This is a genomic window from Nocardioides sp. CFH 31398 (assembly GCF_022436705.1).
GTDB lineage: Bacteria > Actinomycetota > Actinomycetes > Propionibacteriales > Nocardioidaceae > Nocardioides.
The window spans coordinates 1-114091 of sequence record NZ_JAKUHT010000011.1 but is presented as its reverse complement, the minus strand read 5'-3'; the positions used below and the strand labels follow the sequence as shown (position 1 = coordinate 114091).

Here is a 114091-nt window from a genome sequence, read left to right as displayed (position 1 = left end):
TGTGGTCGGGGCCGCGCAACCTCTCGACGGCGATGATGCGGAGCTTCGAGAACCGGGCCGACTGCTCCGTGGTCGACGAGCCGCTGTACGCCGCGTACCTCGCCGCCACCGGGCTCGACCACCCCGGGCGAGACGACGTCCTCGCCAGCCAGTCGACCGACCCCGCCGTCGTGCTGACCGAGCTCGCGCGCGGACCGGTCGCCACCCCGCTGCAGTACCAGAAGCACATGACCCACCACTTGCTGGACGGCGTCGACCGCGCCGCTCTCGGCGGCCTCGTGCACGCGTTCCTGGTGCGCGACCCCGAGCGCGTGCTCACGTCGTACGCCAAGGTGCGGGAGGAGCCGACCCTCTCGGACCTCGGGTTGCCCCAGCAGGTCGAGCTGTTCGAGACCTTCGGCGGGCCGGTCCTCGACGCCGCCGACGTGCTCGCGGACCCCGAGGCCGCGCTGCGCGCGCTCTGCGCCGCGCTGGGGATCGGGTTCGACCCCGCCATGCTCGCCTGGCCGGCCGGGCCCCGCGACTCCGACGGCGTCTGGGCCCCGCACTGGTACGCCGGCGTCGAGGCCTCCACCGGCTTCGGCCGCTCCTCGCCCGGCTCCGCCGACCCGCTGCCCACGCGCCTCGAGCCGCTCCTCGAGCGGTGCCGGCCCTACTACGACGCGCTCGCGCCGTACCGCCTCCGCCCTTCCGACCCCTCGCAGGAGCCCGCCTGATGCTGCAGACCTACGACCCCCGCAACGACGACCTGCTCGTCGGCATCGACGACACCGTCGTCCACCGCGACGCCGCAGGGATCAGCCCCTTCGACTCGGTCGTGCAGGGTGGGGACGCCGTGTGGGAGGGCTTGCGGGTCCACGGGGGCCGAATCTTCAAGCTCGACGAGCACCTGGACCGCCTGAAGCGGTCCGCGCAGGCGCTGGCCTTCACCGAGATCCCCTCGCCGGAGCACGTGACGGAGCGGATCCGCGCCGTGCTGGCCGCGAACGGCATGACCGACGGCGTCCACATCCGGCTGACCCTGACCCGGGGCGTGAAGATCACCTCCGGGATGGACCCCCGGTTGAACCAGCGGGGCCCGACCCTGATCGTCCTGGCCGAGCACAAGGCGCCGGTCTACGACGACTCCGGCATCACGCTCGTGACGTCGTCGGTGCGCCGCCACCGCCCGGACTCGCTCGACCCGAAGATCCACCACAACAACCTGCTGACGTCGATCCTGGCGAAGGTCGAGGCCAACGTCGCCGGCGCGGACGACGCGCTGATGCTCGACGACGCCGGCTTCGTCGCCGAGACGAACGCGACCCACGTCTTCCACGTCCGTGACGGCGTCGTCCGCACCTCGACGACGCGCGCGTGCCCCGAGGGCATCACCCGCGAGACCGTCCTGGAGATCTGCGCCGCCCAGGGCGTCCCCGTCGAGGTCGGCGACTTCTCGCTCACCCAGGTGTACGCCGCCGACGAGGTCCTCGTGACCGGCACCATGGGCGGCCTCACACCCGTCGTCGCCGTCGACGGCCGCACCATCGGCGACGGCCGCCCGGGCGCGACGACCCGCCGCCTCGACGCGGCGTACGCCGAGCGGACCGCCGTCGAGGGCACCGTCGTCGCCTGACGCTCGTTTCGGCGTGGCCCGGGGCGGGCACCCTCCGCCGCATGGCCACGACCCGCGCCCGCCCGTCGTGGCTGGTCCACGTCGGTGTCGTGCTGCTCGCGGTGGCCGCCTCCGTCCTCGCGACGCTGGTGGCCGCCGCGGTCCTGGGCTCCGCCGTGCTCTCGGGCGCCTTCATGTGCGGCCCCGACGTCAGCGAGGGCACGATGATCGCGCCGGCGTCCTGGCGCGGCAGGGTGCTCTGCACCGACGGGCCCGACGGCCCCGCTCCTCGCGACTGGCTCGTCGTCGGCATCCTGTTCACCGCGCCCGCCGCCGCCCTCGGCGTGCTCGCGTCCTGGTTCCGTCGCCGTGGTCGTCGGGGCGTGGAGCTGGGCATGCTCCTCGTGCTCGTGCTGCCCGCGCTGCTGCTCCTCGCCGTCCGGGCCCTGCCCGCCGGCTGCACGGACGGCCAGTGGGAGCGGTACGGCGCCGCGGGGTGCGAGCGCGACATCGAGTCGCGGAACGGCTGACCCCCGCGCCGGACGTCGACGGCACCGCCGCCGGTCGAGCCTCGCCGGGCCGCTGCCCCGGGGACCGCACCGGGCAGACCTCCGTGCGTTGCGACCCGCCCGACCGCGACCGGAGCGGTGCGAGGACTACCCCGTCGCCCCGACGTACGCCGCGAGGTGCTGCCCGGTGAGCGTCGAGCGGTCGGCGACCAGGGCGGACGGCGTCCCCTCGAAGACCACACGGCCGCCGTCGGACCCGGCGCCGGGGCCGAGGTCGATGATCCAGTCGGCGTGCGCCATCACCGCCTGGTGGTGCTCGATCACGACCACCGAGGTCCCGCCGTCCACGAGGCGGTCGAGCAGGCCGAGCAGCTGCTCGACGTCCGCGAGGTGGAGACCCGTGGTCGGCTCGTCCAGCACGTAGACGCCACCGGTCGCGGCCATGTGGGTGGCGAGCTTCAGCCGCTGGCGCTCGCCGCCGGACAACGTGGTCAGCGGCTGCCCCACCGTCAGGTAGCCGAGCCCGACGTCGGCGAGCCGCTGCAGGATCTTGTGGGCCACCGGGAGGCGTGCGTCCCCCTCGGAGAAGTGCACCGCGGCGGCGTCCACGGACATCTCGAGCACCTCGGAGATGTTCGCCCCGCCGAACGTGTAGGTCAGCACCTCGGCGGTGAAGCGACGGCCCTCGCACTCCTCGCACGGCGTCGCCACCCCCGCCATGACGCCCAGGTCGGTGTAGACGACCCCCGCGCCGTTGCAGGCCGGGCACGCCCCGTCGGAGTTGGCGCTGAACAGCCCGGGCTTCACGCCGTTCGCCTTGGCGAAGGCCTTGCGGACCGGCTCCAGCAGGCCGGTGTACGTCGCGGGGTTGCTGCGCCGCGACCCGCGGATCGCGCCCTGGTCGACGATGACCACGCCGTCCCGCTCGGCCAGCGACCCGTGGACGAGGGAGCTCTTGCCCGACCCGGCCACCCCGGTCACGACCGTCAGCACGCCCAGCGGGACGTCGACGTCCACGCCGACGAGGTTGTGGGTGTCGGCACCCCGGATCTCCAGGGCTCCCGTGGCCTCGCGGACCGACGCCTTCAACGAGGCCCGGTCGTCGAGGTGGCGTCCGGTGAGGGTGTCGGCGCGACGCAGGCCGTCGACGTCGCCGGTGTAGACGATCTGCCCACCCGCGGAGCCGGCGCTCGGCCCCAGGTCGACGACGTGGTCGGCGATGGCGATGGCCTCCGGCTTGTGCTCGACGACGAGCACGGTGTTGCCCTTGTCCCGCAGCTCCAGCAGGAGGCGGTTCATCCGGGCGATGTCGTGGGGGTGGAGACCGATCGTCGGCTCGTCGAAGACGTAGGTGACGTCGGTCAGGGACGAGCCGAGGTGGCGGATCATCTTGGTCCGCTGCGCCTCTCCCCCGGACAGCGACCCGGACGAGCGGTCCAGGCTCAGGTAGCCGAGGCCGATCGCGACGAACGAGTCCAGGGTGTGCTGCAGGCCCGCCAGCAGCGGGGCCACCCCGGGCGCCTCGACGGAGCGCAGCCACGCGGCGAGGTCGGAGATCTGCATGGCCGAGACGTCCGCGATGCTCCGGCCGTCGACCAGGGAGGAGCGGGCCCCCTCGGAGAGGCGCGTGCCGTCGCAGTCCGGGCAGGTCTGGAAGGTGACGGCCCGGTCGACGAACGCCCGGATGTGGGGCTGCATCGCCTCGCGGTCCTTCGACAGGAACGACTTCTGGATCTGCGGCACGAGCCCCGAGTAGGTCAGGTTGATGCCCTCCACCTTGATCTTGGTGGGCTCGCGGTAGAGCAGGTCGTGCCGTTCCTTCTTCGTGAAGCGGCCCGTCGGCTTGTCGGGGTCGAAGTAGCCGCAGCCGCGGAAGATCCGGCCGTACCAGCCCTCCATCGAGTAACCCGGCACGGTGATCGCGCCCTCGTTCAGCGACTTGGACTGGTCGTACAGGGCGCTCAGGTCGAAGTCGGTCACCGCCCCGCGGCCCTCGCAGCGCGGGCACATGCCACCGGTGCGGGTGTACGAGACCTTCTCGGTGCGGGACTTGTCGCCCCGGTCCACCGTGATGCCGCCCTGGGCGCTCACCGAGGCCACGTTGAACGAGAAGGCGCTCGGCGGGCCCAGGTGGGGCTCCCCGAGGCGGCTGAAGAGGATGCGCAGCATCGCGTTCGCGTCCGTCACGGTGCCCACGGTCGAGCGCGGGTTCGCCCCCAGACGCTCCTGGTCGACGATGATCGCGGTCGTCAGCCCGTCGAGGACGTCCACGTCCGGGCGGGCCAGGGTCGGCATGAACCCCTGCAGGAACGCCGAGTACGTCTCGTTGATGAGACGCTGCGACTCCGCGGCGATGGTGCCGAACACCAGCGAGCTCTTGCCGGAGCCCGAGACGCCGGTGAAGACCGTCAGGCGGCGCTTCGGCAGCTCGACGCTGACGTCCTTGAGGTTGTTCTCCCGGGCGCCGTGCACCCGGATCCGGTCGTGGGAGTCCGCGGTGTGGCTCGCGCTCATAGCGACAACCTAGACCCGTCGACCCCCGTCAGTGTGCGGTGTCGTCGGTGCTTCGGCCTGCCACCACGAGGGGCAGGCCCCGGCACTCGCGACGGAGGTCGAAGCGGTCGTCGGTCAGCCGGTCGCCGGCGAAGGCCCGTCCGGCGCCGGCGACCACGACCTGGTCGTGACGGTTCAGCAGCAGCGCGCCCGCGGCGACGAAGGCCGGGGCCAGGACGCGCTCGACCGTCTCCGCGAGCACGTCGGCGCCGGCCAGGCCCCACACGGTGCCCTCCGTGCCGACGACGGGGGTGGTGAGGGTCAGCACGAACTCGTCGCTGCAGACGTAGTCGAGGTAGGGGCCCGTGACGTGCAGCCCGCCCTCCGTCATCGTCGCGCGGAACCACTCCTTGCTGCGGTAGTCGGCGTCGCGGCCGAGCGTGACCGGCTGGGTCACGGGCGTGCGGTGCTCGCCCTGCCACCAGGCGAGGAGCGGGACTCCTCCGAGGGCGTCGGGGTCGCCGACGAACCCGGCCCCGAGCACGCGGGGGTCGCCGAGCACCGATTCGGCCAGGGGGCGCACGAGCGCGGACGTCCCGGCCGGGGTCACCACGCGGGTGGTCCCCGTGGGGCCGTCCTCCCCCATGCGCCTCGCGACCTCGGCGGCCATGCCCCCGACCGCCGCGCCCACCCCGAGGAGGAACTCCTCCGCGGCTGTCACGCAGGTGTCGAGCGGGTCCGTGGTGCGGCGGGTCGCCTGGTCGCTGGTCACGGCCGGGACACCTCGGTCCGCAGCTCGGCCACGTCGCCCAGGGCACGGCGCACCCGCAGGCGCATGACGTCACGAGCGGTGTCGGGATCGCGCTGCTCGACCGCGTCCACCACGGCGACGGCGTCGTCCACCAGGCGTCGACGGCTGTCCGGTGTGACGAGCGGCAGCCGCAGGAGCAGCCCGAAGTCGATCTCGAGCGACATGACCTCCCTCGACAGACGCGCGGAACGGGTGAGCGCGGCGAGCGCCAGGTGCAGCTCGGTGTCGGCCTGCCGGACGACGGACACGGCATCCGAGCCGAGCCCGGCCAGCAGACCGCGAAGGTCGGCGACGTCGTCCGGCGTGGCCCTCTCGGCGGCGAGCTCCGCGCACCCGGTCATCACGACGGAGTAGTGGACACCCCGGTCGGCCAGGTCGACCCGCGACATGGACGCCAGCCAGGCTCGCAGCTCGGTCTCGTCGGGGCCGACCGGGCCGCGCACGAACGATCCTCCGCCTCGACCACGGACGGTGGTGATGAGTCCGTTGGAGCGCAGTCCCACCAGCGCCTCGCGCGCCGTGACGACGGCGACCCCGAACAGGTTGGCGAGCTCGGCCTCGCTCGGCAGCCGCTCGCCGTCGTGCAGGACGCCCGAGCGGATGGCCTCGTCGAGGCGTCGCTCGACGCCCGCCGCCCGTCCCAGGTCCCCGATCGGGGCGAAGACGGCCGAGCGTGCCCGGCTCCCCAGCCACCGGTGCATCGGCACACCCTCCTCCCCCGAGGACTGACAGTGTAAGCCCTCCAGGCTCCGGGCACTTTGTCACAACACTTGCGCGAGGAGGTATGTGGGCTGTTAACGTCTGGGTCCAGAGGTCAATCGGGTCCTCCACGGTCCCGGCGTCCGGCCGGTTCTCCCCCCTCCGGCCGGGCGCCGCTCCCTCTCGGCCGCGCGTCGGCGGCGGCGGCTAGGTCTGGCTGCTGAGGATGTCGTGCAGCGACGGGACCAGCGTCGCCGCGAGCCTGCCGCCCTTCTCCAGGTAGGCGTGGGCGCCGGCCTCCAGCGCCCCGGCCTCGGCGGTGCGGGCGGGGAACCCCGACAGCATCACCACCGTCGAGTCCGGCGACACCCGGCGCACGAGCGGCACCGCCTCGAGCCCGTCCATGACGGGCATCGCGATGTCCATCAGCACCAGGTCGGGCTGGGTCTCCTCGACCACGGAGACCGCCTGCTGTCCGTCCCCGGCCTCGCCGACGACCTCGAAGTCGCCGCCACCCCGCAGGTCCAGCACCATGGTCAGCATCTCGCGCAGGTCGGCGGCGTCGTCGACGACCACCACTCGGCAGCTCACGGGGTGTCCTCCTCGATCCGGGCCGGCGCGCCGCGCCGCAATGAGCCGGCGGTGACGTCGCCGGTCAGCTCGCCGATGAGCTCGCGGGCCCGGACCGAGGTCGCCGCCAGGATCTGGCGGGCCCGGGCCTGCTGCCCGAGGTCCAGGGTCATCTCGGCGGTGACGAGGCCCTGGACGATGGTGTCGTTGACCTCCAGCGCGGTCCGCATGCGGTCGTCGCGCTGCTGGGCACGCGCGCGCTCCTGCTCCAGCTGGGCGACCAGTCGCCGGTGCTCGGTCACGTCCGCGACCGCGCAGCACACGATCGTCTCCTGGGCGGCCCGGACCGCGGTCGTGGAGAGCAGCACCTGGTTGGTGTGCTGCCCGATCCGCAGGGTCACCTCGGCGCGCCTGGTGTCCCCCACCGCGACGTCGAGCAGGTCCAGGACGGACGGCATGTGGTCGGCCACCACGAACGCGGTCAGCGGCCACCCCCGCAAGGAGGTGGCGTCGACCCCGAGGAGGCGGGCGAACGGCTGGTTGGCCACCAGGACGGTGCCGTCACGGGAGAGCGTGGCAGCGCCGTCACCGAGTCGCTCCACCATGACCCGGTAGGGCAGGTCGGTGCCGGACACGGAGACGACCCGCTCGGCGCCGGGCGCCCCGACCACGAGGCTGTCGGCCTCCCCGTCGGCGAGGGCTCGCAGCGCCTCCTCCAGCTCCGCGAGCCGGCGCCGCAGCTCGTCCACCTCCGCCTCGCCGGCGAGGCCGTCGGGGCCGTCGGGGCCGTCGGGGCCGCTCACGAGGCCGCTCCCTCGGTGGCGAGCGGCCCGAGCTCGAGCCCGGCGAGCAGGCGAGCGGTGTCCGAGAGGTCCCCGACCACCCGACGTACTGGGGTGGGGCTGACGCGGATCAGGGTCGGGACGGCGATCACGCCGTCCGTGCGCGCCCGCGCCGGCTCGTCCATCAGGTCGACGATCTCGATGTGGTGGCGGCCCGGCAACCGGGCCTCGCACAGCGCGTACAGGTTCGCCTGCGCCAGTGCGGAGCGTGGCGTCTGGCCGGCCACGTAGAGACGGAGGTGGAAGGACGCGTCCGCCAGGTCGGCGGCGACGGGGCTGGTCGTCACGGCCCGCCACCACCCACGCGACGGGCAGCGGAGTCCGCGCGCTCCGCCGCACGGTCGGCGGCCTCGTCGGCCGCGGAGTCGTCCACGTCCGCGAAGTCGGCCAGCTCGTCCTCGAGCTGACGCCGCAGGGTCGCGATCTGTGCCTCGACCTCCTCGCGGCGTCGCTCGATCGAGGCCCTCCGCCGTTCCTGGTCCCTGCGCCGCGCGTCCTCGGTGCTCGCGTCGCGCGCCTCCTGCTGCTCCCGGGCGGACCCGGTGAGCACGCCGTCCGGTCCGACGAAGACGTCGACCAGCCGCGGGCCGTCGTCGGTCAGCAGGAACTCGCGCACCTGGTTGGAGTGGAACGAGCCTCGGTTCTTGATGGTCATCAGGAGGCGGTTGCGCTCGCCGTCGTTCTCGACGTTGCGGACCAGCAGCCATGCGTCGACCAGCGACGACGCCGAGACGTCGGTGTGGGGGTCGTCGTGGGTGCCGGCGAGCGCGGTGAGGACCGTGGTCGCGCCCCGCAGGCGCAGCATCGCGATGTCCCGCGCGACGGCGGAGGCGCTGGCGTACGACGCCACGCCCCGGCTCAGGCTGGCCACCGCGTCGAGGACGACCACCTCGGCCGGGTGCTCGTCGAGGATCATGTGCAGGGACGCCAGGTGCGCCTCCAGCCCGGTGATGGCCGGGCGCATGTGCTGCACCACGAGCAGGCCCTTGTCGATCCAGTGCTGGAGGTCGAGCCCGATGGAGCGCATGTTCCGCACCACCTGGCCCGACGGCTCCTCGAAGGAGAGGAAGAGAGCCTTCTCGCCCCGGCGGCAGGCCGCGTCGGCCGCGCACGCCGCGATGCTGGTCTTCCCGGTGCCCGCGGACCCGCTGATCATGATGGTCGAGCCACGGAAGACCCCGCCGCCCACCATGGTGTCGAGCTCCGGGATGCCGAGGCTGACCCGCTCCTCGCTGACCTCCGTCAGCTCGTCGTGGTGCAGCGGCATCACGACGAGACCACGACCGCTGATGAGGAAGGGGAACTCGTTGGTGCCGTGGGGCGAGCCCCGGTACTTGGCCACCCGCATGCGGCGGGTCGCGACCTCGTCCTCCACGCGGTGGTCGAGGACGACCACGCAGTCGGAGACGTACTCCTCGATCCCGTGGCGGGTCAGGCGGCCCTGCTGCCCGCGCTCTGCCGTGACCACCACCGTGAGGTCGCGCTCCTTCAACCACCGCAGCAGCCGGGCGAACTCTCGCCGGACCGTGGTCTCGTCGGGGAGGGTCGAGAACAGGGTCTCGACGGTGTCCAGCACGACACGACGCGCCCCGACCGCGTCGATCGCGGCCGCGAGGCGGAGCAGCAGCCCCTCGAGGTCGAAGGCCCCGCTCTGCACGAGGTCGTCCAGGTCGCCGGCGGCGGAGTCGACCACGAGAGTGCCCTCGTCGGCCATGGCGCGGAGGTCCACGCCGATCGACGCGGCGTTCGCGACCAGCTCGTCGGCGGTCTCCTCGAAGCTCAGCAGCACGCCCGGCTCCCCGTAGGCACGCGCTCCCTGGGCGAGGAACTCGACGCCGAACATGGACTTGCCGGACCCGGCGGCCCCGGTGACGATCGTCGCGCGAGCGCGCGGCAGACCGCCGAACGTGATGTCGTCGAAGCCCTCGATGCCGGTGGCTGCCTTCTCCAGCACGCCGGTCCCGCTCTCCGACAACGGCCAGGGGCCCACGGTCACTCCGTCCTCCGAGAGCTCTCCTGGCTCGGACCGGGTGGCCGGGGAGGGAGAGGCGAGCCTCACTCTAGTGGCAAACCCCCCGCGAGACCCTCACAATCGCCGCGCCCCGGACGGGCACGGGCCCCCGTGCCGTCAGCAGTCGCGGCGGACGACCACGCGCGGCCGGCCGCTCCCGGTGGCCTCCGTGGTGCCCACCACCCGGAAGCCCGCACGCTCGAACATCGTCACGGTGCCGACGAACGCCATCGTGAGGTCGATCCTGTCGGAAACCGCGTCGACGGGGTGGGCCTCCACCGCGGGGGCGCCCTCGGACGCCGCCCACGCGACCGCGCCCTCGATCGACCGCGTGGTCACGCCGCGCCGTCGGTGACCGCTGCGGACCACCACGCAGATGATCGTCCAGACCGCGACGTCGTCGACGGGACGGATCACCCGGGAGGCCACCAGGCGGGGGTTGTCGGCGCGGGGGCCGAGGCTGCACCAGCCGACGGGCACGCCGTCGGCGTAGGTCACCACGCCCGGTGGATGGTCGCCGTGGACGCCGGGCCGCCCGAGCGCCCGCGCCGCCCGCTCGCGGCTGCCACCCCCGAGCTCCTCGATCTGCGGGGCCCGCAGACGGTGCGACAGGCACCAGCAGTGGGTGGCCCGACGGTTCGGGTTGACGACGTCGGCGAAGTCCTCGAAGCGGTCCGGGGTCACCGGGTGGGTCTCCCACCTCACCGCCTCACTGGTCGTGCTCATCGCGCGAGTCGACCACGGCGGTCCGGGTCGGCGGAACCCCCTGCCCCCCGGTCGACTCCCCGGTCGACTCCCCGGTCGACTCCCTGGTCGACTCGGCGAGGCCCGCGAGCGTGAGCAGCTGCTTGCGCGCCATCACCAGGTCGCCGACGGAGACGAGCGGGGCGATCGCCCGGCCGTGCTCCATGACGATCTTGAGCAGCAGCCGCGAGCGCCCCGGGCCGTCGGGCACCACGACGTACGACATCAGCGCACCGAGGATCCGGCCCGTGAGGGCGACCCCGCGCTCGACCGCGAGCACCTCGCCCTGGCCCCGGCCGAAGGCCGAGGTGAAGGGCTCCCCCGGCCGGGGCTCCGGCAGGCTGAGCAGGCGGCGCGGCGAACGCCGGCCCAGGTTGTCGACGAGGTCGTAGGAGTACGGCGCCGCGCGCACCTGCGTCACCCAGGGCCACACCACGTCCGGCGGCGCGGCGACGTCGACGCCCCGCCAGACCTCGAGCGCGGGGCGGCCGCTGCCGCGGCGCAGGTCGTCGCAGGGGTAGCGGCGGGCGACCTCCGCCTCGGTGACGCCCCAGCGGTCACCGATCACGACGCCCCGCCCCCGCCCGCCGCCGGCCCGGAGGGCACCACGCGCCGGGCGCCCGGCCCGGGCGCGGGGACGACGTCGCGCGGGTCGTCGACCCGGTGGCCGCGCGCGCACTCGACGACCGGGTGCACCGGTGCCCCGCAGTCCCGGTGCTGCAGCGTGGTCGCGGGCCCCTCGGCGTCGGCGTACCAGCGGGCGCCGAAGTCGGCGAGCGCGACGAGGGTCGGGTACAGCTCGAATCCCTTCTCGGTGAGCCGGTACTCGTGCCGCTCTCTGCTCCCCTCGTCGCGGTACGGCACCCGGCGCAGCAGCCCGTGGTCGACGAGCAGGGCCAGGCGGTCGGTGAGCACCTGGCGCGACAGCCCGGCGTGGCGACGCATGTCGTCGAAGCGACGTACGCCGTTGATCACCTCCCGCACGACGACCACGACGCCGCTGTGCCCGAGCAGCGCCATCACGCGCTCGACCTGGCAGTTCGCGGTCGACCACTCCAGGGCGGGAGGTGCGTCCATGGACGGAGCCTACCTGAGTCCATTTGACAGACTCAGGCGTGACCACCGAGGCTGACGCCATGAGCGCGCCCTCCGTCGACCCGTCCACGATGACCGGCATGCAGCAGCTGCGGGCGGTGGTGGACGGCCACGTCCCCGCGCCCGGCATCTCCACCCTGATGGGCATGGTGGACATGGAGATCCTCGAGGAGGGCTCGGTCGCGGTGTCGCTCGTCCCCGGCCCGCAGCACTACAACCCGATCGGGAGCGTCCACGGCGGGGTGCACGCCACCCTGCTGGACACCGCCTGCGCCTGCTCCGTCCACTCGACCCTGGCGCCGGGCGAGACGTACACCTCGCTGGACCTGACCCTGAAGTTCCTGCGCGGCATCACCGTCGACACCGGGCGGGTCCGCGCGGTCGGCTCCCTCCTCCAGCGCGGCCGGCGCACGGCCCTGGCCCAGGCGCGCCTCGAGGACGCCTCGGGCCGCCTGCTCGCGCACGCGACGTCCAGCTGCCTGATCCTGCCCCCGCCCGCCTGAGCCACCGCGGAGGGCCTGCGAGACTCCGGCCATGACCGAGCACGCGTCCGTCGTCGTCCTCGGCGGCGGGGTCGTCGGGCTCAGCACCGCCCACCACCTCGCCCGCGCCGGGCTGAGCGACGTGGTCGTCGTCGAGCGCGGCAGCCTCGGCGAGGGCTCGACCTGCCGAGCCGCGGGCGGCGTGCGGGCGATGTTCACCGACGCCCTGAACGTCGAGCTCGGCCTGCGGAGCCTGGAGGCCTACGAGCGCTTCGCCGCCGACCACGGCCAGGAGATCGACCTGCACCGGGTCGGCTACCTGTTCCTCCTCGACTCCCCCGCCGCGCTCGACACCTTCGCGGCCGCGGCGCCCGTGCAGCGGGCGCTCGGTCTCGAGGTGCGCGAGCTGTCGGTCGCCGAGACGGTGGCCGCCTCGCCCCTGGTCTCGCCCGAGGGTCTGCTCGGCGGGGTGCTGTCCCCGCGCGCCGGGCACTGCACACCCGAGGCCGTGGTCGCCGGGTACGCGGCGTCAGCGCGCCGGCAGGGGGTGCGGATCCGCCCGGGGTGCGCCGCGACCGGCATCGAGGTCGTCGACGGGGCGATCACCGCCGTGGCGACCGAGGCGGGCCCGATCGTCACGGACACCGTGGTCTGCGCGACCGGCGCGTGGTCGGCCCGCGTCGCCGCCTGGGCCGGGGTCGACCTGCCGGTCGCCGGGCTGCGACGGCACGTGGCCCTCACCGGTCCCCTGCCGGGTCTCGACCCCGCGACGCCGTTCACCATCGAGCACTCGTCGAGCTACTACTTCCACCGGGAGGGTGGGGGCCTGCTCATGGGCCTGCCGGACCGCACCGACGAGTGGACCGACGACGCACGCCGCGACGAGGCGTGGCTGGAGGAGCTCGGCGAGGCCGTAGAGCGTCGCACGCCGGCGCTGGCCGAGTCGGCCATCGGCATCGGGTGGGCCGGGCTGTACGAGATGAGCCCTGACCACAACGCCCTGATCGGGGAGGCGGACCGCCCCGGGGACCCGTCCCGCTTCCTGTACGCCACCGGGTTCTCCGGCCACGGCTTCCTCATGGCGCCGGCCGTCGGCGAGGTGGTGGCCGACCTCGTCCTCGGTCGGACGCCGGCCGTCGACGTCTCCGCCCTCTCGGTCGACCGCTTCGACGCGGACGCCGCCCGTCCCGAGCTGCACGTGGTCTGACGGCGGTCCGACCAGTGGTCCTCGGTCCCGTCCTCGCGCTCGTCTCCAGCCTCGGCTGGGGCACCAGCGACTACCTCGGCGGTCGGCTGTCGGCCCGGCTCGGCGCGCTGCGCGTGCTGCTGGTCTCCCAGGCCGCGGCGACCACCGTCCTGCTCCTGGTCGTCGTCGCCGTGGGCGGCGCGCTGCCGCGCGGGATCGTCGGGACCGGCCTGCTCGCCGGCGTGGCCGAGGCGATCGCCATCGCGTCGCTGTACCGCGGCCTGGCGGTGGGCCAGGCCGGGCTCGTGGCGCCCGCGTCCGCGGTCTCGCCCGTCGTCCCGCTCGCCGTCGGCCTGGTCGCGGGGTCGGTCCCGGGCCCGTGGCGCGTCGTCGGCCTCCTGCTGGTGGTGGGCGGCCTGGTGCTCGCCTCCCGCGAGCCCGGGACCGGTGGCGCGCGGCGCGGTCTCGACGCCACCAGCCTCGGCTACGGGCTCGTGGCGGGCGTGGGCTTCGGCGCCTACTTCGTGCTCATGGCCGAGGCGAGCGCGGCCAGCGTGCCGTGGGCCCTCCTGCTCGCACGGCTGGCCGCGATCACCCTGATCGGGCTCGGCGTCGTCGTGGCGTCCCGGGTGGCCTCGGAGCCCGCCGTCCCGCTGGTGCGCCGCGACGTCGCCCGGCTCCTGGCGCTGGGCCTGGTGGTCGTGGTGGGCGACGGCGCCTACGCCCTGTCGTCGACGTACGGCGCGCTCGTCCTGGTCGCCGTGCTCGCGGCCACCCACCCCGTCGTGACGATCCTGTGGGCGCGCTTCGCGGGCGGCGAGCGGGTCGACGGCCTACGGTGGGCGGGCATCGGGGTGACCGTCGCCGGTGTGGTCGCCGTGACGGTGTGAGCGTCTCGGCCGCACAGGGAGGGGTACCGCGCACCCCATGAGCCCCGTCCCGCCCCTCGCGAGCCGCCCGCTGGGCCGGCGGGCCGTGCTGCGCGGCGCCGCCGTCGCCGGGCTGGTGCCGCTCGCCGGGTGCGCCGGGCTCACCGAGCGCGTGTCCAGCACCACGCCCGGGGGTCGCGACCGGTTGACGATGCAGGTCTACGGCACCGACGTCGAGGCCGACCTGTACGTCGAGCTGGCCCGACGGTTCTCCGAGGCGCGGGGCGTGACCGTCGACGTCACGTACGTCCCGTTCGCCGAGGCGCTGACCGCGGTGGACTCCGGCCTCCTCGCCGGCACGGCACCGGACGTCTTCCGCGTCGACTACCCGACGATGGGCCTCTACTCCGGCACCGGCCAGCTCCTCGACATCACCGACGCCACCGCCGAGCTCGCCCGCGACGTCTCCCCGGCCTACATGGGGGCGGTCAGCAGCGGCGACCGCGTGTACGGCGTCCCCCAGCACGTGGACACCTCCGCGCTGCTCTACCGGCGCGACGTCTTCGACGCGGCGGGGATCACGGTGCCCGACCGGGGCGAGGACGCGTGGTCGTGGGAGGAGTTCGGCGAGGTCGCCGACCGTCTGCGCGACGCCGCCGAGGCCGACGGCACCGGGCGGGCGCCCTTCGCGGTGAACTGGCAGGAGTTCGGGGCCTTCCGCTGGCTGACCTGGCTCTTCGAGGCCGGCGGCCAGCTCTACACCCCCGACCTCGGCTCCGCCGCCCTGACCGACGGCGGCGCCGACGGCCCCGGGGCGCGGGCGCTCGAGTTCACCCGCTCCTTCTTCGAGCGCGGCTGGGTGCCCCCGGCGACGTCGACCAAGGCCACGACGCTGCCCGACGCCCTCTTCACCTCCGGGCGGCTGTCCATGGTGTTCGCGGGCAACTTCCTGCTGCCCGCCTTCTCCGAGACCGTCGGTGACCGGTTCGCGTACGGCGCGACCTTCCAGCCGCAGGACGCCCGCCGCTCCTCGGAGCTGGGCGGGAACGCGCTGGTCGCGAACGCCGACGCGACGAACCCCGAGCTGGCCGCGGAGTTCCTCACCTACATGGTCGCCCCCGAGCAGATGGCGACGTTCTGCGCCGAGGGGGTGCTCCTGCCCACGCGGACGTCGCTGCTGGAGCGCGGCCTCGACTTCGCCCTCTCCCCGGACCTCATGGAGGTCTACTCCGACCAGATCCGGACCATCACCGACCGCGACGTCGCCGACGTCACCACCCCGACGTTCGCGGAGGTCAACACGGTGCTCGCCAACGAGCTCGAGCAGTGCTTCCTCGGCGACGCCTCGGTCGCCGACACCCTCGACGCCATCGCGGAGCGTGTCGACGCGACCGCCACGCTGAACGAGGCGGCGTCGTGAGCCGCCGCTACCGCGACACCCGGGCGGCGTGGGCGTTCCTCGCCCCGAACGCCGTCCTCGTCGTGGTGTTCCTGCTCGTGCCCCTCGGGTGGGCGTTCGTCCTCAGCTTCCAGGCCAAGCGGCCCTTCGGCCCGGGCACCTTCACCGGGCTCGACAACCTCAGCCGGCTGCTCGCCGACGACGTGTTCTGGCGGGCGGCGCTCAACACCGCTGTCTTCACCGTCGTCACCGTGCCGCTGACCGTCGTCCTCGGTCTGGCGATCGCGCTGCTGCTCGACAAGGCCATGCCCGGCCGCACCGTCGCGCGCACCATCGTCTACCTGCCCATCGTGGTCAGCACCGTCGTGGTGGCGCTCATCGGCCTGCTGCTGTTCGACGAGTCGATCGGGATCGTCAACGGCGTCCTGCGGGGCCTCGGCGTCGGCCCGGTGTCGTGGCAGAGCAACGGCGCGCTCGCGATGATCTCGGTGATGCTGGTGGTGCTCTGGACCCGCGTCGGGTTCGCGCTGCTGATCTACCTGGCCGCGCTCCAGGACGTCGACCCCGAGATGCTCGAGGCGGCCCAGGTCGACGGGGCCGGGCCCTGGGTCCTGGTGCGCCGCATGATCGTGCCGACCCTGCGGCCCACCACGTTCTTCCTCGTGGTCGTCAACGTCATCTGGTCGTTCCAGATCTTCGACATCGTCTACGTGATGACGAACGGTGGGCCCGGCTACTCGACCACCATGCTCGTCAGCTACGCCTACGACCAGGGCTTCGGCCCCGCCCGGAACTTCGGGTACGGCGCCACCGTCGGCGTCGTCCTGTTCCTGCTGACGCTCGTTGTCACCCTGGTCCAGCTGCGCGGCCAACGCCGCCACGAGCCCGCCGTGGAGGGCTGATGCCGACCTGGGTCCGCGTGCTCGTGGCGACCGTCGTGACGGTCGTGTTCGCGCTGCCGCTGTACGCGATGGTCGTGGTGGCGTTCACCCCGCGCGACCTGCTGCTCGACGACGGGGCGGGGCTGTGGTCGTCGGAGTGGACGACGGCGAACTTCACGGGTCTGTTCGACGCCTACCCGATCTGGCGGTGGTTCGGCAACGCGCTGCTGGTCGCGGGCCTGACCACGGTCCTGTCGGTGGTGGTCAACCTGCTCGCCGGCTACGCCCTCGCCAAGCTGCGGTTCGCGGGCCGGACGGCGGCCTTCGTCGTCGTCCTCGCCACGCTGATGATCCCGACGCAGGCGGTGATGATCCCGCAGTTCCAGGTCGTCTCCGCGCTCGGGCTGGTCGGCTTCTTCTGGGCCGTCATCCTGCCCTCGGCCTCGACCGCGCTCGGCATCTTCCTCGCCCGGCAGTTCTTCCTCGCGATCCCTGACGAGCTCGTCGACGCCGCCAAGGTCGACGGCTGCACGACGTTCGGGGCCTTCCGACGCGTCGTCCTGCCGCTGTCGCGGCCGCTGCTGGCGGTGATGACGCTGCTGGCGTTCATGACCCAGTGGAACGACTTCCTGTGGCCCCTCATCGCGCTGCGCGACCCGGACCTCTACACGCTCCCGGTCGCGCTGCGGTTCCTCCAGGGTGCGTACGACGCCGACTACGGCGGCATCATGGCCATGGCACTGCTGTCGAGCATCCCGCTGCTCGTCATGTTCGTGCTGCTGCAGCGGTGGTTCGTCGCAGGGTTGTCGCGCTCCGGCCTCAAGTAGCCGCGCTGCCGGGCGATGAGTCCGGCGCGGACGGGTGGTCGGTCCGGACATGATCCTCGTGACCGGCCACCTGCTCGTCGACCCGGACGCCCGGGCGGAGTTCCTCGACGCCTGCCGTGACGACGTCCGAGCGGCACGGGCCGCCGACGGGTGTCTCGCCTTCTCGCTCGCCGCCGACCCGCTGGAGCCGGACCGCGTCGTGGTGGTCGAGCGCTGGCGCGACGAGGCGAGCCTGGAGGCGTTCCGCGGGTCCGGCCCGGACGACGCACAGCAGCAGGTCATCACGGGCGGGGAGGTCACGCAGTACGTCGTGTCCGACCCCGGCCGGGCACTGATGGGACCCTGAGCCTCGGCGTCCGCTACAGTTCCGAATCGAAAGGGAGTAGTCCCCAACGGCCACGTCGACACACTGGCCCCGTCCTCGGACGGGACCCGGCGCGGCAGGCCACCTCGCGGTGGCGGACGAGACTTTCGACCAGTTGAGCGTCCCCGAGACGCGCCTGGTCGAGAGCGTCCGCCCGGGCCGGTTCTCGACCGGGCGCAGGAAAGAAGCCCTCGTGTCCGAGTTCCTCTCCGCCCTCCTGCTGTCGACGGGCGTCATCTTCGTCGCCGAGCTGGGCGACAAGAGCCAGCTGATGGCCATGACGTTCGCGACGCGCTACCGCGCCCGCGACGTGCTGATCGGCATCACCGTGGCCACCGCGTTCGTCCACCTCGCCTCCGTCGGCATCGGCTACGCCATGGGCACGGCCTTCGCGGACTACCAGGGCCCGATCGCCATCGTCGCCGGCGTCGCGTTCCTCGGCTTCGCCGCGTGGACGCTGCGCGGCGACGAGCTCACCGAGGAGGAGCGCAGCAAGGCCGCGCAGGCCACGCGGACCGCGGTCATGGCGGTCGGCATCGCGTTCTTCCTCGCCGAGCTGGGCGACAAGACCATGCTCGCCACCATCGTGCTGGCCGTCCGCGAGGACTGGGTCGGCACCTGGATCGGCTCGACCATCGGCATGGTCGCCGCCGACGCCCTCGCCATCGTGGTCGGCGCGATGCTGGGTCGTCACCTGCCCGAGAAGGTCATCACCTACGGGGCCGCGGCGCTGTTCGCGCTGTTCGGCGTCCTGCTGATCCTCGAGGGGGCCGGCGTCCTGGGCTGAGTGCCCGCGGCGACGTCGTCCAGGCTGCGCACCACGTCGACGCCGTCGCGCACCGTGCCGGTCCGAGCGGCGCGGCGGTCCAGCAGGACCGCCGCTGCGCCGGCCTCCAGCGCACCGCGGACGTCGTTCTCCCAGGAGTCGCCCACCATCAGCGCGTCCTCGACCGCGACGCCGAGCAGTGCGGCCGTGGCCCCGAAGGCCCGCGGGTCCGGCTTGGCCGCCGGGAGCCCGGAGGAGGCGGCGACGACGTCCACCAGGTCGAGCAGCCCGGTGCGACGCAGCTTCTCAGTCTGGATGCCCTGCTCGCCGTTGGTGAGAACGCCGGTCGGCAGGCCGGCGTCCCGGAGGCGCCGCAGGAGCGGTGCGGCGTCGTCGAAGGCGCGCCACTGGCTCCGGTAGCTCCGCTGGTAGTCGGCGAACCGGTCGTCCGCCTCCGCGTCCGTCAGGCCCGAAGCATCGAGGAAGGCGCGGACCCGCGCCCGGCGGTGCTCGTCGAGGGTGACCTCGCGGCGCTGGTAGCGCGGGTACCACTCGTCCGTGAGCGCACGCCAGCGCTCGACGTGCTGCTCCGGGTCGCCGTCGCGCCCGTGGTGCCGCACGAAGGCGAGCACCGCCGCCCGGGCCGCCCCCGCGTGGTCGACGAGCGTGTCGTCGAGGTCGAGGAGGACGGCCCGGACCGGACGCTCAGCCCTGCCCACGCCCCGACGCGGCCTGCAGGCGCTCGATGTGCTCGGAGGCCTCCGCCTTGGTGAGGTCGGCCGACAGGGTCTCCCCCGCCTCGCGCGCCAGGGTGTCGAGGTAGCTCTTCTGCGCCCCGGTCGCCGGCTCGTCACCGGTCACCCACTCCGACGGGTCCTTCTCGGTCGTGTTGGCGGCGTCGGTGCCCGTGGCCCCGAGCATCCCGCCGCTCTCGCCGATGGCGGTGTCGTTGTCGGCGGCGCCGTCCTGGGTACCGGTGTCGCTCGCGGTCGAATCTGTGTTCGAATCGGTCATGTCCCGACCGTAGCACCCGCCCCTGACATCGCCCGCCGTCCACCCGCGGCTCCCGCGGTCTCACGGGCCTCGGCTGGCTCAGGTTTCACCAGCCGGCTGGTGAAACCCCGACTTGGCCCCCGAAACATCGCCAGCCAGGTCGGCACATCGTCAGCCGGCTGGTGAAACCCGAGACGCCCGAGACGCCCGAGACGCCCGACACCCGAGACACCCGGGACACCCGGGACATTCGGGACGACGCGCTACGAGCGCAGGCCCGCGAGGCGGGAGCGGAAGCGTGGGGCGATGCGGTGGCGGGTGCGGATGGTGGGGACGTCGTCGGCGTCGAGGTCAAGCTCGGAGACGGTCTCGAGCACGGGCGCCTCGTGCTCGCCGCCGACGACGGTGCCGCGGGCCCACCACATGCGCAGGCCCTTGTCGGTCACCTCGAGGCTCGCGAGGTTGTTGTCGAACCAGGGGCCCTTCAGCAGCGACCACTGCAGCGGCGCGTCGGGCACCTTGGCTGACCGGGCGACGACGTGCCCGATCGGGCCCGCCACGCCGTAGGAGAGCACCGCCGTGGCGAACCGCATCCGGCGCGGCAGCGGGTTGCGGATGGGCGAGCAGACCGCCTGCAGGATGCGGCTCCGCAGCGGCGGCGCGTCGGGGTCGCGCAGGCGCGCCTCCGACACGAAGCTGTGGTGGACGTCGCCGGACAGGAAGGTCACGGTGCGGGGCGCCTCGCCCCGGCGCCCGGTGGCGACCTCGAGGACCATGTCGACCACGGCGCGGAACGAGGCCTGGAACGCCGCCCAGTGCTCGAGGTCGACGCCCTGCCGGATCGTCTCCCCCACCTCGGCGGGCCTGCGGCCCCAGGCGCCGCCCGCGAGCGCCTCGCCGAAGGCCTCCACGTAGTGCAGACCGGGGGCGAGGAGGAACGGCAGGGACGTCCCGATCAGCAGGTGCTGCACGTCGCCGCGCAGCTGGTCCGAGAGCCAGCTCAGCTCGTCCTCGTCGAGCATCGCGCGGTGCGACGGCTCCAGCACGCGCCCGGCCCGGGTGTCGACCACCACGAGGCGGGCCTGCGTGCCGAAGTCCCGCACGTAGCTCCACCGGTACGACGTCGGCTCGGTGTTGGCCCGGTCCGCGAACGCGTCGATCTCCGCCGACAGGTCGATCTCGTCACCGGGCTCGGCGTACGCCGCGTGTGCGCTGATGCGGCGCCACAGCGGGTCGAGCGCCCGCTCCGCCGCCGACAGGTTGCCCAGGTGCTGGTAGACCCAGTACGACGCGAGGCCGCCCACGATGCGGCCCTGCCACCACGAGGTGGCCTCCATCGCGCGGCGCCAGTCCCACGAGGTGTTCCAGTCGTCGCGGATGTCGTGGTCGTCGAAGATCATGGCGCTGGGCAGGGTCGAGAGCAGCCACCGGTTCGCCGGGTCGCTCCACGCCAGGTAGTACAGGTGGGCGTACTCCTCGTAGTCGGCCAGCTCCGTCCACGGTGCCTCGTCGATGGAGCGGCGCGAGGAGATGAACTCGTGCATCGCCTCGGTCGTCTCGTCGGCGTACACCTGGTCGCCCAGGAACACCACGAGGTCGGGCCAGCGCATGTCGCCGCCGGTGATGCCGGCCATGCGGAGCGCGTAGCTGCGCAGCGCGTCGACGCCGTGCAGGTCGTTCCCGGCCTTGTCGTGCCCGACGCTGGTGCGGCACGAGCCGTAGGCCAGCCGCAACGGCTTGTCGGCCTCGAGAGTCGCGATGACCGGGGCCGGGAAGGGTGAGGCCGGCTCGGGCCACACGACGACGCCGTCGATCTCGACCGTGTACTCGACCCGGCTGCCGCGCTCGAGACCCGTGACCTCGACCAGCGCGTAGTGGTGGCCGTGGACGCCGAAGGTGCGCGCGGTGGCGGTGACCCCGCCGGCACGGACGACGACCTCCCCCGCCGCGGCGGTCTCGACCCAGATGGTGGCGGAGTCCTCGTCGACGTACCGCATGAGCGGCCCGAGGACGAGTCCCGTACCGTCGTTCGTCGGCTGCGCCGAGGCGTCCTGCCCGCTAGGGCCGTCACCGTCTCCGACCCTGTGGTCCATGCCACGACTATGGCACCACGCCCGACTCGAGGACGCGCCGCAGCCCAACCCAGTCTTATCTCATATCTGATATATGGTGGTGACCATGACGCAGACCGAGGACTACAAGTCGCGCATCGGCTGGCTGATCCGCGACGCGCGCAAGCACCGCGGGCTCACCCAGCACCAGCTCGCCGAGCTGCTCTCGACGAGCCAGCCGGCGATCAACCGCATCGAGCGGGGCCACCAGAACCTCTCGCTCGAGATGCTCGCCCGCATCGGTGAGGCGCTAGACTCCGAGATCGTGGCCCTCGGCGCCGGCCCGACCCACCTGCGCGTCACCGGCCCGACGACGCTGTCCGGCAGCATCTCGGTCAAGACCTCCAAGAACGCCGGCGTCGCCCTGCTCTGCGCGAGCCTGCTGAACCGCGGCCGCACGGTGCTGCGCAAGGTCGCGCGCATCGAGGAGGTCAACCGTCTGCTCGAGGTGCTCGAGAGCCTCGGCGTCCGCACGCGGTGGCTGAACGAGGACAACGACCTCGAGATCGTGCCGCCCGCCGAGCTGGACCTCGACCACATCGACGAGGCCGCGGCGCGCCGCACCCGCTCGGTCATCATGTTCCTCGGCCCGCTGCTGCACCGCGCCGACACCTTCGCCCTGCCGTACGCCGGTGGCTGCAACCTCGGCACCCGGACCGTCGAGCCCCACATGTCGGCGCTGCGGCCCTTCGGCCTCGAGGTCAAGGCGACCGAGGGCAGCTACCACGCCACCGTGTCCGAGGCCGTCGAGCCCGCGCGCCCGATCGTGCTCACCGAGCGCGGCGACACGGTCACCGAGAACGCCCTCATGGCCGCGGCGCTGAACCCGGGCACCACCGTGATCCGCAACGCCTCCTCGAACTACATGGTCCAGGACCTGTGCTTCTTCCTGCAGAAGCTCGGCGTGGAGGTCGAGGGCGTCGGCAGCACCACGCTGCGCGTCACCGGCCGCGAGCGCATCGACGTCGACGTCGACTACGCGCCCTCCGAGGACCCCATCGAGGCCATGTCGCTGCTCGCCGCCGCGATCGTCACCAAGTCGTCGATCACCATCACGCGCGTGCCGATCGAGTTCCTCGAGATCGAGCTCGCGCTGCTCGAGGAGATGGGCTTCAACTACACCCGCTCCCCCGAGTACGTCGCGCTCAACGGCCGCACCCGACTCGTCGACCTGACGACGGAGCCGTCGGAGCTGCAGGCGCCGCTGGACAAGATCCACCCGATGCCGTTCCCGGGCCTGAACATCGACAACCTGCCCTTCTTCGCGGTCATCGCCGCGGTGGCGCAGGGCCAGACGCTGCTGCACGACTGGGTCTACGAGAACCGCGCGATCTACCTGACCGAGCTGACCAAGCTCGGCGGCCAGGTGAAGCTGCTCGACCCGCACCGCGTCCTCGTCGAGGGCCCGACGCACTGGTCGGGCACCGAGATCGTCTGCCCGCCGGCGCTGCGACCGGCCGTCGTCATCCTGCTCGCGATGCTGGCGAGCAAGGGCACCTCGGTGCTCCGCTCGACCTACGTCATCCACCGCGGCTACGAGGACCTCGCGGCACGCCTCAACGAGCTCGGCGCCAACATCGAGCCGTTCCGCGACATCTGAGTACCACGCCGGCGAGCGGCGCGGGACGACGGGCGCCGTGAAGGCGTTCGCCCACCGGGGCGGGGCGCTGCACCCCGACCTGGTGGGCCTCGAGAACACCCTGCGGGCGTTCCGCCACGCCCACGACCTGGGTTTCCGCCACCTGGAGACCGACGTCCACCTGACGGCGGACGGCGTGCTCGTCGCGTTCCACGACACCGTCCTGGACCGGGTGACCGACGGTCGCGGCAGGGTCCGCGACGCCACGCTGGCCGACCTGCGCGCGGCCCGGGTGGGAGGCCGGGAGCAGGTCCCCACCCTGGTCGAGCTGCTGGAGGCCCTGCCCGACGCCGTCCTCAACGTCGATCTCAAGGACGACCGCGCCGTCGCCCCGCTCGCCCGCCTCCTCGCCGTCCGCGGCGACGAGCACCGGGTGGTCGTCGGGTCGTTCTCGGCGCGGCGGCTGCGCCGTTTCCGCCGAATCGGCGGCGGCCGGGTCGCCACCTCCGCCCACGCGGCCGAGGTGGCGGCGTACCGGCTGCTGCCCAGCGCACGCCTGGCGCGCCTGGTGACCCGGGGCGGGCCGGTGGCGCTGCAGGTCCCCGAGCGGGTCGGGCCGCTTCGGGTCGTCACCCCGGGCCTGGTCCGCCGTGCCCACGCGGCCGGCGTGGAGGTGCACGTCTGGGTGGTGGACGACGAGCCGGGGATGCGCCGGCTGGCCGCGCTGGGTGTCGACGGGATCATGACCGACCGGACCGACATACTCGCTGACGTGATGCGCGACCTCGGCCAGTGGCCGGACCGATGAGCGCCCCCGGTGTGGCGTCCCCCGGCCGGACCTACGGCTGGCCGGTGTGGGCGTGGGGACTGTGGGACTGGGCCGGCGCGGCCTTCAACGCGGTGATCACGACCTTCGTCTTCAGCGTCTACCTCACCTCGGACGCGTTCGGTCCCGAGGCCGACAGCCGCCTCGGCTGGACCCTGGCCGCCGCCGGTGTCGTCGTGGCCCTCACCGCCCCCGTGAGCGGTCAGCGCTCGGACGGCCGCGGTCGCCGCACCCGCTGGCTGGGCATCCACACGCTGCTCGTCGTGGTGTGCTCCGCCGCGCTGTACTGGGTGCGACCGGGCGAGTCGTACCTGTGGCTCGGACTGCTCGCCCTCGCGGCCGGCAACGTCTTCTTCGAGCTCGCCCAGGTCAACTACAACGCGATGTTGCCCCGCATCTCGACGCCCGAGACCATCGGCCGCGTCTCGGGGCTCGGGTGGGGCCTCGGCTACCTCGGCGGCATCGTGCTCCTGCTCACGGTCTACCTCGGGCTGATCTCCCCGGACGTCGGGTGGTTCGGGGTCACCGACGCCGACGGGCTCGACGTGCGCGTCACGATGCTGGTCTGCGCCGCCTGGACCCTCGTGTTCGCCGTGCCGGTGCTCCTGACGCTGCGCGACGAGGACGCCCCCGCCGCGGTGGGCGGCCCCGAGGCGGGCGCCCGGGTGGGGGTCGCCGAGTCCTACCGGCGGCTGTTCCGCTCGGTCGCCGAGCTGTGGCGCTCCGACCGCAACCTGGTCTTCTTCCTCGGCGCCTCCGCGGTGTTCCGCGACGGCCTCGCCGGGGTCTTCGCCTTCGCCGGCGTCATCGCCGCCGGGTCCTTCGGCTTCTCCCCCGGCGACGTCATCCTGCTGGGCGTGGCGGCCAACGTCGTCGCCGGCGTCGCGACGATCGGCTTCGGCCGGCTGGACGACCGGATCGGGTCGAAGCGCGTGATCCTCGTCGCGTTGGTGGCGATGGTCGCCGCGGGGCTCGGGATCTTCCTGCTCCACGACGCGGGCACCGCGGTCTTCTGGACGCTGGGCCTGACCCTGAGCGTCTTCGTCGGTCCCGCCCAGTCCGCCTCCCGGACCTTCCTCGCCCGCATGACGCCGGCGGGCCGCGAGGGCCAGGTCTTCGGTCTCTACGCGACCACCGGACGGGCGGTGTCCTTCCTGGCCCCCGCGATGTTCGCCGCCGCCATCACCGTGGGTGCCGCTGTCACCGGCGAGGGCCAGGAGGCCGCGCAGCACTGGGGGATCCTCGGCATCGTCGTGGTCCTGGCCGCCGGCCTGGCCCTCCTCCTGCCGGTCCGCGAGGTGGCCAGGCGCGCAGCGTGAGACCCCGAGGGAATGATTCCCGGGGGTCGGTCGTTCCAGTCTCTGTACAGCAGTGCGTGTCGTGTCCGCCGGTCTGGACCAATCCGCCGAGGGGCACGGCGTCGAACCACCCCGTACTGTCGAGAGACGACCACATGGGGAACTGAAGGGAAGGTGGCACCGTGGCCGAGAGGACGCTGCGTGGCGCCCGGCTGGGCGGCCAGAGCTTCGAGGACGAGCGCGGCATCGAGTTCGCGGCTCGTCAGCAGATCGCATACGCCTGCCCGCGCGGGCACGAGTTCGAGATCACCATGTCGACCGAGGCCGAGGTGCCCGGCGTCTGGGAGTGCCCGCGCTGCGGCGCCGAGGCCAAGAGCGTGGCCGGCATCGAGCACGAGGCGAAGCCGGAGAAGCCGGCGCGCACGCACTGGGACATGCTCCTGGAGCGGCGCAGCGAGAAGGAGCTCGAGGACATCCTCAAGGAGCGCCTCGAGCTGCTGCGCGGCGGCGAGATCGGCCCCGCCCACCTGCACCGGGGCAAGAAGCGCAAGACGCCGGCCTGAGCCGGCTACCGACCGTCGTCGGGCGGGTCCACGACCTCGCCCCGCACGACGTCGTGGCCATCGGGTCGCGTCCCCCTCGGGGGGCGCGGCCCGTTCGTCGTCCCGCCCCCGGTCGGACCCCCGTACGCCGCCCCGCCGGCGAGCAGCCGCCGCGCGACCATCCCGGTCAGCGCGGCCCGCGCCAGGGGACGGGTCAGCGGCAGGATCAGCAGGATGCCCACGAGGTCGGTCACGAAGCCCGGCGCCACCATCAGCACGCCGCCGACCAGGACCAGCCCGGCGTCGGCGAGCTCGCGCGCGGGCATGCGTCCGGACTGCAGCGCGGTGGTGAGCGCCCGCCAGGCCCGGCGCCCCTCCCGGCGGACCAGCCACCCGCCCACCACCGCGGACAGCAGCAGCAGGCCCACCGTCGGCCAGGCCCCGATGACCTCGCCGACCTGGATCAGCACGAACAGCTCGACCAGCGGGACCACGAGGAAGGTCAGGGCCAGCACGGTGAGCACGGGCGAGCGGCGGCGACGGGGCGGAGGCGCACCGGGCCCGCCCCGGGCGGCACCAGGGCTGCTCATCGGCTCCCCCGGCTGCCGTCGAGGGCGCGACGCACGCGGGGGACCGCCGTGCGGCGCCGCTCCCGCAGGCCCCACCCGGTGATGCGCCACAGCGACTCCGCGGCCACCCGGCCGCTCATCTTGGACTGCCCCCGCACCCGTTCGACGAAATCGATGGGGACCTCGCGCACCACGAGTCCGGCGGACGTCGCACGCCAGGCGAGGTCGGTCTGGAACACGTAGCCCGTCGACCTGACCGTCTCCAGGGCCAGCGTCTCGAGGGCCGAGCGGCGGTAGAGCCGGAAGCCCGCGGTGGCGTCGCGGACACCCATCCCCAGCAGCAGGCGGACGTAGGCGTTGCCGCCGCGGGAGAGCAGCTCCCGGTGCCGCGGCCAGTTCTCCACGCTGCCGCCCGGGACCCAGCGCGAGCCGATGACGACGTCCGCGGCCGGGCCGCCGTCCGCGCCGTGCAGGGCGTCCAGCAGCCGGTGCAGCTGCTCGGGCTGGTGGGACCCGTCGGCGTCCATCTCGCCGACCACGTCGTAGCCCGCGCGCATCGCGACCGCGAACCCGGCGAGGTACGCCGCCCCGAGGCCGCCCTTGGCCGTGCGGTGCAGCACGCGCACGCCGGGGTCGTCGGCCGCCAGGGCGTCCGCGACGTCGCCGGTGCCGTCGGGCGAGTCGTCGTCCACGACGAGGACGTCGACGTCGGGCCGGCTGCGCCGCAGGCGCCCCACGATCCAGGCGAGGTTCTCGACCTCGTCGTAGGTGGGGACCACCATCACGACCCGGCCCTCGGGGACCGGGCGGGTGGGGTCGCTCACGCCCACGTGTCCTCCTCCACGTCGGTGCGGGTGGGTCGGTCCTCCCCCGGCACGGCCTGGTCCTGGTCGCGGTCCCGGTCGTGCCCGTCCTCCTGCCGCCTGCGCCGTCGACCATACGGGAGCAGGGCGAGCACGAGCCCGACCGGCACGGACAGCATCGCGAGGCGGCCGAGCCACGGGGCGACGCTCACCGACGGGGGCGCGCCCACGGCGCGGGGGACGTCGGCCTCGACGACCGCCTGCGTCCGCGGGGCCGCGCTCTCGGTGACCTCGCCGTCGGGCCCGATGACCCCGGAGACGCCGTTGATGGCGGCGACCACGGTGGTCCGGCCGGTCTCCATGGCCCGCATGCGGGTGATCTCGAACTGCTGGTCGATCTGGTTGGTGTCGATGAACATGGCGTTGGACGTCTGCACCACCAGCACCTCGGCGCCGGCGGCGACCTGGGCGGTGATCCCGTCGTCGTAGGCGACGTCGAAGCAGATCGAGTCGCCCAGCGCGACCTCGCCGCCGGAGGCGAGCGGCACCCGGATCGGGTCGGTGCGGTCGCCGGCCAGCATGTCGCGCGGGATCAGGTCGAGCCGGCTGACCTGGTCGGTCACCCAGCCGAGGAGCGGGCTGTCGCGGTAGGGGATGAACTCCCCGAACGGGACCGGGTGCCACTTGGTGTACCGCTGGCCCGCGCCCACGCCGGGGGTGAACAGCACCCCCTGGTTGAGCACCTGGCCCTCCTGCGGCGCGTCGACGATCGCCCCGACCAGGAGCGGCACGTCGACGGCGTCCACGGCGGTGTCGACGCCGGCGCGCACGCTGCCGGTGAACGGGTCGGACGTCGTGGAGTTCTCCGGCCAGACGACCACGTCGGGGCGCGGGGTCTCCCCCGCGGCCACCCGGTCGGCGAGCGCCACGGTGGCGTCGACGTGGTTGGCGAGCAGCTGACGGGTGTCGAACAGGACGTCGTCGCCCGGTCCGGGGACGTTGCCCTGCACGGCCGCGATCCGGGCGGTGCCCGAGGTGTCCTGGCGGTGCTGGACCACGTGCGGGACCCCGACGAGGAGGAGCAGGACGACCGCGGCGCCGGCCAGCAGGCCAGGGCGCCGACGTCCCTCGGCCACCGCCCAGACCAGGACGACCCCCGTGGCGGCCATGAGGAGGGAGGTGCCGACCGAGCCCCACCAGGGCAGGCCGGCGGCGTACGGCGAGTCCGGCGAGGCGAAGGCCAGGCGGCCCCAGGGGAAGCCGCCGAAGGGCCAGGACCCTCGTGCGGTCTCCGTCGCGACCCACGCCAGGCTGACCCAGACCGGCCACCCGGGGAGCCGCACCAGCAGCACCGTCGCCAGCGCCCAGGCGGTGTAGAACGACCCCTCGAGGAGCCCGACGCCGATCCAGGCGTCGACCCCGATCACACGCATCCAGAGGAGGAGGGTCACCTGGAAGGCGGCGCCGAGCACGATCGCCGGCACCACCGCGACCCGCAGACGACGCGAGCGCAACCGGTGCATCGACCAGGTCGCGCCGGCGACCCCCAGCGGCGCGAGCACCCACAGGCCCACCGGCTGGAACGCGCCGACCAGGGCCAGTCCGCTCGCCAGCGCGATCAGCGTGGAGGCGAGCACGACCCGAACGCTACCGGGGCCGCCCGAGCCCGCCCGACGTGCGGGCGGACCAGGGCCGGCACCGGGCGCGTTGCAGCACAGCGGAAGGGGCCGAGACCCTTCGGACCGACCCAGGACCGACCGGCTGCCGGCACCAGGAAGTTGTCTACGGAGTCACGACCCCTTCCGCGTCCGCTCCCCACGAGCGGCACCGACCTCCGTGGACGGTCTTGGCGGGGTTCGTGGTATCCGACCCTCCAAGATCGCCACTCGGACGCCGGTCCGCTACCGCGGACTGCACGAGCAGACACCTGGACTCTCGTGCAGCAGGCAAGGGGTGTCAAACGGGCGCTGACCTGCGGGGACGCGCATCGTCGCAGGTCAGCGCGGTACCCCCTCCGCCGAACTACTGTCGTGTAACTCCGACGGGCTCGGCGTGTCGCCGCCGGACACGCCGGGGTGCCGACGCTGGTCTAGCGACCGGTGGGAACGACCCTCCCCGCCGCCCAGGAGCGGAGCGGCCGGGGCAGCGCGGCCGGGTCGTCGAGGGGTGGCAGGTGCTCGTCCGTCAGCCCGGCGGGGCAGTCCCACAGGGTCAGGTCGGCGCGGGCGCCGACCGCGAGCCGGCCGCCGGCGTCGTCGCGCCCGGCGCGCGCCGAGCCCGCGGTGTGCGCCAGGTAGGCCGTCATCGGCCCGACACGGTGCTGCGGGGCGTGGTGGTGGACGGCGGCACGGACGGGCCTGCCACGGTCCCACCGGCGTCACCGGTGCGTCGGACCCGAGGGCGAGCCCGCCGGAGGTGGCCGCCAGGTCGGCGAACGGGTTGGTCCGCTCCCAGCGGGGCCCGAGGCGGGTGGCGTACATCCCGTCGGGCCCGCCCCACAGGGCGTCGAACAGCGGCTGCACGCTGGCGGTCACGCCGAGCTCGTCCAGGACGGCGACCACGGCGGACGACGGCATCTCGACGTGCTCGACCCGGTGCCGGGCGGCACGCAGGCGCGCCGACCCGTCGGGGCCGAGCCGGCGCGCCGCGGCCGACAGCCCCTCCCCGACCGCGTCGAGCGCGGCGTCCCCGATGGCGTGGAACCCGGCCTGCAGGCCCGCCTCGGTGCAGGCGACCACGTGGTCGGCCACCTGGACCGCGTCGAGGTAGGCGTGCCCGCAGGAGCCGGCGTCGGCGTACGTCTCGCCCAGCGCGGCCGTCCGTGAGCCGAGGGCACCGTCGGCGACCAGGTCCCCCGCGAGGCCCTCGACCCCCAGCCGCCGGGCGGTGCCCACGGCGAGCAGCTCGCCCCAGTAGACGGTCGCCCGCAGCCCGGTCTCGGCCGCTGCCTGCCTCACGAGCGGGATCTCGGCCTCCGGACCGATGTGGGGCGCGGCGTTCTCGTGGAACCCGAGCAGCCCGACCGCGGCCATGGCCCGGCAGGCGGCGCGGGCGGCGTCGAGCCGGTCGGCGTCGGTGATCATCAGCTCGAGCGCGGCCCGGGCGGCGTGGTGGGCGTCGCGCTCCACGCGGCCGTCGTCGCTCCAGCCCTCGAGGTCGGCCAGGCCCGGGACCAGGGAGGCCAGTGCGGGCGAGAGCACCGCGGAGTGCCCGTCGACCCGGGTCAGCTGCACCCGACGCCCCGGTGCCGCGCGTTCGAGCTCCTCGGCCGTCGGGGGACGCGGCGTCGACCACCCGGTCTCGTCCCAGCCCTGGCCGAGGAGCACGCCGGCGTCCGGGTGCGCGGCCGCGTGGGCCGCGACGCGGTCGAGGACGGCGGTGAGGCTCGGCACGCCGGTGAGGTCCAGCCCCAGCAGCGCGAAGCCGGTCCGCACGGTGTGGACGTGGGCGTCGGTGAACCCGGCGGTCAGCAGCGCTCCTCGGGCGTCGACGACCTCGAGCGAGGCCCCGGCGCCGTCGTGGGCCGCGGCGGACCCGGCGTCGGTGATCGCCACGATCACGCCGTCCTCGACGGCCACGACGGTCTCGTCGCGGCCCGGCAGGCGGACGTCGCGCAGCAGCAGGCGCCGGGGCGACCCGGCGGCGTCGCCCCGGTCGTCGGCGTGCTCGGCGGCGGGCTCGGCGGCGTGGTCGGGCGGTTCGAGGCTCACGGGTCCACCTCATCATCGCCGTGGGCGTCCGCGGCGCAGGACACGTGAGAGGATGTCGCGTCCCAGGACCGCGACCGGGCACAGGAGAGGTCCACGCCATGACCGCAGTCACCGCCGCCGAGGCGTCCTCGTCGTCCCCGGCGTCCCGGCCGCTGCGCGCCGCAGGCTGGATGCTCCACACCTACACCGCCAGCGGCACCGCGATCGCCTTCGGCGCCCTCGTCGCCACGGTGGCGGGCAACGAGGTCCTCGCGCTGTGGCTGCTGTTCGCCGCCCTCGTGGTCGACGGCACCGACGGCCTGCTGGCCCGCCGGTTGCGGGTCTCACAGACGATCCCGGGCTTCGACGGCGCCCGCCTCGACGACATCGTCGACTACATCACCTACTGCTTCGTGCCCGTCTTCATGCTCTGGAACGGCGGCTACCTGCCGGACGGGACGCTCGGCGCCGTGCTCGCGGTGGCGCCGCTGCTCGCCTCGAGCTACCAGTTCTGCCGGGTCGACGCGAAGACCGACGACAACTGCTTCCTCGGCTTCCCGAGCTACTGGAACGTGGTGGCGTTGTACGTGATCGTGCTCGGGCTGTCGGACGCCGTCGTGGCGACCATCCTGCTCGTCTGCGCCGTGCTGGTGTTCGTGCCGGTGAAGTACCTCTACCCGTCGAAGACCAAGGTCCACCGGGTGCTCAACCTGGTCCTGGCGGGCGCGTGGCTCGTGACCTACGCGCTGATGCTCGTGCAGTACCCGGAGCCGCACCCGGCGGTGGTGACGGTGTCGCTCGCGTACGTCGTCTACTACGTGGGCGCGAGCCTGTGGATGACGGTGCGCGCCCCGCACCGCCGCGCTGCGCTCGACTGAGCGCGCTGGACTGAGTGCCCTCGACCGGGCGTCAGCCGACCGGGCGGCCCTCGTACGGCGTGGACAGAACGATCGTCGTCCGGGTGGAGACCCCCGCGGACGCGCGGATGCGGGCCAGCAGGTCCTCGAGGTCCACGGGCGTGCCCACCCGCACCTTGAGGATGTAGGACTCCTCCCCCGCCACCGACCAGCACGACTCGATCTCGGTGAGGTGCGCGAGGCGCTCGGGCGCGTCGTCGGGGGCCGCGGGGTCGGTCGGCCGGATCGACACGAACGCGGTGAGCGGGAGGCCCGCCGCCGCGTGGTCCACCCGCGCGCCGTAGCCGGTGATCAGGCCACGCTGCTCGAGGCGCTTGACCCGCTGGTGCACCGCGGAGGTCGACAGCCCGGTCGCGCGGCCCAGGTCGGTGAACGACATGCGCCCGTCGTCACCCAGCAGCCGCAGGATCGTGCGGTCGATGTCCTCCACTCGCTCACCCTAGGCGGCGGCACGACACGCGGTGGGAGACTGCGCGCATGACGGGACGCCTGATGCTGCTCGACACCGCCAGCCTGTACTTCCGTGCGTTCTTCGGCGTCCCCGACTCCGTCACGGCGCCCGACGGCAGCCCCGTGAACGCGGTGCGCGGGCTCATGGACTTCATCACCCGGCTGGTCGGGGAGTACCAGCCCACGCACCTCGCGTGCTGCTGGGACGACGACTGGCGACCCCAGTGGCGCGTCGACCTCCTGCCGTCGTACAAGGCGCACCGGGTGGTCGAGGAGGTCGTCTCCGACCCCGACGTCGAGGAGGTGCCGGACCCGCTCCAGGTACAGGTGCCCGTGATCCGGCAGGTCCTCGAGGCGCTGGGGATCGCTGTCGTCGGGCACGCCGAGATGGAGGCCGACGACGTCATCGGCACCCTGGCCACCGGCGCGGGGATGCCCGTCGACGTCGTCACGGGCGACCGCGACCTGTTCCAGCTCGTCGACGACGCCGCCGAGGTGCGGGTGCTCTACACGGCGCGCGGGGTCGGGCGCCACGACCGGGTCGACGACGCCTGGGTCGTCGAGCGCTACGGCGTGCACGCCGCGCAGTACGCCGACTTCGCGACGCTGCGGGGCGACTCGTCCGACGGCCTGCCCGGGGTGGCCGGGGTCGGCGACAAGACCGCCGCGACCCTGCTGGGCCGCTTCGGTGACCTGGACGGGATCCTCGCGGCCGTCGAGGACCCGTCGTCCGACCTCGGGCCGGGACCCCGCGGGAAGGTCCGCACGGCCACCGACTACCTGGCCGTGGCGCCGCGGGTCGTCGCCGTCCGTCGCGACCTGGACCTCGCCCACCACGACCTGACGCTGCCGTCGGCGCCCGCCGACCCCGACGGCTTCGCGGCGCTCACCGAGCGGTGGGGGCTCGGCAGCTCGGCGGAGCGACTGCTCGCCGTCCTGCGCGGCGAGGCTCCCCCGGAGCGGCCCCGGACCTGAGGTGCCCGCCGGTAGCGTGGCGGGCATGTCGAACATCGCCGTCGTCGGAGGCCACGGGCAGGTCGCCCGTCACCTGCACCCCTTCCTGGTCGAGGCCGGTCACACCCCGGTCGCCCTCGTGCGCAACGAGGACTACCGCGCCGACCTCGAGGCCGCCGGGGCGGAGGTCCGCCTCCTCGACATCGAGTCGGACGACGCCGCCGCCTTCGCCGCCGCCTTCGAGGGCTGCTCCGCAGTCGTGTTCGCCGCGGGCGGCGGGCCGGACGGCGACGTCGAGCGCAAGCGCACCGTCGACCTCGAGGGCTCGCTGAAGTCCGTCGAGGGCGCCCAGCAGGCCGGGATCTCCCGGTTCGTGCAGATCTCCGCCATCGGCGTCGACGAGCCCGTCGCCGACGACGCCGGCGAGGTGTGGCAGGCGTACGTCGCGGCGAAGCGCGACGCCGACGCGGCCCTCCGCGAGTCCGGGCTGGACTGGACGATCCTGCGCCCCGGGGGTCTCGTCGACGAGCCCGGCACGGGCATGGTGGCCCTCGCGCCGACGCTCGACCGCGGCTCCATCCCGCGCGCCGACGTCGCCGCCGTCGTGGCCGCCTGCCTCGACGAGGAGGCCACGATCGGCAAGCAGTGGGAGCTGGTGGCGGGGCAGACGCCCGTCCTGGCGGCGATCCGCAGCTCCTGAGGCCGCTCGGCCCTGGCCCGCGGCGGGCGACGCCCCGCCGGCTAGCGCTTCTGCTCGTTCCTCGTGGAAGCAGCTCGGACGTGCATCTTCTCGCCCTCCCGGCTGAAGATCGACAGCATCTCGACGCGGTGCCCGTCGGCGCCGCCGAACCAGTGCGGCAGGCGGGTGTCGAACTCGGCGACCTCGCCGGGCTCGAGCACGATGTCGTGGTCGCCCAGCACCATCCGTAGGCGGCCGTCGAGCACGTAGAGCCACTCGTAGCCCTCGTGGGTCCGCGGGTCCGGCTCACGGCGCTGCGACCCCGGCGCGAGGATCATCTTGTACGCCTGCAGCCCTCCCGCGCGGCGTGAGAGCGGGATCATCGTCAGCGGCCCGTTCGTGACCGCGCGCTGCGGCACACGGGGGTCGGTCGCGGTCGTCGTCTCCAGCAGCTCGTCGAGGGCCATCCCGTAGGCGCGGGCGATCGGCAGCAGCAGCTCGAGGGTCGGCTTGCGCCCACCCGACTCCAGGCGCGACAGCGTGCTGACCGAGATGCCCGTCTGCTCGGCCAGGCCCGCCAGCGTCACCCCCTGCTCGCCCCGCAGGGTCCGCAACCGCGGGCCCACCGCCTCCAGCACCGACTCGACGTCCACGCCCTCCAGTTTGCCGGATCGGCAAGGATGTTTGTCAATCTCCGGCGGACGCTGCAGTCTCGTGGTCATGGAGACGAACGAGGACGTGGTGGAGACGTACGACGCCGTGGTGGTCGGGGGCGGCCCCGCCGGGCTGAGCGGGGCGATCGCGATGGCGAGGTCGCGACGCCGGGTGCTGGTGGTGGACGCCGGGCGGCCGCGCAACGCTCCCGCCGAGGGCGCGCACAACCTCCTGGGCCGGGAGGGGGTGAAGCCCACCGAGCTGCTGGCGACCGGGCGCGACGAGCTCGCGTCGTACGGCGGCCACCTGACCCACGACGAGGCCGTCGGCGCCCGGCGGTCCGACGACGGGTTCGTGGTCACCCTCGCCAGCGGGCGGGAGGTCGCCTCCCGGGGCCTGCTGGTCACCTCGGGCCTGACCGACGAGCTGCCGGACGTCCCCGGCCTCGCCGATCGGTGGGGCCACGAGGTGCTGCACTGCCCGTTCTGCCACGGCTGGGAGGTGCGGGACCAGCGGATCGGCGTGCTGTCGACCGGGCCGATGACCACCCACCAGGCGCTGCTGTTCGGGCAGCTGTCCGACCGGGTCACCGTGCTGGCCCACACCGCACCGCCGTCGTCGGAGGACCGGGCGAGCCTCGACGCGATGGGGGTCGACGTCGCCGACGGCGAGGTCGTCGCGGTGGTCGGCGAGGACGGCGGGCCCCTCACGGGCGTCCGGCTCGCCGACGGCACCGTGGTCGACCTCGACGCCGTCGTGGTCGCCTCGCGGCTGGTGGCGGCGTCCCCGGTCCTGGCGGACCTGGGGCTGGAGGCGGTGGACCACCCGTCGGGCGCAGGTGTGCACTACCCGTCGGAGATGGCGGGGAGCACGTCGATGCCGCTCCTGCGGCTGGCCGGCAACGTCACCGACCTCATGGCCCAGGTGGGGGCCTCCGCGGCCGCTGGGGTCATGGCCGGGGCGGCGCTGCACGGCGACCTGATCCAGGCCGACCTCGCCGCGCGGCTGGCCGCCCGGGCTGCTACTCCGTGAGGCTCGAGTAGGCCACCACGCCGCGACGCAGCCGGGTGCCGGCCTCCCGCGCCACCGTGCGCAGGGGGCCGCCCCCGGCGGCCGCGGCGACCTGGTCGATGAGGTCGAGCAGCTGACGCACCCACCGGACGAAGTCACCCGCAGCCAGGTCGGTGCCGGCGAGGACGTCGTCCAGCTCCCCGCCCTCGGCCCACCGCCAGGCGGCCCACGCGAAGCCCAGGTCCGGCGCGCGGAGGTAGTCGAGGCGGTGGTCCTTCTCGAGGGTGTCCAGCTCGCGCCACAGCCGGACCGTCTGCTGGATCGCCCCGACCACCGGGCCGCGCGGCAGGCGCGGCTCGGCGGCGTCCTCGGGACGCCGGGCCTCGTAGACGAGCACGGAGACCGCGGCGGCCAGCTCGGAGGCGTCCAGGCCGTCCCACAGGCCCCGCCGCAGCGCCTCCGCCGCGACCAGGTCCATCTCGCCGTGCAGGCGACGCAGCCGCCGGCCACGGTCGGTGACCGTGTCGCCCTCGAGGTAGTCGAGCTCGTCGAGGACCTGGCAGACGCGGTCGAAGGAGCGGGCCACGGTGTGCGTACGACGCTCCACCCGCTGCCGCAGCGTCTCGGCGTCGGCGTGCAGCCGGTGCCAGCGATCGGCCCAGCGGGCGTGGTCCTCACGATCGGGGCAGTGGTGGCACGGGTGCGCGGCGAGCTGCCCGCGCAGCGCCGCGATCTCCGTCTCGACCGCCGACGGCAGCCCGACGGAGCCCCGCGAGCCGCGGGAGGGCCGGTCGAGGTCCCGGGTCCGCAGGTGCAGCGCGGAGGCGAGGTCGCGGCGCTGCTGCGGGTTGCGACCGTCGAAGGTCCGCGGGATCTTCATGGTCGTCACCGGGGTCACCGGGGTCGGGAAGTCCAGCAGGCTCAGGCGGCGCGCCTGGCGGCCCTCGGTGACGACGAGGGGTCGCGGCTCGCGGCCGTCGGTGCCGGGGTCCACGACCACCACCCACCCGGCGAACTTCCCCGCCGGCACGGCGACGACGTCGCCGCGGCGCAGCCGGGCCAGCGCGTCGCCCGCCTCGTCGCGCAGGTCCATGCGGCGGGCCTTCGCGGCGTTCTTCTCGACCTGGGAGATCTGTCGGCGCAGCGCGGCGTACGCCATGAAGTCACCGCGGTCGCAGGTGGCGGCCTCGGCGTACCCGGCGAGGGCGTCCTCCGCCTTCCTCAGCTGCGCGGCGAGGCCGACGACCGAGGCGTCGGCCTGGAACTGCGCGAAGGACTGCTCGAGGAGGTCCCGCGAGCGCTCCCGCCCGACCTGGGCGACCAGGTTGACCGCCATGTTGTACGACGGGCGGAAGCTCGACCGCAGCGGATAGGTCCGGGTGGAGGCGAGGCCGGCGACGGCCGCGGGGTCGATGCCCGGCTGCCACAGGACGACGGCGTGGCCCTCGACGTCCAGGCCGCGGCGCCCCGCGCGGCCGGTGAGCTGGGTGTACTCCCCCGGCGTGATGTCGGCGTGGGTCTCGCCGTTCCACTTGCTGAGCTTCTCGATGACCACGGTGCGGGCGGGCATGTTGATGCCCAGCGCGAGGGTCTCGGTGGCGAAGACCGCCTTGACCAGACCCTGGACGAACAGCTCCTCCACGCACTCCTTGAAGGTCGGCAGCATCCCGGCGTGGTGCGAGGCGATGCCGCGCGACAGGCCCTCGGCGAAGCGGGCGTAGCCCAGGACGCGGCGGTCCTCGTCGGGCAGGTGGCGGCACCGCTCCTCGACGAACGCGAGGATCGAGTCGCGCTCGGCCGGGGTGGTCAGCCGCAGGTCGGCGTCCAGGCACTGCTCGACGGCCGCGGCGCAACCGGCGCGGCTGAACACGAACACGATCGCGGGCAGCAGGCCGTCGCGGTCGAGGCGGGTGAGCACCTCCGGGCGGCTGGGGATCCACACGCGGCGGCCGTTGCCGACCTGCCGGGGGCCCGACCCGCGTCCGGCGGGCCCGCCCCGGCCGCGGCCGCTGCGAGCGCCCTTGGGCGAGCGGCGGTCCTTCACCCGGCTCGAGACCATGTCGTCGCGGGCCACGCGCAGCAGCTCGGAGTTGACCTTGGCGCCCTCGCGGACGAAGCCGGCGCGGGCGTCCACGTCGGAGTCCGCGAACAGGTCGTGGAGGCGGCGTCCGACCATGACGTGCTGGAACAGCGGCACCGGCCGCCTCTCCTCGACGATCGTCGAGGTGTCGCCGCGCACCGTCTCCAGCCACTCACCGAGCTCCTCGGCGTTGGACACGGTCGCGGACAGCGAGACCAGCGACACCGAGTCGGGGAGGTGGATGATGACCTCCTCCCACACCGCGCCGCGCATGCGGTCGGCGAGGTAGTGCACCTCGTCCATGACGACGTAGCCGAGGTCGGTGAGCGTCCCGGACCCGGCGTACAGCATGTTGCGCAGGACCTCGGTCGTCATGACGACGATGGGCGCGTCGCCGTTGACGGCGTGGTCGCCGGTCAGCAGCCCCACCTGGTCGGCGCCGTAGCGCCGCACGAGGTCGGCGTGCTTCTGGTTGCTCAGCGCCTTGATCGGCGTCGTGTAGAAGCACTTGCGTCCACCGGCCAGGGCGAGGTGGCAGGCGAACTCCCCGACCACCGTCTTGCCCGAACCGGTGGGCGCGGCCACCAGGACCCCCCGCCCGTCCTCGAGGTCGCGGCACGCCTCGAGCTGGAACTCGTCCAGGCCGAAGGGGTAGTGCGCCTCGAAGTCGACGAGCACCGGGTGCTTCGCGCGGCGCCGGCTCGCGGCGTACCGCTCGGCCGGGCTCAGGGTGTCCTCGCCGGCGCCGGCGCCGGCGCCGTCCCGGCCCTCCGGCTCGCGCGCGTCCGCGCTCCTCATGCCACTACCTCCAGCGCCCCGGGGACGCACTCGACCGTCAGCGGCAGTGGACCGAACCGTTCACCGTCCGCGTAGGCCACGATGCCCGGTGCCGCCAAGGTCACGCGCCGGACCCGGTGCCGCTCGTACGCCGGGTGGCTCGTGTGGGTGCCCCGGTACAGCCTCGGGTAGGTCCGGACCAGCTCGGGCCGGCTCATCGGACGGATGACGACGACGTCCAGCAGGCCGTCGTCCAGGACGGCGCCCTCGGTGATCCGCAGGCCACCGCCGAACGAGGGGCCGTTGCCGACGGCGACGAGCATCGCCGGGGTGCGGCGGGCCGCCCCGTCGAGGTCGAGCACGTAGTCGCGCGGGGTGAACGTCCGCAGCTCGGCCAGCGTGGCGAGCGTGTAGCGGGACCGCCCCCGCGGCCACGCCATGCCGTTCGCGCGCTCGTTGACGACCGCGTCGAACCCGGCGGCCAGCACCGTCACGAACCAGGTGGCGCCGCTGCGGGCGAGGTCGATCCGCCGCCGACGGGAGGCGACGACGCGGTCGGCGGCCGCGGCCGGGTCGTCGCGCGGGATGCCGAGGTAGCGGGCCACGTCGTTGCCGGTGCCGCAGGGCACCACCCCCAGCGGCACCGCCGTCCCGGCGAGGGCCTGCACGGCGGCGTGCACGGTCCCGTCGCCACCGACCGCGACGAGCACGTCCACCTCGTCGGCCACCGCCCGACGAGCCAGGTGCGTCGTCTCCACCGCGTCGGCGCCGGTCAGCGGACGGCAGAGGTACCCGGCGTCGCGCAACCGCGCGGCCGCGACCTCGCGCGCCGCCACGGCGCGCCCACCCCCGGCCGACGGGTTCGCCAGGAGGGCGATCGTGCGGGACACACCGCGACCCTAGTGGGCCCCGGCCCTCCGGCCGGGGACGCCCGAGGTCAGTGGCGTCCGCCGAGCAGGAGGCGGACCTCCCAGCGCCGCGGGTCGGCCCCCACCGCCCGGGCCATCCGCTCCACGGCGTCGAGGACGCCGTCCGCGGTGAACGCCGAGCCCGGGCACGCCAGCGTCGCCCGTCCCTCCCGCTGCACCAGGTGGACCTGCCCGTGCCGCCACGCCATGTGCGCCGCCCGCCGCACGTCCTCGTCCGCCACCACCCGCGGGTGCGCGTCGTCCACGGCCAACAGGTCGCACGCCAGCCCCACCTCGCCCGCGCCCTCACCCTCCGCGCCCGGGTCGCCCGGGTCGCCCGGGTCGCCGTTTCTGCCGAATCGGTCGTGCGGGAGGCCCGCGGCGTCGCCGTTTCCGCCGAAACGGCGTGCCGAGGCCCCCTCGACGCCGTCCTGAGCCGGGCCGATGCGGCCGCGGACGAGGTGGCCGGCGCGGACGGAGTCCTCGGCGCGCCAGGTCACGGCCTCGGTGCCGAGCCACTCGGGGAGGTCGAAGGGGTCCAGCGGGGTGAGGGGCGGCGGCGGGTCCAGGGCCCTCACAGGGGCGACAGCTCGTCGTCGGCCCACTGGTCGGTGCCGGAGGACCGGCGGGCACGCACCCGGTCCACGAACCGGGCGATGATCTCCGCGATGACGAACAGCACCAGCATCGGCAGCGCGAGCATCAGCATCGAGAACGGGTCGGTGGACGGCGTGGCGACGGCGGCGAAGATGAACGTGCCGATGATGATCCACGGCCGGTACTTGCCGATCTGCTTGCCGCTGACCACGCCCGCGAGGTTCAGCATGATCACGAACAGCGGGATCTCGAAGGCGACGCCGAACACCAGCAGCATCCGGGTGAAGAAGCTGAAGTACTCCCCGAAGTCCACCAGGCTGATCAGCTGGCCCGGGGTGAAGCCGATGAGGACCTCGATGCCGACCGGCAGCACGTAGTACGCCGTGGCCACGCCCGCGATGAACAGCGGACCCGCGACGGCCGCGAACACCCGGGTCCACAGCTTCTCGCGGGCGTGCAGGCCGGGGACGATGAAGGCCCACAGCTGGTAGAGCCAGTACGGCGAGGTGATGACCACCGCGGCGACGCCGGCCATCTTCAGCTGCAGCAGCAGCGGACCGGTGACGCGCCCGATCGTCGGGGTGGTGCTGACGCCCTCGGCGTCCAGGGCGCGCTGGGCCTGCTCGTACGGTCCGAGCACGAGCGAGAGCAGCTGCTCGTAGAAGAACAGCGCGGCGACGAAGACCACGATGAGCGCCAGCGTCGCCTTGAGGATCCGGGCGCGCAACTCGCGCAGGTGGTCCGAGAGCGCCATCTGCCCGTCGGGGCCGACCGGGTGGTGGGGCCGGCCGCGGAGCAGGTTGGCGACGCCCCCGAGGGGGACGGAGAGAGCCATCGTGACGGTGCTCGGCTCAGCTGGTGGAGTCGCGGTGCTCGCGCGTGGCCCGGATGTCCGCCTCGGTGGCGGCCGCGTTGCGGGCCTCGATCTCCTTCTCGGCGGGGTGCTTGTCGCTGTCCTTGACGCCGTCGTCGTCGCTGTCCATCAGACCCTTGGTCTCGGTCTTGAAGATGCGCAGGGCACGACCGGTGCCCCGGGCGAGGTCCGGGAGCTTCGCGGCGCCGAACAGCAGGATGATCACGCCGAAGATGAGCACCAGTTCCATGGTGCCGAGTCCGAACATCACGTGCTCCTCTGGATCGCGGGGGGACGGGCCTTCGTCACTCTACGTGGTGTTCGTCGTAGAGGCCCGCCACGGATGCCAGGTCGGCGGTGAACATCTGGGTGAACTCTGCGGGGCGGACGACGGTCGCCGCCGGCGCGAGCCGCAGCAGGGTACGGCGCAGCCACCGCTCGTCGGCGACGGCCAGGTCGACCTCGAGACCGCCGTCGGGCAGGGGCCTGACCTCGTCCACCTGGTAGTACTCCGGGACCCACCGCGCCTCCGGGGCGAGGCGGAGCGTCACCCGCAGCGCGTCCGCCGGAGGCTCGAACAGCCCGGAGCCCGGTGCCTGCGGCGGACGGGGGCCCTGGTCGGGGTGCTCGACCGGCGTGTCCAGGACGTCGGCCCGGCTGATGCGGTCGAGCCGGAACCAGCGGGGGGCCTCGGCGCGGTGGCACCACGCCCCCAGGTAATCGTGGCCCTGCTCGGTGACCAGCGTGTCGGGGTCGACGACCCGGTCGGACTCCTCGTCCCGCGCGGGGACCAGGTAGGTCAGGCGCAGCTGCCGGCCCTCGTCGATGGCCCGGCGGACGGTCGCGCGGGTCTCGCTCAGGCCCGCGGCGGGGTCGGCGCCGGCGTCGACCAGCTGCGCCACTCCCCCGGCCGCCACCTCGAGCTTGGCCAGCACCCGGTCCAGCACCTCGCGGGTCTCGTCGTCGGCGTCGGTGCGCAGCGAACGGAGCGCCACCACCAGCGCCGCGGCCTCGGTCGCCTGCAGGCGCAGGGGCCGTGACAGGTAGTCGGCGTTGGAGACCCGGACGACACCCTCCTGCTCGAGGGCGTCCAGGTCGACGTCGATCAGGTCGTCGGGGTAACCCCCGGGCAGGCCGCACATGAACAGCACCCGCAGGTCCTTGTCGAGCTGCCGGCGGCTCACGCCCAGGTCGGCCGCGGCGCGGTCCAGCGGCACCGAGCCGCGGTTGTTGAGGTAGGGCACCAGCCGCAGCAGCCGCCCGACCTGGTCGAGCGCCGGCTGCGCCGGCGTCCTGCTGCTCGTCGCGCTCACGCCTGCTCCTCCGCCCCGGCCCCGCCCGCCGCGGACAGCGCGGCCTGCACGCGTGCGCGCACCGATTCGCGCAGAACGGCAGGCCCCTCGACGTAGGCGTCGGCGCCGTGGGCCAGGACCTCGTCGGCGACTTCGGAGCCGGAGTCGGGCAGCTCGAGCCGGTCCCAGCCGGGCGTGCCGTCGGGCCCGTGGACGCCGGAGTCGACGGTCCGCGCCGCGCGGCGCAGGCCGTGGCCGGTGCCGGTCCGCACCAGCACGGAGGCGGCCACCCCGGGGGTGTCCCGGACCAGGTTGCGCGTCAGCTGGCCCACCTCGGTGCCCGGGGGCACGACGACCTCGCCCGGCTCACCGTCGGCGGCGACCTCCCCGACGACGCGACTGAGGCGGAAGACACGCGGCTCGGCACGGTCGCGGTCGTACCCCGCGACGTACCAGCGCCCCGACGACCGGACGACCCCCCACGGCTCCAGCCGCCGGGTGGCGGTCGGCTCGGCCGGACGCCGGCGGTAGGCGAACCGCACCGGACGCCCCTCGGTGACCGCCGTCCAGAAGGCCTCGAACGACGGCTCCTCGGCCCGCAGCCGCGGCTCGACCAGGTCGAGCGCCGAGCGGTCAAGCTCCACCCCGGCCGCCGTCAGGGTCGCCAGCGCCCGGGTCGTGTGGTCGGCGAGCCGGGCGTTGTCCCACGCCCGGCCGGCGAGCGCCACCACCGACGCCTCCTCCGCGGTCAGCGTCACCTCCGGCAGCGCGAACTGCTCCGGGCGGACCCGGTAGCCGACCTCGTCGTCGAAGTAGGCGTCCATCGCACCCACCTCGACGGGGACCCCGATGCTGCGGAGCTCCTCCTTGTCCCGCTCGAACATCTTCTCGAACGCCGTTTCGGACGAATCGGCGTACAGGACGTCGCGGATGCGGCTCTTCGGGATCCAGTGGCGGGTGACCAGCAGCATGATGAGCAGGTTGAGGAGCCGCTCGCTCTTGTCCGTCGCCATGCCGCTCCGTGCTCAGGCCGTGCTGGTGCCGAGGACGTCGATCACGAAGTACAGCGTGTCGTCGCCCTGGATGTCCGGCGGCTGGCCCTGCTCGCCGTAGCCGAGGTCCGGCGGGATCTCCAGCAGCACGCGGCTGCGGGTCGGGATGCCGGTGAGCCCCCGCTTCCACCCCTCGACGACACCGTCGAGGCTGAAGACGGCGGGGCCGGCCTCGGCGGGGGCCGCGGTCGGGTTGTTCGGGTCGGGCTTGGGGGCGGTGAAGTTCTGGTCGAACGGCTGTCGGCCGTCGAAGGTCTGGCCCAGGTAGGTCACCGCGACGAAGTCGTCGGCCTGGACCCGCGGGCCGTTGCCCTCGTTCAGGACCGTGACCTCGAGCTCGCCCGTCGGCTGCGCCGCGTTCGAGAAGTCCAGCTTGGTCACGGCGCCGCTCTCGTCCTCGACCACCCGGGGCGTACCGCGCGGCGGGGTCCGTGCCTCCTCGCTGACGGAGGGCTGCACGACGCCGACGGAGTCCATGACGAACAGGACGCTGTCGGCGTTGCCGATGCCGAGCTGGGGGTTGCCGAGCTCGCCGAAAGCGTCCTCCGGCGGGGAGACGACCGCCGTCCGGCTGCCGATCGTCGTGCCCTCGAAGGCACGGACGATCCCCGCCGGAAGGTCCCCGGAGGGCGTGAAGATCTGAGGCGTCGGCGGCTGGGAGTCCCAGGTGCTCAGCACCGTGTTCTCGGAGTAGCCGTTGCCGATGAGGATCTGCGCCATCACCCCGGCGTCGGCCGGGATCTCGGGCCCGTCGCCCTCGACGATGGTCTCGGACTCGGTCTCGTCCACCGCGACCCTGCCGTCCCACTCGACCTCGGGGGCGCGGCCCACGTTGTCGGAGATGGTGATGGAGTCGAGGCCGGCACCGGTCTGCTCGGCGCCCTCGGACTCGTCCTCGCCACAGGCCGCGAGACCCAGGACGAGGGCGGTCACGGCAGGGACGGCCAGCGCTCGACGGGTGGTGGTACGGGTTGCTCGACGCACGCCGGTCACCCTAACCGGGCCGCCCAGCCGCCGCGGAGGTCCCCCACGGCGTGTGTCGACGAGGCCGGGGGCGTACGGCGGGCGGCTGCTCACATGCCGTCGATGAGGCGCTGCACCCGCTCGTCGCTGGCACGGAACGGGTCCTTGCACAGGACGGTGCGCTGCGCCTGGTCGTTCAGCTTCAGGTGCACCCAGTCGACGGTGAAGTCGCGTCGACGCTCCTGGGCGCGGCGGATGAACTCGCCCCGCAGCTTGGCCCGGGTCGTCTGCGGGGGCAGCGACTTCGCCTCGAAGATCTTCAGGTCGCTGGTCACGCGCTGCACCTTGCCGCGCTTCTCCAGCAGGTAGTAGAGCCCACGGTCGCGGTGGATGTCGTGGTAGGCGAGGTCCAGCTGCGCCACCCGGGCGTGGCCCAGGGGCAGCCCGTGCTTGGCGCGGTAGGCGTCGATGAGCTTCCACTTGATGACCCAGTCGAGCTCGGTGTCGACCAGTCCCAGGTCGTCGGACTCGACGGCCTTCAGGCCCCGCTCCCACAGGTCCAGGCTGCGGTCGATGACCGGCGTCCGCAGGCCGCGGCGGTCGACGAACTCCTGCGCCTTCGCCAGGTACTCCCCCTGGATCTCCAGCGCGCTCGCCTCACGTCCGTTGGCCAGCGGGACCCGTCGGCGTCCGGTGATGTCGTGGGAGATCTCCCGAATCGCCCGAATCGGGTTCTCGAGGGTGAGGTCGCGCATCACGACGCCCTCCTCGATCATCCGCAGCACGAGGTCGCAGCTGGCGACCTTGAGCATCGTGGTCGTCTCGCTCATGTTCGAGTCGCCGACGATGACGTGCAGGCGGCGGTAGCGCTCGGCGTCCGCGTGCGGCTCGTCGCGGGTGTTGATGATCGGGCGGCTGCGGGTCGTGGCGCTGGAGACGCCCTCCCAGATGTGCTCGGCACGCTGGCTGACGCTGAAGCTCGCCCCGCGCGGGGTCTGGGTGACCTTGCCGGCGCCCACCACGATCTGGCGGGTGACCAGGAAGGGGATCAGGACGTCCGCCAGCCGTCCGAACTCGCCGGACCGGGTGACCAGGTAGTTCTCGTGGCAGCCGTAGGAGTTCCCCGCGGAGTCCGTGTTGTTCTTGAACAGGTAGATGTCGCCGGCGATGCCCTCGTCGTGCAGCCGCTGCTCCGCGTCGAGCAGCAGACCCTCCAGGACCCGCTCCCCCGCCTTGTCGTGGGTGACGAGGTCGACCACGTCGTCGCACTCGGGGGTGGCGTACTCGGGGTGGGAGCCGACGTCCAGGTACAGCCGGGCCCCGTTGCGGAGGAACACGTTGCTGCTGCGGCCCCAGCTGACGACCTTGCGGAACAGGTAGCGCGCCACCTCGTCGGGGCTCAACCTGCGCTGCCCCCGGAACGTGCACGTCACGCCGTACTCGTTCTCGATGCCGAAGATCCGCCGGTCCACGTCTGCACCCTAGTCCGGCACACCCGACCGCGGGGCCCGCGACGAGCCGTGGGCCGACGTGCGTCGGTTCACCAGCGGGTGATCGTCCCCATGGCCACCGCCCACCGCGAGCGCACCCGACGGCGCCCGGCGGGGTCGTACGTCGAGCCGGTCACCAGCCCCCGCCACCGGGCGAGGCGGCGGGGACGCGGCGTCCGGCCGAGGATCCGGTCCAGCTCGGCCATCACCACCGCTGGTCGTTGCGTGAGCTCCGGCAGGGTGTAGGCGCGCCGTCGGAGGTCGAGGTCCCCGATCAGGCGTTCCCGGCGGATGTCGGCGGCGTGGCGGGCCGGGTCGCGGTGCTCGCCGCCGTCGTACTCGACCAGCAGGTTCGTGCCTCGTACCCGCAGGTCGGCCCGCCCGAGCTCGCGGCCGTCGGGGTCGACCAGTGGCGACTGGACGTCGACCGGGACGCCGGCGCACCACAGGAGCAGCCGCAGCACCGTCTCCATCGGGGACTCGCTGCGTGGCTCGGCCAGCTCGACGGCCCGGCGGAGCAGCCGCACACCCGGCCGGCGGGTCTCGGTGATGCGGTGCAGCGCGCGGTAGGTGACGTCCCTCGCGCGCAGCGCGGACTCGACCAGCACCACGAGGTCGATGAGGTCGAGGTCTCGGGCGCAGCGCAGCAGGATCTCCTCGGGATGGTCCAGGGGCAGGCCGTCGACGATCCAGGGCCGGTGGTCGGGGCCTCGGCGGAACTGGCTGACCACCAGGCCCGCTCGGCGCACGGTCGGGTCGGGCGCGGAGACGGCCACGAAGATCGGCGTCCAGTCCCGGGACACGACCGGCAGCGCCCACCCCGCCAGCCGCGCCCCGGTGAGGCCGGTGAACATGGCGCTGCCGGCCAGCACGTACCGCCACGCGCCGAGGTCGCGACGCCACTCCGCGTCCTCGCTGAGGCCGGTGGCGATCTCCAGGAACAACCCGTGGCTGACCCGGCGGAACTGGGGGGACCTGATGTTGCCCCGGATCGGGGTCGCTTCGAGAGTCATGCCACGGAGCCTCGACCCGATCCAGCCGCCACGGAACAGCACTGTCCCGGGCCTGTGGGCAACCGGGTACGTCCGGCACCTGTGGACAGATTCTGTCCCGTTCAGGGCCCCCGTCGGTCGGCGTCGGCCAGCGGCACCGTGAGGTGCCGTTTCTGCCGAATCGGCGCATTTCCGGCCGCTTCCAGCGCCGTGTTGTGCCAAACGGCGCCGCTTCCCGGTCGCCGAGGGCCCCGCGGCCGACCGCTGCGGCCGGGGCCAGGAGCGGGTAGCGCCTGGTCGGGACGGCGCGGTGGCTCAGGCGGGCGGGGCGACGGGCGGAGGGTCGTCGTCGGAGACGGGGTACGGCGTCGGCTCGGGGGCGGACGAGGTGCCGGCGTCCGTGCCGGGTGACGTCGGGGCTTCGTCGCTCCCGCCGGCAGCGGGTGCAGCCCCCGACCCGGTGTCCCCCTCGGTGTCCCCCGCGGTGTCCGGGGTCGGCCCGGAGTCCCGGTCCCCCAGCAGCTCGGTCAGGCGCGAGGGGCGCAGCCGGGAGAACTTGCGCGCCCGCGTCCGGGTCCGGTCGAGGACGGCGACCTCGAGGTCCTCCACCGGCACGACCCGGTCACCGGTCTCGGAGTGACCCAGGGCCGAGACGGCGAGCCGCAGCGCGGTCCGGAGGTCCGACCCGGGCTGGTAGGAGGCCGCCAGGGCCGACGCGACGACGTCCGCGGCCCCACCCATCACGGCGTACCCGTGCTCGTCGGCCACCTGGCCGTCGTACGTCAGGCGGTAAACCTGGTCGTCCTCGGCGGAGGCGCCGATCTCGGCGACGAACAGCTCCACCTCGTACGGCTTCTCGCCGCCCGAGGAGAAGATCGTGCCGAGGGTCTGCGCGTAGGCGTTGGCGAGGCCACGTCCCGTGACGTCGCGGCGGTCGTAGGAGAAGCCGCGCATGTCGGCCAGCCGGACGCCGGCGATGCGGAGGTTCTCGAACTCGTTGTAGCGGCCGACCGCGGCGAACGCGATCCGGTCGTAGATCTCGGACACCTTGTGCAAGGCCTGGGACGGGTTCTCTGAAACGAACAAGACGCCGTCGGCGTACTGCACGGCCACCACGGACCGGCCGCGGGCGATGCCCTTGCGGGCGAAGTCCGCCCGGTCCTTCATCAGCTGCTCGGGCGAGACGTAGAACGGGGTGCTCATGGGGAGATCCTCAGCTCAGGGCGGCGGCCGGGCCGTCGGGTCGCTGCATCCGCGCGGCGATGACCGTGTCGGCGACCTGCGCGACGTCGGCGTCGGGCAGACGGCGTCCGCCGTCCGCGGTGATGACGTGGACGACGGGGAAGATCCGTCGGGCGAGGTCGGGCCCGCCGGTGGCGGAGTCGTCGTCTGCGGCGTCGTACAACGCCTGCACGGTCGCCAGGACGCACTCGCCCTCGGTCAGGTCCTCGCGGTACAGCTTCTTCAGGGCGCCGCGGGCGAACACCGACCCGGAGCCGGTCGAGTGGAACGCGGTCTCCTCGTACCGCCCGCCGGTCGCGTCGTAGGAGAAGATCCGGCCGATGCCGGCGTCCGTGTCGTACCCGGCGAACAGCGGCACGACGGCGAGGCCCTGCATGGCGAGCCCGAGGTTGCCGCGGATCAGGGCTGCCAGGCGGTTGGCCTTGCCGTCCATCGACAGCGTGACGCCCTCGATCTTCTCGTAGTGCTCGAGCTCGGTCTGGAAGAGCCGCGTCATCTCGACCGCGATGCCGGCGGCGCCGGCGATGCCGACCGCGGAGTACTCGTCGGCGGGGAAGACCTTCTCGATGTCGCGCTGCGCGATGATGTTGCCCATCGTGGCGCGACGGTCACCGGCGACCACGACGCCGCCGGGGAAGGTCGCCGCGACGATGGTGGTCGCGTGCGGGGTGAGCGTGTCCCCGACCGCGCCGGCCGGGACCGCGCGGGCGCTCGGGAGCAGGTCGGGTGCCTGGGAGGCGAGGAAGTCGGTGAACGACGAGCCTCCGGGCGCGAGGTACGCGGCGGGCAGGCGGGGTCCGTCGGCGGTCATTCGCCGCCCTTCTGGATGAACGACTTCACGAAGTCCTCCGCGTTGGACTCCAGCACCTCGTCGATCTCGTCCAGGATGCTGTCGACGTCGTCGTCGAGGGCGTCCTTGCGCTCGGCGGCCTCGGTCGAGACCTCGGCGGTCTCCTCCGTCGTCTCCTCGGTCTGCGAGGACCTGCGGGGCTGCTTGTGCTCCTGGGCCACGGCACACCTCCTTCACCCGTCGGACGGCCGGGGCGGCATGCCCGCGACCACGTCGCCAACCTAGCGCGACGGACCGACACCGACCGCGCGACCTCGCCTGACGGACCGGCGTGGCGGATCAACCCGTGAGGGCGTCGACCAGCTGCTGGGCGTCGTCGCAACGGTCCAGCAGGTCGCCCACGTGGGCCTTGCTGCCGCGCAGCGGGTCCGTGGTCGGCACGCGCTGCAGCGAGTCGCGTCCGGGGAGGTCGAAGATGACCGAGTCCCACGACGCGGCAGCCACCTGGTCGGCGTACTTCTCCAGGCACCGGCCGCGGAAGTAGGCGCGGGTGTCGGTCGGCGGCTCGTGCATGGCGACCTCCTCCTCACCGTTTCGCAGCAAACGGCGCATCCGGCCCCCCGCCACCAGCCGGTGGTACAGCCCCTTCTCGGGCCGCGTGTCGGCGTACTGCAGGTCGACGAGGGCCAGCTTGGCGTCGTCCCAGCCGAGACCGTCGCGGGAGCGGTACTGCTCGAGCAGCCGGAGCTTGGCCACCCAGTCGAGCTCGCCGGCGAGCTGCATGGGGTCCTGCTCGAGCCTGGTCAGCACGGACTCCCAGGTCGAGAGGACGTCGACGGTCTGCGGGTCGGCGTCCGAGCCGAGGCGGTCCTCGACGTACTTGCGGGCGAGGTCGAGGTACTCCATCTGCAGCTGCAGCCCGGTCAGCCGCCGCCCGTCGGCGAGGCGCAGCAGGTGGCGCAGGGTCGGGTCGTGGGACACGTCGCGCAGCGCAGCGACGGGCGTGGCGACGGTCAGGTCGCCGTCCAGCCAGCGGTCCTCGATCATCGCCAGGACGAGGGCGGTCGTGCCGACCTTGAGGTAGGTCGAGGTCTCGGCGAGGTTCGCGTCGCCGATGATCACGTGGAGGCGGCGGTAGCGATCCGGGTCGGCGTGCGGCTCGTCGCGGGTGTTGATGATCGGCCGCTTCAGGGTGGTCTCGAGCCCCACCTCGACCTCGAAGAAGTCCGCGCGCTGGCTGATCTGGAAACCGTGGTCGCGGCCGTCCTGGCCGATGCCGACCCGGCCGGCGCCGCAGACCACCTGGCGGGACACGAAGAACGGCGTGAGGTGCCGGACGATCTCCGCGAACGGGGTCGAGCGGCGCATCAGGTAGTTCTCGTGGGCGCCGTACGACGCGCCTTTGTTGTCGGTGTTGTTCTTGTAGAGGACGATCGGCGCGCCACCCGGCAGCTGGGCCGCCCGGCGGGCGGCGTCCAGCATCACCAGCTCGCCGGCCTTGTCCCACTTCACGATGTCGAGCGGGGTCGTCACCTCGGGCGTCGAGTACTCGGGGTGCGCGTGGTCGACGTACAGCCGGGCGCCGTTAGTGAGGATGATGTTGGCGAGACCGAGGTCCTCGTCGGTCAGCTGCGAGGCGTCGGCGACCTGCCGGCTCATGTCGAAGCCGCGGGCGTCGCGCAGCGGGGACTCCTCCTCGAAGTCCCACCGCGCCCGCCGCGCCCTGGCGGACGCCGACGCGTAGGCGTTCACGACCTGCGACGAGGCGAGCATCGGGTTCGCGTGCGGCTGACCCGAGACGGTGATGCCGTACTCGACCTCGGTCCCCATCACCCGTCGCACGCTCATGCGGCGAGCCTACGCGGGTGCAGGCGGGTGCGGTGCGCGCCGGCGGGGCCCGAGGAGGGACCGAGGAGGGGCCGAGGCGGGCGCGACTGCGCCGATTCGGCACGAACGGCGCGTGGGAGACTCGCCGCCGTGACACGAGACGACCTGCCGCGGCGCGTCGCGCGGCGCACCCGCAGCGGTCTGCGTGGCGTGGTCCCTGCCCGTCGCAGCGAGGTCGAGGCCCTCCGCGAGGAGCTGACCCGGACCCGCGCGCGCGCCGAGGCCGCCGAGCAGCAGCGCGAGCGGGCACGCGCCCGGGTGGCCCGGCTGGAGAAGCGGACCCGGACCCTGCGGGCCAAGGTGGGGCGCCTGGAGGTCCGCGACGACCTCGGCTACGTCTTCATCGTCACGTACGGCCGCAGTGGTTCGACCCTGCTCCAGGGCATCCTCAACGCCATCCCGGGCTACTTGATCCGTGGTGAGAATCGGCAGACGCTGCGGCACGTCTGGGCGTTCGACGCAGCCGTGCACAAGGTTCGCCGCAACCAGCGTCGCGAGCGTCGCCGCAAGGGCATCGAGGACGGCAACGACGCCACCCACCCGTTCTTCGGCATGGATCAGCTGCCCAGCCGGCGCACCCGCCTCGCCGAGCGCAAGCTGGCGCTCGACTCGCTGCTGCGTCCCGAGCCGGGCACACGGGTGACCGGTTTCAAGGAGATCCGCTGGGACGAGCCGGACACTCCGGGGTACGTCGCGTGGCTGCGGGAGGTGTTCCCCGGCGCCCGGTTCATCGTCAACACCCGCAACCTCGACGCGGTCTCCGTCAGCAAGTGGTGGGGCAAGGACCCGGAGTCGCGGGCCCTGCTCGAGCGCACGGAGGCAGACCTGCTCGCCCTGGCCGACGAGCTCGGCGACGCGGCGTACCGGGTGCACTACGACGACTGGGTGGCCGACCCGCAGGTGCTCGAGGGTCTGTTCCGATGGCTGGGCGAGGACTTCGACGTCGACGCCGTCCGCTCGACGATGGCCCGCCCACACTCCTACTGAGCGGCTCGACGGCCGAACGACCTCCGGCCGGCGCCTCGAGGCCCTACCGACCGAGGCGCGGCCCCTCGGGGCAGCCCCCGGGGCACCGATTCGTGCGGAACGGCGTGCCGGGGCGCCCGGCGACTGCCGTTTACGCGGAAACGGCGCCGCCGGGGCCGCCCGGCGCCGGACTCAGAGGTACTGGCCGGTGTTGGAGACCGTGTCGATGGAGCGGCCGGGCTCGGTGCCCTGCTTGCCGGTGATGAGGGTGCGGATGAAGACGATCCGCTCGCCCTTCTTGCCGGAGATGCGGGCCCAGTCGTCGGGGTTGGTCGTGTTCGGGAGGTCCTCGTTCTCCTTGAACTCGTCGACGCAGGCCTGGAGCAGGTGCTGGACCCGCAGGCCCTTCTGATCGTGGTCGAGGAGGTCCTTGATCGCCATCTTCTTCGCCCGGTCGACGATGTTCTGGATCATCGCGCCGGAGTTGAAGTCCTTGAAGTACAGGATCTCCTTGTCCCCGTTGGCGTAGGTGACCTCGAGGAACCGGTTCTCGTCAGTCTCGGTGTACATCCGCTCGACGGTCGCCCGGATCATGCCGTCGACGCACGCGACGCGGTCGCCGCCGAACTCACCCAGGTCGTCGGCGTGCAGCGGGAGGCGGGGGGTCAGGTACTTCGAGAAGATGTCGCGTGCCGACTCGGCGTCCGGGCGCTCGATCTTGATCTTCACGTCGAGGCGGCCGGGGCGCAGGATCGCGGGGTCGATCATGTCCTCGCGGTTCGAGGCACCGATGACCAGGACGTTCTCCAGCGTCTCGACGCCGTCGATCTCGCTCAGCAGCTGCGGGACGATCGTGTTCTCGACGTCCGAGGAGACCCCGGAGCCGCGGGTGCGGAACAGCGAGTCCATCTCGTCGAAGAACACGATGACGGGCGTGCCCATCGACGCCTTCTCCCGGGCCCGCTGGAACACGAGCCGGATGTGGCGCTCGGTCTCCCCGACGTACTTGTTGAGCAGCTCGGGGCCCTTGATGTTCAGGAAGTAGGACTTGCCCTCCTGGCCCGTGCGGGCGGCCACCTTCTTCGCGAGGCTGTTCGCGACGGCCTTCGCGATGAGGGTCTTGCCGCAGCCGGGCGGGCCGTACAGCAGGACGCCCTTCGGCGGCTTGAGCTCGTGCTCGACGAACATCTCCGGGTGCAGGTAGGGCAGCTCGACGGCGTCCCGGATCTGCTCGATCTGACCGACGAGACCACCGATGGACTCGTAGGCGATGTCCGGGACCTCCTCGAGGACCAGCTCCTCGACCTCGGACTTCGGGACGACCTCGTAGACGTAGCCGGAGCGGGTGTCGAGCAGCAGCGAGTCCCCGGCGCGCAGCGTCACGTCGGGACCGCGCAACGGCTCGGCCAACCGGACGACGCGCTCCTCGTCGGCGTTCGCGATGACCAGGACCCGCTCGCCGTCGGCCAGCGCCTCCTTGAGCATGACGACCTCGCCGACCTGCTCGTAGTGGAACGCGGCCACGATGTTCAGGGCCTCGTTGAGCAGGACCTCCTGGCCGCGGCGCAGGTCGTCGAGCTCCACGTTGGGGCTGACGTTCACCCGGAGCTTGCGGCCGCCGGTGAACACGTCGACGGTGTCGTCGTCGTTGCGGTCCAGCACGGTGCCGAAGCCGGCCGGCGGCTGTGCGAGCCGGTCGACCTCCTCCTTCAGCTTCGTGATCTGGTCCCGCGCCTCGCGCAGGGTGGAGGCCAGTCGCTCGTTCTGGGAGGACACCGACGCCAGCGAGCGCTCGGTGTCGGCCAACCGCGCCTCGAGACCGGACGTCGACCCCGACGTGCGGCCGGACGACTGGCGGCGGCGCAGGTCCCCCACCTCGGCCTCGAGGTAGGCGACCTGACGGCGCAGCTCCGCCGCGGTCTGGGCTTCAGGCTGCTCGGGCACGACGACCACCTCCGGTAGGTCCGCTTGCTCTGGACATTACTGCCCCATCCCCGGTTGCCAAGACGTTGGACGTCTCACACGCCGGGTCGTCACCAACTCGTCACACGGCCGGCGCGCACCCGGCGCCGGCGCGGTGTCGGGCGGGGTGCTGGAGGTGCCCAGGACGCGGCCGAAGCAACACCGTTTCGGCAGAAACGGCGTCGTCCGGGCCGTCCGGGCCGCCGTTTCGCACGAATCGGCGCAGCTCCGGAGCAACGCCGGGGTGACGGCGACGGCCGGCGACCGGGTGGAGCGAGGGTCAGCGCGGGTCGTACGCCTCGGTGGTGACCTGGGGGGCGAGGTCGGGCGGGCGGGGGCCGGAGTAGTCCTCGCCGTAGGCGCCGGGGGCGGGACGACGCTTCTTGGCGGGCGCGCGCTCGCCGGGGGCCATCCGGCGGGCGGTGACCAGGAAGGCCGTGTGCCCGGTCATGGAGTGGCCGGGGCGGACGGCGAGGCCCTCGACGTGCCAGTCACGCACCAGCGACTCCCAGGCCCGTGGCTCGGTGAAGCCGCCGTGGGCGCGCAGCGTCTCGGTGATGCGGGACAGCTGGGTGGTGGTGGCGACGTATGCGCACACAATCCCGCCCGGCAGCAGCGCGTCGGCCACCTCGTCGACGCACTCCCACGGCGCGAGCATGTCCAGGACGACGCGGTCCGCGCGGGTCCCCGACTCGCGGAGCCCCTCGGCGAGGTCGCCGACGCGGAGGTCCCACGCGGGGTGGTCGCCGCCGAAGAACTGGGTGACGTTGCGGCGGGCCACGTCGGCGAACTCCTCGCGCCGCTCCCACGACACGACCCTGCCGTCGGGTCCGACGGCCCGCAGCAGCGAGCAGGTCAGCGCCCCGGAGCCGACGCCGGCCTCGACGACGTGCGCGCCGGGGAACACGTCCATCATGGCCACAATCTGGGCGCTGTCCTTCGGGTAGACCACGGCCGCGCCGCGCGGCATGGACACCACGAACTCGCTGAGCAGCGGGCGGAACACGACGTACTCGCCGCCCACCGACGACGTGACCGCGAAGCCCTCCTCGCGGCCGATGAGGTCGTCGTGCTCGATGTGACCCCGGTTGGAGAAGAACCGCTTGCCGGGGGTCAGCTCGAAGTTGTGGCGCCGGCCCTTGGTGTCGACCAGGCGGATCCACTCCCCCGCCTGCAGCGGGCCACGACGTACGCCGGCCCAGGCGGGCGCGGCCTCGAGGCCGGGCTCGGGGCTGGAGGAGCGGACCGGGTCCTCGGTGGGATCGGGGACGTCGACGGGCTGCTCGGGCATGCGCAGCAGGCTAGTGGCCGGGCGCCGCCGTCCTGCCCGGGGAGGTGGTGGGGTGGCGGTCGGTGCGACGGAACGCACGTTCGACGTCGGCGGTGACGAGGACGCCGTGCAGGCGTCCGTCGTCCTCGACCACGAGGTACTCCGGCGCGGGCGAGCGGCCCAGCGCCGCGATCAGTCCCTCCCCGGCCAGGTCGGCGGGCAGCGCGGTGCGCTCGGACAGGCTGCGGGCGACGGTCGAGATCGGCATCCACGGACGCCGCTCCTCCGGGACGGCGGCCAGTGCGGCCTCGTTGACCAGACCGGCGGGGACGCCGTCCGGGCCGAGGGTCACGATGCCGCCGGCCTCGGCCTCGTGCGCCCGCCGTACGGCCTCGGAGACGGGGAGGTCCGCGGGGACCGAGAGCGAGCGCCGCGCCAGACCGCGGACGGCGAGGCCGGGGAGGCGGCGCCGGATGCGGGCCGAGGCGATGGACGCGCCGGCGCCGGTCCACAGGAACACCGCGACGATGAAGGCGACGGCGTAGTCCACGAGCTGCGGCCTGCGACCGAGACCGAGCTCGAGCGCGACCGGCCACAGCAGGACGAGGACGGCGACGACCCGGCCACCCCACCCGGCGACGAGGGTGGCGCGGTGCTGGTCCCCGCTGAGGGACCAGACGGCGGACTTCAGCACGCGGCCGCCGTCCAGGGGTAGTCCGGGGACGAGGTTGAGGACGCCGACCAGCAGGTTGGCCCCGGCCAGTGCCTCGACCGCGAGGCGGGGCAGACCGTCGGGCGTGACGGGCAGCAGCGCCAGCGACGCGAGCCCCACCCCGATGGAGGTGAGGGGGCCGACGACGGCGATCCAGAACTCCTGGCGGGGACGGCGGGCCTCGCCCTCGATCGCGGTCGCGCCGCCGAGGAAGTGGAGGGTGATGGTGCTGACCCGGAACCCGAACATCCGCGCCACCACCGCATGGGACGCCTCGTGCAGCAGGACCGAGCCGTAGAGCAGCACGGCGAAGCCGAAGCCCACGGCGTACGCCCACACGCCCAGTCCGGGGGCCACGACCTCCGCGCGGGGCGCGACCAGGACGGCGATCAGACCGGCGACGAGGAACCAGGACCCGGAGACGAGCACGTCGCTGCCGGCGATCCGGCCGAGCCGGATCGTCCCGGGCGGGTGGGGACGGTTCTCCGGCACTCCTCGAGCCTAGCCGGGGACTGTCGGCGGGCTGTCCTACTGTCGGGGCATGGGTCCGACGGAGCTGCTCTCGACGCCGGTGGACGGCGTGGAGGTGCTGGGCTCGCTGTCACCGAGCCGGGCCGGGGACTTCACGAGCTGCCCGCTGCTGTACCGGTTCCGCACGATCGACCGGCTCCCCGAGCCGTCGTCGCCGGAGGCGGTGCGCGGCACGGTGGTGCACCGGGTGCTGGAGGAGCTGTTCGACCTCCCGGCGGCCGACCGGACGCCGGAACGGGCCCGCGGCCTCCTCCGGCCGGCGTGGGAGACCGTGTGCGACGCCGACCCGGAGGCGGCGACCGCGGTGGCCGAGCCGCTCGAGCGGTGGCTGGGCACCTGCGCGGACGCGCTGGACACCTACTTCACCCTCGAGGACCCGCGTCGGCTCGAGCCGGCCGACCGCGAGCTGTACGTCGAGACGGTGCTCGAGTCGCGGCTCCTGCTACGCGGTTTCGTCGACCGCGTCGACGTCTCCCCCGACGGTCTGGTGCGGATCGTGGACTACAAGACGGGGCGGGCCCCGAGCGAGCTGTTCGAAGCGAAGGCGCTGTTCCAGCTGAAGTTCTACGCCCTGGTGCTGTGGCGGACCCGCGGCCGGGTCCCGGCGATGCTGCAGCTGATCTACCTGGGCAACGGCGAGGTGCTGCGCTACGTCCCCGACGAGCAGGACCTGCTCGCCACCGAGCGCAAGGTCGAGGCCATCTGGGCGGCCATCCGCCACGCCGAGGCCACCGGCGACTTTCAGCCGAGCCCCGGACGCCTGTGCGACTGGTGCGCCCACCAGGCCCTGTGCCCGGCGTACGGCGGCACCCCGCCGCCCCTCCCGGCCCCCGCCGAACAGCCGGACGCTCCCGCCGCCGACCCGGCCTGAGCGCGCTTCGACGGCCCTGGGCGGGCGCGCCCGCTGCACGCCGTTTCCGCCGAATCGGCGTCCTGACGGCCCGTCGGGGCGCCGGTTCGGCAGGAACGGCGGGTCCCTCACACCTCCGCGGCCTCCTCGGGCGTGACCTCGTGCGGCGTGATGGTGCCCGCGAGGATCTCCTCGGCGAAGTGACAGGCGACGGCGTGCCCGGGGCGGAGCTCGCGCAGGACGGGTCGCTCGCTGTCGCAGCGCTCCGCCTGCCGGAAGGGGCACCGGGTGTGGAAGCGGCAACCGGTCGGCGGGTCCGCCGGCGACGGCAGGTCGCCGGTCAGGATGATCCGCTCCCGGGTGGCCTCGACGACGGGGTCCGGGACCGGCACCGACGACATGAGGGCCTTCGTGTACGGGTGCAGCGGCTCGGCGTACAGGTCGTCGGAGGGCGCCCGCTCCACGATGCCACCGAGGTACATCACGGCCACCAGGTCGGAGACGTGGCGGACGACAGCTAGGTCGTGGGCGATGACGAGGTAGGTCAGGCCGAGGGACTCCTGGAGGTCCTCCAGCAGGTTGAGCACCTGCGCCTGGATCGAGACGTCGAGCGCCGAGACGGGCTCGTCGGCGATGATGAACGACGGTTCCAACGCGAGCGCGCGGGCGATGCCGATGCGCTGGCGCTGCCCGCCGGAGAACTCGTGCGGGTACTTCGCGGCCGCGGACGACGGCAGGCCGACCTGGTCGAGCAGCTCGCGGACACGGGTGTCGGAGACCTTGCGGCGGTGCGCCCGCAACGGCTCGGTCAGCAACGTCTCGACGCTCTGCCGGGGGTTCAGGCTGGCCAGCGGGTCCTGGAAGACCATCTGCATGTCCTGCCGCTTCGCCCGCAGCGCCTCGCCCTTGAGCGACGCGACGTCGACCCCGTCGAACTCGACCCTGCCGCCCGTGGGCTCCACCAGGCGCAGGACGGCCCGGCCGAGGGTGGACTTGCCGCACCCGGACTCGCCGACCAGGCCGACCGTGCCGCCGCGCGGGACGTCGAGGTCGACGCCGTCGACGGCCCGGACCGCTCCGACCGTGCGATTGAGGATGAGTCCGTCGCGGATCGGGAAGTGCACCTCGAGGTCGCGGATGCGGAGCAGGACGTCGGGCGTGGCCGCCGTTCGTGCCGAATCGGTGCCGCCGGCGCCGGCGTCCGACGCCGTTTCGGCGGAAACGGCGTCCTCGGGGGCCGGTCCCCCGGCCGCGGCGGGCCCGGGGGTGGGGCGGGCGGTGGGGTCGCTCATGAGCCGCTCCCGGAGGGGGTGCGGGCGGCGTCCAGGGGGTGGAAGCAGCGGAGCTCCCCGTGGTCGTCCGCCTCGAGGGTCGGGGCCGTGGTGCGGCAGTCGTCGGCGGCGTTGGCGCACCGAGGGGCGAACGCGCAACCGGTGGACCACGGCAGGGTCTGGGTCGGTGAGCCCGGGATGGGGGTCAGGGGCCGCCCGCGTGGGGTGTCGAGCCGCGGGATGCTGGCCAGGAGGCCGCCGGTGTACGGGTGGCGGGGCCGGGCGAACAGCTTCTCGCGGGTGGCGGCCTCGACGATGCGGCCGGAGTACATGACGTTCACCTCGTCGCAGAGCCCGGCGACGACGCCGAGGTCGTGGGTGATCATCAGCAGGGCGGCGTCGGTCTCGGCGACGAGGTCCTTGAGCACCTCGAGCACCTGGGCCTGGATGGTGACGTCGAGGGCGGTGGTCGGCTCGTCGGCGATGAGCAGGCGCGGCCGGCACGCCAGGGCGATCGCGATGAGCACGCGCTGCCGCATCCCGCCGGAGAGCTGGTGGGGGTACTCCCGCAGGCGTCGTCCGGGGTCGGGGATGCCGACCTGGGCGAGGAGCTCACGGGCGCGGTCCTGCGACGCCGACTTGCCCAGGTCGGTGTGCCGGGTGATGACCTCGGTCAGCTGGACCCCGATCCGGACGACGGGGTTCAGGGACGTCATCGGGTCCTGGAACACCATGGCGATCTCGCGGCCGCGCAGGCCGGCCATGGCCTTGCGGTCCCGGGTCAGCAGGTCCTGGCCCCGGTAGAGCGCCTCGCCGGCGACCTTCACCCCCCGCTTGGGCAGCAGGCCCATGAGGGCGAGCGAGGTGACGGACTTGCCGCTGCCGGACTCCCCCACCAGTCCGACGTGCTGGCCGGGGCGGATGTCGAAGGAGACCTCGTCGACGGCGCGGACGGCGCGTTGACCCCGGAGCCCGAAGGTCACCGACAGGTTCCGCACCGACAGCAGCGGGACGTCGTCCCGCGTCGTGTCGGTGGTCTTCTCGGGTGCGGGGGTGCTCATCGGCGGCTCCTCGGGTCGAGCGCCTCGCGCAGGGCCTCGCCGAACAGGGTGAACCCGAGCGCGGTGATCGCGATGGCCACGCCGGGGTAGATGGCGAGCTGCGGCGACTCGTCGAAGCGGTCCTGGGCGGCGACCAGCATGCGGCCCCACTCGGCGACCGCGGGGTCCGCGGTGCCGAGACCCAGGTAGGACAGCGCCGCGACCTCGATGATCGCGGTCGCGAGGTTCAGCGTGGCCTGCACGATCGTCGGGCCGATCGAGTTCGGCAGGACGTGGCTCATGACGATGCGCCGCTTGCGCAGCCCGAGTGCGCCTGCGGCGAGGACGTAGTCCGAGCGGCCCTGCGCGAGCATCGACCCGCGCAGCAGTCGCGCGAAGATCGGCACCTGGGCGGCACCGATGGCGATCATGACCGCGTACGCCGACTGGGTGAGGATCGCGGCGACGCTGACGGCGAGCAGCAGGCTGGGGATCGACAGCCAGAGGTCGACGATCCGCATCACGGCGGTGTCGACCCACTGCCCGGCGCGGCCGCCGACGGCACCGAAGCCACCGGCCAGGGCGCCCAGGGCGGCGCCCACCACGAGGCCGATGGCGGTCGAGATGACGCCGTAGACGAGCGACTGGCGGGCGCCGTACACCAGCTGGGTCCACAGGTCGGAGCCGAAGCTGTCGAGCCCGAGCCAGTGGTCGGGCGACGGCCCGGGGACGCTGGACGGGGTGATCTCGCCGGCGTCCTGGGCGGCGCCGGGCTCGTAGCTGGTCAGCAGCGGGGCGAGGACGGCGACCGCGATGAAGGCGAGCACGATGACCGCGCCGAGGATGGCGGTGGGGTTGCGCCGCAACCGGCGGAAGGCGCCGCGCCACAGGCTGACGCCACGGTCCTCGGCGGTGGTGTCGGGGGCGCCGGTGGCGCCGCCGGGGGTCCCGGGCGCCGATTCGGGCGAAACGGCACCGCCGCCGGACGGTGGGAGCGGGATGGTCACGAGACCCTCACCCTCGGGTCGATGACGCCGTAGGCGAGGTCGACCAACAGGTTGATGAGCGAGTAGATGATGGCGATGAACAGGATGTAGCCCTGCAGCACGGGGTAGTCGCGGCGGCCGATGGCCTCGAAGAGGTACTGACCGATGCCCTGCAGGCCGAACACCGTCTCGGTGAGGACGGCGCCGGAGAACAGCAGGCCGGCCTGCAGGCCGATGGTGGTCACGACGGGCAGCAGCGCGTTGCGCAGCACGTGGCGTCGGGACACGACGCGCCGCGAGAGCCCCTTGGACTCGGCGGTCCGGACGAAGTCCTCGTTCATCACCTCCGCCACGGAGGCGCGGGTGATGCGGACGATGATCGCCAGCGGGATGGTCGCCAGCGCGATGCTGGGCAGGATGAGGTGGGCGACCGCGTTCACCGCGGCGTCCCACTCCCGCGTGAGTATCCCGTCGAGGACGTAGAAGTTCGTGACGTGGGTGGCGTCGATCGTCACGTCCTGCCTCAACGACGACGGCAGCCAGCCCAGCCACGTCGCGAAGACCAGCTTCAGCAGGATGGCGAGGAAGAAGACGGGGGTCGCGACGCCGAGCAGCGAGCCGGACACGACGGCGGTGTCGAGCAGCCGGCCCTGGTTGCGCGCGGCGAGGTAGCCGAGCGGCACCCCGACGACGACGGCGATGAGGAGCGCGGCGATCGCGAGCTCGGCGGTGGCGGGGAACTTCTCGAGGAAGGTGTCGACCACCGGGCGGTTGTCGCGGACCGAGGAGCCGAAGTCGCCGCGCAGCAGGGAGCCGACGTAGCGGAAGTACTGCTGCCACAGGGGGTCGTCGAAGCCGTAGGCCTCACGGACCCGGGCGACGGCCTCGGGGGTGGCGCGCTCGCCGAGCAGCGCGCGGGCGGGGTCACCGGGCAGCGCGCGGACCCAGGCGAACAGCAGCACCGACAGGCCGATCAGCACCGGGACGAGGAGTCCCAGGCGCCGCAGCACGAAGCGGAGCATGCGTCGAGAGCCTTTCGGGCGGGGGTGGGCAGACGTGACCGCGCCCGTCCCCGGACGGATCCGGGGACGGGCGCGGGGTGCTCAGTCGAGGGTGACGGTGTTCCAGACCTCGTCCTGGACGGGGCTGGCCTCGTAGCCGCCGACGCCCGGGCCGAACGCCAGGGACGGCACCGGGTGGGCCAGCGGCACGCCCGGGAGCAGCTCCATGACCTCGCGGTTCAGGTCCTCGTACAGCGGGGCGGCGTCCTCCACGGACGGCTCGCCGCGCGCCTCGCGCAGGCCCTGGAACAGCTGCGGGTCGTTGAAGCCCCACTCGGGCTTCTCCGAGCCGAAGAACTGGCCGATGAAGTTGTCGGTGTCGTTGTAGTCACCGGTCCAGCCGAGCAGGTGGATGCCGTGGTTCTCGGAGCCCTGGATCTTGTTCAGGTAGTCCGGGTCCCAGCGGTCCGCGACGGGCTCGACCTCGAGGCCGACCTCCTCCAGCTGCGTGCGGATGACGTTGAAGGTGTCCTCGGGCGAGGGCATGTAGGGACGGCTGACGTCCGTCGGGTAGTTGAACTCGATCGTCTCGCCCGCGGCGCCGGCCTGCTCGAGCAGCTGGCGGGCGCGGTCCGGGTCGTAGTCGTACGTCTCGACGTCGTCCGCCCAGCCGCTCACCGACGGCGGCATGAACTCGATGGCGACCTCGCTGCCCTCGGGCAGGGAGGCGCTGACGACCTCCTCCTTGTCGATCGCGTACGCGATCGCCTGGCGGACGCGGAGGTCGTCGAACGGGGCCTGCGCCTGGTTGAAGCCGAGGTAGAGGACGTTGAACGGGTCGCGGTTGACGACCTGGAAGCCCTCGTCCTCGAGGCCGGAGATGTCGGCCGGGCCGACGAGGTCGTACCCGTCGATCTCGTCGTTGCGCAGGGCGTCGGCGCGACCGCGGGGCTCCGCGATCGGGACGACGACGGCCTCGTCGATGGTGGAGGGCTCGCCCCAGTAGTCGTCGTACGCCGTCAGCGTGACGTCGGTGCCCTGGTTCCACTCCTCGAGCTGGAACGGCCCGGTGCCGCTGGGGCGGGAGGTGGCGTACTCCGTGGTCGTCGGGTTCTGGGCCCCGTCGTCCTGGTACTCCTGCAGCGCGGTGGGGCTCTGCATGGCGAACGCCGGCAGCGACAGCGCGGCGATGAAGCCCGAGAACGGCTCGGTGAGGGTGATCGTGGCCTCGTACTCGCCGTTGGTCTCGCACGAGTCGTAGATCGCGTTGTCGGCGTTGTCGCCGGTCGCGAAACCACCGAAGAGGGCGCCGTAGTAGTAGGCGAGCGACTCGACCTGCGAGGACTCGGGCAGGTTGTACCAGCGGTCGAAGTTGAAGCAGACCGCCTCGGCGTTGAAGTCGCTGCCGTCGTGGAAGGTCACGCCCTCACGCAGGGTGAAGGTGTGGGTCAGGCCGTCCTCGGACGACTCCCACTCGGTGGCCAGGCCGGTCGGGGCCGGGTCGGCGGTGCCGGGCTCGACACCGACGAGGCCCTCGAAGATCTGCCGCGACACGCGGAACGTCTCACCGTCGGAGGCGAAGAACGGGTCGAGCGTCACGGGCTCGGCCGACGCCGCGAAGCGGAACGTGCCGCCGCCACCCTCCCCGCCGCCGTCGCCGGAGGACGAGTCGCGCTCGCTCTCGGCGCACCCGGTGAGCACCACCGCGGCGGTCGCGAGACCCACCGTTGCCAGACGTACTTTCCTGCTGAGACCCACGAGCCACCTCTTGACCAGGCGCACGGGCGCGGACCGCCCGAGCAGACTGCCGGGAATCTAGTCCGCGCCCGCGTGCCGGGTCACGCCTGAACGGCCCGAACCGAGGTCACGATCGGCTCACGATCGGGTGAGCGACTCCGGGGAGCGCGGGGCGAGCCCGAGCAGGTGGTCGGTCGTCACCGTTTCGAGCGAATCGGCGAACACCAGGCCCGCCGCGGGCTCGACGGGCACGTGGTGGGGGACGACGAGGGTGGCGCAGCCGGCGGCGGCGGCGCTGGCTGCGCCTGTGGGTGAGTCCTCGACGGCGACGCAGTCGGTGGGGTCGACGCCGAGGAGCTCGGCGCCGCGCAGGTACGGGTCGGGGTGCGGCTTGCCGCGTCGTACGGCGTCGCCGGTGACGACGGCGTCGAACGTGCCGGGCGGGAGCGCGGCGACGACGGGGGCGGCGAACCGCTCCCACGACATCGTCACCAGGGCGCAGGGGACGCCGGCCTCCCGGACGGCGGCGAGCAGGTCACGGGCGCCGGGCCGCCAGGGGATGTCGGCGGTGACGACGCCGACCACGCGGTCGAGGAGCTCCTCGACGATCTCGTGCGGGGTCAGGTCCACTCCCCCGTGCTCGCGCAGGTAGGCGCCGGCGTCCAGCAGGTCCGCGCCCACCAGCGCCATCGCGTGCTCGTGGGTCCACGTGCCGCCGTGCTCGGTCACGAGCGCGTGCTCCGCGGCGATCCAGGCGGGCTCGGTGTCGACCAGGGTGCCGTCCATGTCCCACAGGACGGCGCGGGCCCTCCCCGGGCCGGGCTCGTTCATCGGGCTCACTCGTCCGGGTCGTAGCCCAGGCTCGGCGACAGCCACTTCTCGGCCGTCTGCAGGCTCCAGCCCTTGCGCTCGGCGTACTCGGCGACCTGGTCGCGCCCCAGCCGCCCCACGACGAAGTACTGGGAGGCCGGGTGGGAGAAGTACCAGCCGGACACCGCCGCGCCGGGCCACATCGCCATCGACTCGGTGAGGGTGATGCCGACCGTCTCCTCGACGTCCAGCAGGTCCCACAGCGTCAGCTTCTCGGTGTGCTCGGGGCAGGCCGGGTAGCCGGGGGCCGGGCGGATGCCGTGGTACTTCTCGGCGATCAGGTCCTCGTTGGACATCTCCTCGGTGGGCTCGTGGCCCCAGGCGCTGGTCCGCACGTGCTCGTGGAGCCACTCCGCGAACGCCTCGGCGAGCCGGTCGGCGAGCGCCTCGAGGAGGATCGCGGAGTAGTCGTCGTGCTCGGCGCGGTAGGCCTTGACCCGCTCCTCCAGACCGATGCCGGCGGTCACCGCGAACGCGCCGACGTGGTCGGGCAGGCCGGTGCCCCTCGGCGCGACGAAGTCGGCCAGCGACCGGTTCGGCACGCCCTCGCGGTGCTCGCCCTGCTGGCGCAGGTGGTGGAGCACGGCGCGGACCTCGGTCCGGCTCTCGTCGGTGTAGAGCTCGGTGTCGTCGCCCACGCCCGCGGCGGGGAAGAAGCCGTACACCGCCCTCGCGGTCAGCCACTTCTCCTCGACGACGCGGTCGAGCATCTCCTGGGCGTCCGCGTACAGCCTGGTCGCGGTCTCGCCCGTGGTCGGGTTGTGCAGGATGTCGGGGAAGCGGCCCTTCATCTCCCAGGCGTTGAAGAACGGCTGCCAGTCGATGTAGTCCCGCAGCACCGACAGGTCCTGGTCGTCGATGACGTGGACGCCGGGGTTCTTCGGCGCCGGGGGCTCGTAGCCCTCCCAGTCGATCGGGGTCGCGCGCTCGCGGGCCTGCTCGAGGGTGACCAGCGGGCGGGTCTGCTTGCCGGCGTGGCGCTGGCGCAGGCTGTCGTAGTCGGCCTTCACCGTCTCCATCAGGGTGCCGCGGCGCTCGTCGTGGAGCAGGGCAGCGGCGGTGGGCACGGAGCGCGAGGCGTCCTTCACCCACACCACCGGGCCGTCGTACGCCGGGTCGACCTTCACCGCGGTATGCGCGCGGGAGGTCGTCGCCCCGCCGAGCAGGAGCGGGATGTCCATGCCGCGGCGCTGCATCTCGGTCGCGAAGCCGACCATCTCGTCCAGCGAGGGCGTGATGAGGCCGGACAGGCCGATGATGTCGGCGTCGTGCTCCTCGGCGGCCTCGAGGATCTTGGCGGCCGGGACCATCACGCCGAGGTCGATGACCTCGTAGTTGTTGCACTGCAGGACGACGCCGACGATGTTCTTGCCGATGTCGTGGACGTCGCCCTTCACCGTCGCCAGCACGATGGTGCCGTTGGTCTCCTTCGCCTGCGCCACGGCGGGGTCCTTGGCCTTCTCCTCCTCGATGAAGGGGATCAGGTAAGCCACGGCCTTCTTCATCACGCGCGCGGACTTCACGACCTGCGGCAGGAACATCCGGCCGGCGCCGAACAGGTCGCCGACGACGTTCATGCCGTCCATCAGCGGGCCCTCGATGACCTCGATCGGGCGGCCGCCGCGGGCGGCGATCTCGCCGCGGAGCTCCTCGGTGTCGGCCTCGACGTGGGCGTCGATGCCCTGCACCAGGGCGTGGGTGATGCGCTCGCCGACCGGCAGGGAGCGCCACTCCGAGACCGTCTCCTCGACCTCTCCGGCCTCACGGTTGTAGGTCTCGGCGACCTCGAGCAGGCGCTCGGCGGCGTCGGGACGGCGGTTGAGCACGACGTCCTCGATGCGGTCGCGCAGCTCGACGTCGACGTCGTCGTACACGGCGAGCGCGCCGGCGTTGACGATGCCCATGTCGAGGCCGGCCTCGATCGCGTGCAGCAGGAAGACGGCGTGGATGGCCTCGCGGACGGGGTTGTTGCCGCGGAAGGAGAACGAGACGTTCGAGATGCCGCCGGAGACCCGGGCGCCGGGGAGGTTCTGCTTGATCCAGCGGGTGCCCTCGATGAAGTCCTGGCCGTACGCCGCGTGCTCCTCGATGCCCGTCGCGACCGCGAAGACGTTGGGGTCGAAGATGATGTCCTGCGGGTCGAAGCCGACCTCGTCGACGAGGATCCGGTAGGCCCGGCCGCAGATCTCCTGGCGGCGCGCCAGGGTGTCGGCCTGGCCGTCCTCGTCGAAGGCCATGACGACGGCCGCGGCGCCGTACTTGCGGCACAGGCGGGCGTGGGCGCGGAAGGCGTCCTCGCCCTCCTTCAGGGAGATCGAGTTCACGATCGGCTTGCCCTGGACGCACTTCAGACCGGCCTCGATGACCTCCCACTTCGAGGAGTCGACCATCACGGGGACGCGGCTGATGTCGGGCTCGGAGGCGATGAGCTTGAGGAAGCGGTCCATGGCCGCGACCCCGTCGATCATGCCCTCGTCCATGTTGACGTCAATGACCTGCGCGCCGTTCTCGACCTGCTGCAGGGCCACCGCGAGCGCGGCGTCGTAGTCGTTGTCGCGGATCAGGCGGCGGAACCTGGCCGAGCCGGTGATGTTCGTGCGCTCGCCGATGTTGACGAACAACGAGTCGGCGTCGACGGTCAGCGGCTCCAGGCCGGACAGCCGCAGGGCGGGCGGGACCTCGGCGGGCTCGCGCGGCGGCTGCCCCTCGGCCGCGCGCACCATCGCGGCGACGTGCTCCGGGGTCGTGCCGCAGCAGCCGCCCAGGATGTTGACCAGGCCGGACGACGCGAACTCGCCCACGATGCCGGCCATCTCGTCGGCGTCCTGGTCGTACTCCCCGAACGCGTTCGGCAGGCCGGCGTTGGGGTAGCACGAGACGAACGTGTCGGCGACGCGGCCGAGCTCGACGACGTACTGGCGCATCTCCTCCGCGCCGAGGGCGCAGTTGAGCCCCACGGCCAGCGGCTTCACGTGGCGGACGGAGTGCCAGAACGCCTCGGTCGTCTGCCCCGACAGGGTTCGCCCCGACGCGTCGGTGATGGTGCCGGAGATGACGACCGGCCAGCGGCGTCCGCGCTCCTCGAAGAGCGTCTCCAGCGCGAAGATCGCGGCCCGGGCGTTGAGGGTGTCGAAGATGGTCTCGACCAGCAGCAGGTCGGCGCCGCCGTCGACCAGGCCGGACGCGGCCTCGTGGTACGCCGTGACCAGCTCGTCGTACGTCACGTTGCGGGCGCCCGGGTCGTTGACGTCGGGCGAGATGGACGCCGTGCGGTTGGTCGGGCCGATCGCGCCGGCGACCCAGCGGGGCCGGTCGTCGGTCTCGACGGCGTCGGCGGCCTCGCGGGCCAGCCGGGCGGAGGCGTGGTTCAGCTCGTAGGCGACGTCCTCGAGGCCGTAGTCGGCCTGGGCGATGGACGTCGCGGAGAAGGTGTTGGTCTCGACGATGTCGGCGCCGGCGTCGAGGTACTCGCGGTGCAGCGAGCGGATCAGGTCCGGCTGGGTGAGGCTCAGCAGGTCGTTGTCGCCCTGCAGGTCGCGGTGCCAGTCGGCGAACCGCTCGCCGCGGTAGTCGGCCTCGCCGAGGACCTGGCGCTGGATGAGCGTGCCCATCGCGCCGTCGAGCACGAGCAGGCGCTGGCGCAGCGCGGCCGTCAGGGCCTCGGTGGCGTCGGGCCGGACCAACTGGTCCGCGCCCCGCTCGGCGACGGTGGACACGCGTTCCATGATCCCACCGGCCCGCGGGGTGACGTAATCGTGAACGGCGGGCGGACGGCTCCTCCTGCGGCGTCCGCGCTCCGCCTAGGCTGGAGGAGTGATCGAGATCGAGGACGTCGGCGAGCTGGTCGACCCCGTGGTGATCGCCGCGTTCGAGGGCTGGAACGACGCCGCGGACGCCGCGTCGGGCGTGGTGGACCACCTCATCAGGGCCTGGGACGCCCGCGTGGTCGGAGCCATCGACCCGGAGGACTTCTACGACTTCCAGATGCACCGGCCCCTGGTCGGGACCGATCCGGCGGGCCACCGCCAGATCACCTGGCCGAGCACCCAGATCGCCATCGCCTCGCCGCCCGACCTGCACCGCGACGTCATCCTGCTGCGCGGGATCGAGCCGAACATGCGGTGGCGGCAGTTCTGCGCCGAGCTGCTGGCGGCCTGCGACGAGCTGGGCGGCTCCCTGGTCATCACCCTCGGCGCCCTGCTCGCCGACACCCCCCACACCCGCCCGGTGCCGGTGACGGGGACCGCGACCGAGCCCGAGCTGCTCGACCGGCTCAAGGTCGAGCCGTCGACGTACGAGGGTCCGACCGGGATCGTCGGGGTGTTCGCCGACGCCTGCGGCCGCCTCGACATCCCCAACGTCTCCTACTGGGCCGCCGTCCCCCACTACGTCGCGCAGCCGCCGTGCCCCAAGGCGACCCTGGCGCTGCTCGGCCACGTGGAGGACCTGCTCGAGGTCTCGGTCCCCCTCGGCGACCTGCCCGAGGAGTCCCGCGCCTGGGAGCGCGGCGTCGACGAGCTCGCCGAGGAGGACGAGGACGTCGCCGAGTACGTCAAGGCCCTCGAGGAGGCCCGCGACACCACCGACCTCCCCGAGGCCTCCGGCGAGGCCATCGCGCGCGAGTTCGAGCGGTACCTGAAGCGGCGCGACAGCGACTGAGGTCGTCCGGGCGGCGGGGGTGCGCGCCGTTTCTGCAGAAACGCCGTGCACGACGTCCCGCAGCGCGCCGTTTCGTGCGAAACGGCGCGTCCGCCTCAACCCTGCGCCGGCAGAACGGCCTCGACGGAGGATCTCAGCGCGACCGGCGCGGGGATCCTCCGCCGTCTTCCTCGGCCGGTCCTTCCGACGCCGTTTCGTGCGAAACGGCGCCGCCGCCGTCGAACTGGCCGCCGTTCGTGACGAAACGGCGCCGACGACGGACCCGGGTGGACCTACAGCCGGACGCCGAGGGCCGCGTCGACGACGGCGCTGACGGCGTCGCCTGCGTGGCGGTCGGAGGTGTCGGCCAGGCCGGAGACGCCGAGGGTGTCGGCGGCCCAGCGGTCGACGATGGCGACGGCGGTGGGGGCGTCGAGGTCGTCGGCGAGGGCGGCGAGGACGCCGGCGACGACGGGCTCGGAGGGGGCGCCGGAGCCGACGGCGACGGCGCGGCGCCAGGTGTCGAGCTGGTCGACGGCGGTGAACAGGTCGGCGTCGGTCCACTCCCAGTCGGAGCGGTAGTGCTCGCGGAGCAGCCGCAGCCGCACGGCCATGGGGTCGACCTCGGCGTGGCGCAGGGCGGAGACGAAGACGAGGTTGCCCTTCGACTTCGACATCTTCTCGCCGTCGAAGGCCACCATCCCGGCGTGGGCGTAGGTCTGCGCGAACGGCGTCCCCGGGGTCGCCGCGTGGGCCTCGGAGGCGCACATCTCGTGGTGCGGGAAGACGAGGTCGGAGCCGCCGCCCTGGACGTCGAAGGATCCGCCGAGGTGCTCGCGGGCGATCGCGGTGCACTCGATGTGCCAGCCGGGGCGGCCGCGGCCGAAGCGGGAGTCCCAGGCCGGCTCGTCGGGGCGCTCGGCACGCCACACCACGCAGTCGAGCGGGTCCTTCTTGCCCGGGCGGTCGGGGTCGCCGCCGCGCTCGGGGTAGACCCGGAGCATCTCGTCGCGGCTCCAGCCGGACACGGCGCCGAAGTCCGGGTCGGAGGTGACCGAGAAGTACAGGTCGTCGTCCACCCTGTACGTCGTCCCGCGCGCCTCGAGCTCGGCGATGAGGTCCTCGACCAGCGGGATCGACTCGACCGCGCCGACGAAGTGGTCGGGGGCCATCACGCGCAGGGCGGTCATGTCCTCGCGGAACAGCTCGGTCTCCCGCTCGGCGAGCGCCCGCCAGTCGGTGCCGACCGCGGTGGCGCGCTCGAGCAGCGGGTCGTCGACGTCGGTGACGTTCTGGACGTAGACGACCTCGTGGCCGGCGTTGCGCCAGGCCCGCACGAGCAGGTCGAAGGCGACGTAGGTCGCCGCGTGACCGATGTGGGTGGCGTCGTACGGCGTGATCCCGCAGACGTAGAGCCGCGCCGGGCCGTCGGGCTCGGTGGTGCGACGACGGCCGGTCGCCACGTCGTGCAGGACCACCGGCGGTCCCGCGACGTCGAGGGCGGGCACCGACGGCGAGGACCACGAACGCATGGGCGCGAGCCTAGTGGGGCCGTCTCAGAACGGGGGCCACGGGATGGCGGGGCCCATCCCCCGCGGCGCCGGCATCTCGGGGGCCCGCAGCATCCGCAGGCAGCGGCGCAGCAGGACGGTGATCTCGGGCTCGCTGACGTGCTCGACCAGGTCCAGGGCCAGCGGGCCGTCGAGGGCCTCCCCCAGGTCGGTCACGACCCGGCGGACGCCGTCCAGGTCCTCCTCGGGCACGGTCTCGCCGACCCAGCCCCACAGGACCGTCCGCAGCTTCGTCTCGACGTGGAAGGTCAGGCCGTGGTCGACGCCGTAGCGGTGGCCGTCGGCCATGGCGAGCACGTGGCCGCCCTTGCGGTCGGCGTTGTTGGCGAGGACGTCGAAGACGGCCATGCGGCGCAGCGGGTCGGAGTCCTCGTGGATGAGCGAGACGTCGCGGTTGTCGCCGTCCAGGCCGTCGAAGACGTGCAGCCAGCCCTCGGGGAGCTCACCGGCCTCGACGATGTCGACGGCGTCCTGGGCCTCGTCGACGTCCTGCCACAGCTGGACCATCCCCGGACCGTGGGGCCCGTCGCGCAGGATCGTCGGGGGGACGACGCCCCAGCCGAGCGACTCGCTGAGCAGGTACGCCGCCACCTCCCGCCCGGCGAGGGTGCCGTCGGGGAAGTCCCACAGCGGCCGCTCCCCCGCGACCGGCTTGTAGACCACCTGCACGCCCTCGACCTCGCCGAGGAAGGTGGCGTTCGAGGCAGGCATGATCCGGCCGCGCACCTCGAGCGGTGCGTGGCGCAGCGCCTCGGCCACGGCGTCGTCCAGCGGGTGGGCGGAGTCGGTCACCTCGTCCGTGTACCCGTCCCGCGGCTCTGGGGTCACGCGCTCAGGGGTCCCGCCGCCGGAACCCGTTGGCCCGCACGCACAGGTGGCCGTCGGGGTCCATGGGGTGGCCGCAGAACGGGCAGGCGGGACGACCGGCCTCGAGCACCTGCTCCGCGCGCTTCACGAAGGCGCGGGCCGCGCCCGGGGCGAGGCGGACCAGGAGCACCTCCTCGGGCTCCGGCTCCTCGACCTCCTCCTCGCCCTGGTCGGGGCGGACGACGGCGGCGTCGGAGTACGGGAACACCTCGATGACGACCCGGGTGTCCTCGGGGTCCCACGACAGCGTCATGGTGCCGGCGCGGAACTCCTCCTCGATCGGCTGCTCCAGGGGCGCGGTGTCCTCCAGGTCGAGCGGCGCGACGGCGGGGACGACGGTGTCGGCCGTGCTGGCGTTCATGACCTCGTCGAGCAGCTCGTCGACGCGCTCGGCGAGCGCCTGGACCTGCTGCTTCTCCAGCGCGACCGAGACCAGCTGGACGCCGGAGCGGGCCTGCAGGAAGAACGTGCGCGCGCCGGGTTCGCCGACGGTGCCCGCCACGAACCTCTCGGGCGGGTCGAACGAGTGCACCACGGGCGGCATGGGACAAGCCTAGGACCGCGGCCCACCCGCCTACGCGGTACCCGGCCCAGCGCCGCCGCCGACGACGGCGTCCGCGCTGCGGCGCCTGCGGCGCCCGGGCTTCGCGGGCGGCACGAGCCAGCCGAGGTCGCCGGCGTGGGTGTTGGTGCAGGGCACCGACGGCGAGCCACCCACGAGCCTGACCACCGATACGGACGCCGGGTCGACGTGGAGTCGCTGGAACAGGTCGAGGTGGGTGCCGAGCGCCTCGGCCAGGATCGACTTGATGACGTCGCCGTGGCTGACGGCCACCCACACGGCGTCCGGCCCGTGGGCGGCCTCCACGGCGGCGTCGTGGCGACGGATCGCGTCCACGCCGCGCATCTGCATGGCGCGCATCGACTCCCCGCCGGGGAAGGTCACCGAGGACGGCGTGCGCTGCACGCTGGCCCACAGCTTCTCCTTCGCGAGCTCCTTCAGGGGCCGGCCCTGCCACTCGCCGTAGTCGCACTCGGTGAGCGCCTTCTCGAGCTCGACGTCCACGGGGCTCGCCTGGGCACCCACGATCGCGGCGGCGGTCTGTCGGCAGCGGACCAGCGGGCTCGAGACCACCGCGGCCAGCGGGACGACCGCGAGGCGCTCCGCGGTGCGGGCGGCCTGGCCCTGGCCGACCTCGTCGAGCTTCACGCCCGGGGAGCGCCCGGCGAGGACGCCGGAGGCGTTGGCCGTCGTACGGCCGTGACGGACGAGGACGACGGTGGCCATGGGTCCGGAGCCTACGGGGCGTCCGGGCCCGCGCGGGTCGGCGAGGTCCTAGCCTGAGGCCGTGATCGTGGACGCCGCGCGCTACCTCGACGGGCACCGCCTGTCCGAGGCGCCCAGCCAGGACGTCGCGGACCTGCGGGCCCTGCGGGCGGGGTGCCGGGACGGCGAGGTGGCCTGGGTCGGCCTGCACGACCCGCAGGAGGACGAGCTCGCCGAGGTCGCCCGGGTCTTCGAGCTGCACCCGCTCTCGGTGGAGGACGCCCGCGACGCCCACCAGCGCCCGAAGCTGGAGCGCTACGGCCAGACGCTGTTCCTCGTCCTCAAGACGCTCTGGTACGTCGACGCCGAGGACGCGGTCGAGACCGGCGAGATCGACGTGTTCATCGGCCCGGACTTCGTCGTCACCGTCCGTCACGGCGCCGGGGCGCCGCTCGACGGCGCCCGCAGCGCCCTGGAGTCCCACGAGGAGCTGCTGCGCCACGGCACCGCGGCCGTCCTGCACGCGGTGTGCGACCGGGTGGTCGAGGAGTACGGCAGGGTCGCCGGCGAGCTGATGGTCGACGTCGACGAGGTCGAGGCCTCCGTGTTCTCCGACGAGCGGACGCAGGACTCGGCCCGCATCTACGTCCTCAAGCGCGAGCTCGCCGAGATGCGGCGGGCGGTGATGCCGCTGCGCGAGCCGCTGCGCCGGCTGGCCAGCGGCGAGGTGGAGGGCGTGGAGTCCAAGGCGGCGCCCTACTTCCGCGACATCGCCGACCACCTCGACCTCGTCGCCGAGGACGTCGAGTCGCTCGACGGGCTGCTCTCGACGGCGTTCGACGCCCACGCCACCCGGATCTCCATGCAGCAGAACGACGACATGCGCAAGATCTCCGCCGGCGCCGCGCTCGTCGTCGTACCCACGCTCATCGCCGGGGTCTACGGCATGAACTTCGAGCACATGCCCGAGCTCGCGTGGCGCTTCGGCTACGCCTACGCCCTGCTGCTGATGGGCGGCACCGCCGCCGGCCTCTGGTGGCTGTTCAAGCGCTCCGGCTGGCTCTGACCCGCGTCGGCGCGTCCGCCGGTCGGGGGCGCCGTCGCGCCGTTTCTGCCGAATCGGCGTCGCCGCGCGCCGTAACGGCACCGATTCGGCGGAAACGGCGTGCTGCCGGCACCGACCGACCGGCCCGACCGACCGGCCCGACCGACCCGTCAGGCGCCGGCGAGCGGGGTGAGGACGCCGAGGCCGAGGAGCCCGAGGACGGCGGCGCCGAGGAGGACGCGGTAGACCACGAACGGCGTGTAGGAGCGGGTCGAGACGTAGCGGAGCAGCCAGGCGATGGCGGCGTACCCGACGACGAAGGAGACGAGGGTCGCGACGGCGGTCTCGCCCCAGCCGTAGGCGTTGGCCTCGTCGCCGATGTCCTTCAGCTTGTAGACGCCGGCGCCGACGACGGCGGGGATGGCGAGGAGGAAGGCGTAGCGGGTCGCGGCGGCACGCTCGTAGCCGAGCGCGCGACCCATCGAGATCGTCGCGCCGCTGCGCGACACCCCGGGCACGAGCGCCGCGGCCTGCGCCGCACCCATGAGGACGGCGTGGCGCAGGGTCAGCTTCTCGATCGGCTTGTCGTTGCGGCCGTACCTGTCGGCGAGCCCCAGCACGACGCCGAAGACGATGAGGGTGGTCCCGACCACCCAGAGGCTGCGCAGGGCGGAGTCGATGGCGTCCTCGAACAGCAGGCCCAGGACCACGATCGGCAGCGAGCCGACGATGATGAACCAGCCCATGCGGGCGTCGCGGTGGCCGCGGTACTCCGGCTTCACCAGCGAGCGCAGCCACGTCACGGCGATGCGCCAGATGTCCTTGCGGAAGTAGAGGAGCACCGCCAGCTCGGTGCCGATCTGGACGACGGCGGTGAAGGCGGCGCCCGGGTCGCCCCAGCCGAAGAGCTGCGGGTAGATCCGCAGGTGCGCCGAGGAGGAGATCGGCAGGAACTCCGTCAGGCCCTGGAGGAGACCGAGGACGACGGCCTGGAGGTAGTCCCACACGGGGGTCGAGCGTACGGACCCCGGGGAGGGGCCGCACGGCGGCGTGCCGTGCGGCCGGGCCCGCGCGCCGGGCGGATAGGTTGAGCGCCATGCAGCAGCGCTCCGTGGGTGCCACCGGCCTGCGGGTCTCCCGCCTCGGGCTCGGGACCATGACCTGGGGCTCCGACGTCGACGAGCACGAGGCCCGCGGGCAGCTCGTCGGCTTCGTGGACGCGGGCGGGACGCTCGTCGACACCGCCGCGACGTACGGCGAGGGCGCCTCCGAGGAGCTGCTGGGCTCCATGCTCGGCACCGTCGTGTCCCGCGAGGACGTCGTCCTCGCGACGAAGGCGGGCCTGTCGCGCCGGGACGGCGTGCGCCGCGTCGACGCCTCCCGCCGCGCGCTGCTCACCCAGCTCGACGCCTCCCTCGAGCGGCTGGGCACCGACCACGTCGACCTCTGGCAGGTCCACGCGTGGGACCCCGCCACCCCCGTGCAGGAGGTGATGGCCGCCCTGGAGACCGCCGTCACGACCGGCCGGGCGGCGTACGTCGGGGTCTCGAACTACGCCGGCTGGCAGACCGCGCAGGCCGCGACGTGGCAGGCGGCGCTGCCTGGCCGGGTCCCGCTCGCCTCGACGCAGGTCGAGTACTCCCTGCTCAACCGCGACGTCGAGGACGAGGTCCTGCCCGCCGCCCGGGCGCTCGGTCTCGGGGTGCTGCCGTGGTCACCGCTGGGCCGCGGCGTGCTGACCGGCAAGTACCGGACCGGGACGCCGGCCGCCTCGCGTGCCGCGTCGGCCCGGTTCTCCGGTTTCGTCGACCCCTACCTCGACCCGGTCTCGGCCCGCGTCGTGGAGGCCGTGGCGAAGGCCGCGGACGGCCTGGAGTGGACCGCCCTCGAGGTGGCGCTGACCTGGGTGCGGGACCGCCCCGGCGTCACCGCGCCGATCGTGGGGGCCCGGACCGCCTCCCAGCTGCGTGCCACCCTGGCGACCGAGGAGCTGGTCCTGCCCGCGGAGATCAGCGACGCGCTCGACGACGTCTCGTCGGGCTGAGAAATACCGGAAGGAGCCCGGATGGCCCGCGACCCCTCGCAGTTCCCCGACCTCGCCGCCCGCCGCGCCGCACGGTCCGGGATGGAGTGGGAGTTCGACCGCGTGACCTACCCCCGCGACTTCTCCCGCGGCGCCGTGACCCGCCTGCTCACCGACCGCGCCGAGCACGGCGGCTGGGAGCTCGACCGGGTCCGCATCACCCCGGACGGCACGCGCCGGGTCGTGCTGCGTAGGAGGATCATCCGAGCGGTGCGCACGGCCTGAGTCGAAGCCGAGCTCGCGAGGCGGCGACGCGGGCCGCGAGCACCGGTCATCGGTGGTCGAGCAGCGAGCGCGGCCGAGCCTGCGAGGCCGCGACCGAGCGTGTCGAGACCCGGTGAGACAAAGGTCGGCTCGGACCCCTCAGGCCTCACCCAAGAACCGGTCCAGCACCCGCGCCCCGAACTGGAGCGCGTCGACGGGCACGCGCTCGTCGACGCCGTGGAACAGGCTCATGAAGTCGAGGTCGTCGGGCAGCCGCAGGGGCGCGAAGCCGTAGCTGCGCATGCCGAGCTTGCGGAAGTGCTTGGCGTCGGTGCCGCCGCTCATCAGGTACGGCGCGACCATCGCGTCGGGGTCCTCGGCGAGCAGCGAGCGGGTCATCGTGTCGACCAGCGCCCCGTCGTACGGCGTCTCCCAGGGCTGCTGGTGGGAGACGAAGTCGATCTCGATGCCGGGCCCGCACAGCTCGCGGAGGGTCTCGAAGAACTCCTCCTCGTGGCCGGGCAGGAAGCGCCCGTCGACGTGGGCGGTGGCCTCGGTGGGGATGACGTTCACCTTGTAGCCGGCGCCGAGCATGGTCGGGTTCGTCGTGTTGCGGATGACCGCGGACAGCATTCGCGCCGTGCCGCCGAGCTCCTCGACGAGCGCGTCGGCGTTCTCGGGCGTCGGGTCGACGCCGGCGAGCTGGCCGATGCTCGCGAGGAGCACCTCCATGGTCGGGGTGAGGCGGACGGGCCACTGGTGCGCGCCGATCCTCCCCACCGCCGCGGCGAGCTCGGTGACGGCGTTCTCGCGGTTGATCATCGAGCCGTGCCCGGCGCGCCCGCGGGCGGTCAACCGCATCCAGGCCATGCCCTTCTCGGCGGCCTCGATGAGGTAGACCCGCTGGCCCCTGACGGTGGCGCTGAAGCCGCCGACCTCGCCGACGGCCTCGGTGCAGTCGGCCAGCAGGTCGGGGTGGTCGTTCACGAGGACCTCGGCGCCGTGGTGGCCGCCCGCCTCCTCGTCGGCGGTGAAGCACAGGACCATCGGCCGCTCCGGCACCGCGCCGGCCCGCGCGCGGGCCCGGACTGCGGAGAGGAGCATCGCGTCGAAGTCCTTCATGTCGACGGCGCCACGGCCCCACAGGTAGCCGTCGTCCGTGACCTCGCCGGAGAACGGGTCGACCTGCCAGTCGGAGGCCTCGGCGGGGACGACGTCCAGGTGGCCGTGCAGCAGCAGCGGGTCCCCGGTCGAGCCGCCCCAGCGTGCGACGAGCGACGTGCGCCCTGGGGTGCCCTCGACGAGCTGCGACTCGATGCCGACCTCGTCGAGCAGCGTGGCGACGTGCTCGGCCGCCTTGCGCTCCCCCGGCCCGGAGTGGTCGCCGTAGTTCGAGGTGTCCATCCGGATCAGGTCGCGGCAGAGGTCGACGACCTCGGCCGCGGGGTCGTACGCCGGCGTCTCGGAGCTGCGCTCGTCACCCATTGCCCCATCCTGACACCCCGCGGACATTCCGGTACCGCCGCGCGGGACCCTCGGCCGCGGTTAACCTGCGAGTCGGAAGGTAAAGCCACCCCGGGGGGGCCGCTCGGGCGGTCGCGAGCAGGAGGAGACGGAGCGTGACGCACACCGTGGCGGGCCCGGAGCGGGCGCAGGAGGCGGTGGACCTTGACGCCGCCGTGCGGGCGGCCGCCATTCGCAAGTACGGCGTCCTCGCGGACCCCCACCGTGACGACCTGCGCGCGCTCACCGAGGTGGCCGCGATGGTCGCCGACGTGCCGATGGCGACGATCAACCTGATCACCGAGCACGAGCAGCACCAGATCGCCGCCGTGGGCTTCGACGCGGCCGTGTGCTCGCGGGAGGACTCGATGTGCGCCTCGGTCCTGACCGAGGCCGAGCCCGTCGTGCTGTCCGACGCCTCGACCGACGCGCGCTTCGCCCACAACCCGTTCGTCACCGGCGAGATCGGCCGCGTCCGTTTCTACGCCAGCCACCAGCTCGTCACCCCTACCGGCGAGACCATCGGCACGCTGTGCGTGTTCGACACCCGTCCGCGCACGATCACACCCGAGCGCCGCTCGGCGCTCAAGGCGCTGGCCGACCGCGTCGTCGACCTGCTCGAGCTGCACCTGCGCTCGGAGGAGCTCGCCGCGGCCGTCGCCGACCTGGAGAGCGCCCGTCAGGAGCTGCAACGCTCCAACGAGCACCTCACCGCGTTCGCCGGCCAGGTCAGCCACGACCTGCGCGGGCCGCTGACGGCGGTGTCCACGTCGCTGATGATGCTGGCCGACGAGCTGGAGGCCGAGCACACCGTGGCCCGGTCCGGCGACGGTGCCGACCCCACGGTCGGCAGCGACTCCGACTTCCTCGTCGCCCGCGCGCTGAGCGGGGCCACCCGGATGCAGTCGCTGATCGACGGCCTGTTGTCCTTCGCCCGCGTCGGCGGGGAGCTGCGTCGCGAGCCGGTCGACATGGACCTCGTCGCCCGGACCGTCCAGCAGGACCTCGCCGTCGACCTCGAGGGCGCGACGGTCGAGGTCACCGACCTGCCGACCGCCACCGGCGACCCGGTGCAGCTGCGCGCCGTGCTGCAGAACCTCGTGGCCAACGCCGCGAAGTACACCCGCCCCGGCGAGCCCGCCCACCTGACGATCCGCGGGGAGCGGCGCGACGGGTGGGTGCGGGTCGAGGTCCACGACCGTGGCCCCGGCGTGCCGGCCGACAAGCGCGAGAGCGTGTTCCGGCCCCTCGTCCAGCTCGACAGCCGCACGCCGGGCTCGGGCATCGGTCTGGCCACCTGTCAGCGGGTCGTGGAGTCGCACGGCGGCCGCATCGGACTCGACGACTCGTCGTACGGCGGGACCCTCGCCTGGTTCGAGCTCCCGGACTGACCCGCGCGACCTAGCCGACGACGCGGGCCGTCAGCGAGACGGCGCACACGACCAGCCCGGCGCTCAGCGCGGTGAACGAGGCCAGCGAGACGGCGACGTACGCCCGGTTCGTGTACCAGCCCGACGAGAACATCAACGGCGCGAACAGCAGCGGGTTAACGACGGCCCCCGCCAGCACCAGGGCGTGCGCCCACCCGGGGGCGGTCGGCGTCGCGAGGCCCACCGCGACCATGACGCAACCCATGATGATCCAGTCGAGGTGCAGCTGCAGCACCCGCCGCGGGTGCTCCACACCGACCTTCCTCAGCATCTGCGAGGGGTGGAACGCCGCCGCGACGGCCCAGCCCGACACCCCGCCGAGGGCCAGCGACCAGACGCCGGCCACCACCAGCCAGAGGGCGGATCCGGTCGTCGCGAGGAGGGCTGTCTGCGCGGTCACGGGGAGGACGGTACGGCGATGTGAGGTCGACCCGGGGGCTTTGCTAGTGTCGCCGTCGCACTCGTCCGGGTGGCGGAATTGGCAGACGCGCTAGCTTGAGGTGCTAGTGCCCGTATTAGGGCGTGGGGGTTCAAGTCCCCCCTCGGACACCAGCTCGACACGAAGGCCCCCACGCCCCGCGTGGGGGCCTTCGTCGTCCCCGCCTACCCTGACCCGGTGAGCGACGGCGGCGGGCACGACCTCGACGTCCTGGCGGACCGCCGGGCCGTGGTCGGCACCGTCGCCGCGGTCGTCGCCCTGCTCCTGGTCGCCTCGGTGCTCTGGGTCGTCACCCGGGACGGGGAGACCGAGGTGCCCGCCGCCGCCGTCGAGGAGACGACCGCGGCCGGGCCCGGGGTGACGCCGGCGCCACCGCAGGAGGTCCGCGAGCCGCGGCAGCGGCGCCCCCGCGAGCCCCGCCTGACCGTCCCCCCGGGCCTCAGCACCCCGGACGCCCGGACGTCGGCACGCAAGGCCGCCCGCGCGGCGAGGGCCATGTCGGAGAACCCCTTCGAGGCCCACCCCTGGGGCAACTACCAGGGCCCCGGCGACCACGCGCACCCGCCGTACGACGCCGCGAGCGGCGCCACGAAGCAGATGCTCGGCCGGATCGCCCTGACCCCGAAGGCGATGTGGTTCGGCGCCTGGATGCCGAACGACGAGATTGCCGGACGGATCGCGGAGTACATCACCGACAGCCAGGACGGCGACCCCGACGCCCTGGTGCAGATGACGTTGTTCCGTCTCGACCCCTGGTACACCGACTCCTGCAAGCGGGCGCCCACCCCCGAGCAGGCCGCGTCGTACCGGGACTGGTTCGACCGGGTCGCCGCGGCGATCGGCGACACCCCCACCGCCATCGTCCTGCAGCCCGACCTCACGTTCGCGCTCTGTGCGCCCGACGGGCCGGAGGGCGTGGCCACCAGCCTGGTCCGCTACTCCGCCCAGGTCCTCTCCGAGCTGCCCGAGACCACCGTCTACCTCGAGGCCGGCGCCTCCGACTGGCCGCACCCCGGCCAGGGCGGCGTCGCCAGCGTGCTGCGCTACCTGGTCCCCGCCGGCATCGAGTACGCCGACGGCGTCGCCCTCAACTCCACCCACTTCGCCGCCACCGAGGCGGAGGTACGGCGGGTGGCCGACCTGTCCGTGGCGCTCGCCGCCGAGGGCATGCCCGGCAAGACCGGGGTGATCAACACCTCGTCGAACGGCAACCCCTTCGAGTTCGGGACGTACCGCGGCAGCGGGGAGAACACGATCGCCGACAACGCCCGGGTGTGCACGACGCCGACGCCCGCCCCCGGGGACACCTGCGTCCAGCTCGGCATCCCGCCGACGGCGGACGTGGACTCGCCCCGCTGGGGCCTGGACGCCGAGACCCGCCGGCTGGCCCGGCGCTACGTCGACGCCTACCTGTGGTTCGGCCGGCCGTGGCTGTTCTGGCAGAACTCGCCGTACCAGGTCGAGCGCGCCCTGCCGCTCGCCGAGAACTGGCCGTACGCCGACGAGGCCGGCTTCTAGGGAGCCCCCCGCCGAAACCCACGCCGCCCGGATCTGGAATCGTTCCAGAAAGTGAGGCAGAGTGGGTGCCGAGCTCGCTCCCCGACGCACGCAGGAGGAAAGCACGTGTCCCAGCACGACCACGAGACCGTCGAAGCCGACATGAACACCCCGGAGGCGGGCGGCTGCCCGGTCCACTCCGGGCGCATGGGGCACCCGACGGAGAGCGCCGACAACACCGATTGGTGGCCCAACCAGCTCAACCTGCGGATCCTCCGCAAGCACCAGAAGGCGTCCGACCCGATGGGGCCGGACTTCGACTACGCGGCGGAGTTCGCGAAGGTCGACCTGGACGAGCTGGCGAAGGACGTCGACCAGGTCCTCACCACCTCGCAGGACTGGTGGCCCGCCGACTTCGGCCACTACGGCGGCTTCATGATCCGCATGGCTTGGCACTCCGCCGGCACCTACCGCGTCGGTGACGGCCGCGGCGGCGCGGGCGCCGGCATGCAGCGCTTCGCCCCGCTGAACAGCTGGCCCGACAACGGCAACCTGGACAAGGCCCGCCGCCTGCTGTGGCCGGTCAAGCAGAAGTGGGGCCAGAAGGTCTCCTGGGCCGACCTCATCATCTTCACCGGCAACCGTGCGCTCGAGACGATGGGCTTCACGACCTTCGGCTTCGCCGGCGGCCGCGCCGACGTCTGGGAGCCCGACGAGGACGTCTACTGGGGCCCCGAGCGCGAGTGGCTCGGCGACGAGCGCTACACCGGCGACCGCGAGCTGGAGAAGCCGCTCGGCGCGGTGCAGATGGGTCTGATCTACGTCAACCCCGAGGGCCCGAACGCGAACCCGGACCCGCTCGCCTCCGCGCGCGACATCCGCGAGACCTTCGGCCGGATGGCGATGAACGACGAGGAGACCGTCGCGCTGATCGCCGGCGGCCACACCTTCGGCAAGACTCACGGTGCGGCCGACCCCGACGAGTACGTCGGCGCCGAGCCCGAGGGCGCGTCCATCACCGAGCAGGGTCTCGGCTGGAAGCAGGGCTTCGGCAAGGGCAAGGGCCGCGACACCATCACCTCCGGCCTCGAGGTCACCTGGACCTCCACCCCGGTGCAGTGGTCGATGGGGTACTTCGACAACCTGTTCAAGTACGAGTGGGAGCTCACCAAGTCCCCCGCCGGCGCGTGGCAGTTCGAGGCCAAGGGCGACGAGGCCGCGAACACCATCCCCGACCCGGAGACGGGCGAGCTGACCCGCCGTCCGACCATGCTGGTCTCGGACATCGCCCTGATCGCCGACCCGGTCTACCGGGAGATCTCGGAGCGGTTCCACCAGAACGAGGCCGAGTTCGCCGACGCGTTCGCTCGCGCCTGGTTCAAGCTCACCCACCGCGACATGGGCCCGATCCAGCGCTACCTCGGCCCCCTCGTCCCCGACGAGGAGCTGCTGTGGCAGGACCCGGTCCCGGCCGTCGACCACCCGCTCGTGGACGACGCCGACGTCGCCGCGCTGAAGGAGCAGGTCCTCGCCACCGAGCTGACCGTCTCCCAGCTGGTCAAGGCCGCGTGGGCCGCCGCGTCGTCCCACCGCGTCAGCGACAAGCGCGGCGGCGCCAACGGCGGTCGCATCCGTCTCGAGCCGCAGCGCGGCTGGGCTGTCAACGACCCCGACGAGCTCGACCGCGTCATCCGCGTCCTGGAGGGCGTGAAGGCCGACTTCGACGCGAAGGGCGAGAAGAAGATCTCGTTCGCCGACCTCGTCGTCCTCGGCGGCGTCGCGGCCGTCGAGAAGGCCGCGAAGGACGGCGGCGTGGAGGTCAGCGTCCCCTTCACCCCGGGTCGCACCGACGCCACGCAGGAGCAGACCGACGTCGACTCCTTCGCCTGGCTCGAGCCGACCTCCGACGGGTTCCGCAACGTCCTCGGCAAGGAGGGCCGCCTGCCCGCCGAGTTCCGCCTCGTGGACCGCGCGAACCTGCTCGGGCTCACCGCGCCGGAGATGACCGTCCTCGTCGGCGGCCTGCGCGTCCTGGGTGCCAACACCGGTGACAACCCGAAGGGCGTGCTGACCGACCGCGTCGGCGTGCTGTCGACGGACTTCTTCACCAACCTCCTCTCGATGGGGGTCGAGTGGCACGAGGTCGAGGGCGACGAGGACGGCTTCGTCGCCAAGGACGTCGCCACCGGCCAGCAGACGTGGACCGGCAGCCGGGCCGACCTCGTGTTCGGCTCGAACTCCGAGCTCCGCGCGGTCGCCGAGGTCTACGCGAGCAGCGACGCCGGCGAGAGGTTCGTCCGCGACTTCGTCGCCGCGTGGGACAAGGTGATGATGCTGGACCGGTACGACGTCCGGGCCTGAGGCCTCGACGCGAGACGCGCGGGGCCCGGTGAGCTGACGGACGACCTCGCTGCGGAACAACGACAGGGCGGTGAGCCTTGTCGGGGGCATGACCTCCGACAAGGCCACCGCCCTGCTTCGTCTGCACTCCGACACCGAGCTCCTGACGGTCGTGAACGTCTGGGACGCCATCACCGCGCAGGTCGTCACCGACCTCGACGGCACGAGGGCCCTGGCGACGGCGAGCCACTCGATCGCGGCGTCCCGCGGCTACGAGGACGGCGAGAACATCCCGGTCGACGAGATGATCGCCGAGGTGGGCCTCATCGCCCGCTCCACCCACCTGCCCGTGTCCGCCGACCTCGAGGGCGGGTACGGCGACGCCGCCGAGACGGTGCGGAAGGCCATCGGCGTCGGCATCGTCGGTGCGAACATCGAGGACCAGCTGAAGCCGGTCACCGAGGCCGCCGCCCAGGTCGAGGCCGTCATGGCAGCGGCGGCCGCCGAGGGCGTGCCCGACTTCGTGCTCAACGCCCGCACGGACGCGTTCGTCAGGGGCGCCGACGACCCGCTGGCCGAGGCCGTCACCCGCGGCAAGGCGTTCCTCGACGCCGGTGCGCCGGTCGTCTTCGTCCCGGGCAAGCTTGACGAGGACCAGATCCGCACCCTCGTCGACGCCTACGGCCCCCAGCGCCTCACGACCATCGCCGTCCCCGGCTCGGTCCCGCTGTCGCGCCAGCAGGAGCTCGGTGTCGCCCGCGTCTCCTACGGTCCCTGGTCCCAGCGCGTCGCACTCACGGCCCTGGCGGAGCTCGTGGAGTCCGTCCACGCGGACGGCGGTCTGCCGGAGGGCACGCGACCGCTCAACTGACGACCGCCGGGCGGCCGTGCGCCACCCCGGTCGGACCGGGGCCACCGTCACTGTCGGTGGTCGAGCGTATGTTCGAATCATGGACGACGAGCAGCAGGCGGGTCGGTGGGGCGTCGGCGCGCACCCGCTGCTGAACGCTGCCTCGTCGCTGACCACGGCCCTGGCGGCGGCGCACGGGGCGATCGACGCCGGCTCCGACCCCGCCTGGCTCGCCCCCGACGACCAGGGCCAGCTGCTGACCTCGCTGGGGCGGGCGCAGGCCAGCCTGGATGCCCTGCTGATGCGGACCCTCATCGCCTACTCGGGGGCGGAGTCCATCGCCGAAGGCGCCGCTGCCCGGTCCGCGGCGGACTGGCTCGCCGGCGAGCAGCACGTCCGCGCGAACCGCCTCCACGCCGCCACCACGCTCGGCACCGCACTGACCCGGTGGCCGCGGCTTGCGGCTGCCCTGGCCGCGGGGGAGATCACCACCGACCACGCCCGCGCCGCCGTCGAGGCCCTCGACCGGCTACCGCGTTCTGGGCCGGACGCGCTGGAGCCTGAGGTGCTGGCGCAGGCCGAGACCGTGATGCTCGGTCACTGCGGTGAGTTCACGCCGCCCCAGATCCGCACCCTCGGCGCGCGGCTGCTCGACGCCGTCGCCCCCGACGTCGCCGAGCGCCTCGAGGCCAAGCGCCTCGCCGACGAGGAACGCCAAGCCCGCCGCGAGACCACGTTCTCCATGTCGCGGACCGGCCGTGGCACCCGACGGTTCCGCGGGGAGATCCCCGAGCTGCACGCCTCGATCCTCGACCACGCCCTGCGCGCACTGACCAACCCGCGCCGTAGCCACCTCGACGGAGGCATCCCCTTCCACGACAACCCCGGGGACGAGACAGGTGACGGCCGGCTCGACGGTGACCCCGTCACCGACGGGCAGCGGCTCACCGACTCCCAACGCCTCGGCCAGGCGTTCTGCACCCTCATCGAGAACCTCGCCACCGACCGGCTCCCCACCCACGGCGGATCCCCGGTCACCGTGGTCGTCACGATCACCGAGGAGACCCTCCGCCAGGAAGCCACCGAGCACGGCTACACCGGCTACGGGACCACGACCGGCGGCGCCCCCGTCTCCGTCGGCGAGGCCATCCGCCTCGGCTGCCAGCACGGGGTCCGGGGCTGGGTCGTCTCCGGCGACGGCGAGACCCTCCACCTCGGCCGCACCCGCCGCCTGCACACCGGCCCCCAACGCCTCGCCCTGGAACTGCAACACCCCACCTGCCAGGCCCGCGGCTGCGACGTCCCCGCCGCCTGGTGCGAGACCCACCACCGCCACGCCTGGGCCGAAGGCGGCCACACCAGCGTCGACGACGGCGCCCTGCTCTGCCCCCACCACCACCACCGCACCCACGACCCCACCTACGACACCCGCTGGCACCCCGACGACACCGCCACCTTCCACCGCAGGTGCTGACCCGGACGTGACCGAGACCTCATCGTGGCCGGCTCGTGACAGCACGGGTCGAGCGATCCCGGCGATCGGCGTACTGTGGCAGGTCGCTGACACAGTTTGCCAAGGCAACAATTTGGACAGCGTGGACCGCTCCCGGTGCCGACTCGGGCCGCTCACGGGCACGCCGCCCTCGCCCCCACGGAGAGGACAGCATGACGACTTACCAGACGCCACGAACGGGGAGTGACGGTCCCGAGCAGGAGCCGCACCACCCGAGTCGCTCCGAGCGCGCGAAGGACCGCATCACGCGCGCTGTCAAGCAGCCCGCTCCTCGGGCCCACCCCGCCCTCGACGTCCACCACCCGGTCGACGAGTCCCGGTATCCCCTCGACAAGGTCGTCTTCGGTGTCACCGCCGTGCTCGCGGTGGCCTTCTGCGTGTGGGGCTTCGTCAACACCACCAGCCTCTCGACCAGCGCCCAGGCCGCGCTGAACGGCACCATGGGTGGCGCCGGATGGCTCTTCGTGCTCGCCGCGACCGGGTTCGTGATCTTCGTCCTCTGGCTCGCCGCGAGCCGCTTCGGCGACATCACCCTGGGGCGGGACGGGGAGGCGCCGGAGTTCAAGACGGTGTCGTGGATCGCGATGATGTTCAGCGCCGGGATGGGCATCGGACTGATGTTCTACGGCGTCAGCGAGCCCATCACGCACTTCACCACCCCGCCGCCGGGCACCGGCATGGCCGGCAACCCCGAGGCCGCGCAGACCGCGATGGCCACGACGCTCTTCCACTGGACGCTGCACCCCTGGGCGATCTACGCCGTGGTGGGTCTCGCGATCGCCTACGGCACCTTCCGCAAGGGCCGCAAGCAGCTGATCAGCGCGGCCTTCGAGCCGCTGCTCGGCAAGCGCGTGCACGGTCCCGGCGGCAAGGTCATCGACATGCTGGCGATCTTCGCCACCCTCTTCGGCTCGGCGGCCTCGCTCGGGCTCGGCACCCTGCAGATCCAGTCGGGTCTGGAGATCGTCGCCGGCATCGGCGAGGTCGGCAACGGCGTCCTCGTCGGCATCATCGCGGTGCTCACCGCCGCCTTCGTCGTCTCGGCGGTCTCGGGCGTCGCCCGCGGCATCCAGTGGCTGTCCAACATCAACATGGTGCTGGCGCTGCTGCTCGCGGCGTTCCTCTTCGTCGTGGGCCCGACGGTCTTCATCCTCAACCTGCTGCCGACCTCCCTCGGCACCTACGCGGCCGACCTGCCGATGATGTCGGCGCGGTCCGGCGCGGAGGGGTCCGAGGTCGACGCCTGGCTGGCCAGCTGGACGATCTTCTACTGGGCCTGGTGGATGAGCTGGACGCCGTTCGTCGGCATGTTCATCGCCCGCATCTCGCGCGGCCGCACCGTGCGCCAGTTCGTCACGGGCGTCCTGCTGGTCCCGAGCGTGGTCAGCCTGGCGTGGTTCGCCATCTTCGGCGGGACGGCGATCGACCTGCAGGAGAAGGGCGTCGACATCGCCGGCGCCGGCGGCCAGGAGTCGCAGCTGTTCAGCACCCTGGCGGAGTTCCCCTGGGCCACCGTGACCAGCATCGTGGTGATGCTGCTGGTGGCGATCTTCTTCGTCTCCGGCGCCGACGCCGCGTCCATCGTCATGGGCACGCTCTCCGAGCGCGGCACGACCGAGCCCAGCAAGCCGACCGTCATCTTCTGGGGTGTCGCGACCGGGGCGGTCGCCGCCGTGATGCTGCTGTCCGGGGGCAACGACGCCCTCACGGGCCTGCAGAACATCACGATCGTCGTGGCGCTGCCGTTCGTCTTCGTGATGATCGCGCTGTGCGTGTCGCTGGTGAAGGACCTGCGCAACGACCCGATGGTGGTCCGCAAGGAGTTCGCGGGCGCCGCCATCGAGCACGCCGTGGTCACGGGCGTCACGCAGCACGGGGACGACTTCGCCATCCACGTCGAGCGCGACGAGTCCGGCGCGGTGGCCCAGGCGTGGCAGCGCAACCACCCCGGGCCCTGCCCGCCCGGTGAGTCCCTCGACGGCGACGCCGAGGTCGCCGACCCCACCCGCGCCGACGTGATCGTCGAGGACGACGACTCGCGCGACACGGCGCCGCGTGACACGGCACCGCGAGACGGGGCCCCGCGATACTGGGCCTAGGGACCAGCCCGAGGAACGGATCGGCCCGGACGCCCATCGGCGTCCGGGCCGATCCGTGTCACCAGCTGGTGGGCAGCGGGCGCCCCTCCGCGTACCCGGCCGCGGACTGGACGCCGACGAGGGCACGGTCGCGGAACTCCGCGAGGGAGGAGGCTCCGGCGTAGGTGCACGCCGAGCGCACGCCGGAGCAGATCTCGTCGATGAGGTCCTCCACGCCGGGCCTGGTCGGGTCGAGGTACATCCGCGCCGACGAGATGCCCTCCTCGTACAGGCCCTTCCGGGCGCGGTCGAAGGCCGACTCACCGCCGGTGCGGTGGGCGACGGCCCGGGCCGAGGCCATGCCGAAGGACGTCTTGTAGGCGCGGCCGTCGGCGTCCGTGACGAGGTCGCCGGGCGACTCGTGGGAGCCCGCGAACCACGAGCCCACCATCACCGACGACGCCCCGGCGGCGAGCGCGAGGGCGACGTCGCGGGGGTGCCGCACTCCCCCGTCGGCCCACACCCGCGCGCCCAGCGCGCGGGCGGCCTCCGAGCACTCCAGGACGGCGGAGAACTGGGGCCGGCCGACGCCGGTCATCATCCGGGTGGTGCACATCGCGCCGGGCCCGACGCCCACCTTGAGGACGTCGGCGCCCGCCGAGACGAGGTCCTTGACCCCGTCGACCGTGACGACGTTGCCGGCGACGACCGGGACCGACGGGTCCTGGCTGCGGACGGCGTCGAGCGCCTCGAGCATGCGCTCCTGGTGACCGTGGGCGGTGTCGACGACGAGGGCGTCCACGCCGGCGTCGAGCAGGGCGCGGGCCTTGCCGGCGACGTCGCCGTTGACCCCGATCGCCGCGGCGACGGCCAGGCGCCCCTGCGCGTCCGTCGCCGGGGTGTAGACGGTCGCCCGCAGCGCAGCGGCTCGGGTCAGGACCCCGAGCAGGTGCCCGTCGGCGTCCACGGCGGGGGCCACGCGGACGCGACCACGGTCGAGGGTGTCGAAGGCGCGACGGGGGTCGGCGTCCGCGTCGAGGGTGACCATCTCGGTGGTCATCACCTGACCGACCTGCGCGAAGCGGTCCACGTCGACGCAGTCCTCCTCGGTGAGGATGCCGACGGGCCGGTGCCGGCCGTCGACCTCTTCGACCACCACCGCGGCGCGGTGGGCGCGCTTCGGCAGGAGCGACAGCGCCTCGGCGACCGTCTGCGTCGGGCTGAGGACCACCGGGGTGTCGAACAGCAGGTGGCGGCCCTTGACCCACCGGATCACCTCGGTGACCACGGGCAGCGGGATGTCCTGCGGCAGCACGGTCAACCCGCCGCGGCGGGCGGTCGTCTCCGCCATCCGCCGGCCGGCGACGGCCGTCATGTTGGCGACCACCAGCGGGATGGTGGCGCCGGTGCCGTCGTCGGTGGCCAGGTCGACGTCGTACCGGCTCGCGACCGCGGAGCGGGCCGGGGCCATGAACACGTCGCCGTAGGTCAGGTCGTACGGCGGGGTCAGGTCGTTGAGGAAACGCACAGGTCGCGAACCTACAGGCTCGTGCCGAACATCTCCGCCGTCGCGCGGGCGGTCGGGTGACCGGCGTCGGGGTCGGCGTGGTGCTCGACCAGGACGGCGACCACCTCCCTCTCCCCCTTGAACACCGCGCCGGCGAGGGGTGACTGGCCGCGGTCGTTGAGGCGGTCGACGTCGGCGCCGCGCTCCGCGAGGCCGCGGACGACGTCCGGGTGGCCGTGGTAGGCGCCGAGCATCAGCAGGGTGTTGCCGCTCGCGTCGGTCAGGTCGACCGGCACGCCCGCGTCGACGTACGCCAGCAGCTCGGCGGCGGCACCGCCGCGCGCGAGGTCGAGCAGCCGGTGCGCCAGCGCGACGGCCTCCTCCGAGGGTGCGTCCGGGTCGGGCATGACCATGGCCCCAGTCTCGCACCCGCGTGCGGAGCGGGTGCGGGACCGGGGCCAGTGGGTCACCGAGACTCCGTGCCGTCGGGGTCCGAGCTCCCCGGCGGTCCGGACGTGCGGGTCAGCCGAGCGCGTTCGCGGCGGCGACGACGTCGACCAGGCCTGCGCCCTTGTCGAACGACGTGGTGCCGCCGGTGCCGCCGGCCTCGTAGGGCGCGCCGAAGTCGTACTGGTGGGCGGTCGAGGTGATCGCCCGCTCGATCTCGGCGGGCGTCGCGTCGGGGGTGTCCTGGAACAGCTGGGCGACGATGCCGGCGACGTGCGGTGCCGCCATCGAGGTGCCGCTGATCGTGTTGAAGGTGCCGACGTCCAGGGCACCCGGGCCGTTGCGCGGGTCCGCGCCGGTGCTGCAGATCACCAGGTAGGGCCGGCAGGACGACGTGATGGTGTCGCCGGGAGCGGAGACGTCCGGGTAGGTGCCCACCTCACCGTCGCGACCACGGGAGGAGAACTCGCTGAGCTCGCCGTCACGGGTGCCGGTCTCGAGGTCGTTGTACGACGCCACCGACAGGATGCCCCCGGTCGGGTCCTGGCCGGGCGGGTTGGTCAGCGAGGTCGAGCCGTCGCCGCCGTCGTTGCCGGCGGCCCAGACGGTGACGACGCCCTCGGCGGCCAGCGCGCGCTGGAGCTTCACCGTGGCCGACTCCGGGTCGAACTCGCCGCCGCCGGACGGCCCGTAGGAGTTGTTCGTGACCTTGATCGGCGGGCACGCGGCCGCGCTGACCCCGGGGCCGCAGGGGGCCTCGTGGTTCTCCAGCACCCAGTTCAGCGCGGCGTCGGCGCCGACGATGACCAGCGCGGCGCCGGTCGACAGCGAGACGACCTTCGCGCCGGGCGCGGCGCCCTGGAGCTCGCCGCCGTCACCCAGGGTCGTGGGACGGCCCGCGGCGATGCCGGTGACGTGGGTGCCGTGGCCGCCGACCGAGAGGGTGTCGGTGTCGACCGAGGTGCCGACGTCGAGGACCTGGCAGGCGGCCTCGAACGGGTCGCAGACGACCTTCTGGTTCGACACGACGGCCTTCGTGCCGTCCGCGTCGCGGAGGTAGGGGTGGTTCGGGTCGACGCCGGAGTCGATGACGCCGACGCTGACGCCCCTCCCGGTGAGCGGCGTGCCGTCGGCGCCGGTCAGGGTCCGGGTCGCCTCCAGCCCGCGGGTGGCGACGTTCGAGGTCTCCTGGGTGAGCTCGATGGGCTGGTTGCCCTCCAGGTAGGTGACACCGGGCTCCGTGCGCGCCTGCGCGACCTGCTCCGCGGTGCCCCGGGCCACGACGACCCCGATGGCGTCGAAGGTGGTCGCGGTCCGCATCCCGGTGGCCTCCACGGCGTCCTGCGCGGCCGCCAGGTCGGTGCCGTGGACCATCACCGTGACCTTCTCGGCGCCGGTCAGGCCCCGGAGCTCACCGGCGAGGAAGTCCTGCACCTCGGCGAGCGGCGCACGCTCCGCCGCGACGCTCGGGGCCGGGGCCGCCTGGGCGGCGAGCTGACCGGCGGACACGGTGGCGAGCGCGGTGGCCGAGGCCACGGCCAGCGTCGCGGTGCGCACGGATCGGCGCATCGAGCACTCCTGTCGTCGACGTCCCTGTGCCACCCCCAACGGACGAGGGCCGACGAGGTCACGCCCTAGATTGGTCCCCCGTGGAGATTCTCGACCCCGGTTCGCCCATGGCCCTCGCCGAGCAGGTCAGCGAGGCCTTCGTCGCCTGGACGGGCCGCGGCGCCGAGGCCGTCGTGCGGGCGCCCGGCCGGGTCAACCTGATCGGGGAGCACGTCGACTACAACGGCGGACCCGTCCTGCCCCTCGCCCTGCCCCACGCGACGTACGCCGCCGCCCGTCGCCGCGACGACGGGGTGCTGCACCTGCGCAGCGACGACCCGGCCGCCGAGGACTGGAGCGGCGCCGTCACCGACCTCGCCCCGGGCGCGGTCGACGGCTGGGCGTCGTACGCCGCGGGGATGGTGTGGGCGCTCGCGCAGGACGGGCTCACGTTGCCCGGGGGTCTCGACGTGCACCTGACGAGCACGGTGCCGACGGGTGCCGGGCTGTCCAGCTCCGCCGCGCTGCTGTGCGCGGTCGGCGTGGCGGTCACCGAGTGCCTCGGGCTCTCGCTGGACGACGCCCTGCGCGACCGTCTGGTGGCCGCCGGGGTGCGGGCCGAGTCCGAGATGGCGGGCGCCCCGACGGGAGGCATGGACCAGACGGTCTCGATGCACGCCCGCCGCGGCGCGCTGCTGCTCGTCGACTTCGCCGACGGCAGCCGGACCCCCGTGCCGTCGGCGTTGGAGGCCGCGGGGCTGGCGCTGCTCGTCGTCGACACCCGGGTCTCCCACGCGCTCACCGACGGCGGGTACGCCGCCCGCCGGGACGCCACCGCGGAGGCCGCCCGCCTCCTGGGCGTCCCGCACCTGGCGGCGGCCACGACCGACGCGGTCGAGACCCTCGCCGACGAGGAGGTCCGGCGCTTGGCACGCCACGTGGTCACCGAGTCCGCCCGCGTCCACGAGACCGTCGCCGCGCTCGACGCCGAGGACTGGAGCGGCCTCGGACGGCTCCTCGACGCCTCCCACGCCTCCCTGCGCGACGACTACCGCGTCTCGTGCGAGGAGCTGGACGTCACGTGCGCCACGGCACTGGCCCACGGCGCCCTCGGCGCCCGCATGACGGGCGGGGGCTTCGGCGGGTCCGCCGTCGTCCTGCTCGGACGGGAGCACCTGCCCGGGGTGGCCGCGGCCCTCGAGACCGCCTACGCCGAGCGCGGCTGGCGGGCCCCCCACCTGCTGCTCGCCGAGCCGTCCGCCGGCGCCGGTCACTGCTGAGGGCCCCCCTGTCGACGGCCCTCGAGGATCAGCGCGGTCGAGCGGGCCAGGTGTTCGCGGACGGCCTCCACCCGTCCGGAGCGCAGCGCGTCGACGTACGCCCGGTGCTCGGCGGCGAGCGCACCCGGACCGTAGTGGGGCCGCACGCCGCGCAGCAGCAGGAGCAGCTCGGCGTCGAGCCCGGCGCAGACCTCGCTGATGCGCGGGCTGCCCGCGGCGTCCACGAGGGCGCGGTGGACGCCGGCGTGGGCGCGGGCGGTCCCCGGCCAGTCACCCGCGTGCTCGGCGGCCTCGAGGGCGTCGAGCGCGCGGTCGACGTCCGCCAGCACCGCGGCGGGCCAGGCGGCGCCGTGGGCGTCGTGCAGCAGCCGCACCGCCTCGGTCTCCAGCGCGCAGCGCAGCTGCTGCAGGGCGACCAGGGCCGCGTCGTCGAGGTCGGCCACCCGTGCGCCGCGGTACGGCTCGGCGACGACCAGCCGCTCGGCGGTGAGGGTCGCCAGGGCCGTGCGCAGCGTGTGCCGGGAGACGTCGTGGTGCGACGACAGCTCCTCCTGGCGCAGCGGCTCCCCCGGCGCGAGGGTGCCGTCGAGGATCCGTGTCCGCAGGGTGTCCGCAAGCACGGCGGCCGCCGTCGGACCCGGCTCAGGCCGGCGCGACGGCACGGCGCTCCTCCTCGTCGAGCTCATGCGCGGCTCCGGAGCGCCCCGGGGCGGTGAGCACGACGATCCCCAGCGCGATGAGGAGCAGTCCCGCCGAGGCCACGGGGCCGAGCCGCTCCCCCAGCACCAGCAGGCCCAGCAGAGTGGCCGTGAGCGGTTCCGCCAGCGTCAGCGTCGAGGCCGTCGTGGCCCGCAGCCGCGCCAGCCCCCACCCGAACAGCAGGTAGGCGAGGGCCGTGGTCACCAGCCCGAGCCACAGGCCCAGCGCGAGCCCGCGCGGGGCGAGCAGCGCGGGGGGCGCGGTCAGGAGGAGGACCGGCACGCTGCCCAGCGCCGCGAGGCCGAAGACCGACCCCATCGTCGTGCTCGGGCCCCAGCCGCGGTCGAGGAGCACCTTGCCCACGACGGCGTAGACGGCGTACGACGCTCCGGCGCCGAACGAGGCCGCGACGCCGAGGCCGCTCACCGAGCCCGGGTCGACCCCGACCACGCCGCCGACCAGCACGACCCCGGCGAGCGCGACCGCGGTGGCGAGGGCCCAGCGGACGGTCGGCGGGCGACGACGGACCACCGACTCCAGGACGCCGGTCGCCACGGGCGCCGTCCCCAGCGCGACCACGGTGCCGACGGCGACCCCGTTCGCCGCGGTGCCGGCGAAGAACGTCGGCTGGTAGGCCAGCACGCCGAGCGCCCCGACCGCGGCCAGGCCGAGGCCCCCGGCCCCGACGCGCCGGTTCTCCGAGCCCCGGCGCCGGCCCAGTGCGGGGAGCGCGACCAGCCCGAGCACCGCACCGCCGACGAGGACCCGCAGGGCACCGACCGCGAGTGGCGAGGCGTCGACGTCCGCGATCGCCACCGCACTGCCCGTCGTCGCGAAGCAGACGGCGGCGGCGAGCACGGCGAGGTGGGCACGGGTCGGCACGGGGGCGATTGTTACACAATCCGCCCCCGTGTCGGCGGCGCCGCTCAGGTGGCGCTGACGCCCACCCGGCTCTCGCGGAAGGCCTCGACGAAGAGGGCGTGGTCGGCACGGACGCGCCCGGCGTAGTCGATCCCGAAGTCGACGACCCACTCCGTGAACTCGCGCCGTCGCGAGCGCAGGCTCCTCTCCACCGCCGCCTCGACCTGGAAGTCGACGAGGGTCTGGTCGGAGTCGGAGTCCGACGCGCAGTGGATCTTCGCGGTCGCCCGGCCGAGGTCCTCGACGACGGCCTTGATCTCGTCGGGCTCGACGAGGTCGCCCCAGTCGAGGTCGATCTCGTACGGCGACACCTCGGCGACGACGTACCCCACCCCGTCGATCTCGGTGTAGCCGAGCAGCGGGTCGGTGTGCGCCTGCAGCGCCCGCTGGGAGACGACGGTGCGGTGGCCCTCGTGGTCGAAGTAGCGCTCGACGTCCTCGATCTCGACGAAGCGGCTCATCGCCGGGGTGTTGGCCTGCTTCATCGAGAGCAGGACGTCGTTCTCCAGCGCCTCGCTGTGACCCTCGACGAGCACGCTGTACGCGGGCAGGCCGGCGCTGCCGATGCCGAAGCCGGACTTCCCGGTGATGTCGTGCACCCGGTAGAAGAGGTCGCGGTCGAACCGCTTGTCCGCCGGGATGGTCTCCAGGTACGCCGCGAACGCCTTCTCGACCCGGCGCCGCTCCTTCGCGGGCAGCCGGCGGGTCGTCGCGTCGTCGCGGAGCACCCGGCCGCCGTCCTCGATCGTCGACACCCCGGCCAGCAGCGCGCCACGGGTCTGCTCCCGCGCCTCCTGGAGCGCCTCGCGGATCGGGCCCTCGGTGTTGTCGAGGCGCAGCGCGAAGTCCTGGTCGTCGGAGGTGCCGCAGTAGTGGTCGACCTGGCTGAGGTAGCCGCGCAGGTAGGTGCGGATGAGCTTGCGCACCTCCTCGGTCGGCAGGGCCTTCTGCCAGCCGACCAGCGCGAGCGAGGCGGCGAAGCGCCGCAGGTCCCAGGTGAAGCTGCCGAGGTAGGCCTCGTCGAAGTCGTTGACGTCGAAGACGAGCCGGCCGTCGGAGTCGAGGTAGGTCCCGAAGTTCTCGACGTGCAGGTCGCCGTGGACCCAGATGCGGCCGCTCTGCTCGTCGACGTACGGGTCGTCGATCGCGGTGACGTCGGCGTAGTACAGGCAGGCGGTGCCGCGGTAGAACGCGTGCGGGTCGGCCGCCATCTTCCGGTACTTGCCCCGGAAGGCCGCGGGGTCGGCCTTCATCAGCGGCGCGAAGGCGTCGGCCAGCGTCCGGATGATCAGGTCGGTGCGGCTCTCGTCGGTGTCCGCGTCGGCGTACGGGCTGCTCATGGCTGGTCCTCTCGTGGGGGCGGTCGGCGGATGGCGGTGGGGCCCCCCGACGTCGGGTGGCGCGGGCCGGCGGCAGCGGGCGGCGGCGACCCCTCGTCGGTGGGGGGCGTGGTCGGGCGGACGCCGCAGGCGCGCAGCTCGAGGTTGGCGAGCTCGCGGACGACGGCCGGGTCGCCATCGCGCCACCGCGCGGCCACGTCGTCGCCGAGGCCGCGCAGGACGGCGATCGGCTCGCGGGTCAGCGCCCGCAGGGCCAGCAGGTCGAGCTCGGCCGGGCCCAGCTCGCGCCCGCGGCCGCCGAGCCGGCGCAACGCCGACGCCTCGCGGACGAACCCGATGCGCCCGGGCAGGTACTGCACGCTGACGCCGAGGATCGGGACGAGGGCGACCACGACGGCGAGCCAGAACGCGAGGCGCTCGATGGCGGCCGAGGCGTCGTCCCCCGCGCTCGCCATCGAGTCCGCGCCGGCGGCCGCCCGGTCGAACGGCACCGAGACCTCGTCGGCGATCTCGTCGCCGATCAGCGGGATGCCGCCCAGGAAGTCCCCCGCGTCCTGCAGGCCGGAGCCGAGGTCCCGGCCGGCGTCGCCGACGTCGTCGGTGGGGCCCGTCAGGCCCAGGACGGCGTCGTGCAGGCGCAGCGACAGCCACACCGCCGCGACCAGCACCACCACGTACAGCACGTCCGTGAGGATCTGCCTGGACCGTCGGGCCGGCTGGGCGGCGTACAGGCTCATGGGGGTGATCATTGAGTACGCGGGCTCAGGGAGTCGAGTAGGGCGACGGCTCCGCGCGTCCCCGTGCCGCGGGGACCCTCGTGGGCATGACCACGGACTCAGGAACCCCGCCCAGCAGCACCACGACCGCCTTCTTCGCGCAGGCCGGCCTGTCGTTCGCCCTCGCCCTGCTGACCCTGGTCGGCTCGGTCTTCTACCTCCCCGTCGACCCCTGGATCCGGGCCTTCCTGGGAGTCGGCATCCTCTACCTCACGACGTCGGCGTTCACGCTCGCGAAGTGCGTCCGGGACCACCAGGAGTCGCAGCAGGTCGTGACGCGTCTCGACCAGGCCCGGGTCGAGGCGATCCTGAGCCAGCACGACCCCTTCAAGCCCCTCACCTGACGCCGCGATCCGGGCGAGTGTCGTATCGGAGGCCGCCCCGGCGGGCATGCTTGACTGCGGAAGGGCACCTCGGCCCGACAGACAGGAGCGGCACGTGGCGCGGAAGAACCCCCTGAACAAGATCAAGGACGCGGCGAAGGACACGCTGAGCACGGCCACCGACGTCGGCATCGGCGTCGGCCGGACCGCCGTGGGTCTCGCCGGCGAGGCCGTCGAGGCGGTCCGGTCGCGGGTCGCCCCCGACTCCGACGGCCCGGCCGACACCCCCGCGCCGGCCCGGACCCCCGAGCCTGCGTCGTCGGGCGACTCCACCTCGGCTGCGGCCGCCACCCCGCCCGCGGCGAAGGTCGCGCAGCCCGCCAAGAAGGCGGCGAAGAAGACCACCTCGACCGCGAAGAAGACCGCGAAGAAGGCGTCCTCGACGGCGAAGAAGACCGCCGAGCAGACGGCCGCGAAGACGACCGACGCCCCGGCGAAGAAGGCCCCGGCGACGAAGTCGGCGGCGAAGAAGGCTCCGGCCACGAAGGCTCCGGCGAAGAAGAGCCCGGCCGCGAAGACCGCCACGGCTGAGAAGGCGGAACCGACCGCGTCCTCGACGGCGTCCTCGGCGGCGTCCCCGGCGTCGACGGCCCCGGCGGACTCCCCGGCGTCGACGGCCCCGACCGCGAAGAAGACCACCGCCGAGAAGTCACCGGCCAAGAAGTCACCGGCCAAGAAGTCACCGGCCAAGAAGTCAGCGGCCAAGAAGTCGCCGGCGAAGAAGACCACCGCCACGAAGACGGCGGCGAAGAAGGCCACCTCGGCGAAGGCAGCGACGTCGACGGAGTCCTCGTCGACCCCGGCCGCCGAGCCCGCGCCGGAGCCGACGCCGAGCACGCCGCCGCCCGCGGCCACGCCGGCCGACATCGCCGAGAACGTCGGCACCGACGGCCCGGCCCCCGAGTCGTCGCCGGGGGCCCAGCTGCCGCCCGGCGACACCGACCTCTCGTAGGGTCCACCGCCTGAGACACCGCTGTCCGCCGATCTCCCCCCAAGGATGAACGGCGGACAGCGGTGGTTCTGGGGCCGAGCGGCTACTTGAGCTCGGCGCTGGAGAGCCCGAGCACGCGACGGGCGATGATGAGCTGCTGGATCTGCTGGGTGCCCTCGAAGATGTCGAGGATCTTGGAGTCGCGGGCCCACTTCTCCAGGAGCTCGCCCTCGCCGTACCCGACGGCCCCGCACAGCTCGACGCACCCGAGGGTCACGGCCGAGCCCACGCGGCCCGCCTTCGCCTTCGCCATCGACGCCTCGAGGGAGTTGGGCTTGCGGTTGTCGGCCATCCAGGCCGCCTGCATGGTGAGCAGCTGGGCGCCCTCCCACTCGGACTCGAGCTCGAGGAACTTCGCGGCCGCGGCCGGCTGCAGCTGGGCCGGGCGGTCGTAGTCGATCTCGACCCCCGCGTCGGCCAGCAGCTCCCGCGTCAGGTCCAGCGCGGCGCGGGCGCAGCCGACGGCCATCGCGGCCACCAGCGGACGCGTGTTGTCGAACGTCGCCATCGCGCCGCCGAAGCCCTGCTTCACGTCGACCTCGGGGGACCCGAGGAGGTTCTCCGCGGGCACGCGGCAGTCGTCGAAGATGATCGTCGCGGTGTCGGAGGCCTTGATGCCCAGCTTGTGCTCGAGGCGCTCGACGCGCATGCCGGGGGTGTCCTTCGGGACCACGAACGACTTGATGGCCGCGCGGCCCAGCGACTTGTCGAGCGTCGCCCAGACCACGACCGCGTCGCAGCGACCGCCCGCGGTGACGTAGATCTTCTCGCCGTTGATGACGTACGAGTCGCCGTCCTTCACCGCGGTGGTGGAGATGTTGGCCGAGTCAGACCCGACCGCGGGCTCGGTGATGGCCATGCCGGCCCACACGCCGGCGAACCGCTCGCGCTGCTCGGCGTTCGCGACCGCGGCGATCGCGGAGTTGCCGAGGCCCTGGCGGGGCATCGAGAGCAGCAGCCCGACGTCGCCCCAGCACATCTCGGCGATGGAGAGCGCCGAGGCCATGTTCGCGCCGTTCTTGGTGCGGCCGTCGTCGTCCGCGCGCTTCTTCTTCTCGGCCTCGCCGCCGCCGACGCCGGAGGCGCCCGCGCCGTTCGCCGCGCCGGACTCGGAGAGCCCGTCGATCATCGCGGCGAGCATGTCGAGCTCCTTGGGGTACTCGTGCTCGGCCTTGTCGTACTTGCGCGAGATGGGGCGCAGCATGTTCATGGCGACCTGGTGCGCCTGGTCGATCAGCGCGCGGTGCTTCTTCGGGGCGTCGAGGTTGATCACGGTGTCTCCTGGGTGTGCGGAGGGTCCTGCGGGGCGGGGCGGAGGGCCTGTCCTCAGACGAGGACGGCGCCTTCCATGACCCCGAGGGCGCGGAGGTCGCGGTACCACCGCTCCACCGGGTGGTCCTTGACGAAGCCGTGGCCGCCGAGCAGCTGGACGCCGTCGAGGCCGATGCGCATGCCGTGCTCGGCGCACGCCTTGCGGGCCAGCGCGACCTCACGGGCGAAGTCGCGGCCCTGGGCCGCGCGGGACGCGGCCTTGTAGGTCAGCAGCCGCATGGCCTGCAGCTCCGTGGCCATCGTCGCGACCATGAACGCCACCGACTGGCGGTGGGCGACCGGCTCGCCGAACGCCTTGCGCTCCTTGACGTACGGCGTCACGTAGTCGAGGACCGCCTGACCCACGCCGACGCCGAGGGCGCACCACGCGAGGCGGGACAGCCGCACGCACTCGGCGTACGTCGTGCCGTCGGCGGCGCCGAGCAGGTTCTCGGCGGGGATGCGCACGCCGTCCAGGTGGAGGCGGCCGAGGCCGGCGGCGCGGACGCCCATGGCGGGGTCGGCCTCGATGCCGACGCCCTCGGTGCCCGACTCGACGAGGAACAGGGCGGGGCTGCCGTCGAGGTCGGCGCCGACGACGAAGAGCTCGGCGGTGGAGGCGAGGGGCACGAGCGCCTTGGTCCCGTCCAGCACGTACTCCGCACCCTCGGCGCGGGCCGTGGTGGCGGGGCTGAGGACGTCGAACAGCACGGTCGGCTCGGTCAGGGCCAGGGCGGCGGCCGGGACGTCGTCCCCGGTGAAGGCCGGGAGGTAGGTCTGCTGCTGGGCGTCGGTGCCCCACAGCGAGATCGCGGTGGCGACCGCCCCGGGCGCGAGGCTGGCGACGGCCAGGCCGAGGTCGCCCCGGGCCAGCGCCTCGGCGACGAGCGCGCCCGCCGTGGCGGACCGCTCCTCGGAGATGCCCCCGAGGGACTCCGGCACGCCGAGGGTCGGCAGACCCAGCTCGTGACCGGCCTGGAGCACCTCGGCGGGGGCCTCGCACGCCTCGTCGGCGTCCTGGGCCGCCGGCCGCAGGACGTCCGTGGCGAGCTCGGCGACGACGTCGACGAGCATCTGCTCGTCCTCGGTCGGCGTCAGGTCGAAGACGCCCGGCCGGCTCGCGGCGGGGACGCGAGCGCCCGCGGCGCCGCGCTTGCCGGCCCGCTTGAAGGTACGACCCGCGGCCCCCATCGTGGTGAACCCGCCGCGGGTCAGCGTGAAGACGGCCTGCTCCGTCTGCTTGCGCAGGCCGAGGCGGTCGATCAGGTCGCTGCGGGCGACGGCACCGAGCGCGGCGACGGCGTACCCGATGGGGTCGCGGCGCTCCGTGGAGGCGAGTCCGTGACGGCTGGTCCGCTGCGGCTTGGTCGTGGACATGTGTTCACTGTAACTGTCGTTTACACCCGGGGCCACACCGGTCCGGCGTGGATCCGACCACACCCGACGCTCCCCCGCGGCAGCCGACCGGGCCGGCCGACCGGCGCACCCGGGCCGCGGATCCGGGTCGATACGATCGTGAGCCATGAGCAGGAGCGCCACCGACGACCCGCCGCCGCTGGCGCCCCACGGAGCGCTGCCCACGGGCGGCACGGTCCGACCGATCACCCGCTGGGGCACCCCCGTCATGCACCGCGTGAACACCCCGGTGACGGCGTACGACGACGACCTGCGCGCGCTCGTGGCCGACATGGTCGCGACGATGTACGCCGCCGACGGCGTGGGGCTCGCCGCCTGCCAGATCGGCGTCGACGCGGCGGTCTTCTGCTTCGACTGCCCCGACGAGTCCGGCCAGCGCGTCGTCGGCGTGGTCTGCAACCCGGAGCTGACGCTGCCCGAGGGCGACGAGAGGCACCTGGACGACGGCGACGAGGGCTGCCTGTCCTACCCCGGCGCGTTCGTCGAGTGCGCCCGCCCGGACTTCGCCACCGTCACCGGCACCGGTCTCGACGGCGAGGAGGTCACCTTCTCCGGCGACGGCCTCCTCGCCCGCTGCCTGCAGCACGAGACCGACCACACCCGCGGCACCGTCTTCGGCGACCGCCTGCCCACCAAGGCCCGCAAGCGCCTCGCCAAGGAGCACGACCGCTCCGTCGAGGACTACCCCGCCGACTGGCCCGCCGGCGACGCCGTTTCTGCCGAATCGGCGTCCTGACGCGACGTCCTCGCGCCGTTTCGGCAGAAACGGCACGTCACCGGGCCCGGCGCGGGCCTCAGGAGCAGACGCCGCCGAGGCGGCCGACGCCGGTGAGTAGGTGGTAGACGCCCAGCCCGCCGAGGAAGACCACCAGCCCCATCAGCAGCTGCGGCTGGCAGCGGCGCTCGGCGGGACGCCGCCACTGGACGACGACGCCGGCGAGCACCAGCAGCACGGCGAGGGAGCCGGAGACGAGGTCGGCCCAGTCGAGCAGCGGGCAGCCCAGGAGGTCGGCGGGCCGGCCGTCGACCAGGTCCGGCCAGGCGACGAAGAACCCGGCCAGGACCGGCAGCACCGCCCACCACAGGGGCTCGGGGACCCGCCTCACCGCCGCGCCGCCACGTAGCAGGCCACCGCGCTCGCGGCGGCGACGTTGAGCGAGTCGATGCCGGCCGCCATGGGGATGACCGCGCGGCGGTCGGCCGCGGCCTGCCAGCGTTCGGACAGCCCGTGTCCCTCCCCGCCGAGCACCAGCGCGAGCCGGTCGACGCCCGCGACGGCCTCGGTGACGTCGACGGCGTCGTCGGCGAGGGTGAGCGCCACGGTGGTGAAGCCGCGCTGCGACAGCGACGGCAGCGCGTCGTGCCAGTCGGGCAGCCGGGTCCACGGCAGCGCGAACACGGCGCCCATCGCGACCTTCACCGCGCGCCGGTAGAGCGGGTCGGCGCACCGCGGTGACAGGAGCACCGCCTCGAAGCCCAGCGCCGCGCCGCTGCGGAAGATCGCGCCGACGTTGGTGTGGTCGACCACGTCCTCCAGCACCAGCACGGAGCGGACGCCCTCCAGGACGGAGTCCATGGACGGCAGCGGGCGCCGCTCGAGGGAGGCCAGCGCGCCGCGGTGCACGTGGAAGCCGGTGACCTCCTCGGCGAGCCGCTCCTCCAGGACGTAGCAGGGCGCGTCGGACCGGTCGAGGACGTCGGCGAGACCGTCGAGCCACCGCGGCGCCATGAGGAACGAGCGGGGCACGTGCCCGCCCTCCACCGCGCGGCGGACCACCTTCTCCCCCTCCGCGAGGAACAGTCCGTGCTCCGCCTCGAGGTGACGGCGCAGCTGGACGTCGCGCAGGTCGCGGTAGTCCCCGAGCCGGGGGTCGGCCGGGTCCGTGACGTGCTCGATGACGGCCACGGGATCAGACGCGGGAGCCCCGGGCGTACGACGGGTGCGCCACGCCCACCACGTCGCCGATCACGATGATCGCCGGCGGGCGGACCTCCTGCGCCGCGAGGTCGTCGGCCAGCGACCCGAGGGTGCTCAGCACCAGCCGCTCGGTCGGCATCGTCCCCTCGACCACGACGGCCACCGGGAGGTCGGCGGGCCGGCCGTGCTCGAGGAGGACGGCGGCGATGGCGGGGGCGTTCTCGACGGCCATCATCAGCACCAGGGTGCCGCGCAGGTGACCGAGCGCGGGCCAGTCGACGAGGGAGTCGGGGTGGTCGGGCGGCAGGTGGCCGGACACGACCGTGACCTCGTGGGCGACGCCCCGGTGGGTGACCGGCAGGCCCAGCCGGGCGGGGACGGCGAGCGACGAGCTGAGGCCGGGCACCACGGACACCGGGACGCCGGCGTCCCGGCACGCCAGGACCTCCTCGAAGCCCCGACCGAAGACGAACGGGTCGCCGCCCTTGAAGCGGACGACGCGACGCCCGGCCCGGGCGTGCTCGACGAGGGTGTCGTTGATCTGCTCCTGCTTGACGTGGCGACCGCGGGGCAGCTTGGCGACGTCGATGACCTCCACGTCGGACGGCAGCTCGTCGAGCACCTCCCGCGGGGCCAGCCGGTCGGCGACGACCACGTCGGCGCTGGCCAGCGCCTGGCGGGCGGCGGCGCTGACGAGTCCCGGGTCGCCGGGCCCACCGCCGACGAGGACGACCTCGCCGGGCCGCACGGCGTCCGTGCGCGTGGCGTCCAGCGTGCCGGCGCGCAGCCCGTCGAGGACGGCGTCGCGCAGCGCGGCGGAGCGGCGCGGCTCGCGGTTCGCGAGGACGGCGACGCCGACGTCGCCGTACCGGCCCTGCGCGGGGGTCCAGGCGCTCGCCCGGGTCGCGTCGTCCGAGCGGACGCAGAAGATCCGTCGCTCCTCCGCCGCCGCGGACACCGCCTCGTTGACCGCCGTGTCGTCGGTGGCGGCCACGACGTACCAGGCCTCGTCCAGGTCGGAGGCGGTGAAGCCGCGGGCGTGCCAGGTGATCTCGTGGGCGAGGCCCTCCAGCGCCGGGGTGACGTCGGGGGCGACGAGGACGACGTCCGCGCCCGCCGCGATCAACGTCGGCACCCGCCGTTGGGCGACCGCTCCGCCGCCCACGACCACCACGCGGCGGCCCGCGAGGCGCAGGCCGGTGAAGTACGGCGAGTGGTCGGTCACGGGCCCATCCTCCCCGACCGGACGGAGCCGCGACCGAGGGGTGGCGATCCGGTGGTCCGACTTCGTGGTGCGGGCTAGGTTCTGCGCCATGAGCCTCGAGCGCCCCGTGCACCCCGACCCCTACGAGCTCCTCCCGACCGTCCCGTCGTTCGACGTGACCAGCACCGACGTGACCGACGGCCAGCCCCTCGGCGCCGCGCAGGTCGCCGGCGACGACGGCAACGTCTCCCCGCAGCTCAGCTGGTCCGGCGCCCCGGAGGGGACCAAGTCGTTCGTCGTCACCTGCTTCGACCCCGACGCCCCCACGCCGTCGGGCTTCTGGCACTGGGGCGTCGTGGACATCCCGGCCGACGTGACCTCCCTCGACACCGGCGCCGCGTCAGGGAACCTCCCCGCCGGTGCGTTCCAGCTGCGCAACGACGGCGGCGAGCACGGCTTCATGGGCGCCGCCCCGCCGGAGGGCGACCAGGTGCACCGCTACTACTTCGTGGTCCACGCGGTCGGCGAGGAGAAGCTGGGCGTCGACGAGAACGCCTCGTTCGCGGTGACGTCGTTCAACCTCGCGTTCAAGACGCTGGGCCGCGCGATCCTCACGGGCACCTACCAGCACTGATGACGCAGCCGGCGGCGAGGAACGAGCCGCCGGCGTCGCGGCATCAGGTCGAGCAGCCTCGCGGCTGAGGGACGAAGCCGCGACAGGCGTGTCGAGACCCGGTGGGTCGAGGGACGACCTCGACCACCGGGTCTCGTGCTGTCCGGCGTGCCGTCCGGCGTGCTGTCCGGCGTGGTCCGGCGTGCTGCGCGCCGTGCAGCGCGCGCAGCGACCTCAGCGCGGGTGCAGCAGCTGCTCGAACGGGACGGGCTCGGGCAGGTCGTCGACGTCCTCCGCCGGGTCGCTGACCGCCCGCAGCGGTGTACGCCGGGTGGGCAGGCCCGCGACGAGCGCGGCGAGCTCGCCCGCGGCGCGGTCGATGCGGGAGCCGAGGGCGTCCTGGCCGCCGCCGGCGCCGAAGTCCTCGCTGGCGGCGAAGACGCCGGTCGGGACCACGACCGCCTTGAGGTAGGCGAACAGCGGGCGCAGCGCGTGGTCGATCACCAGCGAGTGCCGGGCGGTGCCGGCGGTCGCGGCGACGAGCACCGGGGTGCCCACCAGCGCGTCGGGGTCGAGCGCGTCGACGAAGGTCTTGAACAGGCCGGAGTAGGACGCCGTGAACACCGGGGTGGCGACGACCAGCGCGTCGGCGCGCGACACGGTGCGCAACGCCTCGTCGAGGTCGCCGGTGGCGAAGCCGGTCAGCATCCGGTCGGCCAGGGCGTGGGCGAGGGGCCGCAGCTCGACGTGGGTCACCTCGACCCGCTCCCCCGCGTCACGCAGCGCGGAGGCCGCCGCCGCACCGAGGCGCTCGGCCAGCGCCGTGGTGGACGACGGGACGCCGAGCCCGGCGGAGACCACCACCAGCGAGCGGGTCATGCCGCGGCCTCCTCGCGGGCGGCGAGGCGTCCGGCGTGCGTGGGCGCGTCGGGCACGTGGGCGGGGCGGCCCTCGGCGAACCCGGCCCGCAGGTCGGGGAGGATCTCGCCGAGCAGGTCCAGCTGCTCCAGCACCGTCGACAGCGGCAGGCCCGCGTGGTCGATGAGGAACAGCTGGCGCTGGTAGTCGCCGACATAGTCACGGAACGACAGGGTCCGCTCCAGCACCTGCTGGGGAGAGCCGACGGTCAGCGGGGTCTGGGAGGAGAAGTCCTCCAGCGAGGGGCCGTGGCCGTAGACGGGGGCGTTGTCGAAGTAGGGCCGGAACTCGTTGACGGCGTCCTGGCTGTTGCGCCGCATGAAGAACTGCCCGCCGAGGCCCACGATCGCCTGGTCGGCGGCGCCGTGGCCGTAGTGCTCGAAGCGCCGGCGGTAGAGGGCGACCATCTGCCGGGTGTGCGAGGCGGGCCAGAAGATGTGGTTGTGGAAGAACCCGTCGTCGTAGTAGGCCGCCTGCTCGGCGATCTCGGGGGTCCGGATCGAGCCGTGCCACACGAACGGCGGGAGCCCGTCGAGGGGCCGCGGCGTCGCGGTGAAGCCCTGCAGCGGCGTGCGGAACTGGCCCTGCCAGTCGACGACGTCCTCGCGCCACAGCCGGTGCAGCAGGGCGTAGTTCTCGACGGCGAGCTCGAGGCCGCGGCGGATGTCCTTGCCGAACCAGGGGTAGACCGGCCCGGTGTTGCCCCGGCCGAGCATGAGGTCCATCCGGCCCTCGGTCAGGTGCTGGAGCGTGCCGTAGTCCTCGGCGATGCGGACCGGGTCCGTGGTGGTGATGAGGGTCGTGGACGTCGACAGCAGGATCCGCTTGGTGCGGGCGGCGATCCAGGCCATGGTGGTCGTCGGCGACGACGCCACGAACGGCGGGTTGTGGTGCTGGCCGAGGGCCACGACGTCCAGGCCGACCTCCTCGGCCTTCTCGGCGATGCGGACCTGCGCCGTGATCCGCTCGTGCTCCGTCGGCGTCCGACCGGTGGTCGGGTCGGTGGTGACGTCCCCGACGCTGAAGATCCCGATCTGCATGACTGCCTCCCGCTGCGTGTCCCGCTGTGTGTCGATGGTCACGGACGGTTTCCGTGTCCAATAGTTGAAGATCGAACATCATACGGAACCGGGTTTGGCCTTCACCTATTCCGAGGAAGATGGAGGGTGTGACCGACCTGATCGCGAGCCTCGCACGCGCCGTCGCCGCGGCCCCGGACGACCCGACCCTGCGCCTGCACCTGGCGCGGCAGCTCGTGGACGCCGGGCGGGGCGCCGAGGCCGTCGAGCACGCGGCCGCCGTCCTCGCCGCCGACCCCGCCTCGGCCGAGGCGCGGGCGGTCATGGCCGAGGCCCTCGCTCCCCCGGCGCCCACGGCGCCCCCGGCGAACCCCACGACCCCGGCCGCCCCGGCCGGTTTCGACTGGTCGCAGGCGGAGCACGACCTCGGCTCCGACGTCGAGCCGATGTTCGCGGACGCCTCCGCGCACGACTCGCAGGTCCCGGCGTACGACGTCGAGGGCGCGCGCATCACCCTCGCCGACGTCGGCGGCATGAACGACGTCAAGAAGCGCCTGCACGCCGCCTTCCTGGCGCCGCTGCGCAACGACCGGCTGCGCCAGATGTACCGCAAGAGCCTGCGCGGCGGGCTGCTGATGTACGGGCCTCCCGGCGTCGGCAAGACCTTCATCGCCCGGGCGCTGGCCGGTGAGCTCGACGCACAGTTCCTCGCCGTCGGGATGGCCGACATCTTCGAGATGTACATCGGCACGTCCGAGCGCAACGTCCAGGAGCTGTTCGCCACCGCCCGCGCCAGCGCCCCCTGCGTGCTGTTCCTCGACGAGGTCGACGCCCTCGGCCGCAAGCGGTCCCAGTCGACCTCCGACGGCTACCGCTCCGTCGTGAACCAGCTGCTCTACGAGCTGGACAGCGTCGGCAACGAGAACGAGGGCGTCTTCGTGCTCGCGGCCACCAACGCCCCCTGGGACGTCGACCCCGCCCTGCGGCGTCCCGGTCGCCTCGACCGCACCCTGCTGGTGCTGCCCCCCGACCGCGAGGCGCGCGAGGCCATCTGGCAGACCCACCTCCGGGAACGTCCCATCGCCGGGGTCGACGTACGACGTCTCGCGAAGCTCACCGACGGCTACACCGGCGCCGACATCGCCCACCTCTGCGAGAGCGCCGCCGAGATCGCCCTGATGGACTCCGTCGAGAGCGGCGAGCCCCGCATGATCGGCCAGGCCGACCTCGAGGCGGCGCTGCGGGAGCTGCGTCCGAGCATCGGCCCCTGGTTCGAGTCGGCGCGCAACGTGGCGATGTTCGCCAACGACGACGGCTCGTACGACGAGCTGCTGGCGTACCTGCGCAAGCACAAGCGCCTGTGACCGACGCGGCCGGCACGAGCGGGGCGACCGGCGGGCACGACCCCGCCGACCGGGCCGAGATCCTCCTCGACCTCGGTCGCCACGCCGACGCCCGCCGGGAGGTGGAGGCCGCGCTGGCCGCCGACCCCTCCTCGCCGTACCTGCACGGCCTCCACGCCCAGGCCCTGCACGGCCTCGGCTCCCACACCGACGCCCTCGCCGCGGCGGAGCGGGTGACCGCGCTCGCCCCGGACCGCGCCGCGGGCCACCGCCAGCGGGCCGTGTCGCTGCTGCGCCTCGAGCGGACGCCCGAGGCCCTCGCCGCCGCCCACGAGGCGGTGCGCCTCGAGCCGCAGCACTGGCTGCACCACGCCCTCCTCGCGCAGATCGCCGCCGAGCAGCCCGCGACCCTGCGACTGGCCTGGGACGCGGCGATGCGGACCGTCGAGCTCGCCCCCGAGGTGGCCGACGCCCACTTCACGGTGGGCTTCGTGGCCGGGCACCGGCGCGACCACCGCACGGCCGTCGCGGCCTACCAGCGCGCGCTCGCCCTGGACCCGGGCCACGCGACCGCCGTCCACAACCTCACGCTGCTCCAGAGCGGCGGCGACGTGCGGCGGGTCGCCGAGGGCATCGGCGGCGCGCTGCGGCTCGACCCGCAGCGCGAGGACTTCCGCGCGACCCTGGACGACGTCACCCGGCGCACCGTGGTGCGGGCGTGGGCCAGCACCGTCGTCGGGTCGCTGGTGACCCTGGTCGCGGCTCCCGCGACCGACCCCCGCCAGCCCGTCGTGACCGTCGCCGCGCTGACGGTGGCCGTCCTGGCCGTGTGGTGGGGCTACACCCTGCGGTCGCTGCCCGTCGGCGTCCGTCGGCACGCCCAGGCGCTGGTCCGCGCGGAGCCGCCGCTGGTCGTGCTCCTGGTGGTCGCGGTCCTCGGCCTGGCCGTGATCGCGGTCGCGGTCGCGTTCCCCGGCACGGGAGTGGTCGGGCTGGCCGCGCTGGCGTGGACCCTCGGGGCCGGACTGCCCGCCCTCGTCTGGCTGCGGTCCCGGGTCCGGCCGTGACCGACCTCGACCGGGTGTGGTTCCTCCTCGACCGCGGCCGGCCCCAGGAGGCCCTCACGACCACGGGGCGCCTGCTTGCCTCGGCGCCCGAGGACCCCGACCTGCACGTCGCGGCGGCGTGGGCCCTGGAGGACCTCGGCCGGCTCGACGAGTCCCTCGTCGCCACCACCGCCGCCCTCGCGCTGGCGCCGGAGGATCTCTCGGCCCTGGTGCTGCGCGGCCACGTCCTGCTGAGGACGGACCGGCCCGCCGAGGCCGAGGAGGTGCTGCGCACCGCGCTGCGGCGCCGACCCCACGACGTCTCCGCGCTCCTGACGCTGTCCCACGCCCTGCTCGCGCAGGAGCGCCACGACGAGGCCTGGAAGGTGGTGGCGCGGGCCCGCTCCCTCGCGCCCGAGGACCCGGACGTCCACGTCGAGGCCGGGGTGGTGGCCCTCTGGCACCGCGACGAGGACCCCGCGGCGTGCTTCGAGCGGGCCCTGGCCCTCGACCCCCACCACACGCGGGCGCGTCACGAGCTCCTGCAGCTGCGCCCGGGCTCGCTGCGCGAGCAGGCCGGGACGCTCTCGGACCTGCTCCGCGCCGAGCCCCAGGACGTCGAGTACCGGCGCAGCGTCCAGGACTGGGCCGACAAGACCGCTCGCCGCGCCCTGCTCGGCGCCGTCCTCGCCTGGTCGGTCGCGGCCCTGGTCGGGACGGGCGGGCTCGCCGCCGCGGTGGTGACGCTGCTGTGGTGGCGGCGCCTGCAGCGCGACGTCCCGGTCGGAGTCCGCCGCGAGGCCCGCCGTCTCGTGCCGCGGACGGCGTACCTGGTCGTCGTGTGGCTCACGACATCCGCGACGGCCGTGCTCGCGGTGGCGCTCAGCATCGTCCCCGACCCGCACGGCCTGGCCGGGGCGCTGCTGCCGTGGTTCCTCGTCCCGTGGCTCCTCGCGCCGGTGTGGGGCCTGCTGCGCTGGATGGGCGGGCCCGTGTGGGTGACGACACGACTGCGGCGCTCGCTCTTTTCTTGACTGGTTCCAGAAAGGCTGGAACTCTCGGAGGGTGAGCACCCACGCGGCGATCGCGCCCGAGACCGTCCTGCGGTCCGCGGGCCTGCGCGTGACCCGCCCGCGGCTCGCCGTCCTGCGCGCCCTCGCGGCGGCGCCGCACTCCGCGGCCGACGCCGTGCTGACCGCCGTCCGCAGTGAGGCCGAGGTCTCCACGCAGGCGGTGTACGACGTGCTCAACGCCCTGACCGCCCACGGGGTCGTGCGCCGGTTCCAGCCCGCCGGCTCGGTGGCGCGCTACGAGCTGCGGACCGCGGACAACCACCACCACCTGGTGTGCCGTGGCTGCGGTGCGGTCGCCGACGTCGACTGCGCGGTCGGCGAGGCCCCCTGCCTCGACCCCGTGACGAGCGGCTCGCCCGTCCCCGGCTTCGTCGTCGACGAGGCCGAGGTGACCTTCTGGGGCCTCTGCGCGGCCTGCAGCAGCCACACCGCCGACGCCTAGGGACGACGGCGCGGGAACGCCGACGCGGCCGACCCCCACCGGGGCCGGCCGCGCCTGCCGGTCACGCCTCAGCCGGGCTTGACGTCGTACCGGTCGCTCATCATCACCTTGTCCCAGACGGCCACGAAGTCGCGCACGAAGCGCTCGTGGCCGTCGCTGCCGGCGTAGACCTCGGCCACGGCGCGCAGCTGCGCGTTCGAGCCGAAGACGAGGTCGTTGCGGGTCGCGGTCCAGGACCGGCCCTCGCCGTCGCGGGGGTCGAGCGCGAAGGCCGTCCCGGCGTCGTCCGTCTTGCGCCACTCGTAGTCGGTGCTGGTCAGGACGTCGAGGAAGTCGGTGCTCAGCGTGCCGACGCGGTCGGTGAACACGCCGTCCTCGGCGCCGTCGTGGTTGCAGCCGAGCACCCGCAGGCCGGCGGTGAGCACCACCCACTCGGGGGCGGAGAGGTTCAGCAGGCCCGCCCGGTCCAGGAACATGGCCTCCGGGGCGAGCGTCGAGACCGTCGAGAAGCCCGGCATCACGTAGTTGCGGAAGCCGTCGACGACGGGGGCCAGCCACTCGAACTGCGGCACGTCGGTCTGGTCCTGGCGGGCGTCGACGCGACCCGGGGTGAACGGGACCGAGATCTCGGTGCCGCCCGCGGCGGCGGCGTCCTCCACGGCCACGCACCCGGCGAGGACGAGGACGTCGGCCAGGCTGACCTTCGCCTCCCCCTCGGCGTTGAACGCCTCGGTGACCTGCGTCAACCGCTCCACCACCGGCACCGTGCGGGCGTTGACCGCCCAGTCCTTCTGCGGCGCGAGCGCGATGCGCGCGCCGTTGGCCCCGCCGCGCTTGTCGGAGTGGCGGTAGCTGGCCGCGGAGGAGAACGCGGTAAAGGCCAGGTCGGACGTCGACAGCCCGGCGTCCCGGACCGCCTGCTTGAGGCGGTCGATCTCCGCGTCGCCGACGACGGCGTGCTCCCAGGCGGGCAGCGGGTCCTGCCAGATGAAGTCCTCCTCCGCGACCTCCGGCCCGAGGTAGCGCGACTTCGGCCCCATGTCGCGGTGCGTGAGCTTGTACCAGGCCTTCGAGAACTCCCGCGTGAAGTAGTCGAAGTCGGCCAGGAACGACTCGCAGATCTCCCGGTAGACCGGGTCGACCTTCAGCGCGATGTCGCTCGTCATCATCATCAGCGGGTGCTCGACGCCCTCGAGGTGCGCGTCGGGCGTCGTCGGGGCGTCGTCGTCGACGGGCATCCACTGCAGGGCGCCGGCGGGGCTCTGCGTCTGCTTCCACTCGTGGCCGAAGAGGTTCTCCAGGTAGGAGTTGTCCCACTGGGTGGGGTTCTGCGTCCACGAGCCCTCGATGCCGTTGGTCATCGTGTTCTCGGCGTTGCCCGACCCCTGCGGGTTGTGCCAGCCCAGGCCCATCGCCTCCATGGGCGCGATGTCCGGCGGCGGACCGATCCGGTCGGCACCGACGGCGCCGTGGCTCTTGCCGAACGCGTGGCCGCCCGCGATCAGGGCCACCGTCTCGACGTCGTTCATCGCCATGCGGCCGAAGGTGATGCGGATGTCGACGGCGGACGCCGCGGCGTCGCCGTCCCCGAGCGGGCCCTCGGGGTTCACGTAGATGATCGACGAGTGCGAGGCGGCCAGCGGCTGCTGCAGCTCGTAGTCGCTGCTGCCCGGCTCACCCGTCCAGCGCCCGTCCCGGAAGACCATGTCGTCCTGGGCGTCCGGGTTCATGTTGTTGATCCACTCCGGACCCCAGTAGGTCCGGTCGTCCGGCTCGTAGGAGTCACGGCGTCCGCCGGCGAAGCCCGTCGTCGGGAAGCCCATGATCTCCAGCGCGCAGTTGCCGGTGAGGATCATCAGGTCGGCCCACGACAGCGCGTTGCCGTACTTCTTCTTGATCGGCCACAGCAGGCGGCGGGACTTGTCGGTGTTGCCGTTGTCCCACCAGCTGCTGATGGGCGCGAAGCGCTGGAGCGCCTGGCCGGCGCCACCGCGTCCGTCGGCGATGCGGTACGTCCCGGCGGAGTGCCAGGCCATGCGGATCATCTGCGGCGCGTAGTTGCCGTAGTCCGAGGGCCACCACGGCACGGAGGTGGTGAGGAACGTCTTGATGTCACCCTTCAGCTCCTCGAGGTCGATGGCGGAGAACGCCGCCTCGTAGTCGAAGTCGCGCAGGGGGTCGGCCTGGGGGCCGTCGGCGTGGAGCTGCTCCACCCGCAGGCGGTCCGGGTACCAGTCCTGCAGGGTGGGCCGCGAGGTCTCGGCACCTCCGATGGTGTTGCCGCCGAAGGGGCACTTGCCCTCCAGCACGTCCTCGTAGTCGGCGTAGTCCGTCATGGCATGGATCTCCTCTGGGTGGGGGCCTGCCCCGAGGTGCCCCCCGCCCCCCTCTCCCAAGCCCGCTCGGCGCTGTATCGCGCCGACGCGGTCGGGTACGACAACGCATGACCGACTTGAGCGTCCCCACAGGCACCACGACCGGCTCCACGACCGGTGCCGGCGCCCCCGCGCCGAGCGACCGCAACAGCCTGACCCTGGGTCACACCGGCCCGATCCTGCTGCACGACCACCACCTGATCGAGCAGATGGCGCACTTCAACCGCGAGCGCGTGCCGGAGCGCAACGTGCACGCGAAGGGCAGCGGCGCCTTCGGCACGTTCCGCACCACCGAGGACGTCAGCCGCTACACGAAGGCGGCGCTGTTTCAGCCGGGCGTCGAGACCGAGATGCTGGCCCGCTTCTCCACCGTGGCCGGCGAGCAGGGCTCCCCCGACACCTGGCGCGACCCCCGCGGCTTCGCGCTGAAGTTCTACACGACCGAGGGCAACTACGACCTGGTCGGCAACAACACCCCGGTGTTCTTCGTCCGCGACACCATGAAGTTTCAGCACTTCATCCGCAGCCAGAAGCGTCGCGGCGCCAACGGGCTGCGCGACAACGACATGCAGTGGGACTTCTGGACCCTCAACCCGGAGTCGGCCCACCAGGTCACCTACCTCATGGGCGACCGCGGCGTCCCCGCCTCGTGGCGGGAGATGAACGGGTACGGCTCCCACACCTTCATGTGGATCAACGCCGCGGGCGAGCGGTCGTGGGTGAAGTACCACTTCCACGCCGACGCCGGCGTCAGGAACCTCACCCAGGAGGCCGCGAACCAGATCGCCGGCGAGGACACCGACTTCCACCGCCGCGACCTGTTCGACACGATCGCCGCCGGCGACTTCCCGACGTGGACGCTCCACGTCCAGGTGATGCCGTACGAGGACGCCAAGACGTACCGGATCAACCCGTTCGACCTGACGAAGGTGTGGCCGCACGCGGACTACCCGCTCATCAAGGTCGGCACCATGGAGCTGAACCGCAACCCGGAGAACCACTTCGCGCAGATCGAGCAGGCGGCGTTCGAGCCGTCGTCCGTGGTGCCCGGCGTCGGCTTCAGCCCCGACAAGATGCTCCTCGGCCGCGTCTTCTCGTACGCCGACACCCACCGCTACCGGATCGGCCCGAACTACCAGCAGCTGCCGGTGAACCGGCACCGCGTCGAGGGCGCCTACACCTACCAGTTCGACGGTCCCATGGCCTACGACCACGCGGGCGACCGCTCGAAGTACGCCCCGAACTCCTACGGCGACCCGTACTCCGACCTCACCGGCAAGCCCGAGGACGCCTGGGAGGCCGACGGCGAGATGGTGCGGACGGCGTACGAGCTGCGGCCGGACGACGACGACTTCTCGCAGGCCGGCGCCCTGGTCCGCGAGGTCTGGGACGACGCCCAGCGCGACCGGTTCGTCGGGAACGTCGCCGGGCACGTCCTCGGCGGCGTGAGCGACGCGCTCCTGCCGAAGGTGTTCGACTACTGGAAGAGCGTCGACCCCGACACCGGCAAGCGCATCGAGGAGGCGGTGATGGCGGGCAAGGACGACAAGGCCCCCGCCCCCGGCCCCACCGAGCGCGTCGGCGTCATCTGAGCCGACGACACGCCGCACGACGGAGGATCCCAGCGCTTCTGGCGCTGGGATCTTCCGCGTTCTGAAGCGTCGGGCTCAGCTGACGACCTTCAGCCCCACGACGCACCCGATCAGGCCCAGGATCAGCAGGACTTTCGCCAGGCTGGCGGGCTCCTCCCCCGTCGCGATCGCGTAGACGACGGTCAGGGTCGCGCCGATGCCCACCCACACGGCGTACGCCGTGCCGGTCGGCAGCGTGCGCATGGCGTAGGCGAGGCCGACCATGCTGGCGGTGACGGCGACGCCGAACACGAGCGACGGGGTCAGCCGGGTGAAGCCCTCGGTGCGGCCGAGCGCGGTGGCCCAGACGGCCTCCAGCACACCGGAGATGACGAGCACGATCCATGCCATGACGACTCCTCGAGGAGCAGTCGTCTTGTCGGGCCGGGTACGTCTGCGCTCGTCCGGGTCGCCGCGGACCGCGGGACGGCCTCAGGTTCCCACGTCGCGTCGGGCGGCTCCAGTCGAGGATGGGTGACCTCTGCCTCCTTTGCGGTGGGTTCTCTGCTCCATGAGCGGAGAACCCACCGCAAAGGAGGCCGGATCAGCGGCAGATGGAGGGATCGCTCGCGTGCAGAGCGTTCTTGGGCCGCTGCGGTGACGTAGCGACCCGGACCGAGGAGCGGCGCTCGGGTTGTCACGCGTCGGACCTTGGACGTCGCGCGAACCGCGGGCCTGTCGACCCCACCCCAGCACCCGGAGGCCGGCCGCGGTCGGCTGACGTACCGCGACCCGACGGTCGACCCGACGCGCTTGCCCCGAAAACCGACCGCGGTCACCGCGGGCAAGCACGCCTGGGCGAGCTCGTCGAACGGCGCGACACCAGGAAGGCCATCTGGCGGGTCCGTGCGCGGGGGACGGTGAAGACGAGGGTGTCCTCGGCATCGCGCGTCGTCTTCGGCTGCGCTCCGTAGGTGAGGTCGCGGTCCTTGTTCTGCACGGGGTGGACCCGGCAACCATCGCAGCCGACGATCGTGACCTCCACGGTCGTCCGTGGGGTCCGCGCTGTCACCGCTGCCGTCGTCGCTGCCTCGGCGGGCGTCGCCGCTAGGAGCAGGACGATGACGGCGCTGAGCAGCACGAACGGGGAGAGGTCACGACGCGAGCTGATCACGGGCCCGGTCTACCGGCGCGGTACGCGAATGGTCAGTGCCGTGGGGGGGGGGGGCCCCCCCGGGGGGGGGGCCCGCCCCCGGCGCGGGGCGGGGCGCGCGGCGCCAGCCCACAGG

The 114091-nt window shown here is 73.4% G+C and carries 108 protein-coding genes, 1 tRNA gene and 1 riboswitch (1 of these 110 cut by a window edge); of the genes, 42 read left to right on the top strand and 67 right to left on the bottom strand.

Features of this window, described 5'->3' with window-relative positions; genetic code table 11:
- The 3 genes in view from MJ876_RS10240 to MJ876_RS10230 are tightly spaced (at most 41 nt apart) and all read left to right on the top strand, a layout consistent with a single transcriptional unit that may run on beyond the window.
- Positions 1-716, top strand: partial view of an HAD family hydrolase gene (locus MJ876_RS10240; protein ID WP_240236181.1) — the 3' portion only. The gene continues 22 nt to the left of window position 1, outside the view; 716 of the gene's 738 nt are visible here — the last part of the coding sequence; its start codon lies beyond the left edge, outside the window; the stop codon is at positions 714-716.
- On the top strand, positions 716-1615 hold the full coding sequence (locus MJ876_RS10235; protein WP_240236180.1) for an aminotransferase class IV: 900 nt from the start codon (positions 716-718) through the stop codon (positions 1613-1615). The genes MJ876_RS10240 and MJ876_RS10235 overlap by 1 nt, the downstream gene beginning before the upstream one ends.
- Before the next feature lie 41 nt (positions 1616-1656).
- The gene (locus MJ876_RS10230) at positions 1657-2124 is read left to right on the top strand and encodes a hypothetical protein (protein ID WP_240236179.1); all 468 of its coding nucleotides are present in this window, start codon (positions 1657-1659) and stop codon (positions 2122-2124) included.
- 126 nt (positions 2125-2250) lie between these two features.
- Here the strand turns inward: MJ876_RS10230 and MJ876_RS10225 are convergent, their stop codons facing one another.
- From MJ876_RS10225 to MJ876_RS10180, 10 genes are all read right to left on the bottom strand, one after another.
- The gene (locus tag MJ876_RS10225; RefSeq protein WP_240236178.1) at positions 2251-4617 is read right to left on the bottom strand and encodes an excinuclease ABC subunit UvrA; all 2367 of its coding nucleotides are present in this window, start codon (positions 4615-4617) and stop codon (positions 2251-2253) included.
- 28 nt (positions 4618-4645) lie between these two features.
- Positions 4646-5368: a cache domain-containing protein gene (locus tag MJ876_RS10220; protein ID WP_240236177.1), complete on the bottom strand. Its 723-nt coding sequence runs from the start codon at positions 5366-5368 to the stop codon at positions 4646-4648.
- Positions 5365-6108 (bottom strand): FadR/GntR family transcriptional regulator, encoded by a 744-nt coding sequence (locus MJ876_RS10215; RefSeq protein ID WP_240236176.1) that lies wholly within the window; start codon positions 6106-6108, stop codon positions 5365-5367. Before MJ876_RS10215 ends, MJ876_RS10220 begins: the two co-directional genes overlap by 4 nt.
- A gap of 205 nt (positions 6109-6313) precedes the next feature.
- Positions 6314-6697, bottom strand: coding sequence for a response regulator transcription factor (locus MJ876_RS22200; protein WP_240236175.1), 384 nt, complete (start codon positions 6695-6697; stop codon positions 6314-6316).
- Positions 6694-7479 (bottom strand): PAS domain S-box protein, encoded by a 786-nt coding sequence (locus MJ876_RS22195; protein ID WP_240236174.1) that lies wholly within the window; start codon positions 7477-7479, stop codon positions 6694-6696. The genes MJ876_RS22200 and MJ876_RS22195 overlap by 4 nt, the downstream gene beginning before the upstream one ends.
- On the bottom strand, positions 7476-7805 hold the full coding sequence (locus MJ876_RS10200) for a circadian clock KaiB family protein (protein WP_240236173.1): 330 nt from the start codon (positions 7803-7805) through the stop codon (positions 7476-7478). The genes MJ876_RS22195 and MJ876_RS10200 overlap by 4 nt, the downstream gene beginning before the upstream one ends.
- Complete coding sequence (gene kaiC, locus MJ876_RS10195) at positions 7802-9472, bottom strand: circadian clock protein KaiC (protein ID WP_240236172.1); 1671 nt, start codon at positions 9470-9472, stop codon at positions 7802-7804. The genes MJ876_RS10200 and kaiC overlap by 4 nt, the downstream gene beginning before the upstream one ends.
- A gap of 174 nt (positions 9473-9646) precedes the next feature.
- Complete coding sequence (locus MJ876_RS10190; RefSeq protein WP_240236171.1) at positions 9647-10255, bottom strand: GNAT family N-acetyltransferase; 609 nt, start codon at positions 10253-10255, stop codon at positions 9647-9649.
- Positions 10239-10841, bottom strand: coding sequence for a hypothetical protein (locus MJ876_RS10185; protein WP_240236170.1), 603 nt, complete (start codon positions 10839-10841; stop codon positions 10239-10241). Before MJ876_RS10185 ends, MJ876_RS10190 begins: the two co-directional genes overlap by 17 nt.
- Positions 10838-11350, bottom strand: a complete 513-nt coding sequence (locus tag MJ876_RS10180) for a helix-turn-helix domain-containing protein (protein ID WP_240236169.1) — start codon at positions 11348-11350, stop codon at positions 10838-10840. Before MJ876_RS10180 ends, MJ876_RS10185 begins: the two co-directional genes overlap by 4 nt.
- A gap of 59 nt (positions 11351-11409) precedes the next feature.
- Here MJ876_RS10180 and MJ876_RS10175 point away from each other — a divergent pair, with 59 nt between their 5' ends.
- The 8 genes from MJ876_RS10175 (at position 11410) to MJ876_RS10140 (ending at position 18163) form a co-directional block, all read left to right on the top strand.
- Entirely contained in the window at positions 11410-11871 is a 462-nt protein-coding gene (locus tag MJ876_RS10175; RefSeq protein WP_240236168.1) for a PaaI family thioesterase, read from the top strand.
- Between the two features lie 31 nt (positions 11872-11902).
- Positions 11903-13057, top strand: coding sequence for an FAD-binding oxidoreductase (locus MJ876_RS10170; RefSeq protein ID WP_240236167.1), 1155 nt, complete (start codon positions 11903-11905; stop codon positions 13055-13057).
- 14 nt (positions 13058-13071) lie between these two features.
- Positions 13072-13926, top strand: coding sequence for an EamA family transporter (locus tag MJ876_RS10165; protein ID WP_240236166.1), 855 nt, complete (start codon positions 13072-13074; stop codon positions 13924-13926).
- Between the two features lie 37 nt (positions 13927-13963).
- Positions 13964-15325: a sugar ABC transporter substrate-binding protein gene (locus tag MJ876_RS10160; protein ID WP_240236165.1), complete on the top strand. Its 1362-nt coding sequence runs from the start codon at positions 13964-13966 to the stop codon at positions 15323-15325.
- The gene (locus tag MJ876_RS10155; protein ID WP_240236164.1) at positions 15322-16206 is read left to right on the top strand and encodes a carbohydrate ABC transporter permease; all 885 of its coding nucleotides are present in this window, start codon (positions 15322-15324) and stop codon (positions 16204-16206) included. The genes MJ876_RS10160 and MJ876_RS10155 overlap by 4 nt, the downstream gene beginning before the upstream one ends.
- Positions 16206-17012, top strand: coding sequence for a carbohydrate ABC transporter permease (locus MJ876_RS10150; protein WP_240236163.1), 807 nt, complete (start codon positions 16206-16208; stop codon positions 17010-17012). Before MJ876_RS10155 ends, MJ876_RS10150 begins: the two co-directional genes overlap by 1 nt.
- Before the next feature lie 49 nt (positions 17013-17061).
- Positions 17062-17358 carry a putative quinol monooxygenase gene (locus MJ876_RS10145; protein ID WP_240236162.1) on the top strand — a complete coding sequence of 99 codons (297 nt, stop codon included), beginning with the start codon at positions 17062-17064 and terminating at the stop codon, positions 17356-17358.
- Between the two features lie 133 nt (positions 17359-17491).
- Positions 17492-18163 carry a TMEM165/GDT1 family protein gene (locus tag MJ876_RS10140; protein WP_240236161.1) on the top strand — a complete coding sequence of 224 codons (672 nt, stop codon included), beginning with the start codon at positions 17492-17494 and terminating at the stop codon, positions 18161-18163.
- On the opposite strand, the gene MJ876_RS10135 is transcribed toward MJ876_RS10140, so the two are convergent.
- The 3 genes from MJ876_RS10135 to MJ876_RS10125 form a co-directional block, all read right to left on the bottom strand.
- Positions 18091-18861: an HAD family hydrolase gene (locus MJ876_RS10135; RefSeq protein WP_240236160.1), complete on the bottom strand. Its 771-nt coding sequence runs from the start codon at positions 18859-18861 to the stop codon at positions 18091-18093. The two genes, MJ876_RS10140 and MJ876_RS10135, sit on opposite strands and share 73 nt — an antisense overlap.
- Complete coding sequence (locus tag MJ876_RS10130) at positions 18848-19156, bottom strand: DUF3072 domain-containing protein (RefSeq protein ID WP_240236159.1); 309 nt, start codon at positions 19154-19156, stop codon at positions 18848-18850. The genes MJ876_RS10135 and MJ876_RS10130 overlap by 14 nt, the downstream gene beginning before the upstream one ends.
- A gap of 242 nt (positions 19157-19398) precedes the next feature.
- Positions 19399-21228, bottom strand: coding sequence for an alkaline phosphatase D family protein (locus MJ876_RS10125; RefSeq protein ID WP_240236158.1), 1830 nt, complete (start codon positions 21226-21228; stop codon positions 19399-19401).
- An 85-nt stretch (positions 21229-21313) separates the two neighbouring features.
- Here MJ876_RS10125 and MJ876_RS10120 point away from each other — a divergent pair, with 85 nt between their 5' ends.
- The 4 genes from MJ876_RS10120 to MJ876_RS10105 all read left to right on the top strand — a co-directional run bounded on the left by MJ876_RS10120 (position 21314) and on the right by MJ876_RS10105 (position 25512).
- Positions 21314-22846: a UDP-N-acetylglucosamine 1-carboxyvinyltransferase gene (locus MJ876_RS10120; protein ID WP_240236157.1), complete on the top strand. Its 1533-nt coding sequence runs from the start codon at positions 21314-21316 to the stop codon at positions 22844-22846.
- Positions 22847-22883: 37 nt separating this feature from the next.
- Complete coding sequence (locus MJ876_RS10115; RefSeq protein ID WP_240236156.1) at positions 22884-23633, top strand: glycerophosphodiester phosphodiesterase family protein; 750 nt, start codon at positions 22884-22886, stop codon at positions 23631-23633.
- On the top strand, positions 23630-24970 hold the full coding sequence (locus MJ876_RS10110; protein WP_240236155.1) for an MFS transporter: 1341 nt from the start codon (positions 23630-23632) through the stop codon (positions 24968-24970). Before MJ876_RS10115 ends, MJ876_RS10110 begins: the two co-directional genes overlap by 4 nt.
- Positions 24971-25131: 161 nt before the next feature.
- Entirely contained in the window at positions 25132-25512 is a 381-nt protein-coding gene (locus MJ876_RS10105; RefSeq protein ID WP_240236154.1) for an RNA polymerase-binding protein RbpA, read from the top strand.
- A 5-nt stretch (positions 25513-25517) separates the two neighbouring features.
- Here MJ876_RS10105 and MJ876_RS10100 read toward each other — a convergent pair whose 3' ends face one another.
- From MJ876_RS10100 to MJ876_RS10085, 4 genes are all read right to left on the bottom strand, one after another.
- Positions 25518-26081, bottom strand: coding sequence for an FxsA family protein (locus MJ876_RS10100; protein WP_240236153.1), 564 nt, complete (start codon positions 26079-26081; stop codon positions 25518-25520).
- A complete protein-coding gene (locus MJ876_RS10095; RefSeq protein WP_240236152.1) occupies positions 26078-26884 on the bottom strand; it encodes a polyprenol monophosphomannose synthase in 807 nt (268 codons plus the stop codon). The genes MJ876_RS10100 and MJ876_RS10095 overlap by 4 nt, the downstream gene beginning before the upstream one ends.
- Positions 26881-28500: an apolipoprotein N-acyltransferase gene (lnt, locus tag MJ876_RS10090; RefSeq protein WP_240236151.1), complete on the bottom strand. Its 1620-nt coding sequence runs from the start codon at positions 28498-28500 to the stop codon at positions 26881-26883. Before lnt ends, MJ876_RS10095 begins: the two co-directional genes overlap by 4 nt.
- A 360-nt stretch (positions 28501-28860) precedes the next feature.
- Complete coding sequence (locus MJ876_RS10085) at positions 28861-30573, bottom strand: amidohydrolase (protein ID WP_240236150.1); 1713 nt, start codon at positions 30571-30573, stop codon at positions 28861-28863.
- Between the two features lie 98 nt (positions 30574-30671).
- On the opposite strand from MJ876_RS10085, the gene MJ876_RS10080 reads away from it, so the two are divergent.
- A complete protein-coding gene (locus tag MJ876_RS10080; protein ID WP_240236149.1) occupies positions 30672-31430 on the top strand; it encodes a phosphatidylcholine/phosphatidylserine synthase in 759 nt (252 codons plus the stop codon).
- Positions 31431-31461: 31 nt separating this feature from the next.
- Here the strand turns inward: MJ876_RS10080 and MJ876_RS10075 are convergent, their stop codons facing one another.
- On the bottom strand, positions 31462-31899 hold the full coding sequence (locus MJ876_RS10075; RefSeq protein ID WP_240236148.1) for an Lrp/AsnC family transcriptional regulator: 438 nt from the start codon (positions 31897-31899) through the stop codon (positions 31462-31464).
- Between the two features lie 47 nt (positions 31900-31946).
- Between MJ876_RS10075 and MJ876_RS10070 the strand changes: the two genes are divergently transcribed.
- Positions 31947-32894, top strand: a complete 948-nt coding sequence (locus MJ876_RS10070; protein WP_240236147.1) for a 5'-3' exonuclease — start codon at positions 31947-31949, stop codon at positions 32892-32894.
- Between the two features lie 25 nt (positions 32895-32919).
- A complete protein-coding gene (locus MJ876_RS10065; RefSeq protein ID WP_240236146.1) occupies positions 32920-33573 on the top strand; it encodes an SDR family oxidoreductase in 654 nt (217 codons plus the stop codon).
- A gap of 41 nt (positions 33574-33614) precedes the next feature.
- Here the strand turns inward: MJ876_RS10065 and MJ876_RS10060 are convergent, their stop codons facing one another.
- Complete coding sequence (locus tag MJ876_RS10060; protein ID WP_240236145.1) at positions 33615-34205, bottom strand: helix-turn-helix domain-containing protein; 591 nt, start codon at positions 34203-34205, stop codon at positions 33615-33617.
- A 67-nt stretch (positions 34206-34272) separates the two neighbouring features.
- On the opposite strand from MJ876_RS10060, the gene MJ876_RS10055 reads away from it, so the two are divergent.
- Positions 34273-35238, top strand: coding sequence for an NAD(P)/FAD-dependent oxidoreductase (locus MJ876_RS10055; RefSeq protein ID WP_240236144.1), 966 nt, complete (start codon positions 34273-34275; stop codon positions 35236-35238).
- Here MJ876_RS10055 and MJ876_RS10050 read toward each other — a convergent pair.
- The 14 genes from MJ876_RS10050 to dop form a co-directional block, all read right to left on the bottom strand.
- Complete coding sequence (locus MJ876_RS10050) at positions 35228-38095, bottom strand: RNA helicase (protein ID WP_240236143.1); 2868 nt, start codon at positions 38093-38095, stop codon at positions 35228-35230. The two genes, MJ876_RS10055 and MJ876_RS10050, sit on opposite strands and share 11 nt — an antisense overlap.
- Positions 38092-38964, bottom strand: coding sequence for a diacylglycerol kinase family protein (locus MJ876_RS10045; protein ID WP_240236142.1), 873 nt, complete (start codon positions 38962-38964; stop codon positions 38092-38094). Before MJ876_RS10045 ends, MJ876_RS10050 begins: the two co-directional genes overlap by 4 nt.
- 47 nt (positions 38965-39011) lie before the next feature.
- Positions 39012-39560: a hypothetical protein gene (locus MJ876_RS10040; protein WP_240236141.1), complete on the bottom strand. Its 549-nt coding sequence runs from the start codon at positions 39558-39560 to the stop codon at positions 39012-39014.
- A complete protein-coding gene (tatC, locus tag MJ876_RS10035; RefSeq protein ID WP_240236140.1) occupies positions 39557-40414 on the bottom strand; it encodes a twin-arginine translocase subunit TatC in 858 nt (285 codons plus the stop codon). The genes MJ876_RS10040 and tatC overlap by 4 nt, the downstream gene beginning before the upstream one ends.
- 16 nt (positions 40415-40430) lie before the next feature.
- A complete protein-coding gene (locus MJ876_RS10030) occupies positions 40431-40700 on the bottom strand; it encodes a Sec-independent protein translocase subunit TatA (protein ID WP_240236139.1) in 270 nt (89 codons plus the stop codon).
- Positions 40701-40737: 37 nt separating this feature from the next.
- Positions 40738-41745, bottom strand: coding sequence for a YafY family protein (locus MJ876_RS22190; protein ID WP_240236138.1), 1008 nt, complete (start codon positions 41743-41745; stop codon positions 40738-40740).
- Positions 41742-42737: a YafY family protein gene (locus MJ876_RS10020; protein WP_240236137.1), complete on the bottom strand. Its 996-nt coding sequence runs from the start codon at positions 42735-42737 to the stop codon at positions 41742-41744. Before MJ876_RS10020 ends, MJ876_RS22190 begins: the two co-directional genes overlap by 4 nt.
- Positions 42738-42749: 12 nt before the next feature.
- Positions 42750-43709, bottom strand: coding sequence for an FKBP-type peptidyl-prolyl cis-trans isomerase (locus MJ876_RS22185; protein ID WP_240236136.1), 960 nt, complete (start codon positions 43707-43709; stop codon positions 42750-42752).
- A gap of 140 nt (positions 43710-43849) precedes the next feature.
- On the bottom strand, positions 43850-45211 hold the full coding sequence (gene pafA, locus MJ876_RS10010) for a Pup--protein ligase (RefSeq protein WP_240236135.1): 1362 nt from the start codon (positions 45209-45211) through the stop codon (positions 43850-43852).
- Between the two features lie 68 nt (positions 45212-45279).
- Positions 45280-46242, bottom strand: a complete 963-nt coding sequence (locus MJ876_RS10005) for a hypothetical protein (RefSeq protein ID WP_240236134.1) — start codon at positions 46240-46242, stop codon at positions 45280-45282.
- A 294-nt stretch (positions 46243-46536) separates the two neighbouring features.
- Entirely contained in the window at positions 46537-47424 is an 888-nt protein-coding gene (gene prcA, locus MJ876_RS10000; protein WP_240236133.1) for a proteasome subunit alpha, read from the bottom strand.
- Between the two features lie 10 nt (positions 47425-47434).
- Entirely contained in the window at positions 47435-48274 is an 840-nt protein-coding gene (prcB, locus tag MJ876_RS09995; RefSeq protein ID WP_240236132.1) for a proteasome subunit beta, read from the bottom strand.
- Positions 48271-48474: a ubiquitin-like protein Pup gene (locus tag MJ876_RS09990; protein ID WP_240236131.1), complete on the bottom strand. Its 204-nt coding sequence runs from the start codon at positions 48472-48474 to the stop codon at positions 48271-48273. Before MJ876_RS09990 ends, prcB begins: the two co-directional genes overlap by 4 nt.
- A gap of 118 nt (positions 48475-48592) precedes the next feature.
- Entirely contained in the window at positions 48593-50101 is a 1509-nt protein-coding gene (gene dop, locus MJ876_RS09985) for a depupylase/deamidase Dop (protein WP_275694765.1), read from the bottom strand.
- 129 nt (positions 50102-50230) lie between these two features.
- Between dop and MJ876_RS09980 the strand changes: the two genes are divergently transcribed.
- Positions 50231-51127, top strand: coding sequence for a sulfotransferase (locus MJ876_RS09980; RefSeq protein WP_240236130.1), 897 nt, complete (start codon positions 50231-50233; stop codon positions 51125-51127).
- Between the two features lie 171 nt (positions 51128-51298).
- Here MJ876_RS09980 and arc read toward each other — a convergent pair whose 3' ends face one another.
- The 3 genes from arc to MJ876_RS09965 form a co-directional block, all read right to left on the bottom strand.
- Positions 51299-53050 (bottom strand): proteasome ATPase, encoded by a 1752-nt coding sequence (arc, locus tag MJ876_RS09975; RefSeq protein ID WP_240236129.1) that lies wholly within the window; start codon positions 53048-53050, stop codon positions 51299-51301.
- A 298-nt stretch (positions 53051-53348) separates the two neighbouring features.
- Complete coding sequence (locus MJ876_RS09970; protein ID WP_240236128.1) at positions 53349-54359, bottom strand: tRNA (adenine-N1)-methyltransferase; 1011 nt, start codon at positions 54357-54359, stop codon at positions 53349-53351.
- 10 nt (positions 54360-54369) lie between these two features.
- Positions 54370-55542: a site-2 protease family protein gene (locus MJ876_RS09965; protein WP_240236127.1), complete on the bottom strand. Its 1173-nt coding sequence runs from the start codon at positions 55540-55542 to the stop codon at positions 54370-54372.
- Between the two features lie 49 nt (positions 55543-55591).
- Between MJ876_RS09965 and MJ876_RS09960 the strand changes: the two genes are divergently transcribed.
- Complete coding sequence (locus MJ876_RS09960) at positions 55592-56452, top strand: PD-(D/E)XK nuclease family protein (RefSeq protein WP_240236126.1); 861 nt, start codon at positions 55592-55594, stop codon at positions 56450-56452.
- 107 nt (positions 56453-56559) lie between these two features.
- On the opposite strand, the gene MJ876_RS09955 is transcribed toward MJ876_RS09960, so the two are convergent.
- From MJ876_RS09955 to metH, 7 genes are all read right to left on the bottom strand, one after another.
- Complete coding sequence (locus MJ876_RS09955; protein WP_240236125.1) at positions 56560-57723, bottom strand: ABC transporter ATP-binding protein; 1164 nt, start codon at positions 57721-57723, stop codon at positions 56560-56562.
- Positions 57720-58763, bottom strand: a complete 1044-nt coding sequence (locus MJ876_RS09950) for an ABC transporter ATP-binding protein (protein WP_240236124.1) — start codon at positions 58761-58763, stop codon at positions 57720-57722. The genes MJ876_RS09955 and MJ876_RS09950 overlap by 4 nt, the downstream gene beginning before the upstream one ends.
- Positions 58760-59749 (bottom strand): ABC transporter permease, encoded by a 990-nt coding sequence (locus MJ876_RS09945; protein ID WP_240236123.1) that lies wholly within the window; start codon positions 59747-59749, stop codon positions 58760-58762. The genes MJ876_RS09950 and MJ876_RS09945 overlap by 4 nt, the downstream gene beginning before the upstream one ends.
- The gene (locus tag MJ876_RS09940) at positions 59746-60750 is read right to left on the bottom strand and encodes an ABC transporter permease (protein ID WP_240236122.1); all 1005 of its coding nucleotides are present in this window, start codon (positions 60748-60750) and stop codon (positions 59746-59748) included. Before MJ876_RS09940 ends, MJ876_RS09945 begins: the two co-directional genes overlap by 4 nt.
- An 81-nt stretch (positions 60751-60831) precedes the next feature.
- Positions 60832-62454 carry an ABC transporter substrate-binding protein gene (locus MJ876_RS09935; RefSeq protein ID WP_240236121.1) on the bottom strand — a complete coding sequence of 541 codons (1623 nt, stop codon included), beginning with the start codon at positions 62452-62454 and terminating at the stop codon, positions 60832-60834.
- Between the two features lie 150 nt (positions 62455-62604).
- Positions 62605-63297, bottom strand: coding sequence for an HAD family phosphatase (locus MJ876_RS09930; protein ID WP_240236120.1), 693 nt, complete (start codon positions 63295-63297; stop codon positions 62605-62607).
- Positions 63298-63302: 5 nt separating this feature from the next.
- Positions 63303-67061, bottom strand: a complete 3759-nt coding sequence (gene metH / locus MJ876_RS09925) for a methionine synthase (RefSeq protein ID WP_374202467.1) — start codon at positions 67059-67061, stop codon at positions 63303-63305.
- Between the two features lie 88 nt (positions 67062-67149).
- Between metH and MJ876_RS09920 the strand changes: the two genes are divergently transcribed.
- Positions 67150-67995: a PAC2 family protein gene (locus MJ876_RS09920; protein WP_240236119.1), complete on the top strand. Its 846-nt coding sequence runs from the start codon at positions 67150-67152 to the stop codon at positions 67993-67995.
- A 272-nt stretch (positions 67996-68267) separates the two neighbouring features.
- On the opposite strand, the gene mshC is transcribed toward MJ876_RS09920, so the two are convergent.
- Genes mshC through MJ876_RS09900 form a run of 4 tightly spaced genes read right to left on the bottom strand, consistent with a single transcriptional unit; the run spans position 68268 to position 71700 of the window.
- Entirely contained in the window at positions 68268-69506 is a 1239-nt protein-coding gene (gene mshC / locus MJ876_RS09915; protein ID WP_240236118.1) for a cysteine--1-D-myo-inosityl 2-amino-2-deoxy-alpha-D-glucopyranoside ligase, read from the bottom strand.
- Positions 69507-69530: 24 nt separating this feature from the next.
- Entirely contained in the window at positions 69531-70337 is an 807-nt protein-coding gene (locus tag MJ876_RS09910) for an SCO1664 family protein (protein ID WP_308192586.1), read from the bottom strand.
- Positions 70338-70377: 40 nt separating this feature from the next.
- Positions 70378-70956 (bottom strand): DUF3090 family protein, encoded by a 579-nt coding sequence (locus MJ876_RS09905; protein ID WP_240236117.1) that lies wholly within the window; start codon positions 70954-70956, stop codon positions 70378-70380.
- Positions 70957-70986: 30 nt separating this feature from the next.
- Positions 70987-71700: an MSMEG_4193 family putative phosphomutase gene (locus MJ876_RS09900; protein ID WP_240236116.1), complete on the bottom strand. Its 714-nt coding sequence runs from the start codon at positions 71698-71700 to the stop codon at positions 70987-70989.
- Positions 71701-71761: 61 nt separating this feature from the next.
- Between MJ876_RS09900 and MJ876_RS09895 the strand changes: the two genes are divergently transcribed.
- Positions 71762-72745, top strand: coding sequence for a magnesium and cobalt transport protein CorA (locus MJ876_RS09895; protein WP_240236115.1), 984 nt, complete (start codon positions 71762-71764; stop codon positions 72743-72745).
- 149 nt (positions 72746-72894) lie between these two features.
- Here the strand turns inward: MJ876_RS09895 and MJ876_RS09890 are convergent, their stop codons facing one another.
- On the bottom strand, positions 72895-73731 hold the full coding sequence (locus MJ876_RS09890) for an undecaprenyl-diphosphate phosphatase (protein WP_240236114.1): 837 nt from the start codon (positions 73729-73731) through the stop codon (positions 72895-72897).
- An 89-nt stretch (positions 73732-73820) separates the two neighbouring features.
- Between MJ876_RS09890 and MJ876_RS09885 the strand changes: the two genes are divergently transcribed.
- A complete protein-coding gene (locus tag MJ876_RS09885) occupies positions 73821-74768 on the top strand; it encodes an aldo/keto reductase (protein WP_240236113.1) in 948 nt (315 codons plus the stop codon).
- Between the two features lie 81 nt (positions 74769-74849).
- Positions 74850-75032, top strand: coding sequence for a DUF5703 family protein (locus tag MJ876_RS09880; protein WP_240236313.1), 183 nt, complete (start codon positions 74850-74852; stop codon positions 75030-75032).
- A 138-nt stretch (positions 75033-75170) separates the two neighbouring features.
- Here the strand turns inward: MJ876_RS09880 and MJ876_RS09875 are convergent, their stop codons facing one another.
- A complete protein-coding gene (locus MJ876_RS09875; protein ID WP_240236112.1) occupies positions 75171-76496 on the bottom strand; it encodes a M20/M25/M40 family metallo-hydrolase in 1326 nt (441 codons plus the stop codon).
- A 134-nt stretch (positions 76497-76630) separates the two neighbouring features.
- Between MJ876_RS09875 and MJ876_RS09870 the strand changes: the two genes are divergently transcribed.
- On the top strand, positions 76631-77905 hold the full coding sequence (locus MJ876_RS09870; protein WP_240236111.1) for an ATP-binding protein: 1275 nt from the start codon (positions 76631-76633) through the stop codon (positions 77903-77905).
- Positions 77906-77915: 10 nt separating this feature from the next.
- Here MJ876_RS09870 and MJ876_RS09865 read toward each other — a convergent pair whose 3' ends face one another.
- Positions 77916-78344, bottom strand: a complete 429-nt coding sequence (locus MJ876_RS09865) for a hypothetical protein (RefSeq protein WP_240236110.1) — start codon at positions 78342-78344, stop codon at positions 77916-77918.
- Between the two features lie 63 nt (positions 78345-78407).
- Between MJ876_RS09865 and MJ876_RS09860 the strand changes: the two genes are divergently transcribed.
- The 6 genes from MJ876_RS09860 to MJ876_RS09835 all read left to right on the top strand — a co-directional run bounded on the left by MJ876_RS09860 (position 78408) and on the right by MJ876_RS09835 (position 86682).
- Positions 78408-78496: transfer RNA gene (locus MJ876_RS09860), tRNA-Leu, on the top strand.
- Positions 78497-78560: 64 nt separating this feature from the next.
- Positions 78561-79901 (top strand): glycoside hydrolase family 6 protein, encoded by a 1341-nt coding sequence (locus MJ876_RS09855; protein WP_240236109.1) that lies wholly within the window; start codon positions 78561-78563, stop codon positions 79899-79901.
- 141 nt (positions 79902-80042) lie between these two features.
- Positions 80043-82241 (top strand): catalase/peroxidase HPI, encoded by a 2199-nt coding sequence (gene katG, locus MJ876_RS09850; protein WP_275694778.1) that lies wholly within the window; start codon positions 80043-80045, stop codon positions 82239-82241.
- An 88-nt stretch (positions 82242-82329) separates the two neighbouring features.
- Positions 82330-83091 (top strand): isocitrate lyase/phosphoenolpyruvate mutase family protein, encoded by a 762-nt coding sequence (locus tag MJ876_RS09845; RefSeq protein ID WP_240236108.1) that lies wholly within the window; start codon positions 82330-82332, stop codon positions 83089-83091.
- A gap of 79 nt (positions 83092-83170) precedes the next feature.
- Positions 83171-84544 (top strand): HNH endonuclease signature motif containing protein, encoded by a 1374-nt coding sequence (locus MJ876_RS09840; RefSeq protein ID WP_240236107.1) that lies wholly within the window; start codon positions 83171-83173, stop codon positions 84542-84544.
- A 191-nt stretch (positions 84545-84735) separates the two neighbouring features.
- On the top strand, positions 84736-86682 hold the full coding sequence (locus MJ876_RS09835) for a BCCT family transporter (protein WP_240236106.1): 1947 nt from the start codon (positions 84736-84738) through the stop codon (positions 86680-86682).
- A 58-nt stretch (positions 86683-86740) separates the two neighbouring features.
- Here the strand turns inward: MJ876_RS09835 and MJ876_RS09830 are convergent, their stop codons facing one another.
- The 3 genes from MJ876_RS09830 to MJ876_RS09820 form a co-directional block, all read right to left on the bottom strand.
- Positions 86741-88189, bottom strand: coding sequence for a GuaB1 family IMP dehydrogenase-related protein (locus MJ876_RS09830; protein WP_240236105.1), 1449 nt, complete (start codon positions 88187-88189; stop codon positions 86741-86743).
- Between the two features lie 11 nt (positions 88190-88200).
- Positions 88201-88581, bottom strand: a complete 381-nt coding sequence (locus MJ876_RS09825; RefSeq protein WP_240236104.1) for an ankyrin repeat domain-containing protein — start codon at positions 88579-88581, stop codon at positions 88201-88203.
- Positions 88582-88690: 109 nt separating this feature from the next.
- Positions 88691-90184 (bottom strand): S8 family serine peptidase, encoded by a 1494-nt coding sequence (locus MJ876_RS09820; protein WP_240236103.1) that lies wholly within the window; start codon positions 90182-90184, stop codon positions 88691-88693.
- An 80-nt stretch (positions 90185-90264) separates the two neighbouring features.
- On the opposite strand from MJ876_RS09820, the gene galK reads away from it, so the two are divergent.
- Complete coding sequence (galK, locus tag MJ876_RS09815) at positions 90265-91443, top strand: galactokinase (protein ID WP_240236102.1); 1179 nt, start codon at positions 90265-90267, stop codon at positions 91441-91443.
- On the opposite strand, the gene MJ876_RS09810 is transcribed toward galK, so the two are convergent.
- From MJ876_RS09810 to MJ876_RS09795, 4 genes are read right to left on the bottom strand one after another with little or no spacing between them, the layout of a single operon-like run.
- Positions 91434-92063 (bottom strand): GntR family transcriptional regulator, encoded by a 630-nt coding sequence (locus MJ876_RS09810; protein WP_240236101.1) that lies wholly within the window; start codon positions 92061-92063, stop codon positions 91434-91436. The two genes, galK and MJ876_RS09810, sit on opposite strands and share 10 nt — an antisense overlap.
- Positions 92064-92085: 22 nt before the next feature.
- Positions 92086-93024, bottom strand: coding sequence for a DMT family transporter (locus tag MJ876_RS09805; protein ID WP_240236100.1), 939 nt, complete (start codon positions 93022-93024; stop codon positions 92086-92088).
- 44 nt (positions 93025-93068) lie between these two features.
- Positions 93069-94403, bottom strand: a complete 1335-nt coding sequence (locus MJ876_RS09800; protein ID WP_240236099.1) for a DUF2252 domain-containing protein — start codon at positions 94401-94403, stop codon at positions 93069-93071.
- The gene (locus MJ876_RS09795) at positions 94400-95140 is read right to left on the bottom strand and encodes a hypothetical protein (RefSeq protein WP_240236098.1); all 741 of its coding nucleotides are present in this window, start codon (positions 95138-95140) and stop codon (positions 94400-94402) included. Before MJ876_RS09795 ends, MJ876_RS09800 begins: the two co-directional genes overlap by 4 nt.
- Positions 95141-95226: 86 nt before the next feature.
- On the opposite strand from MJ876_RS09795, the gene MJ876_RS09790 reads away from it, so the two are divergent.
- Together MJ876_RS09790 and MJ876_RS09785 are read left to right on the top strand one after the other, a co-directional pair.
- Positions 95227-95523: a YiaA/YiaB family inner membrane protein gene (locus MJ876_RS09790; protein WP_240236097.1), complete on the top strand. Its 297-nt coding sequence runs from the start codon at positions 95227-95229 to the stop codon at positions 95521-95523.
- Between the two features lie 94 nt (positions 95524-95617).
- Entirely contained in the window at positions 95618-96514 is an 897-nt protein-coding gene (locus tag MJ876_RS09785; protein WP_240236096.1) for a hypothetical protein, read from the top strand.
- 82 nt (positions 96515-96596) lie between these two features.
- On the opposite strand, the gene MJ876_RS09780 is transcribed toward MJ876_RS09785, so the two are convergent.
- Complete coding sequence (locus MJ876_RS09780) at positions 96597-97826, bottom strand: acyl-CoA dehydrogenase family protein (protein ID WP_240236095.1); 1230 nt, start codon at positions 97824-97826, stop codon at positions 96597-96599.
- A gap of 53 nt (positions 97827-97879) precedes the next feature.
- Positions 97880-99241 (bottom strand): acyl-CoA dehydrogenase family protein, encoded by a 1362-nt coding sequence (locus MJ876_RS09775; RefSeq protein WP_240236094.1) that lies wholly within the window; start codon positions 99239-99241, stop codon positions 97880-97882.
- 145 nt (positions 99242-99386) lie between these two features.
- On the opposite strand from MJ876_RS09775, the gene def reads away from it, so the two are divergent.
- Positions 99387-100016: a peptide deformylase gene (def, locus tag MJ876_RS09770; protein ID WP_240236093.1), complete on the top strand. Its 630-nt coding sequence runs from the start codon at positions 99387-99389 to the stop codon at positions 100014-100016.
- A 58-nt stretch (positions 100017-100074) separates the two neighbouring features.
- On the opposite strand, the gene MJ876_RS09765 is transcribed toward def, so the two are convergent.
- Genes MJ876_RS09765 through cobA form a run of 3 tightly spaced genes read right to left on the bottom strand, consistent with a single transcriptional unit; the run spans position 100075 to position 102423 of the window.
- Entirely contained in the window at positions 100075-100386 is a 312-nt protein-coding gene (locus tag MJ876_RS09765; RefSeq protein WP_240236092.1) for a hypothetical protein, read from the bottom strand.
- Positions 100383-101186: an RNA methyltransferase gene (locus MJ876_RS09760; RefSeq protein ID WP_240236091.1), complete on the bottom strand. Its 804-nt coding sequence runs from the start codon at positions 101184-101186 to the stop codon at positions 100383-100385. The genes MJ876_RS09765 and MJ876_RS09760 overlap by 4 nt, the downstream gene beginning before the upstream one ends.
- A gap of 4 nt (positions 101187-101190) precedes the next feature.
- On the bottom strand, positions 101191-102423 hold the full coding sequence (cobA, locus tag MJ876_RS09755) for a uroporphyrinogen-III C-methyltransferase (protein WP_240236090.1): 1233 nt from the start codon (positions 102421-102423) through the stop codon (positions 101191-101193).
- A gap of 88 nt (positions 102424-102511) precedes the next feature.
- Between cobA and MJ876_RS09750 the strand changes: the two genes are divergently transcribed.
- A complete protein-coding gene (locus MJ876_RS09750; RefSeq protein WP_240236089.1) occupies positions 102512-103036 on the top strand; it encodes a YbhB/YbcL family Raf kinase inhibitor-like protein in 525 nt (174 codons plus the stop codon).
- Between the two features lie 213 nt (positions 103037-103249).
- Here MJ876_RS09750 and MJ876_RS09745 read toward each other — a convergent pair whose 3' ends face one another.
- Entirely contained in the window at positions 103250-103894 is a 645-nt protein-coding gene (locus tag MJ876_RS09745; protein WP_240236088.1) for an FMN reductase, read from the bottom strand.
- On the bottom strand, positions 103891-104973 hold the full coding sequence (locus tag MJ876_RS09740) for an LLM class flavin-dependent oxidoreductase (RefSeq protein WP_240236311.1): 1083 nt from the start codon (positions 104971-104973) through the stop codon (positions 103891-103893). The genes MJ876_RS09745 and MJ876_RS09740 overlap by 4 nt, the downstream gene beginning before the upstream one ends.
- A 128-nt stretch (positions 104974-105101) precedes the next feature.
- Between MJ876_RS09740 and MJ876_RS09735 the strand changes: the two genes are divergently transcribed.
- The 4 genes from MJ876_RS09735 to MJ876_RS09720 are packed head-to-tail and all read left to right on the top strand — an operon-like array spanning position 105102 to position 108856.
- On the top strand, positions 105102-106316 hold the full coding sequence (locus tag MJ876_RS09735) for a 26S protease regulatory subunit (RefSeq protein WP_240236087.1): 1215 nt from the start codon (positions 105102-105104) through the stop codon (positions 106314-106316).
- Positions 106313-107362 (top strand): tetratricopeptide repeat protein, encoded by a 1050-nt coding sequence (locus tag MJ876_RS09730; protein ID WP_240236086.1) that lies wholly within the window; start codon positions 106313-106315, stop codon positions 107360-107362. Before MJ876_RS09735 ends, MJ876_RS09730 begins: the two co-directional genes overlap by 4 nt.
- Positions 107359-108375, top strand: coding sequence for a tetratricopeptide repeat protein (locus MJ876_RS09725; RefSeq protein ID WP_240236085.1), 1017 nt, complete (start codon positions 107359-107361; stop codon positions 108373-108375). Before MJ876_RS09730 ends, MJ876_RS09725 begins: the two co-directional genes overlap by 4 nt.
- Positions 108376-108406: 31 nt before the next feature.
- Positions 108407-108856: a Fur family transcriptional regulator gene (locus MJ876_RS09720; protein ID WP_240236084.1), complete on the top strand. Its 450-nt coding sequence runs from the start codon at positions 108407-108409 to the stop codon at positions 108854-108856.
- A gap of 68 nt (positions 108857-108924) precedes the next feature.
- Here MJ876_RS09720 and katG (MJ876_RS09715) read toward each other — a convergent pair whose 3' ends face one another.
- Positions 108925-111192, bottom strand: coding sequence for a catalase/peroxidase HPI (gene katG / locus MJ876_RS09715; RefSeq protein WP_240236083.1), 2268 nt, complete (start codon positions 111190-111192; stop codon positions 108925-108927).
- Positions 111193-111299: 107 nt separating this feature from the next.
- On the opposite strand from katG (MJ876_RS09715), the gene MJ876_RS09710 reads away from it, so the two are divergent.
- Positions 111300-112823 carry a catalase gene (locus tag MJ876_RS09710; protein WP_240236082.1) on the top strand — a complete coding sequence of 508 codons (1524 nt, stop codon included), beginning with the start codon at positions 111300-111302 and terminating at the stop codon, positions 112821-112823.
- Positions 112824-112898: 75 nt separating this feature from the next.
- On the opposite strand, the gene MJ876_RS09705 is transcribed toward MJ876_RS09710, so the two are convergent.
- Both MJ876_RS09705 and MJ876_RS09700 read right to left on the bottom strand, forming a co-directional pair.
- Positions 112899-113213, bottom strand: coding sequence for a multidrug efflux SMR transporter (locus MJ876_RS09705; protein WP_240236081.1), 315 nt, complete (start codon positions 113211-113213; stop codon positions 112899-112901).
- A gap of 14 nt (positions 113214-113227) precedes the next feature.
- Positions 113228-113292, bottom strand: a riboswitch (guanidine-III (ykkC-III) riboswitch).
- Between the two features lie 345 nt (positions 113293-113637).
- On the bottom strand, positions 113638-113976 hold the full coding sequence (locus tag MJ876_RS09700) for a hypothetical protein (RefSeq protein WP_240236080.1): 339 nt from the start codon (positions 113974-113976) through the stop codon (positions 113638-113640).
- Between the last annotated feature and the right edge of the window lie 115 nt (positions 113977-114091).

Excerpts from the sequence above, each read along its gene's own strand:
- MJ876_RS10235 (WP_240236180.1), top strand. The coding sequence starts at position 716 with ATGCTGCAGACCTACGACCCCCGCAACGACGACCTGCTCGTCGGCATC.
- MJ876_RS10230 (WP_240236179.1), top strand. The coding sequence starts at position 1,657 with ATGGCCACGACCCGCGCCCGCCCGTCGTGGCTGGTCCACGTCGGTGTC.
- MJ876_RS10225 (WP_240236178.1), bottom strand. The coding sequence starts at position 4,617 with ATGAGCGCGAGCCACACCGCGGACTCCCACGACCGGATCCGGGTGCAC.
- MJ876_RS10215 (WP_240236176.1), bottom strand. The coding sequence starts at position 6,108 with ATGCACCGGTGGCTGGGGAGCCGGGCACGCTCGGCCGTCTTCGCCCCG.
- MJ876_RS10190 (WP_240236171.1), bottom strand. The coding sequence starts at position 10,255 with ATGAGCACGACCAGTGAGGCGGTGAGGTGGGAGACCCACCCGGTGACC.
- MJ876_RS10180 (WP_240236169.1), bottom strand. The coding sequence starts at position 11,350 with ATGGACGCACCTCCCGCCCTGGAGTGGTCGACCGCGAACTGCCAGGTC.
- MJ876_RS10175 (WP_240236168.1), top strand. The coding sequence starts at position 11,410 with ATGAGCGCGCCCTCCGTCGACCCGTCCACGATGACCGGCATGCAGCAG.
- MJ876_RS10170 (WP_240236167.1), top strand. The coding sequence starts at position 11,903 with ATGACCGAGCACGCGTCCGTCGTCGTCCTCGGCGGCGGGGTCGTCGGG.
- MJ876_RS10160 (WP_240236165.1), top strand. The coding sequence starts at position 13,964 with ATGAGCCCCGTCCCGCCCCTCGCGAGCCGCCCGCTGGGCCGGCGGGCC.
- MJ876_RS10150 (WP_240236163.1), top strand. The coding sequence starts at position 16,206 with ATGCCGACCTGGGTCCGCGTGCTCGTGGCGACCGTCGTGACGGTCGTG.
- MJ876_RS10145 (WP_240236162.1), top strand. The coding sequence starts at position 17,062 with ATGATCCTCGTGACCGGCCACCTGCTCGTCGACCCGGACGCCCGGGCG.
- MJ876_RS10130 (WP_240236159.1), bottom strand. The coding sequence starts at position 19,156 with ATGACCGATTCGAACACAGATTCGACCGCGAGCGACACCGGTACCCAG.
- MJ876_RS10125 (WP_240236158.1), bottom strand. The coding sequence starts at position 21,228 with ATGGACCACAGGGTCGGAGACGGTGACGGCCCTAGCGGGCAGGACGCC.
- MJ876_RS10120 (WP_240236157.1), top strand. The coding sequence starts at position 21,314 with ATGACGCAGACCGAGGACTACAAGTCGCGCATCGGCTGGCTGATCCGC.
- MJ876_RS10110 (WP_240236155.1), top strand. The coding sequence starts at position 23,630 with ATGAGCGCCCCCGGTGTGGCGTCCCCCGGCCGGACCTACGGCTGGCCG.
- MJ876_RS10100 (WP_240236153.1), bottom strand. The coding sequence starts at position 26,081 with ATGAGCAGCCCTGGTGCCGCCCGGGGCGGGCCCGGTGCGCCTCCGCCC.
- MJ876_RS10080 (WP_240236149.1), top strand. The coding sequence starts at position 30,672 with ATGACCGCAGTCACCGCCGCCGAGGCGTCCTCGTCGTCCCCGGCGTCC.
- MJ876_RS10070 (WP_240236147.1), top strand. The coding sequence starts at position 31,947 with ATGACGGGACGCCTGATGCTGCTCGACACCGCCAGCCTGTACTTCCGT.
- MJ876_RS10065 (WP_240236146.1), top strand. The coding sequence starts at position 32,920 with ATGTCGAACATCGCCGTCGTCGGAGGCCACGGGCAGGTCGCCCGTCAC.
- MJ876_RS10055 (WP_240236144.1), top strand. The coding sequence starts at position 34,273 with ATGGAGACGAACGAGGACGTGGTGGAGACGTACGACGCCGTGGTGGTC.
- MJ876_RS10050 (WP_240236143.1), bottom strand. The coding sequence starts at position 38,095 with ATGAGGAGCGCGGACGCGCGCGAGCCGGAGGGCCGGGACGGCGCCGGC.
- tatC (WP_240236140.1), bottom strand. The coding sequence starts at position 40,414 with ATGGCTCTCTCCGTCCCCCTCGGGGGCGTCGCCAACCTGCTCCGCGGC.
- MJ876_RS10030 (WP_240236139.1), bottom strand. The coding sequence starts at position 40,700 with ATGTTCGGACTCGGCACCATGGAACTGGTGCTCATCTTCGGCGTGATC.
- MJ876_RS10020 (WP_240236137.1), bottom strand. The coding sequence starts at position 42,737 with ATGGCGACGGACAAGAGCGAGCGGCTCCTCAACCTGCTCATCATGCTG.
- MJ876_RS10005 (WP_240236134.1), bottom strand. The coding sequence starts at position 46,242 with ATGACTCTCGAAGCGACCCCGATCCGGGGCAACATCAGGTCCCCCCAG.
- prcA (WP_240236133.1), bottom strand. The coding sequence starts at position 47,424 with ATGAGCACCCCGTTCTACGTCTCGCCCGAGCAGCTGATGAAGGACCGG.
- prcB (WP_240236132.1), bottom strand. The coding sequence starts at position 48,274 with ATGACCGCCGACGGACCCCGCCTGCCCGCCGCGTACCTCGCGCCCGGA.
- dop (WP_275694765.1), bottom strand. The coding sequence starts at position 50,101 with ATGAGCGTGCGACGGGTGATGGGGACCGAGGTCGAGTACGGCATCACC.
- MJ876_RS09970 (WP_240236128.1), bottom strand. The coding sequence starts at position 54,359 with ATGCCCGAGCAGCCCGTCGACGTCCCCGATCCCACCGAGGACCCGGTC.
- MJ876_RS09960 (WP_240236126.1), top strand. The coding sequence starts at position 55,592 with ATGGGTCCGACGGAGCTGCTCTCGACGCCGGTGGACGGCGTGGAGGTG.
- MJ876_RS09955 (WP_240236125.1), bottom strand. The coding sequence starts at position 57,723 with ATGAGCGACCCCACCGCCCGCCCCACCCCCGGGCCCGCCGCGGCCGGG.
- MJ876_RS09950 (WP_240236124.1), bottom strand. The coding sequence starts at position 58,763 with ATGAGCACCCCCGCACCCGAGAAGACCACCGACACGACGCGGGACGAC.
- MJ876_RS09940 (WP_240236122.1), bottom strand. The coding sequence starts at position 60,750 with ATGCTCCGCTTCGTGCTGCGGCGCCTGGGACTCCTCGTCCCGGTGCTG.
- MJ876_RS09930 (WP_240236120.1), bottom strand. The coding sequence starts at position 63,297 with ATGAACGAGCCCGGCCCGGGGAGGGCCCGCGCCGTCCTGTGGGACATG.
- metH (WP_374202467.1), bottom strand. The coding sequence starts at position 67,061 with ATGGAACGCGTGTCCACCGTCGCCGAGCGGGGCGCGGACCAGTTGGTC.
- mshC (WP_240236118.1), bottom strand. The coding sequence starts at position 69,506 with ATGCGTTCGTGGTCCTCGCCGTCGGTGCCCGCCCTCGACGTCGCGGGA.
- MJ876_RS09905 (WP_240236117.1), bottom strand. The coding sequence starts at position 70,956 with ATGCCGCCCGTGGTGCACTCGTTCGACCCGCCCGAGAGGTTCGTGGCG.
- MJ876_RS09900 (WP_240236116.1), bottom strand. The coding sequence starts at position 71,700 with ATGGCCACCGTCGTCCTCGTCCGTCACGGCCGTACGACGGCCAACGCC.
- MJ876_RS09885 (WP_240236113.1), top strand. The coding sequence starts at position 73,821 with ATGCAGCAGCGCTCCGTGGGTGCCACCGGCCTGCGGGTCTCCCGCCTC.
- MJ876_RS09880 (WP_240236313.1), top strand. The coding sequence starts at position 74,850 with ATGGAGTGGGAGTTCGACCGCGTGACCTACCCCCGCGACTTCTCCCGC.
- MJ876_RS09875 (WP_240236112.1), bottom strand. The coding sequence starts at position 76,496 with ATGGGTGACGAGCGCAGCTCCGAGACGCCGGCGTACGACCCCGCGGCC.
- katG (WP_275694778.1), top strand. The coding sequence starts at position 80,043 with ATGAACACCCCGGAGGCGGGCGGCTGCCCGGTCCACTCCGGGCGCATG.
- MJ876_RS09845 (WP_240236108.1), top strand. The coding sequence starts at position 82,330 with ATGACCTCCGACAAGGCCACCGCCCTGCTTCGTCTGCACTCCGACACC.
- MJ876_RS09840 (WP_240236107.1), top strand. The coding sequence starts at position 83,171 with ATGGACGACGAGCAGCAGGCGGGTCGGTGGGGCGTCGGCGCGCACCCG.
- MJ876_RS09835 (WP_240236106.1), top strand. The coding sequence starts at position 84,736 with ATGACGACTTACCAGACGCCACGAACGGGGAGTGACGGTCCCGAGCAG.
- MJ876_RS09825 (WP_240236104.1), bottom strand. The coding sequence starts at position 88,581 with ATGGTCATGCCCGACCCGGACGCACCCTCGGAGGAGGCCGTCGCGCTG.
- MJ876_RS09820 (WP_240236103.1), bottom strand. The coding sequence starts at position 90,184 with ATGCGCCGATCCGTGCGCACCGCGACGCTGGCCGTGGCCTCGGCCACC.
- MJ876_RS09800 (WP_240236099.1), bottom strand. The coding sequence starts at position 94,403 with ATGAGCAGCCCGTACGCCGACGCGGACACCGACGAGAGCCGCACCGAC.
- MJ876_RS09795 (WP_240236098.1), bottom strand. The coding sequence starts at position 95,140 with ATGAGCCTGTACGCCGCCCAGCCGGCCCGACGGTCCAGGCAGATCCTC.
- MJ876_RS09790 (WP_240236097.1), top strand. The coding sequence starts at position 95,227 with ATGACCACGGACTCAGGAACCCCGCCCAGCAGCACCACGACCGCCTTC.
- MJ876_RS09775 (WP_240236094.1), bottom strand. The coding sequence starts at position 99,241 with ATGTCCACGACCAAGCCGCAGCGGACCAGCCGTCACGGACTCGCCTCC.
- def (WP_240236093.1), top strand. The coding sequence starts at position 99,387 with ATGAGCAGGAGCGCCACCGACGACCCGCCGCCGCTGGCGCCCCACGGA.
- MJ876_RS09750 (WP_240236089.1), top strand. The coding sequence starts at position 102,512 with ATGAGCCTCGAGCGCCCCGTGCACCCCGACCCCTACGAGCTCCTCCCG.
- MJ876_RS09745 (WP_240236088.1), bottom strand. The coding sequence starts at position 103,894 with ATGACCCGCTCGCTGGTGGTGGTCTCCGCCGGGCTCGGCGTCCCGTCG.
- MJ876_RS09740 (WP_240236311.1), bottom strand. The coding sequence starts at position 104,973 with ATGCAGATCGGGATCTTCAGCGTCGGGGACGTCACCACCGACCCGACC.
- katG (WP_240236083.1), bottom strand. The coding sequence starts at position 111,192 with ATGACGGACTACGCCGACTACGAGGACGTGCTGGAGGGCAAGTGCCCC.
- MJ876_RS09710 (WP_240236082.1), top strand. The coding sequence starts at position 111,300 with ATGACCGACTTGAGCGTCCCCACAGGCACCACGACCGGCTCCACGACC.
- MJ876_RS09705 (WP_240236081.1), bottom strand. The coding sequence starts at position 113,213 with ATGGCATGGATCGTGCTCGTCATCTCCGGTGTGCTGGAGGCCGTCTGG.